92 protein-coding genes, 2 tRNA genes and 1 pseudogene (1 of these 95 only partly in view) are annotated in these 93,713 nt (G+C 47.8%); 60 read left to right on the forward strand and 35 right to left on the reverse strand.

What is annotated here, in order from left to right; translation table 11 throughout:
* Window positions 1-357 carry the beginning of a glycine--tRNA ligase subunit alpha gene (glyQ, locus tag E2B99_RS10545; RefSeq protein WP_134244906.1) on the reverse strand. Its footprint begins 648 nt before the window's first position, so only the first 357 of its 1,005 coding nucleotides appear in the window; it begins with the start codon at window positions 355-357; the stop codon falls past the left edge of the window.
* Between the two features lie 280 nt (window positions 358-637).
* Here glyQ and E2B99_RS10550 point away from each other — a divergent pair, with 280 nt between their 5' ends.
* On the forward strand, window positions 638-991 hold the full coding sequence (locus E2B99_RS10550) for a hypothetical protein (protein WP_134244907.1): 354 nt from the start codon (window positions 638-640) through the stop codon (window positions 989-991).
* Between the two features lie 96 nt (window positions 992-1,087).
* Here the strand turns inward: E2B99_RS10550 and E2B99_RS10555 are convergent, their stop codons facing one another.
* Window positions 1,088-1,327, reverse strand: a complete 240-nt coding sequence (locus tag E2B99_RS10555; protein ID WP_026471504.1) for a PspC domain-containing protein — start codon at window positions 1,325-1,327, stop codon at window positions 1,088-1,090.
* Window positions 1,328-1,711: 384 nt separating this feature from the next.
* Between E2B99_RS10555 and E2B99_RS10560 the strand changes: the two genes are divergently transcribed.
* Window positions 1,712-2,407, forward strand: coding sequence for a hypothetical protein (locus E2B99_RS10560; protein WP_134244908.1), 696 nt, complete (start codon window positions 1,712-1,714; stop codon window positions 2,405-2,407).
* Between the two features lie 112 nt (window positions 2,408-2,519).
* Here the strand turns inward: E2B99_RS10560 and E2B99_RS10565 are convergent, their stop codons facing one another.
* Window positions 2,520-4,340: an acyl-CoA dehydrogenase C-terminal domain-containing protein gene (locus E2B99_RS10565; RefSeq protein WP_134244909.1), complete on the reverse strand. Its 1,821-nt coding sequence runs from the start codon at window positions 4,338-4,340 to the stop codon at window positions 2,520-2,522.
* 280 nt (window positions 4,341-4,620) lie between these two features.
* On the opposite strand from E2B99_RS10565, the gene E2B99_RS14635 reads away from it, so the two are divergent.
* Window positions 4,621-4,773 carry a hypothetical protein gene (locus E2B99_RS14635; protein ID WP_166739037.1) on the forward strand — a complete coding sequence of 51 codons (153 nt, stop codon included), beginning with the start codon at window positions 4,621-4,623 and terminating at the stop codon, window positions 4,771-4,773.
* 72 nt (window positions 4,774-4,845) lie between these two features.
* On the forward strand, window positions 4,846-6,150 hold the full coding sequence (locus tag E2B99_RS10570; protein ID WP_134244910.1) for a hypothetical protein: 1,305 nt from the start codon (window positions 4,846-4,848) through the stop codon (window positions 6,148-6,150).
* Between the two features lie 12 nt (window positions 6,151-6,162).
* Here E2B99_RS10570 and aroE read toward each other — a convergent pair whose 3' ends face one another.
* A complete protein-coding gene (gene aroE, locus E2B99_RS10575) occupies window positions 6,163-6,963 on the reverse strand; it encodes a shikimate dehydrogenase (protein ID WP_134244911.1) in 801 nt (266 codons plus the stop codon).
* Window positions 6,964-7,205: 242 nt separating this feature from the next.
* Between aroE and E2B99_RS10580 the strand changes: the two genes are divergently transcribed.
* Window positions 7,206-7,586 carry a glycine zipper domain-containing protein gene (locus E2B99_RS10580; protein WP_134244912.1) on the forward strand — a complete coding sequence of 127 codons (381 nt, stop codon included), beginning with the start codon at window positions 7,206-7,208 and terminating at the stop codon, window positions 7,584-7,586.
* A gap of 82 nt (window positions 7,587-7,668) precedes the next feature.
* Here the strand turns inward: E2B99_RS10580 and E2B99_RS10585 are convergent, their stop codons facing one another.
* Window positions 7,669-8,175 carry a GNAT family N-acetyltransferase gene (locus tag E2B99_RS10585; RefSeq protein WP_134244913.1) on the reverse strand — a complete coding sequence of 169 codons (507 nt, stop codon included), beginning with the start codon at window positions 8,173-8,175 and terminating at the stop codon, window positions 7,669-7,671.
* Window positions 8,176-8,520: 345 nt separating this feature from the next.
* On the opposite strand from E2B99_RS10585, the gene E2B99_RS10590 reads away from it, so the two are divergent.
* From E2B99_RS10590 to E2B99_RS10610, 5 genes and pseudogenes are all read left to right on the forward strand, one after another.
* The gene (locus E2B99_RS10590) at window positions 8,521-9,402 is read left to right on the forward strand and encodes an alpha/beta fold hydrolase (protein WP_134244914.1); all 882 of its coding nucleotides are present in this window, start codon (window positions 8,521-8,523) and stop codon (window positions 9,400-9,402) included.
* A 33-nt stretch (window positions 9,403-9,435) separates the two neighbouring features.
* Entirely contained in the window at window positions 9,436-9,786 is a 351-nt protein-coding gene (locus E2B99_RS10595) for a hypothetical protein (RefSeq protein WP_205669673.1), read from the forward strand.
* An 84-nt stretch (window positions 9,787-9,870) separates the two neighbouring features.
* Complete coding sequence (locus tag E2B99_RS15115) at window positions 9,871-10,014, forward strand: hypothetical protein (RefSeq protein WP_205669674.1); 144 nt, start codon at window positions 9,871-9,873, stop codon at window positions 10,012-10,014.
* Complete coding sequence (locus tag E2B99_RS10605) at window positions 9,950-10,138, forward strand: hypothetical protein (RefSeq protein WP_134244917.1); 189 nt, start codon at window positions 9,950-9,952, stop codon at window positions 10,136-10,138. The genes E2B99_RS15115 and E2B99_RS10605 overlap by 65 nt, the downstream gene beginning before the upstream one ends.
* Window positions 10,075-10,371 (forward strand): annotated as a pseudogene (locus E2B99_RS10610) (Na+/H+ antiporter NhaC family protein); the annotation flags it as partial. The gene E2B99_RS10605 and the pseudogene E2B99_RS10610, both read left to right, overlap by 64 nt.
* A gap of 82 nt (window positions 10,372-10,453) precedes the next feature.
* On the opposite strand, the gene E2B99_RS10615 reads toward E2B99_RS10610, so the two are convergent.
* Window positions 10,454-12,748 (reverse strand): TonB-dependent receptor, encoded by a 2,295-nt coding sequence (locus E2B99_RS10615; RefSeq protein WP_134244918.1) that lies wholly within the window; start codon window positions 12,746-12,748, stop codon window positions 10,454-10,456.
* Window positions 12,749-12,901: 153 nt separating this feature from the next.
* Window positions 12,902-14,605 (reverse strand): PQQ-binding-like beta-propeller repeat protein, encoded by a 1,704-nt coding sequence (locus E2B99_RS10620; RefSeq protein WP_134244919.1) that lies wholly within the window; start codon window positions 14,603-14,605, stop codon window positions 12,902-12,904.
* Window positions 14,606-15,177: 572 nt separating this feature from the next.
* Here E2B99_RS10620 and E2B99_RS10625 point away from each other — a divergent pair.
* A complete protein-coding gene (locus E2B99_RS10625; protein ID WP_430981477.1) occupies window positions 15,178-15,474 on the forward strand; it encodes a lysozyme inhibitor LprI family protein in 297 nt (98 codons plus the stop codon).
* Window positions 15,475-15,690: 216 nt separating this feature from the next.
* Window positions 15,691-17,658 (forward strand): molecular chaperone HtpG, encoded by a 1,968-nt coding sequence (gene htpG / locus E2B99_RS10630; protein WP_134244921.1) that lies wholly within the window; start codon window positions 15,691-15,693, stop codon window positions 17,656-17,658.
* Between the two features lie 388 nt (window positions 17,659-18,046).
* Here htpG and E2B99_RS10635 read toward each other — a convergent pair whose 3' ends face one another.
* Window positions 18,047-19,351 carry a hypothetical protein gene (locus tag E2B99_RS10635; RefSeq protein ID WP_240687807.1) on the reverse strand — a complete coding sequence of 435 codons (1,305 nt, stop codon included), beginning with the start codon at window positions 19,349-19,351 and terminating at the stop codon, window positions 18,047-18,049.
* A gap of 308 nt (window positions 19,352-19,659) precedes the next feature.
* On the opposite strand from E2B99_RS10635, the gene E2B99_RS10640 reads away from it, so the two are divergent.
* The 3 genes from E2B99_RS10640 (at window position 19,660) to E2B99_RS10650 (ending at window position 23,098) form a co-directional block, all read left to right on the forward strand.
* Window positions 19,660-21,756, forward strand: a complete 2,097-nt coding sequence (locus tag E2B99_RS10640) for an FUSC family protein (protein ID WP_134244922.1) — start codon at window positions 19,660-19,662, stop codon at window positions 21,754-21,756.
* Window positions 21,740-21,946 (forward strand): DUF1656 domain-containing protein, encoded by a 207-nt coding sequence (locus E2B99_RS10645; RefSeq protein WP_134244923.1) that lies wholly within the window; start codon window positions 21,740-21,742, stop codon window positions 21,944-21,946. Before E2B99_RS10640 ends, E2B99_RS10645 begins: the two co-directional genes overlap by 17 nt.
* A gap of 84 nt (window positions 21,947-22,030) precedes the next feature.
* Window positions 22,031-23,098, forward strand: a complete 1,068-nt coding sequence (locus tag E2B99_RS10650; RefSeq protein WP_134244924.1) for an HlyD family secretion protein — start codon at window positions 22,031-22,033, stop codon at window positions 23,096-23,098.
* 101 nt (window positions 23,099-23,199) lie between these two features.
* Here the strand turns inward: E2B99_RS10650 and E2B99_RS10655 are convergent, their stop codons facing one another.
* Window positions 23,200-23,910: a DsbA family oxidoreductase gene (locus E2B99_RS10655; RefSeq protein WP_134244993.1), complete on the reverse strand. Its 711-nt coding sequence runs from the start codon at window positions 23,908-23,910 to the stop codon at window positions 23,200-23,202.
* Window positions 23,911-24,114: 204 nt separating this feature from the next.
* Here E2B99_RS10655 and E2B99_RS10660 point away from each other — a divergent pair, with 204 nt between their 5' ends.
* The 3 genes from E2B99_RS10660 to E2B99_RS10670 all read left to right on the forward strand — a co-directional run bounded on the left by E2B99_RS10660 (window position 24,115) and on the right by E2B99_RS10670 (window position 25,762).
* Window positions 24,115-24,348, forward strand: coding sequence for an antitoxin (locus E2B99_RS10660; RefSeq protein ID WP_134244925.1), 234 nt, complete (start codon window positions 24,115-24,117; stop codon window positions 24,346-24,348).
* Complete coding sequence (vapC, locus tag E2B99_RS10665; RefSeq protein WP_240687808.1) at window positions 24,348-24,764, forward strand: type II toxin-antitoxin system tRNA(fMet)-specific endonuclease VapC; 417 nt, start codon at window positions 24,348-24,350, stop codon at window positions 24,762-24,764. The genes E2B99_RS10660 and vapC overlap by 1 nt, the downstream gene beginning before the upstream one ends.
* A 119-nt stretch (window positions 24,765-24,883) precedes the next feature.
* Complete coding sequence (locus E2B99_RS10670) at window positions 24,884-25,762, forward strand: hypothetical protein (RefSeq protein WP_134244927.1); 879 nt, start codon at window positions 24,884-24,886, stop codon at window positions 25,760-25,762.
* Window positions 25,763-25,873: 111 nt separating this feature from the next.
* Here E2B99_RS10670 and fadA read toward each other — a convergent pair whose 3' ends face one another.
* Window positions 25,874-27,049: an acetyl-CoA C-acyltransferase FadA gene (gene fadA / locus E2B99_RS10675; RefSeq protein ID WP_134244928.1), complete on the reverse strand. Its 1,176-nt coding sequence runs from the start codon at window positions 27,047-27,049 to the stop codon at window positions 25,874-25,876.
* 12 nt (window positions 27,050-27,061) lie between these two features.
* A complete protein-coding gene (gene fadB / locus E2B99_RS10680; RefSeq protein WP_134244929.1) occupies window positions 27,062-29,215 on the reverse strand; it encodes a fatty acid oxidation complex subunit alpha FadB in 2,154 nt (717 codons plus the stop codon).
* Window positions 29,216-29,575: 360 nt separating this feature from the next.
* On the opposite strand from fadB, the gene E2B99_RS10685 reads away from it, so the two are divergent.
* From E2B99_RS10685 to pgsA, 5 genes are all read left to right on the forward strand, one after another.
* Complete coding sequence (locus E2B99_RS10685) at window positions 29,576-30,784, forward strand: hypothetical protein (protein WP_134244930.1); 1,209 nt, start codon at window positions 29,576-29,578, stop codon at window positions 30,782-30,784.
* 145 nt (window positions 30,785-30,929) lie between these two features.
* Window positions 30,930-31,838 (forward strand): lipid A hydroxylase LpxO, encoded by a 909-nt coding sequence (lpxO, locus tag E2B99_RS10690; protein ID WP_134244931.1) that lies wholly within the window; start codon window positions 30,930-30,932, stop codon window positions 31,836-31,838.
* 262 nt (window positions 31,839-32,100) lie between these two features.
* On the forward strand, window positions 32,101-33,927 hold the full coding sequence (uvrC, locus tag E2B99_RS10695; RefSeq protein ID WP_430981478.1) for an excinuclease ABC subunit UvrC: 1,827 nt from the start codon (window positions 32,101-32,103) through the stop codon (window positions 33,925-33,927).
* Window positions 33,928-34,192: 265 nt separating this feature from the next.
* A complete protein-coding gene (locus E2B99_RS10700; protein ID WP_134244933.1) occupies window positions 34,193-34,990 on the forward strand; it encodes a thioesterase family protein in 798 nt (265 codons plus the stop codon).
* Between the two features lie 423 nt (window positions 34,991-35,413).
* Window positions 35,414-35,998, forward strand: a complete 585-nt coding sequence (gene pgsA / locus E2B99_RS10705) for a CDP-diacylglycerol--glycerol-3-phosphate 3-phosphatidyltransferase (protein WP_034279870.1) — start codon at window positions 35,414-35,416, stop codon at window positions 35,996-35,998.
* Window positions 35,999-36,079: 81 nt separating this feature from the next.
* Here the strand turns inward: pgsA and E2B99_RS10710 are convergent, their stop codons facing one another.
* The 4 genes from E2B99_RS10710 to recN all read right to left on the reverse strand — a co-directional run bounded on the left by E2B99_RS10710 (window position 36,080) and on the right by recN (window position 40,943).
* Complete coding sequence (locus tag E2B99_RS10710) at window positions 36,080-37,876, reverse strand: ABC transporter ATP-binding protein (protein ID WP_134244934.1); 1,797 nt, start codon at window positions 37,874-37,876, stop codon at window positions 36,080-36,082.
* Window positions 37,877-38,084: 208 nt separating this feature from the next.
* On the reverse strand, window positions 38,085-38,522 hold the full coding sequence (gene ruvX / locus E2B99_RS10715; RefSeq protein ID WP_134244994.1) for a Holliday junction resolvase RuvX: 438 nt from the start codon (window positions 38,520-38,522) through the stop codon (window positions 38,085-38,087).
* On the reverse strand, window positions 38,522-39,076 hold the full coding sequence (locus E2B99_RS10720) for a YqgE/AlgH family protein (protein WP_026471476.1): 555 nt from the start codon (window positions 39,074-39,076) through the stop codon (window positions 38,522-38,524). Before E2B99_RS10720 ends, ruvX begins: the two co-directional genes overlap by 1 nt.
* A 193-nt stretch (window positions 39,077-39,269) precedes the next feature.
* Window positions 39,270-40,943: a DNA repair protein RecN gene (gene recN / locus E2B99_RS10725; protein WP_134244935.1), complete on the reverse strand. Its 1,674-nt coding sequence runs from the start codon at window positions 40,941-40,943 to the stop codon at window positions 39,270-39,272.
* Between the two features lie 249 nt (window positions 40,944-41,192).
* On the opposite strand from recN, the gene E2B99_RS10730 reads away from it, so the two are divergent.
* The 4 genes from E2B99_RS10730 to E2B99_RS10745 all read left to right on the forward strand — a co-directional run bounded on the left by E2B99_RS10730 (window position 41,193) and on the right by E2B99_RS10745 (window position 43,959).
* Window positions 41,193-41,630: a secondary thiamine-phosphate synthase enzyme YjbQ gene (locus tag E2B99_RS10730; RefSeq protein ID WP_240687809.1), complete on the forward strand. Its 438-nt coding sequence runs from the start codon at window positions 41,193-41,195 to the stop codon at window positions 41,628-41,630.
* A gap of 150 nt (window positions 41,631-41,780) precedes the next feature.
* Window positions 41,781-42,107 (forward strand): pyrimidine/purine nucleoside phosphorylase, encoded by a 327-nt coding sequence (locus tag E2B99_RS10735; RefSeq protein WP_026471473.1) that lies wholly within the window; start codon window positions 41,781-41,783, stop codon window positions 42,105-42,107.
* A gap of 209 nt (window positions 42,108-42,316) precedes the next feature.
* Window positions 42,317-43,066 (forward strand): 23S rRNA (guanosine(2251)-2'-O)-methyltransferase RlmB, encoded by a 750-nt coding sequence (gene rlmB / locus E2B99_RS10740; protein WP_134244936.1) that lies wholly within the window; start codon window positions 42,317-42,319, stop codon window positions 43,064-43,066.
* A gap of 2 nt (window positions 43,067-43,068) precedes the next feature.
* On the forward strand, window positions 43,069-43,959 hold the full coding sequence (locus E2B99_RS10745; protein WP_134244937.1) for a DMT family transporter: 891 nt from the start codon (window positions 43,069-43,071) through the stop codon (window positions 43,957-43,959).
* A 14-nt stretch (window positions 43,960-43,973) separates the two neighbouring features.
* On the opposite strand, the gene coaE is transcribed toward E2B99_RS10745, so the two are convergent.
* From coaE to E2B99_RS10775, 6 genes are all read right to left on the reverse strand, one after another.
* Entirely contained in the window at window positions 43,974-44,576 is a 603-nt protein-coding gene (gene coaE / locus E2B99_RS10750; RefSeq protein WP_134244938.1) for a dephospho-CoA kinase, read from the reverse strand.
* Window positions 44,577-44,596: 20 nt separating this feature from the next.
* The gene (locus tag E2B99_RS10755; RefSeq protein ID WP_134244939.1) at window positions 44,597-45,469 is read right to left on the reverse strand and encodes a prepilin peptidase; all 873 of its coding nucleotides are present in this window, start codon (window positions 45,467-45,469) and stop codon (window positions 44,597-44,599) included.
* On the reverse strand, window positions 45,469-46,695 hold the full coding sequence (locus E2B99_RS10760) for a type II secretion system F family protein (protein ID WP_134244940.1): 1,227 nt from the start codon (window positions 46,693-46,695) through the stop codon (window positions 45,469-45,471). Before E2B99_RS10760 ends, E2B99_RS10755 begins: the two co-directional genes overlap by 1 nt.
* Before the next feature lie 23 nt (window positions 46,696-46,718).
* Complete coding sequence (gene pilB / locus E2B99_RS10765; RefSeq protein ID WP_134244941.1) at window positions 46,719-48,440, reverse strand: type IV-A pilus assembly ATPase PilB; 1,722 nt, start codon at window positions 48,438-48,440, stop codon at window positions 46,719-46,721.
* Window positions 48,441-48,540: 100 nt separating this feature from the next.
* On the reverse strand, window positions 48,541-48,816 hold the full coding sequence (locus E2B99_RS10770; RefSeq protein ID WP_134244942.1) for a DUF1653 domain-containing protein: 276 nt from the start codon (window positions 48,814-48,816) through the stop codon (window positions 48,541-48,543).
* Window positions 48,817-48,901: 85 nt separating this feature from the next.
* Window positions 48,902-49,294, reverse strand: a complete 393-nt coding sequence (locus tag E2B99_RS10775) for a DUF4124 domain-containing protein (protein ID WP_166739038.1) — start codon at window positions 49,292-49,294, stop codon at window positions 48,902-48,904.
* A 220-nt stretch (window positions 49,295-49,514) separates the two neighbouring features.
* Here E2B99_RS10775 and tpiA point away from each other — a divergent pair, with 220 nt between their 5' ends.
* From tpiA to E2B99_RS10815, 8 genes are all read left to right on the forward strand, one after another.
* Window positions 49,515-50,324, forward strand: a complete 810-nt coding sequence (gene tpiA, locus E2B99_RS10780; RefSeq protein ID WP_134244944.1) for a triose-phosphate isomerase — start codon at window positions 49,515-49,517, stop codon at window positions 50,322-50,324.
* A gap of 9 nt (window positions 50,325-50,333) precedes the next feature.
* Entirely contained in the window at window positions 50,334-50,693 is a 360-nt protein-coding gene (gene secG, locus E2B99_RS10785) for a preprotein translocase subunit SecG (protein WP_134244945.1), read from the forward strand.
* A 43-nt stretch (window positions 50,694-50,736) separates the two neighbouring features.
* A tRNA-Leu gene (locus E2B99_RS10790) sits at window positions 50,737-50,821 on the forward strand.
* A 116-nt stretch (window positions 50,822-50,937) separates the two neighbouring features.
* Window positions 50,938-51,014 (forward strand) — tRNA-Met (locus E2B99_RS10795).
* 266 nt (window positions 51,015-51,280) lie between these two features.
* Complete coding sequence (gene rimP / locus E2B99_RS10800) at window positions 51,281-51,841, forward strand: ribosome maturation factor RimP (protein WP_134244946.1); 561 nt, start codon at window positions 51,281-51,283, stop codon at window positions 51,839-51,841.
* Window positions 51,842-51,936: 95 nt separating this feature from the next.
* Window positions 51,937-53,421, forward strand: a complete 1,485-nt coding sequence (nusA, locus tag E2B99_RS10805) for a transcription termination factor NusA (protein ID WP_026471463.1) — start codon at window positions 51,937-51,939, stop codon at window positions 53,419-53,421.
* A 12-nt stretch (window positions 53,422-53,433) separates the two neighbouring features.
* Window positions 53,434-56,187 carry a translation initiation factor IF-2 gene (gene infB, locus E2B99_RS10810; RefSeq protein ID WP_134244947.1) on the forward strand — a complete coding sequence of 918 codons (2,754 nt, stop codon included), beginning with the start codon at window positions 53,434-53,436 and terminating at the stop codon, window positions 56,185-56,187.
* Entirely contained in the window at window positions 56,187-56,612 is a 426-nt protein-coding gene (locus E2B99_RS10815; RefSeq protein ID WP_134244948.1) for a ribosome-binding factor A, read from the forward strand. The genes infB and E2B99_RS10815 overlap by 1 nt, the downstream gene beginning before the upstream one ends.
* A 102-nt stretch (window positions 56,613-56,714) precedes the next feature.
* On the opposite strand, the gene E2B99_RS10820 is transcribed toward E2B99_RS10815, so the two are convergent.
* Window positions 56,715-57,194, reverse strand: a complete 480-nt coding sequence (locus tag E2B99_RS10820; protein ID WP_134244949.1) for an Hsp20 family protein — start codon at window positions 57,192-57,194, stop codon at window positions 56,715-56,717.
* 264 nt (window positions 57,195-57,458) lie between these two features.
* Between E2B99_RS10820 and truB the strand changes: the two genes are divergently transcribed.
* A complete protein-coding gene (gene truB / locus E2B99_RS10825) occupies window positions 57,459-58,379 on the forward strand; it encodes a tRNA pseudouridine(55) synthase TruB (RefSeq protein WP_134244950.1) in 921 nt (306 codons plus the stop codon).
* 121 nt (window positions 58,380-58,500) lie between these two features.
* Here the strand turns inward: truB and E2B99_RS10830 are convergent, their stop codons facing one another.
* A complete protein-coding gene (locus tag E2B99_RS10830) occupies window positions 58,501-59,850 on the reverse strand; it encodes an SRPBCC family protein (protein ID WP_134244951.1) in 1,350 nt (449 codons plus the stop codon).
* A 303-nt stretch (window positions 59,851-60,153) separates the two neighbouring features.
* Between E2B99_RS10830 and E2B99_RS10835 the strand changes: the two genes are divergently transcribed.
* The 4 genes from E2B99_RS10835 (at window position 60,154) to E2B99_RS10850 (ending at window position 63,439) form a co-directional block, all read left to right on the forward strand.
* Complete coding sequence (locus E2B99_RS10835) at window positions 60,154-61,641, forward strand: SulP family inorganic anion transporter (RefSeq protein ID WP_134244952.1); 1,488 nt, start codon at window positions 60,154-60,156, stop codon at window positions 61,639-61,641.
* A gap of 177 nt (window positions 61,642-61,818) precedes the next feature.
* Window positions 61,819-62,397: a hypothetical protein gene (locus tag E2B99_RS10840; protein ID WP_134244953.1), complete on the forward strand. Its 579-nt coding sequence runs from the start codon at window positions 61,819-61,821 to the stop codon at window positions 62,395-62,397.
* Entirely contained in the window at window positions 62,378-62,674 is a 297-nt protein-coding gene (locus tag E2B99_RS10845; protein WP_134244954.1) for a ribosomal protein L7/L12, read from the forward strand. The genes E2B99_RS10840 and E2B99_RS10845 overlap by 20 nt, the downstream gene beginning before the upstream one ends.
* 81 nt (window positions 62,675-62,755) lie before the next feature.
* Window positions 62,756-63,439, forward strand: coding sequence for a fumarylacetoacetate hydrolase family protein (locus E2B99_RS10850; protein WP_134244955.1), 684 nt, complete (start codon window positions 62,756-62,758; stop codon window positions 63,437-63,439).
* A gap of 65 nt (window positions 63,440-63,504) precedes the next feature.
* Here E2B99_RS10850 and E2B99_RS10855 read toward each other — a convergent pair whose 3' ends face one another.
* The 3 genes from E2B99_RS10855 to E2B99_RS10865 all read right to left on the reverse strand — a co-directional run bounded on the left by E2B99_RS10855 (window position 63,505) and on the right by E2B99_RS10865 (window position 65,736).
* Window positions 63,505-63,894 (reverse strand): tautomerase family protein, encoded by a 390-nt coding sequence (locus E2B99_RS10855; RefSeq protein ID WP_134244956.1) that lies wholly within the window; start codon window positions 63,892-63,894, stop codon window positions 63,505-63,507.
* A gap of 99 nt (window positions 63,895-63,993) precedes the next feature.
* Window positions 63,994-64,773, reverse strand: coding sequence for a hydroxypyruvate isomerase family protein (locus tag E2B99_RS10860; RefSeq protein WP_134244957.1), 780 nt, complete (start codon window positions 64,771-64,773; stop codon window positions 63,994-63,996).
* Between the two features lie 87 nt (window positions 64,774-64,860).
* Window positions 64,861-65,736 (reverse strand): NAD(P)-dependent oxidoreductase, encoded by an 876-nt coding sequence (locus E2B99_RS10865; protein WP_134244958.1) that lies wholly within the window; start codon window positions 65,734-65,736, stop codon window positions 64,861-64,863.
* Between the two features lie 222 nt (window positions 65,737-65,958).
* Here E2B99_RS10865 and E2B99_RS10870 point away from each other — a divergent pair, with 222 nt between their 5' ends.
* Window positions 65,959-66,381, forward strand: coding sequence for a hypothetical protein (locus tag E2B99_RS10870; RefSeq protein WP_134244959.1), 423 nt, complete (start codon window positions 65,959-65,961; stop codon window positions 66,379-66,381).
* Between the two features lie 217 nt (window positions 66,382-66,598).
* Entirely contained in the window at window positions 66,599-67,030 is a 432-nt protein-coding gene (locus E2B99_RS10875) for a hypothetical protein (RefSeq protein WP_134244960.1), read from the forward strand.
* Window positions 67,031-67,317: 287 nt separating this feature from the next.
* Here E2B99_RS10875 and E2B99_RS10880 read toward each other — a convergent pair whose 3' ends face one another.
* Window positions 67,318-68,106: a crotonase/enoyl-CoA hydratase family protein gene (locus E2B99_RS10880; RefSeq protein ID WP_134244961.1), complete on the reverse strand. Its 789-nt coding sequence runs from the start codon at window positions 68,104-68,106 to the stop codon at window positions 67,318-67,320.
* A gap of 95 nt (window positions 68,107-68,201) precedes the next feature.
* Window positions 68,202-71,156 (reverse strand): ATP-binding protein, encoded by a 2,955-nt coding sequence (locus E2B99_RS10885; RefSeq protein ID WP_134244962.1) that lies wholly within the window; start codon window positions 71,154-71,156, stop codon window positions 68,202-68,204.
* A gap of 231 nt (window positions 71,157-71,387) precedes the next feature.
* On the opposite strand from E2B99_RS10885, the gene cysM reads away from it, so the two are divergent.
* The 4 genes from cysM (at window position 71,388) to E2B99_RS10905 (ending at window position 77,070) form a co-directional block, all read left to right on the forward strand.
* The gene (gene cysM / locus E2B99_RS10890; RefSeq protein WP_134244996.1) at window positions 71,388-72,308 is read left to right on the forward strand and encodes a cysteine synthase CysM; all 921 of its coding nucleotides are present in this window, start codon (window positions 71,388-71,390) and stop codon (window positions 72,306-72,308) included.
* Between the two features lie 68 nt (window positions 72,309-72,376).
* A complete protein-coding gene (locus E2B99_RS10895) occupies window positions 72,377-73,183 on the forward strand; it encodes a 3'-5' exonuclease (protein WP_134244963.1) in 807 nt (268 codons plus the stop codon).
* 97 nt (window positions 73,184-73,280) lie between these two features.
* Window positions 73,281-74,696 carry a 23S rRNA (uracil(1939)-C(5))-methyltransferase RlmD gene (rlmD, locus tag E2B99_RS10900; protein ID WP_134244964.1) on the forward strand — a complete coding sequence of 472 codons (1,416 nt, stop codon included), beginning with the start codon at window positions 73,281-73,283 and terminating at the stop codon, window positions 74,694-74,696.
* Between the two features lie 67 nt (window positions 74,697-74,763).
* On the forward strand, window positions 74,764-77,070 hold the full coding sequence (locus tag E2B99_RS10905) for a RelA/SpoT family protein (protein WP_134244965.1): 2,307 nt from the start codon (window positions 74,764-74,766) through the stop codon (window positions 77,068-77,070).
* A 166-nt stretch (window positions 77,071-77,236) separates the two neighbouring features.
* Here the strand turns inward: E2B99_RS10905 and E2B99_RS10910 are convergent, their stop codons facing one another.
* The 3 genes from E2B99_RS10910 to E2B99_RS10920 form a co-directional block, all read right to left on the reverse strand.
* The gene (locus E2B99_RS10910) at window positions 77,237-77,758 is read right to left on the reverse strand and encodes a hypothetical protein (protein ID WP_134244966.1); all 522 of its coding nucleotides are present in this window, start codon (window positions 77,756-77,758) and stop codon (window positions 77,237-77,239) included.
* Between the two features lie 224 nt (window positions 77,759-77,982).
* Entirely contained in the window at window positions 77,983-78,510 is a 528-nt protein-coding gene (locus tag E2B99_RS10915; protein WP_134244967.1) for a hypothetical protein, read from the reverse strand.
* Between the two features lie 82 nt (window positions 78,511-78,592).
* A complete protein-coding gene (locus tag E2B99_RS10920) occupies window positions 78,593-79,366 on the reverse strand; it encodes an SDR family oxidoreductase (RefSeq protein ID WP_134244968.1) in 774 nt (257 codons plus the stop codon).
* Between the two features lie 103 nt (window positions 79,367-79,469).
* On the opposite strand from E2B99_RS10920, the gene mazG reads away from it, so the two are divergent.
* From mazG to E2B99_RS10975, 11 genes are all read left to right on the forward strand, one after another.
* Window positions 79,470-80,267 carry a nucleoside triphosphate pyrophosphohydrolase gene (gene mazG, locus E2B99_RS10925; protein ID WP_134244969.1) on the forward strand — a complete coding sequence of 266 codons (798 nt, stop codon included), beginning with the start codon at window positions 79,470-79,472 and terminating at the stop codon, window positions 80,265-80,267.
* A gap of 105 nt (window positions 80,268-80,372) precedes the next feature.
* Window positions 80,373-80,882 (forward strand): helix-hairpin-helix domain-containing protein, encoded by a 510-nt coding sequence (locus tag E2B99_RS10930; protein ID WP_240687810.1) that lies wholly within the window; start codon window positions 80,373-80,375, stop codon window positions 80,880-80,882.
* Between the two features lie 163 nt (window positions 80,883-81,045).
* Window positions 81,046-82,545, forward strand: a complete 1,500-nt coding sequence (gene pcnB, locus E2B99_RS10935) for a polynucleotide adenylyltransferase PcnB (RefSeq protein WP_134244970.1) — start codon at window positions 81,046-81,048, stop codon at window positions 82,543-82,545.
* Window positions 82,542-83,063: a 2-amino-4-hydroxy-6-hydroxymethyldihydropteridine diphosphokinase gene (gene folK, locus E2B99_RS10940; protein ID WP_134244971.1), complete on the forward strand. Its 522-nt coding sequence runs from the start codon at window positions 82,542-82,544 to the stop codon at window positions 83,061-83,063. Before pcnB ends, folK begins: the two co-directional genes overlap by 4 nt.
* Window positions 83,064-83,172: 109 nt before the next feature.
* A complete protein-coding gene (gene panB / locus E2B99_RS10945; protein ID WP_134244972.1) occupies window positions 83,173-83,979 on the forward strand; it encodes a 3-methyl-2-oxobutanoate hydroxymethyltransferase in 807 nt (268 codons plus the stop codon).
* A 137-nt stretch (window positions 83,980-84,116) separates the two neighbouring features.
* Window positions 84,117-84,965, forward strand: coding sequence for a pantoate--beta-alanine ligase (gene panC, locus E2B99_RS10950; RefSeq protein ID WP_134244973.1), 849 nt, complete (start codon window positions 84,117-84,119; stop codon window positions 84,963-84,965).
* Between the two features lie 126 nt (window positions 84,966-85,091).
* Window positions 85,092-85,943, forward strand: coding sequence for an RNase adapter RapZ (gene rapZ / locus E2B99_RS10955; RefSeq protein ID WP_026471438.1), 852 nt, complete (start codon window positions 85,092-85,094; stop codon window positions 85,941-85,943).
* Window positions 85,940-86,209, forward strand: coding sequence for an HPr family phosphocarrier protein (locus E2B99_RS10960; protein ID WP_026471437.1), 270 nt, complete (start codon window positions 85,940-85,942; stop codon window positions 86,207-86,209). Before rapZ ends, E2B99_RS10960 begins: the two co-directional genes overlap by 4 nt.
* A 3-nt stretch (window positions 86,210-86,212) precedes the next feature.
* Window positions 86,213-86,758 carry a ribosome biogenesis factor YjgA gene (gene yjgA, locus E2B99_RS10965; protein ID WP_134244974.1) on the forward strand — a complete coding sequence of 182 codons (546 nt, stop codon included), beginning with the start codon at window positions 86,213-86,215 and terminating at the stop codon, window positions 86,756-86,758.
* A gap of 131 nt (window positions 86,759-86,889) precedes the next feature.
* Complete coding sequence (locus tag E2B99_RS10970) at window positions 86,890-87,234, forward strand: zinc ribbon domain-containing protein YjdM (RefSeq protein ID WP_134244975.1); 345 nt, start codon at window positions 86,890-86,892, stop codon at window positions 87,232-87,234.
* A gap of 163 nt (window positions 87,235-87,397) precedes the next feature.
* Complete coding sequence (locus E2B99_RS10975) at window positions 87,398-88,327, forward strand: polyprenyl synthetase family protein (protein WP_134244976.1); 930 nt, start codon at window positions 87,398-87,400, stop codon at window positions 88,325-88,327.
* Between the two features lie 96 nt (window positions 88,328-88,423).
* Here E2B99_RS10975 and E2B99_RS10980 read toward each other — a convergent pair whose 3' ends face one another.
* The 3 genes from E2B99_RS10980 to E2B99_RS10990 form a co-directional block, all read right to left on the reverse strand.
* Window positions 88,424-89,275: an SPFH domain-containing protein gene (locus E2B99_RS10980; protein WP_134244998.1), complete on the reverse strand. Its 852-nt coding sequence runs from the start codon at window positions 89,273-89,275 to the stop codon at window positions 88,424-88,426.
* Window positions 89,276-89,292: 17 nt separating this feature from the next.
* A complete protein-coding gene (locus E2B99_RS10985; protein WP_134244977.1) occupies window positions 89,293-89,763 on the reverse strand; it encodes an NfeD family protein in 471 nt (156 codons plus the stop codon).
* Between the two features lie 140 nt (window positions 89,764-89,903).
* Window positions 89,904-90,830, reverse strand: a complete 927-nt coding sequence (locus tag E2B99_RS10990; RefSeq protein WP_134244978.1) for a patatin-like phospholipase family protein — start codon at window positions 90,828-90,830, stop codon at window positions 89,904-89,906.
* 373 nt (window positions 90,831-91,203) lie between these two features.
* Here E2B99_RS10990 and E2B99_RS10995 point away from each other — a divergent pair, with 373 nt between their 5' ends.
* The 3 genes from E2B99_RS10995 to E2B99_RS11005 are packed head-to-tail and all read left to right on the forward strand — an operon-like array spanning window position 91,204 to window position 93,007.
* Entirely contained in the window at window positions 91,204-91,953 is a 750-nt protein-coding gene (locus tag E2B99_RS10995) for an energy transducer TonB (protein WP_134244979.1), read from the forward strand.
* Window positions 91,954-91,966: 13 nt separating this feature from the next.
* Window positions 91,967-92,593, forward strand: a complete 627-nt coding sequence (locus E2B99_RS11000) for a MotA/TolQ/ExbB proton channel family protein (RefSeq protein WP_134244980.1) — start codon at window positions 91,967-91,969, stop codon at window positions 92,591-92,593.
* Entirely contained in the window at window positions 92,594-93,007 is a 414-nt protein-coding gene (locus E2B99_RS11005) for an ExbD/TolR family protein (protein ID WP_134244981.1), read from the forward strand.
* Between the two features lie 132 nt (window positions 93,008-93,139).
* Here E2B99_RS11005 and E2B99_RS11010 read toward each other — a convergent pair whose 3' ends face one another.
* Window positions 93,140-93,610, reverse strand: a complete 471-nt coding sequence (locus tag E2B99_RS11010; protein ID WP_134244982.1) for a transposase family protein — start codon at window positions 93,608-93,610, stop codon at window positions 93,140-93,142.
* Between the last annotated feature and the right edge of the window lie 103 nt (window positions 93,611-93,713).

Consider the following 93,713-nt stretch of genomic DNA (forward strand, 5'->3'; position numbering starts at 1 on the left):
CACAAAGCGGATATCGTGAGTCAGGGTATCAATGCCAATCGCTTTTAAGGAATCTAAGTAAAGTTGCTGGATATTGGCGGGATTGGGTTTTAACACCACCTGAAACTGGTAGTAATGCTGCAAGCGGTTGGGGTTTTCACCATAACGGCCATCCTTGGGACGGCGCGATGGCTGCACATAAGCGGCATTCCAGGTTTCAGGCCCAAGCGCGCGTAAAAAGGTCGCGGTATGAAAGGTGCCTGCGCCCATTTCCATATCGTAAGGCTGCAAGACCACGCAACCCTGTTCAGCCCAGTAGTTTTGTAGGGCTAAGATCAAGCCCTGAAAAGTATCGATGTGCGATATGGCGCGACTCATGTGGCATCCATGTTTTGAGGTTAGAAAATGGCGATTAGTATAGGGAATTTGCCAGGTTTAGACAAAGGGAAACTCTGGGTTCAGCTAAAACTTAAATGTAAGGTAGACGAAGTTTTTAACCACAAAGCAGCCAGTAATCATCTACAAAAGCGCTATAGGTGATGGTTCAATGCTGGCATAAACTGGCTCAACCATAAATCAAACCTTCCAGAATATGAATCTTTTGAAAAGCATGATTGTGATCACGACAACTGCATTATTAATGGCCGGATGTCAGCACATGAACACCAAAACGCTAAATTTTAGCGAGCAAATACCTGCTACGCCTGAACACTGGATTAGCCAGAACGCTGCATCAAACCAGCAGAAACAGGCTTTACTAAAGGTGAATCAAGCGCAGCAACGCATCAAGCAGCTTGATTTTGCCGATAATACTGAAGTGTTTAAAGTCACCAAGGAAAATCAGGTGGCTAATCACTGTGCCATGACCAAAGGAATTACGCTGGATCAGATTGAGGCATTAAGAGCGTTAAATTTCCAGAGTCCGCACGATGCCCAAATTCTGGCGCAATACTTGCGTGATTCACCGCGCATTAAGCTGGATGTAAATGCCATCCAGTGTGACTTGAGTTAAAGTAAAAACTTATATTGCACCGATTAAAAAGCCTCTAAATGGATAGAGGCTTCTTAGTTCAAACGTTATGAGTGGCGAATTTTTTTAAGTGTTAGCTCAATTCACAGTTCTAAGATCATGGGGCTGGGCGGGTGTAATTTGCCGGGGTTGTTTGGGCATCAATAACCACAACACCAGATAAACAATAATCCCCGGGAACGCTGCACTGAAGATTGAAACAATGACAAAAATCACGCGCAGCAAGTTTGTATTCCAGCCATAACGCTCAGCAATACCCCCCATAACCCCGGCAATCATGTTGCGTCGGCGTGAACGGTACAGGCCAATCTTGTTCATTGTATCAATGCTCCTTCGCGATGCGAATCTTAAAAATAGAAACTGGTCTTAATCATGAAATATGACTAAAGGTTAATTTTGCTAACCAGTATTTAACTATATAAGGTTAACGCTTAGGTTTTAAAGCAGGAAAATGTGTCGGCTTTGTACACACTGTGGGCAAAAAATGCAGGGAATGTTATTAGCGTAAGTATATGTTCCTGAGCTGACTTTTTAACTATCTCCTGCAAAGAAAAAACACAAGAGAACACTAAACACTGCTCAATTTGAAGCCGGTTCAATTATAAGATGGCTCATCCTAGCAAATGAGCTAAAGACCCTTCTAATATTAATAATACACAAGGTCGTGCCCTCATTATCAATTGATCGAGGTCATAGAGATAGATGATTAACACTGCCCTGATAACAGGCAAGGTAAGCACTATTGCACGCGCGGTGATTCCCGGCGCAGCATATCCGGCTGCTGGCAACCCAGGCCGACTATTCTCGGTAAGCCTGCTGGCTGGCATGCTGTTACTGTCCGGCTGTAATAACAGTCTGGATCTGCGTTCACGTTCGCAAGAACCTGCTGAAGACAGCGCGCTTGACCACGCCAATATGCAAAGTGCACGCGCGTCTGCTTTATCAATTACTGAAGCAGCATCGGCTGAACGCTATATTAACAATCAGGATGTGATGCACACGACTTTTAATGAAAGTAAAACCAATGTTCAGGCGGTGCCCTCAGAATCACTGGTCAAACAGTTTGCCGGACGTTATACCGGACAAGTTCCCTGTACGGTGCAATCCTTAGCCTGTTCCAGTGACAAAGTAGACATGACCCTAACCTTGTTGCCGGATGGTTCTGCCATTCGTACGCTAGCTGCACAAGGAAAAGTAAATGCCATGCTGGACAAGGAAGTTGCCGCATGGACAGTATCCGCCAATGGCCAGAATATTATGCTGATTTTACCGAATCATGAAATCTGGAGCTTCAAAAAAATTGGGCTTAACCAGCTTCAATTCCAGCCCAATGCCAGCGCCATGGTTGAACCAGCTGAGGCACTGGGCCAGTATTCAATGATGGCTTCCAATAGCTAATTGAGCCAATACTTTACTGTCTCTGAGTTTTTAGCAATACGGATACGGCAATAAAAAAGGGCGCATTCAGCGCCCTTTCTTGCAGGTTTACAGCGACAACGCTGGCAACAACTTAGTAGTCAAAGCTGAAATGTTCTGGTGCCAGCTGGGTCAGGGTGCGTGATGGTGACACCAGCGCTTCGGCATGGCCAGAAGCACGTGGCAGCAGGCGGTCAAAATAGAACTCGGCAACCTGTACTTTGGCTTGATAGAACTCAGGCACTTCAGTACCGCCGTTTTCAATTTTTTCCAGCGCAACCGCAGCCATTTGTGCCCAGAAGTACGCCATCATGGCATAGCCGGAATACATCAGGTAATCCACAGAAGCAGAAGAAACGATGTCACGGTCTTTGCGTGCAGTCAGCATCAGGCGAATGGTCAGGGTGTTCCACTGGGCGCACACTTTAGTCAGATCCCAGACAAAACGACGCATTTGCTTGTTGCGGGCATGACGGCTACAGAATTTCAGGATTTCTGCGGTGTAGTCACGCACCACTTTGCCTTTGGAGGACAGCAGCACTTTACGGCCTAGCAGGTCAAGTGCCTGAACACCAGTGGTGCCTTCGTACAGGGTAGAGATACGTGCATCACGCACGATCTGTTCCATGCCCCATTCCTTGATATAGCCATGACCGCCATACACCTGGATACCCAGGTTGGAGGCTTCAAGGCCAAGCTCGGTCAGGAAACCTTTCAGGATTGGCGTGAAAAAGCCCAGCTTGTCATCCCAGTAGTCGTGGCCAGCCTGATCGCCTTTTAGCAGGTTGTCAGTCATTTTGTCAGCCAGCTGTGCCGCATGATAAATCATCGCACGGCCGCCTTCAGCCACAGCTTTCTGGGTCAGCAGCATGCGGCGTACGTCAGCATGGTGAATAATGGCATCGGCCACTTTTTCCGGATCTTTCTTGCCGGACAGGGCGCGCATGGACATACGTTCCTTGGCATACGGCAGGGCACCCTGGAATGACAGCTCAGCATGTGCCACGCCTTCTACTGCGGTACCAATACGTGCAGTATTCATGAAGGTAAACATGGCATGCAGGCCTTCATGTACTTTGCCAATCAGGTAGCCTGTAGCACCATCAAAGTTCAGCACGGCAGTGGCAGAGGCCTTGATCCCCATTTTGTGTTCAATCGAACCACAGAATACCGGGTTGCGCTCGCCCACAGAACCATCTTCATTGATAAAGAATTTTGGCACGATGAACAGGGAAATACCTTTGGTGCCTTTTGGGGCATCTGGCAGGCGCGCCAGCACGATGTGAATGATGTTTTCTGTCAAGTCATGTTCACCGGCAGAAATAAAGATCTTGGTGCCAAACAGTTTATAGGTGCCATCAGCCTGCGGTTCGGCACGGGTTTTAACCTGGCCCAGATCTGTACCACACTGTGGCTCGGTCAGGCACATGGTGCCGCTCCAGGTACCCAGTGTCAGGTTTGGCATGTAGGTGTTTTTCTGCTCGTCAGTACCAAACTGCAAAATGGTGTTCATGCAGCCAGCGCTCAGGCCGGGATACATGGTAAATGACCAGTTGGCAGTGCCCATCATTTCAGACTTGATGAGGTTTAACGACATGGGCAGGCCCTGACCACCGAATTCTTCGGGATAGGACAGACCTTGCCAGCCGCCTTGAACGTACTGGTCATAGGCTTCTTTATAGCCTTTCGGGGTGGTTACCGTGCCATTGTCAAAATGACAGCCTTCGTCATCGCCAGACTGGTACAGCGGAGCCAGTACGTTTTCACACAGATCAGCAGCACCTTCCAGAATCATGTCAACGGTGTCGGCATCGGCCAGTTCACCATTGGAAAGCGTCTTGAAATGGGCTGGATAATCCAGCACGTCATTCATTAAAAAACGGACATCACGCAGGGGAGCTTTATAAGTAGGCATGGGATAATCCTGGCAAAAATGTTCAATAGACGGATTTAAGATGATCAATTATGTAGGTTGCATTAAGAAAAAGCATTGATATTTAACCTGCAACTTACTGTCACTAGAGCAAATCAGCTTTATTGAGCCAGCATCGGGTTTTTAGATAAGTTTTTGCATCTTTACGGCAAATTGTCCGTTATAGTTTGCCCGTTATAAATTTTAATGACTGTTTTAATTTCAATTCTAAAGCAATGAAAAACCAACATTATAGCCTGAACATCATCAATGGAAGCATAACATGAACAGCAAGACAACTCGGACATTTAACCCAACAAGGTTGATGATGCTTAGTATTATGGCGGGTGCTATGGTCACCGGGTGTACCAGTATGCCAAACAAGGCCAGTCTATCCCCGCAGCAGGCTGTTATTACTGGCTATCAGCAGTTGTAAAGCACTCCCAGCTACCAGTTTAGTGGCCAGTTTAAGATTAACCAGTTTGGCTTTAACCGTGACCCCAAAATATTGCAGGCGGCGGCTGAACTGGAAAAACAAAAAAAGGCCAAGGAAAAGCAGCAACTGCTCCAGCGCTATATTGATGAGCTAACGGCTGATGCCCAGTCTGAATATGCAGATGATGCTGAGACAGCCTCGGATAAAAAACCCTTAACCGCCAGCCAGCAGGAGGCAATCCGCCAGCAGGCTGAGCAGGAAGTGAATGAGCTGTATGCGGATGAAGCAGAATCCGCTGTAGAAGCGCCTGAAAGCACGAAGCATGACAGTCAGGAAGATGATGATACGCAGGCGCAGGACGAAGAAGAAACCGCCACCAGCCGGTTAAGCCGCCTGAACAAGGACAAATTGATTGAAGACCTGATTTATACCTATGCCAAGCGTTACCGTATCAATTATCAGGGGACTCTGGATTTACGTCATGGTCAGATTGCGCTAAGTCCGGAAATGCGGTACGAGGCCAGCAACATGGCAGGCTATGTGCGTGTTCCACTGGTGCTGGATGTGCGCCAGGCGCATTTATATGCGGATTTATCGGCACTGTCGCCGTGGCTGGTGCAGGTACAAAATGATGGCAAGTACAGCCGTTTTGATTTGTCACCCTACAAGGACAAAGCGGATTTTAAACAGTTGTTTGAAGTGCTCAAGCAAACCACGCAAGCCAGTTATCAATTGCCCAAGGCCCAGCAGTTTAAGGACATCAGCCTGACCGCAACAGAAAAAAAGCAGGGAGCCGTACGTAAGGTGGAATTTAGCCAGCCCGTGGCGCACCGGATTGCCGATGTGGCGACCTTTTTGTCACTGAACCAGAACAGCCTCAAGCAAATTATCAAAACCAAGGCAGCAGACCCTGAACAGGCCAATAACCAGCCACCTGCCAGCCAGCAGCAACCGCTACAACTGATCAGTGCGGATGCAGCAAGCCAGCTGATGACACAAAACCCGGAAACCTATCAGCATATTTTGCAAATGGTTGAGGAAAAAATTGATCCGGCTTCCACTTTAAAGCAGGTAGTTTTACTGGACAATAAAGGCCGGGTGATTGAGTCTGGCGTACTCTACGATCTGGTCTTTAAGCCCAGCAGCAAAGGCCAGTTCAGCATGCAGTTGAGTCATCAGCTCAATTTTGCCAACTACGGGCGCGCAGAAGTGGCCTTTAAACCCAATGCCAGCAACTGGGTGGATGCCAAAGCCAATATGCAGGATACCCTGTTGGGTGGCCTGGTTAGTATTTTCAGCAAAAAATCACTGGGAACAGATGACATGCTAAAAAGCTTTGGCGAAGAGGATGCAGCAATTGATAGCAGCGCTGAATAGGATGTAAAACTCTTAGGATTTCAGGGAGAGGAAATCCTCGAGCGCAGGTTTTACACCGTTCCAGATTGAAAATGCTTCAATGGCTTGTCCCACCAGCATGCTAAAGCCATCGCTGATTGGCACGCCACGCTGGGCGGCTTGATCAAGAAAGCTGGAGGGTTTGCCATAAGCCATTTCATAAGCCTGCTGAAAGTGCAATTCTGGCGGTAGCTGTAAGGCTTCGCCTGATAAGCTGGCCGAAGTGGCATTAATGATCAGGTCAAACTGGCCTGATAGCTGATCCAGACGAATGGCTGATAATGTGGTGGTCGTGATAAAAGGCTGTACGTCCTCAACCAGTTGCTGGGCGCGGCTTAAAGTGCGGTTGGCCACCACAATCTGGCTTGCCCCGGCCTGTGCCAGTGGCAGCATCACGCCACGGGTTGCCCCACCAGCGCCCAGAATCAGGACGTTTGCCTGTTCCAGCTTCCAGCCCAGTGCATTGAGTGCATCGACCAGTCCCTGTCCATCGGTATTGTCGCCATACAATTTGCCATCCTGTTGCCACAGGGTATTGACCGCACGGGCCACTTGCGCACGCGGGGTGAGCACATCACACAACTGATAGGCCTGTTCCTTAAAGGGCACCGTGACATTAAGGCCTGTACCACCCTGATTAAAGAACTCCTGAATGTTGGCAGCAAAGCCATCCAGCGGTGCCAGTCGGTTGCTGTAGTTCAGGTCAATGCCGGTTGCCTTGGCAAATGCGTGGTGAAGCTCAGGCGAGCGCGAGTGTTCGATGGGATTACCCACCACAGCAAATTGTCTGGTCATAAGCATTCAAGTTAAGCAGGTGTATGGGTGGCTATCATAAAAGCAATCAGCACCTAAAAGGAACAGCAGGACGTTGAAATACGGGCAGATTGCACATTTACCAAATATACAAAACTCTATTAATTTGCTTATAACGCACTACTTAAAACTAAAAAGCTTTGGAGTAGCCTACGCTTACAACACAAAATTCAATTGATGGGCGTGTGGCCGAATTGTGAGGCAATAACACGCAGGAGTTAAATATGACTATTAATTTCAAAATGACCAAAGCATTGCTGGCAAGTTCTACACTGGCTGGTGCATTACTGGTAGGTGCCTGTGCAACAGCAACTCCAAGCCAGAACCGGGTTGCGGCTGCGGCTGCGGCTGGTGCGGCTGGTGCAGCCGTTGGACAAAAAGCCGGTGGCCGTACCGGTAGTGCCATTGGTGCAGCAGCAGGTACAGGCCTTGGCACCAATGCAACTGGTGCCAGCACGCAAACCAGCGTGGCTGGTGCGATTGGTAGTGCGGTTGGTGCCATTGTAGGTGAACGTCATGGTGGTGCCAGTGGTGCAGCCGTGGGTGCTGTGGTTGGTGGTGCAGCAGGTGCTGCGGCCAGTGAATACCAGCAAAACCGTCGTTAATATGCTTTAGCGCATTATTGGACTAAAGCTTAAATGAGCCTGTGACTATTAACTAGCGCAGGCTTTTTTATTTGCAGACTCATCAATCGTCTAAAACATGTTGCATTAGGCAGCCATCCTGCCCAAAACTGGCCACTTTATGCTGCAAATTCAGGCTGGCTGGATCAATCACTTCAAAGCCATGTTTTTGCCAGTAGGAGCTGGAATCCTGCACGGCAATCAGGCTTAAGGTGTTAAAACCCATTTGCCGTGCTTGCACTTTGGCATGTTGCACCAGCTGGCGTCCGGCTCCACTGGTACGATAATCAGGATGAACTGCCAGATCATGCAAATACAGCATATTGGCATCTGGTGTAAGGCAAAATTCAGTAGCGTTCAGCTGTGGGAAAGTGGCTGGACTGACCGGCAGGCAAATCAGATAAGCCACTACCTGCTGATCCACGCACGCCAGCCAGCAAGTAGGCGCTGCCTGTTGCAGTTTGCTGGCAAATGCAATGTCATCTTCTATAAATTCAGCAGCATAACAGGCGGCCTGAATGCTAGAAATTAATGGTAAATCGTGGAGCGTGGCGGTTCGGATGTGCAGCATAACAATAAAAGAAGTACTTTAAGGCAAGTGAAAAAACAGCGAAGCATGTGCTGATTTTTGAAATTCCCGGCAAAATTCAGTGAACTTTAACAGTTAAACAGATGCGCCGGGATACAGAAAAACGCGCGCGTCAGTATAGTATGATGGTTTTTTGCCAACCATGAAAAAATGAATTGTGAGGGCAATTGATCTGCTTGTCTGGCATTGAAACGCAAGAATTGGCCTGTTTTGACAACATAACCCTGTTATTTTTTGCTAGGGTAGGCCTGTTTTGCAGGGCGCTGTGGTTGACGCCTGTTTATTTAATCTAAATTGATTGGTTTAAAAATTTATTTCGAGGTCATTATGTCATCTCAGCGCCACTGGATTGAAGCGGCAAATGGAATTCGCCTGTTTGCCGCAAGTTGGGGCAATCCGGACAACATGCCCCTTGTGCTGGTTCATGGTTATCCAGACAGTCACACGGTGTGGGAATCGATTGCAACGCAACTGGCCGACCAGTTTTATGTGATTGCCTATGATGTGCGCGGGGCTGGCAAGTCTACCATTCCCAAGCATACCCGTGATTACCGCATTGAACTGCTGGCTCAGGATCTGGTGGCGGTGGTCAATGACTTGCTGCCCAATCGCCAGTTTCATCTGGCAGCGCACGATTGGGGTTCCATTCAAAGCTGGGAATCAGTAACCACGCCAGCCTTGCAGGGACGTATTTTGTCGTTTACCACATTGTCCGGCCCTTCGCTGGATCATGCGGCGCTGACCCTGCGCAGGCAGTTTAAAACCATGCCATTGCAAACCTTAAAACAGCTAGGCAAATCCTGGTACATTGCCGGTTTTCACCTGCCACTATTGGCACCCTTAAGCTGGCGTTTATATCTGGGCAAAAAATGGCACCGGGTAGTGGATCAGCTGGAACGTACGCCCGGCCTGCCGGAAAATCCTACCCAAACCTCGGATGGTATTTACGGCATTAACCTGTACCGTGCCAATTTTATTGAGCGGCTCAGCCAGCCCCGCGAACGCATTGCGCACTGTCCGGTACAGGTGATCATTCTGGAAAAAGATGCATTTGTGTCTGAAGCCTATATGCAATACCTGCCGGAATGGGTGAGTAACTTGACCATGCAGCGGCTCAATGCCAATCACTGGGCAATTTTAAGCAAGCCGGATGTGGTGGCAACTTATATTCGCGAGTTTGCGCTGGCCCATTCAAAGCTGCCACTATAAATAAGCTAAGGATAAATAAGGGAAAAGTGATTTATGGATCGGGTGATGAATGAGCAGGAAATGGCTGCCAGTGCAGCAGCCTGTGAACTTTGCGGGCGCACGCATTTGCCGCTAACGCGCCATCACCTGATTCCACAGTCACGTCATAACAAGGCACGCACCAAGCGGCAATTTGATAAACAAGCCATGAAAACTGAAATTGCCTGTTTGTGTCGTGCCTGCCATTCGCAGGTGCATGCCGTGCTGAGTAATCAGCAATTGGCACAAAATTATCATACGATTGAAGACTTACGCAGCCAGCCGGAAATTGCACGTTTTGCGGCATGGATTGCCAACAAGCCGCCAGGTTTAAAAGTGACTGTGCGTTCGCATAAAGGCAAGTAAACTTAAGCAGAATGGGCTAATTTTTAACCATAATTCCTCTGTTTTTCTGCTAAGATGCGCGTCTTTTTTTGCTTTGCCTATCTTATGAATGCCATTGTCCTTGCCATTATTATCATGTTTGTGCTGTCGCTACTGCGGTTTTCCGTGGTGCTGACGGTGGTGATTGCTGCCACTGTGGGGCGGGCTGGTGGGTGGCTTGGGACTGGCAGGCACTGTCGAAGCGTTTAATAAAGACTTAGGCGATGGCGCACAGGTGGCACTGGCCTATCCTATGCACTGCTGGGTGCGTTTGCGCTGGCCTTGTCCCGTTCCGGTTTGCCGGATTCACTGGTCAATAGCGTGGTGCATCTGATTGGCGATAGCAAGGCACTGGCAGCATTGCTAATGCTACTGGTGAGCCTGTTTGTCACAGCCGCTGCATTGGGTGATGCTGGTTCACCGGCCTCTGATTCCACGCTGGGGCCAACGGCGGGTCTGGGCGTTGATGGCCAGCATGATCACATTTGGGATACGGTAGTACCGACCTTTATTCACTTTAATATTCCACTGGTGATTTTTGGCTGGCTGGCGGCCATGTTTTTATAACTGGCGAAACAGCAAGCAGGGTATAAGCTATAAGCTCGCTACTCTAGAAAAATCATTGTGTAAACAGGCATGAGCTGCTGGCCTAAAACTGCCGGTTTAGCTTAAGGCCCAGTAGCCAGTTGCGGCCTTGCGCGGGTTCAAAGAAACGCCCATTTGCTTCATTGACAATCACCGAGCCAATATAGTTTCGGTCAGTGAGATTATCCAGCCGGGCCAGGCCCTGCAGGGTATAAGGGCCAAAACTGTGTTCTGCCACCAGACGCAAACTGGCAATGGTATAAGCCTCGGCAGCATCGCTATTGCGGTCATCCACATAAATCTTGCCACTATGGCGCAGTTCCAGTGCTGTTTTTAAATAAGGCTGAATGGCCCATTCGGCTTCAGCAAATGTCATGGTTTTGCTGGTGCCGGGAATCTGGTTGCCCGCAGCAACATCACCGCTGGAACCCAGACTAAAGCGGTCACGGTAGCTGGCATCCAGATAGGTGAAGGCAGCATTCAAGCGCAAATTGTCAAATGGCTGGCTTTCAACAGCCAGTTCAGCACCCTGCCTGCGGGTTTTGCCCACATTGTGATATACCGAGCGGCCAGCACTGTTACTCAGCACGGCAATTTCATCATCCACATCAGCACGAAACAGGGCGGCATTAACACGCAGTTGCTCAGCAAGTCTGGCCTTGATGCCTGCTTCATAATGCCAGCCGCTACTGGATTGCACCATGTTATTTAAGCCTGCGGTTTGTACCGTATTATCCCGGTACGCCACTTCATTTAGGGTAGGGGTTTCAAAGCTTTGCCCGGCAGTGGCATACAGGTTCAGATCAGGTGAATAGCGGTACAGTGCACCAAACACTGGTGTGACATCAGAAAACTGGCGTGAGCCACTATCGTCTGGATTGCTGTTCGCTGGCGTTGTTCCATTAATTATATAATGATCATTAGACTTAAAGCGCACATGGCTGCTGCGCAAACCAGCACTCAGCATCCATTGCGGGTCAACATCCCATTCAGCCTGAATATAAGGGTCAACATTGCTGGCGGTGTTGGTTTCATTGCGTTTTACTGCACCCAGTACGCCCAGTGTGGTGGCACCATTATTGACCTGAAAATTCTGGAAACCCTTGCGCGTTTCTTCCATTTGATCCAGTGATACACCAGCGGTCAGGCGTAGCGGCCGCTTCAGCAAGCTGTGTTCGGTGCTATAGCGCAAGTCCATACCCTGATAGTTGCGATCAAGGTCAATTACGCCACCGCCATGATTGGGATTATTTTGTGGGGCAACGGGAATAGACTGGAACTGGCGCACGTCACGTGTGCCTGCGTAGGCGGTAATCTGAATGTCACCACTACCCATACGGCCTTTAAATATGGCACCCAGCTGGTTTTGATCCACACTTTTTCGTGTGTTGTAATCCAGCGCAGGTTGTGCCACTGCTTTTGGGTTGGCATTGACATCACTGCGGGTTAGACCCAGCGGGTCCTGTGCTTCGGGCATGTGCAAGGCATTGAATAACAGCATCAGGCTGGAATCAGGACTCAGGTCATAGCCCAGCTTGGCGTTTAGCAGTTGACGCTTGGCAGCACTGTGTTCACGGTAGCCATCAATTTCCATGTTGGATAGGCTAAGCACATGACTGAAATCACCTGACTTGCCGCTGCTTTTAAGGGTTTCGCGCAGCAGGCCATCCGAGCCAGCCGATACTCCGGCTTCAAGATTCTGGCCGGGCTGGGGGTTTTCGGTAAATAGCTGAATCACGCCACCCGACGCATTGCCATACAGGGCAGAAAATGGCCCGCGTAGTACTTCCAGCCGCTCGGCACTTTCAAGGTCAAAGTTGGCGGCTTGTCCCTGACCATCCGGCATGGTGGCTGGAATGCCATCGGTATACAGGCGCACGCCACGCACGCCAAACGTAGAACGTGCGCCAAAGCCACGGCTGGAAATTTGCAAATCCTGTGCGTAGTTTTGCCGGTTGAGCACACTAATGCCGGGCACCCGCACTAGAGCTTCAGACAGGTTAACCCGTGGCCCTGCACTGGCAATAGTACTGGCATCAATACGGTCTACCGAGGCAGGCAATTCAAAGGCATCACGTCCACTGCGTGTAGCGGTGACCACAATGGTAGGGAGCAGCGTAGGCGCTGGGCTTTGATTGGCCGGACTGTGAGTTGAACTGCTTGCTGCCATATTGCCAGACCCTATGCCAGTTTGCTGCTGTTGTACCTGCTGAGGGTCAGGTGTGCCAGAATCCGCCATTACCGACAGCGCAGGGCAAAGCAAGATCAGCGGAATTAAGGGCTTGATGATCCATAATGACTGGTAATGAGGATTAAGGCGTAAATTGAGTAACAGGCGTAAAACCGGCAGGTCAGTCATTACAGAATCCTAAAGCAGCAAGCGATCTATCACAGGGGGTTAGACAGGGACCGAAAACAGGCTTGAAAAAACCAGTGATTTGATGCGTTTTACCAGTAAACCACAGCATCTAGCCTTCTGGCACCAATGATAAACTGCATCAAAAATCAGAGGTTATCGTGTTCCTGCCAGCCTGAATACATACATTGCGTTACCCGGTCCAGCCTGTAAGGTATTTGCACCGCCAAACTGGTCATAACCGGAATTAATAATCAGATTATTGCCACCAATATACGCACCCACCTGATCAATGGTGCCGCCATGGCCACTGATGCCATTAATCCCATTGACCGGCTTGGCGGTGTTATATGACCAGAGCTCCTTGCCATCACTGCTGCGAAAGGCTTTCATCACCCCATCCAGCGAACCGGCAAACACCACATCATTGGTGACCGCCACTGCTGCCGAATAGGCCGAAGGATAGCTGTTGCCGTCACTGGCGATATGGCTGGGATGCTGCTCCCACAGGAGGTTGCCGTGATCAATATCCAGCGCATAAATACCGGGCTTGGCATTGGGCGCCAGTGACATCCCACCCGGCTGGGCAGTGCCGGGATAAGTGGCTGTATTTGCAGTATCACTAAAAGGCATGTTGATCTGGTCAAGCGACAGGGCATTCATTTTATTGATCATCACATCACTGACTGCCACATATAGACGTTGCTGGTCGGTGGCCATACCCCAGTGAATACCCCCTAAATTAGCGCCGGTTCCCACCCTTTTTTGCCAGTTTAACTTGCCATTTGAGGCATCCAGTGAATAAACCATGCCATTTTTCGAGCCGGCCAGAATCACCTTCTGGCCACTGCTGGTGGTATGGATAATGGGTGAGGCACCAAAATCAAAATCGTTGCTGTGCAGGGGGTTGCAGGGGCCATCCAGCGGGAATGGCGCAGCGCAGGCCACCGGGTAGGAGTCACTGGCCGTGGCCTGAAAAGTCCATTTAACCTTGCCATTTCGGGTATCCAGCGCAATGATGGCATCTGAATTGTTGGTTGTGGGCGCACTGTAGTTCTGGCCTGTACCGATATAAACCGTGTGGCTGGCCTCATCAATGGCAGGGGTGCTCCACACCGGCACGCCATTAGGACCTTGCAGTAAATCCCACTGGCGTTGGGCCGGGGCAGTAGTGTGATAGGTCCAGTCGATCTTGCCAGTATAGGCATCTATAGCAACCAGCAGGCCATGCGATTCACAACAGGCCAGCACCAGCTTGGACAGGGCAGTAAAAATTTCACGTGATGCCATGCCGACCAGCAGCTTGCCCTGATAAAACTGCGGCGTGGCGGTAATGCGGTGATAAGCCGGATTAGTGCCCACAAATTTCTGCCACAGCAACTGACCCGTTTGGGCATTCATGACATGCACATGGCCTTCACTGTCACCAGCAACGACCAATGGCGGCTTATTACCACTTGCAGGCACATAACTCATGGCACGAAAGCCATCGCCGCCAGACAACGAGGAACCGACCTTGACGGTATAGCTCCAGTATTCACAGCCCGTGGCACGGTCCAGCGCCACAATGCTGGAGCGGGTAGGGGTATAAATCACTTGCCGGGTGAGTACGGGCGAGCCTCGGCGCTCGGTGGCATCCGGGTCTGGTGCAACGTGCACATAGGCCAGTTCAAGCTGGCTGACATTGCCAGAATTGATGGCTGAAATGCCCTGCCGGGTATTGCTCAGGTTATAACCCAAGCTGTTGGCCAGCACTTGTTGCACCGGTTCAATGGGGGTGTTACAGCGTGAGGCCAGCGCAGCCTGCATGCTGCCCAGACTACTAATAGCCAGTAAGATCGTTAACCCGTAATGCTTCATCCTGAAGCCTCCTTATTCTTGATGCGTGCATTGCTTTGTTTATTACGCTGGTATTATCGTTTTTCAGTTTGATGCCATTGTGACAAGCCAGTACTGATAAAGCCAAGAGAACAGCGTCACAGTTTTATCCAAATTACTCAAAAAGCTAGGTTTTATGTCCCTGCTGTGGTTTAGCTAAAAATCTTTTTCAACCGTGCTTTCCACTCATTTGAATATTAGATAAAAGGCTGCAAGGCATAAACTGATTATTGCAAAGCCTGCCTAAAATCAACTGGCGAAAACTGCCATTTGCGCTGATAGTAAGCGTTAGCAAATCAATTCTCTTAAGCGTTGTACTAAAACCACATGCATTTTTCTTGGAGTTATTTACTGCCAAACTACAAGCTGCTTTTAAATCTTCATTGTTTAGGCAAAGCCTTACAAAACAGCAGGCAATCCTGCGCAAAAATCATATGTAAGCGCTGTTGACCTTAGCTAGACTTTAAATATGAATTTGGCGTGACCGGATAAAACAGATGAAAAAGATACAGCAGCTTTTACTGGTAACCCTGTTGCTGGCAGGTGTGGGTTCAATGGCGCAGGCCGCCAGTTTTGATTGCAATAAGGCACGCCTGAATACCGAAAAAACCATTTGTGCCAACCGTGGCCTCAATGACCGTGATGTTAAAATGGCAACCACTTTTAATATTATTAGCCATGCGGTGCCGATGGGCGGGCGTGACCACCTGATTGATGAGCAGGTGATCTGGCTCAAACAGCGCAATGGTTGTGGCAGTAATGTTGCATGCATTGCCAATGCCTATCAAAACCGGCAAAAACAACTGGATCAGATGCTTCAGGACCGGGTATTTTCACATGGCCCATTTTAAGGGATTTTTTAGCTTTGGATAAAAAATAAGCCAATCTGTGGATAACTTTGAGGTTATTAACAGCCTATTAACAAGCGTTTTTCCAAAGTCAAACTATTGACCAAAGCCAATTTCATTGCATAAAAATAGTTCAATCAGGCAACAATATGCTTGAAAAAAAACAGAACTGGCCCCACTCCGTTTGACAAACCATTTTGGGTTAAACAGGAGTTAACAATGAGCGAATCTACCGAAAACCAGACAGAAAATCAGAAAAGCACTCAAACCGGCAATGCACAGGCCAAAAGTTATAGCTTTCAGGCTGAAGTTGCCCAGCTACTGCATTTGGTCACGCACTCGTTATATTCCAATCCGGAAATTTTCCTGCGTGAACTGATTTCCAATGCCTCGGATGCCTGCGACAAGCTGCGTTTTGAAGGGATTAATAATGGCGCACTGTATGAAAATGACCCGGATTTGCATGTGCGCATTAGTCTGGATAAAGACAATAAAACCATTACCATCAGCGATAACGGCATTGGCCTGACTGAAAGCGAGGCGATTGATAACCTGGGTACGATTGCCAAATCCGGCACCAAGGACTTTATGTCCAAACTGACCGGCGACCAGAAAAACGATGCCCAGCTGATTGGCCAGTTTGGCGTGGGTTTTTATTCCGGCTTTATTGTGGCCGACAAGATTACCGTGGAATCGCGCAAGGCCGGTGAGCCAGCCAGCAATGGCGTGCGCTGGATTAGTGGCGGCACAGGCGATTTTGATGTTGAGCAAATCACTAAGGAAAGCCGTGGCACCGACATCATCCTGCACCTGCGTGACGATGCCGTAGAGTATCTGGAAGCGTGGAAGGTCAAGCAAATCGTTAACAAGTACTCCGACCACATCAGCCTGCCGATCCAGATGAGAAAGGAAGTCTGGCAGGAAGCAGAAGAAGGTGCCGATGCTGAAAATGCAGAAGGCAAAATGGTGCTGACCGATGAATGGGAAACCATCAATTCGGCCAGTGCGCTGTGGACCCGCAACAAAAAAGACATTTCAGACGAGCAATACACCGAGTTTTACAAACAGTTTAGCCATGACTTTGAAGCACCGCTGGCCTGGAGTCATAACCGGGTTGAAGGCAGCACCGAATACACCCAGCTCTTGTATATTCCAGCCAAGGCACCGCATGACCTGTTTACCCGCGAGCAGAAATCCGGCATAAAGCTGTATGTGAAGCGCGTGTTCATTATGGATGAAGCGGAAAACCTGATGCCATCCTACCTGCGTTTTGTGAAAGGCATTATTGACAGCGCTGACCTGCCGCTGAATGTGAGCCGTGAATTGTTGCAGGAAAGCAAGGATGTGCGCACCATTCGTGAAGGCAATGCGCGCCGTGTGCTGAGCCTGCTGGATAGCCTGGCCAAGAGCGAGGACAAGGAACAGCAGGACAAATTTGCCACCTTCTATAAAGAGTTTGGCGCGGTGCTGAAAGAAGGTCTGGGCGAAGATTTTGGCAACAAGGACAAAATTGCCAAGCTGCTGCGTTTTGCCTCTACCAACACTGATGACGTGACTGTTTCATTTGCCGATTACAAGGCCAACATGAAAGAGGGTCAGGACGCGATTTACTACCTGACCGCTGAAAGTCTGGCGGCAGCCAAGAACAGTCCACAACTGGAGCTGTTCAAGAAGAAAGGCATTGAAGTGTTGCTAATGACCGACCGTGTGGACGAGTGGGCACTCAACTTCCTGACCGACTTTGACGGTACTCCACTGCAAAGCGTGGCTAAAGGTGCGGTTGACCTTGGCAAATTGCAGGACGAGGAAGAGAAAAAAGCCGCTGAAACTGCGGCAGAAACCTTGAAGCCCACGCTGGACAAGCTTACCGATAGCTTAAAAGACAAAGCCAAGGAAGTGCGCGTCACTACACGTCTGGTCGATAGCCCGGCCTGTTTGGTGGTAGGTGATCAGGACTTGTCACCACAACTGGTGCGTATGCTGAAACAGGCGGGTCAGCCTGTACCGGAAACCAAGCCTATTCTGGAAATCAATCCAGAGCATCCACTGGTGAAACGTCTGGAAGCTACAGATAAATTCGAGGACTTGGCCAATGTAATTTTTGATCAGGCATTATTGGCTGAAGGTGGTGTCCCAGAAGACCCAGCTGCTTATTTAAAACGCATTAATAACCTGTTGTTGGGTTAAGAGTTTAGCAATAAACCTGAAGCTGTAAGAAGGGAGCCGGGTGCTCCCTTTTTTAATCCTGAAAATAACTAAAAACTGCTATGCTGATTATTAAAAATCAGAGTATTAAAGAAAAATAGCCATGTTTAGAATACAGATTAGCCCTTCATTGGTACTAGCGCTATTGGACCTGCCACATGCAACTGCCTTATTTGAATTGACCAGTAAAAATCGGGAGTTTTTAGCGCGCTGGTTGCCGTGGGTGGGATTCATTCAACACATCACAGACACTGAAAAATTACACGGAGAGTATGTTGATCAGGCCATTTATAGTTTAATCAAATCATAGCCTGATCAAAGGTTTGCCAGAAATCTATCGTTTAGCAAACATTTAACATACTACTTTGACCTAAAATACCGCTTCGAGTCGCAGGAAGGTGGACAGGTAATGGTCGCGATTCAGATCCTCGTCATTGTAGTAGTTTACATCGGTCTGTACATAAAACCATTCACGCAAAAACGGCTGGCGCCACGATACAAACGGGCCGTAGCCATTTAAGTGAAAATCCTTGTCCTTGGCACGGCCGCCGGTATACAGGCCATAACTAAAGGTGTTATCGTGGAAAAAACTGTGCTGGCGAAACAGACGGTTTTCCCAGCGTACGCCCACATCCTTGTCCTCGTCGGCATAGGTAATGCTGGCCTGATCGGCAAGAAACGGCTCGCCATCGCGATGATGACGGATTTCAAGGTTGGTGCGTGCGTAGTTCTGGCTATTGGAACCATAGCGGTAAACCTGTTCAGCGCGGGTGGTGAAATTATCCGGTAGCGTCCAGTCCCGTGAAATTTTAACCCGGCCATAGACATCTTCTGCACCATCACGCAAACCCACGTCAAAGTCGGTATCAAACAAATCAGTTTTCATCCAGTTACTAAAGCGTACAGCAAACGAGTTGTTTTCACGCTTGGCTGCGTCTTGATCTAACGTTTTTTTAGGCTCAGCCGCTGCATTGGGATTGGTAATGGCCACGTTGCCACGTAATTCATCGTCCAGACTGTCATCACCAAACACCAGACTCAGGCGTTTTTCCAGGGTTGGCAGCTTGATCTTGCCACGTATCCGGGGCTTGACTTCAATATCATCATATTCATTCCAGGTGGTATCTGCCATCACCCGGATACTGGCGCGTGCCGGTTTTTCGGGATCTGGCTCACCAAACCAGTCATCCATCTTATAGGCCTGCCGTTGCAAATACTGGCGAAAGCGCTCATGTCGTTTGTCTGCCCAGGTTTTATCCTTGGTTTCTTCCTGTGAAGCAACGATTTTATCCTGAGATTCTGCCGGCAAAATAGTGGGCATGGCATCGATGGTTTCAGGAATAACGCTTAACATGAATTCCGGCTTTTTGTCAGTATCAGGGTTAGTGGGCTGTTCAGCGGGAACAGATTCAAGAACTGGCTGTCTATTGGCCGCAACAGGCTGAACCACTTTGGGACGGGGCTTGCGCTTTGTTTTTTGTGCGGAACTTGCTTTGCGTGCATTGCCAGCAGAAGTTTTTTTAGACTTTGCTTTATTTTTCAATGATTTAGATGACTTGGTAGTAGTCTGGATAACTTTGCTTGATGATGTATTTGCCGTTGCTGCCAGTGCAGGCTGATTGGCAAACAAGCTCAAACCAATGATGGTACTTACACCCAAAAAATAAATTTTCATTTTTTCAAAAAACATTTTAATTGATGGCTTAAAAGTAGGGCAGCAGGGATTTTTTTGTTATTATTTTTTTGTTAAATAACAACGAATAAGAAAACAAAATTGTTACGGCGATAGGTCAAGAAAATGCTTGCTTTTTTCTTAAGTTAGTCAAATTTAATTTTGACTACCAATTCTTAAGAAAAAGTAATAAAATAACTTTCTTAAGACTGCCTTAAGTTTTAATTTCCAACACAAACTCTCTGGTTGTGCTCCTAGATTCTGTTTTAATTCAATGATTGACCGCTGTGTTAATCATAGAGCCATAAAGCATGTTACTCCAGACGTTACTGGCCTTTAGGCCAAGCAACAACGATCTTGTTTTTGCCATTAAAACCTTTTTGGCTGCCATGCTGGCGCTGTTTATTGCCATTTCCCTAAACCTGCAAAATCCAATGTGGGCCATGGGGACGGTATTTATTGTGGCCAATCCGCTGGCAGGTGTGCTGTCGTCCAAAGCCGTGTATCGCATGCTGGGTACACTGGCCGGGGCCTGCCTGTCCATTCTGGTGCTACCGCCATTTATTAACAGTCCGCTACCGTTTAGCCTGATCATTGCGCTGTGGGTTGGCTTTTGCCTGTATGTGTCACTGCTGGACCGCACGCCGCGCAGTTATTTTTTTATGCTGGCCGGTTATACCACGGCCATGATTGGCTTTAGTGCAGTGGCTGATCCGACCCATTTGTTTGATATTTCACTGTCGCGCTTTGAAGAAATTACGCTTGGCATTTTGTGTGCCACGGTGATTTCGCGGGTGTTTTTTCCCGTAAATATTGCTGGCATATTGTCGGGCCGCATTGATCAATGGTTTAGCGACATTGAAGGCAATTTCAAGAATTGTCTGGCAGGGCATAGCAGCCCGGAAACCATTGTAAAAGAAGCGCAGCGCTTTGCCGCAGATAGCACCGAGATGCATGCGCTGGCCATTCACCTGTCGTATGAAAACAGTGCATTGCGACGGCAAACCCGTAGTGTGCAGGCATTGCAGCATCAAATGATATTGCTGGTTCCTGCACTGGTAGCACTGGCTGACCGCGTGCATACGCTCAAGGAATCATCCCTCAGTTTTGATAATTTGCTAATGCAGGTGCAGCAGCAAACCGAGCAGTTTATTGCAGGTAAGTCGCCAGAAAACCAGACTGAACTCAGCTTTATTCCGCCATCCATCTTGCAAAAATTTGAGCAGATGCTGGCGATTGCCGATACCCGCGAAAAGCTGATGATCATGAGCGCGCGTGAGGCATTTATCTTTTTTATCCAGCATTTCCAGACCCTGCGGCTGATCTGGCAATGCGTTAAAACCGGGCAGCGCCTACCAAATTTTATTGACCAAAATGGATTATCTGACCTGCGCTTGCATCGCGGCTTATACAGAGATCATGGCGTGGCACTGCGTGGTGCACTGTCTGCATTTCTGGCGATTGGTATTGTGTGCTTCTTGTGGCATATGAGTGGCTGGCAGTATGGCTTTATGGCGGCGCAAATCACCGCCGTGTGTGCGTGTATTTTAACTTTTCTGGATAATCCGGTGCCTGCACTGGCGTCATTTCGGCTGGCAAGTATTTACTCGGCGCTGGTCGTATTTGTCTACCAGTTTGCCATTTTCCCGGTAGTGCATGATTTTTTTACCCTGATGCTGGTACTGTTCCCGTTTTTCCTGATTTTTACCAGCATGTTGCCTTATCCGGCCTTAACCGGATTTGCCTTACCGATTTTGATTAACACTGCCATGGGCCTGAATATTCGCAACCTGAATGAGCCAGTATTCGGGGCTTATATTGATAACAGCCTGGCCATTGTGCTTGGGATTTTAATTCCCAGTTTTACCCTGGCACTAATTCGCAGTACCACGCCTGAACGCAGTGTACAGCGACTGGTCAGGTCACAGTGGCGCGATGTACAGCAGATTATTGAAAAGCCGGTGGTGCATCCATGGGCGTATTATATGCGCCGCCTGCTGGACCGGATTGGCCTGATGGCACCCCGGGTTTTGCGGGCACCAGCCATACAGGCGGATATTAGCCAGTCCATTATGGAATTGGCAGGAGCAACCAATATCATCCGGCTCAAACTCACGCTGAATCAGCTTCCAGAACCCTGTAGCCAGCAGGTGAGCCAGTTGTTGCAGCAACTCTGGAACTGGTATGAGGCGCGCCTGAGCAATCAGGAATTTGATACGGCACAATTGTTGAAGCACATTGACCAGCTCATTTCACAGGTATTGTTGCAGCCTAGCAGCATGTTACGTGATCAGGTACTGGTGGCGTTAACCGGGGTGCGACGTAGCCTGTTCCAGCATGCGGGGCATTATGTGGTGCCCAGTGAACCGATTCCGGCTTTAGGAGAAACATATGGCTGGCGAGGTTAATTTTTACGGGATTTATATTCCCTTGATCCTGATTCAGGCCTTGCTGGCTTATGTGCTGTATAGCGGCTTAATCCGGTTGCTGGACAACTGGCAGTTGAGCCGCTGGATGGCGCTGCCAACGATTTTTAACGTGTGCCTGTACATTATTGTACTTGGGCTGATTGTGTGGATTTGCCACCTGCTGTTTTAAACCAGCCTACTTCTGGCTGGCCAGGGTTTAAATAAATACGATTTCCCTCAATACGGCTTAACTGGTTTTATGTGACGAGGCATCATGAAGACGACACTGAACATCAAGTCTCAACAGGTTGTGCGCATTGTTATTTTTGCAATCATTGCCATTGCAGCTGTCGCCGTGGCGCTATCCTTATGGCGCTATTACACGCAGGCGCCCTGGACGCGTGATGGTCGCATCCGGGGTGATGTGATGCGCATTTCAACCGATGTCTCAGGCCTGGTGAAAGATGTGCTGGTGCAGGACAACCAGTTGGTTAAAAAGGATCAGGTGCTGTTTACCTTGGACCCGGCCCGTTTTGAAATTGCCGTAGAACAGGCTAAGGCGAATCTGGCTAAAGCACAGGCAAATCTGGCCAATTCGCAGCAACAACGCCTTAGTGCACAAGCCACCATTAATCAGGCACAGGCAGGTGTACAAGCTGCACAAGCTGAGGCTGAGCGCGCGCGCCGCGATCTGGCCCGTATTGAACAACTGGAAACTGCCAATGCCGTATCACGACAGGAACAGGATCGTTACCGGGCTGCGCGACTGGAAGCACAAGCTAATCTGGCAAAGGCGCAAGCCAATGTTGAAGTGGAGCGGCAAAATCTGAGTTCGGTGGGTACCAGCAGGCAGGGGTTAGTGGCTGATGTCGCCAGTGCGCAGGCTGCGCTGGATCTGGCCTTGCTGAATTTGTCACGTACACAGGTGAAAGCGCCCAGTGATGGCAATCTGTCCAACTTTGACCTCAAGGCAGGCAATTACATTACGGCAGGCCAGCCAATAGCCGCCTTGCTGGATCCCAAACAGTTTTATGTGGTGGGTTATTTTGAGGAAACCAAGCTGTCACGCATTCATGTGGGTGATCCGGTGAGTGTGCAGCTGATTGGCGATAGCCGCGAACTCAAAGGCCATGTGCAGGGCATTGCGGCCGGTATTGAAGACCGCGAACGCACATCCAGTAGCAGCATGCTGGCCAACATTAACCCCACCTTTAACTGGGTGCGGCTGGCGCAGCGGGTGCCAGTGCGCGTAACATTGGACACCATTCCCGATGCCAGCATGCTGGTGGCCGGGCGTACTGTGACTGTACGCATTGAGGAAAACAATCGGCGAAATAACTAATGAAGCCATGATTAAATGCTTTAAGGCTTCAACAAAAAAATCCCCGTACTGAACGGGGATTTTTTATAGCTAAAAGTATATAGAATGCTTATTTAGGAATGTTATTTGTTATCAGGAATTTCACAGGCTTCATCATTGCAAACTGGTGCTGCTTGGTCTTCGATGTCGTCGTCAGTATTGGCGCTAATGCTGGCTGCCTGCTGGAGTGCTTGCAGGAACACCTCACGCGGCTGGGCACCGGACAAACCAATTTGCTGGTTAAAAATAAAAAATGGTACACCGCGAATACCCAGTTGCTGCTGGGCAATTTGTTCATCCTGTCGCACTTCATCAGTAAAACGATCAGAATCCAGCACGGCTTTAACTTCATTGGCAGGTAAACCAATTCGCGCTGCCACCTGTTCCACCACATCACGCTCACCAATGGCCAGGCCTTCAGTCATATATGCATAGAAAAATGCTTCCTTAGCCGTATCGGCCAGCCCGTGATTGTTTGCCAAATGAATGATGCGATGCGCATTAAACGAGTTGCCCGATTGCGCTTTTTGCCACTGAAAATCAATGCCCTCATCGGCTGCCATTTCAGCCATTTGCCGCTGCGACTGTTCCATCTCAGCAACCGTTTTACTGTACTTTTTGGCGAGGCGTTCGGTATTGGAGCTGTCATGGCTGGCAGGTGCATTGGGATCTAACTCATAGCTGTGCCAATGCACGTCGATGTCAATCCCAGCCTCACGGACGACGTTCTCAAGACGTTTTTTGCCGATATAGCAGAAGGGGCAGACCACGTCTGACCAGATGTCGATGCGTATAGGATTCATCAGAAGTGCTCTCATTGGTTTAACATAATTGAACTATAAACATCAACACAAAATAATCCAGTTTAGGCTGAATGACTTCTTGTAAAAGCCAATATTTCAAATGCAGCAAATTTAGATCTAGCAATACAAATGATGCACTTGCAGTTAATTCTATTTTGTATATACTTTAAGTATTCACTTTTTAGGAGGGAAGCCATGAACCATATTGCACGTGTTTTTAAATCGGGTAATAGTCAAGCCGTGCGCTTACCTAAAGCATTTCGGGTAGACGTCGATGAATTGGAGATTTTTCAGCGTGGCGATGAGCTAGTGTTGAGAAGACCTGCTAGCAATTTAGAGCAGGCATTTAAAATTCTGACTGATTTACCCGATGATTTTTTTGCTGAGGGACGTGAAGATTTACCTTTGCAGGAGCGCGAAGACCTATAATGCCAACCTATATGCTAGACACCAATATTTGCATTTATATTAACAAAAATAAGCCATTGGAGGTGTTGGAAAAATTTAAAAGCTTAAGCGTTGGTGATGCTGTGATTTCGCAAATTACTTGGGGAGAGTTGCAGTACGGTGCTTATAAAAGCCAGTATACAACGAGAATGCTACAGGAATTTGAGCAACTGGTTCGCTTGATACCAGTTCTACCGTTAAGCAATAAAGCGGCAGAGCATTACGGGCAAATTAGAAATATGCTGGCACGGCAGGGACAGATTATTGGTGCCAATGACTTGTGGATTGCTGCCCATGCACGAGCAAGTGATTTAATTTTGGTAACGAACAATACGCAGGAATTCTGTCGAGTAGAGGAATTAAGGCTGGAGAACTGGGTAAGAGACGAATTAGCCTGATTTTTATAGGGTGAATTATTCTTTACTTTAAAAGTATAACAGACCAATAATCAAAGTATTAGTTCTTGCTTAATGATGATTTAATAATTGTCTATTTTTAAAACAATTAGAGATGAAATATGAAACAGAAATTGATAAAAAGCCAAATCTTGATATTAACTTTAGGCATGTTTCCATCATCAAAACTATATGCTGAGCAAAGTAATACTATTGCTGCGATTGTCCATTTGAATCAAAGTAATCCAGTTATTTTAGAAAATTTAGAATACAAACATGTATTTATGAAATTTCATCAAAAAGATCTGCGCTTTTTAAAAATGAAAGACCTAACAGATCAGGCTATTGGGCTGCAAAATGCAGAAGGAGATATTCAATATGCTGTTTTTAATCCAGTGATAAGTTATAAGAACTTACAAGGCGAAAAGCGTTTTATTGTTTATATAGAAAAATTTGATCAGAAGGATGGAGAAATTAATAGTGGTCATCCGGCGCGCCCACAAGTTGAACTTTACTTGTTTAAACGTTTAAAGACAGGGCAATACCAATTACTTAGCCAAACACGACCCGATATAGATATTTCAGGCAGTTGGGGCGTGTCGCATTTAAATGCGTCTTCTTTCGTAAATATGCAACAGATAGGCAAGAATCAGCTGGGCTTTACCTATAGTGGAGGTTACACATCCACAGGCACAGTGAGTGAGGATAATTTTTTAATCGTATTAAATGAGTCTGGATGGATTGAGCAATATTATTTTGGCGGCTCTTCAGATAACTCTGGAATGTACAATACCGATGATCCTAAATATAGTGGATCTAGCAAAGACTATAAGATTTTAAAAGATGCAAATGCACAGAGCTTGTATCCCATCCAAGTAACTTATTCACAGTTTGGTCATAGGGATTGGCAGGACGACTTTCCTAAAAATGGGACAAAGGAAATTTTAAAATTTAATCAAAAGAAAAATTGCTATACTCATAAAAATGGTATGTGTAACTGAGAACAAAGCCAGTAAAAAGAAGAATGACGATGAAAAAATGATTAAATTTTTTAACTTTAAATAAAAAATCCCCGCATTACACGGGGATTTTTCTTACCACATTATCAAACCTTAAACACGTTCAATAATGGTCGCAATACCTTGACCCAGACCAATACACATGGTGGCAAGACCAATTTGCGTGTCTTGTTGTTCCATCACATTTAGCAGTGTCGTAGTGATACGCGCACCAGAGCAACCCAGTGGGTGACCCAGCGCAATTGCACCACCATTCAGGTTAATCATGTCCTGTTTGTCCATGATTCCCAATGCCTTCATCACGGACAAGCCTTGGGCTGCAAATGCTTCGTTCAGCTCAACGGTTTGAATGTCGTTGATGGTCAGGCCAGCACGTTTCAGGGCTTTTTGAGTCGCTGGTACTGGACCATAACCCATAATCGCCGCGTCACAGCCAGCAACTGCCATAGAGCGGATTACTGCACGTGGTTTTAAGCCTAAAGACTGGGCACGTTCAGCACTCATCAACAACATGGCAGATGCACCGTCAGACAGCGCTGAGGACGTTGCCGCAGTCACTGTACCGGCCTTGCTGGGATCAAACACAGGACGCAGCGCTGCAAAAGACTCAAGGTTGGCATCAGGACGAATCACTTCGTCAATTTCGCACAGCACTTTAAAGCCGTCAGCATTGTGACCTTCTACACCAATGATTTCATTGGCAAAGCGGCCTTCTTGCGTGGCAGCCCAGGCACGGCGGTGAGATTCAACACCAAAGGCATCCTGCATTTCGCGAGTAATGCCATTCATGCGACCCAGCATTTCAGCGGTCAGGCCCATCATATTGGAGGCTTTAGCGTAGTGCTTGGACGCTTCCGGGTTGATGTCAATACCGTGCATCATGCCCACATGGCCCATATGCTCAACACCACCCACGATGAAAATATCACCTTGGTTGGTTGCAATTTGCGCTGCCGCAGTATGAATGGCTTGCATGCTCGAGCCACACAGGCGATTTACCGTTTGGCCAGCCACGGTTTTTGGCAAGTCAGCCAGCAAACCAATGTTACGGCCAATGTTCATGCCTTGCTCTAAAGTCTGGTTGACACAACCCCAGATCAGGTCTTCAACGTCATTCACGTCAAACTGGTTGCGGCGTACCAGCGCACGCACTAACTCGGCAGATAAAGAGTCAGCGCGCACATTACGGAACATGCCGTTTCTGGATTTGCCCATGGCAGAGCGAACGCCATCAACAATCACAACATCGCGTGGATTTAAATTACTCATGCACGCAGCTCCTTAACCGTAAAATTTCTTGTTGTTGGCAGCCATGTCGCGCAGCATTTGTGGCGCTTCATAGGCTTTGCCAAGATGGGCATACTGGTCGCATTTGGCAACATATTCAGCCACGCCAGTCTGGTCGATGTAACGGCATGGGCCACCACGGAATGGCGGGAAACCAATACCCATAATCATGGCCATGTCGGCTTCAGCAGGGGTCGCAACAATGTTGTCTTCCAGGCAGCGAACGGTTTCGTTGCACAGGGCCAGCATCATGCGGTCAATAATTTCCTGGTCGTCAAACGCACGTTTTTCACCAGTCACCATTGGGGCAATCAGCTCGTAAGAGGCTGGATCAACTTTCTTGGCTTTCTTGCCTTTTTTGTCCAGTTCGTACTTGTAGAAACCAACGTCGTTTTTCTGACCCAGACGTTTGTTGTCATACATGATTTCAATAGCGCCCTTGTAGCTTGGCTTCATGCGGTCAGGGAAACCTTCCGCCATTACCTCAGCACCATGTACGCCAGTGTCAATACCAACCACGTCAATCAGGTAGGCAGGACCCATTGGCCAGCCGAATTTTTCCATCACTTTGTCGATTTGCTGGAAGTCCGCGCCGTCTTTTAACAGCAGGTCAAACGCACCAAAGTAAGGGAACAGGACGCGGTTTACCAGGAAGCCCGGGCAGTCATTCACCACGATTGGGGTTTTGCCCATTTTCTGTGCCAGTGCCACAGTGGTTGCCACTGCTTCGTCAGAAGACTTGGCACCACGGATTACTTCAACCAGAGGCATCATGTGTACCGGATTGAAGAAGTGCATGCCGACAAAGTTTTCTGGACGTTGCAATGCATTGGCCAGACGGGTAATGGAAATGGTCGAGGTGTTGGACGCAATAATGGTGTTTTCGCGTACTGATTTCTCGGCATCAGCCAGAACTGCTTCCTTGATTTTTGGATTTTCAGTCACGGCTTCAATCACGATATCCACATCTTTAAACTCGTCATAGCTTAAAGTTGGGCGGATACGCGCCAGAGTTTCACCCATTTTGGCCGGGGTCAGTTTTTTGCGCTCAACCTGCTTGGATAGCAAGGTATTGGCTTCTTTCATACCCAGTGCCAGTTGCGGGTTACCAATATCCTTCATGATAATTGGCGTGCCTTTAACAGCAGACTGGTAAGCAATACCGCCACCCATGATCCCAGCGCCCAGTACAGCGGCCATGTTCACTGGATGTGCATTTTTCTCATGCTTCTTGCTGATTTTTTTCACGACCTGATCACTCAGGAACAGGCCAATCAGCGCACCAGCTTGTGGAGTGACTGCTGCTTTGGCAAAGCCTTGTGCTTCAGCTTTCAGTGCATCATCACGACCCATGCTGGCAGAGGCTTGCAGGGTATCCAGAACCAGTTTTGGCGCTGGGTACTGGGCAGGATTGGCCTTGGCCAGAATCACACCTTTAGAGCTGTTAAACGCCATCATTTGTTCTAATGGATTTAACTTCACCGGGTCCAGTTTTTCCTGACGCTTGGCTTTCCAGTCCAGCTTGCCAGCCAGTGCCTGCTTCACCAGATCAATGGCTGCGTCTTGCAGTTTTTCTGGCGCAACTACGGCATCAACCGCGCCATCTTTAAGCGCAGCTTCTGGTTTCTTCTGCGCGCCAGTGGCAATCCACTCAACGGCATTATCAATACCAATCACGCGGGTCAGGCGCACTGTGCCACCAAAGCCCGGGAAAATCCCCAGCTTTACTTCTGGCAAGCCAACCTGTGCGGCAGTTGACATCACACGGTAGTCACACACCAGACACAGCTCAAAGCCACCACCCAGCGCGATGCCGTTGATGGCTGCAACTTTGGGAATATCCAGGTCTTCAAAGCTTGAGAAAATGTTGTTAACCGGGCCAAGCCATTCAGCAATGGCGGCTTCACCCTGAGCAAAATTGTCACCAAATTCAGTGATATCTGCACCAACGATAAAGCTGGATTTACCGCTGGTCACGATTAAGCCTTTGATATCGTTGTTGCCTTTTACCGCAGCAATTGCAGCAGCAAAATCTTCAACGGTAGCGCGGTTAAATTTATTGACGGATTCGCCTTGTAAATCAAAGCGGAATTCTGCTATCCCGTCCGAAAGCATTTGGACGGTAATGGCATTGCCAGAGTGGATCATGCCTAATCTCCTGTTTTTGGAGGACTTTTAAGGAACGTAAGGCGCCTTTGTCTTGCATAAAAAACCTGCTTAACAACAAAGACAGTAAAAATTGCGCTAAGTTTACGCCAAGATGAGGGCAAAATGACAATAGATATTGCTTACTTAATGACGCAATGGTCACGAATTGTTAAACCAGTCAAAATTTACATGACTTTTTATGTGTCGCTTTGTAAAATTGTGAAGCAATAGTGAGTAAATGACTTACCTAAGAAAGTCATCCAAAAGAGAGTGATTACTATTATCAGAACATGATGCCGGTAAAATTCTTTTTAATTGTTTGTATTCCATTTATTTGATTAAGGACATAAGACTAAAACCATGAAAAAACAATTAGGGATGGCTTCACTGATTAGCCTGCTGACATTGGCCTTGTCCGCTTGTGGCGGTAGTGGTGAAGGAAGTGCCACTACCAATCATCCGGTTGCTTCTACTAACAATATTTTATTTGATAACAAAGATACTTTTTATAGTTATAAACTCGGTATTGATGAGGCTACCACTGAAAAAAATACCTTTACCCGCAAAAATGATATTCTTTATCTAAAGACAAATCATGCTGCCACTGCAAAGCAATATGGCTCTTACTTTTTAACAGAAACTGAGCTTTATCAACCAGAAACGCCTGCAACAGTTAATTCTGCTCAGGGAATTCGCGACAGCTTTATCAAGTCAGCTACTGATGAGGAGTTGGTCAGCATTCCTTATAATCCGCAAGGATATAAAGGGCTGGAAATTACCACAAACTCTAAAGTCATGGATCTAAAAGGTAAATTGATTGCGCCAATTCTTGCACCATCAGACGCAGCATTTGTTGGCTTTTATCAAAATAATCCTGATTACAGGGATTTAAAATTATCACTGGTCTCTAAAATGTTAGCCGCTAATGATGTATTTCCTGAGGGTGCAAAATGCCGCCAGCCAGTAAGCACCGAATATAGTAAAAGTATGCTTGAGTTTCAGCCCAATGATGAAACTCAAGTGATTGCTAATGTACGCAATTTGCAGGAGTGGGCTAATCAGAATTTTGATGACGGAATATCAGCTTCAGCATTAGTGACTAGATATAACTGGGCAGGTTATAACTGGGGAGCGATTCAACTTAAAAACTATGATGCTCAAGGCCGTGTTCAATATATGTTTGCCATAGAATATCAAGGTAAAATTTATCATGCGCAATTTGCCAGTGGTAAGTTGTTATTTAGCGATCTGCTCACTGCTTACCAGCAATATCAACTGGCTCAGGGTGTAAACCAGTTTCTGATTGCAAATATTATTACCAACCTGAAAACTAGCTGTTTAACTTATAATGACGTTGCAGCCAAAGCCATTGATAAGGCCGTTGATAAAGCAAAAATAGAAACAGTCAATCCTGATCCAGAAGCTAATGATTCGGCAGCTCCGCCATCACAAGAAGTAATAGATGCTGCAAAAGATGCTCTCGGTACATCAGGCACTATTGATGTTCCACTAGATTTAGCAAATCAACCAAGTACGTCCAGCTGCTATGGCGCCTTATCTTTTTGCTAACTAAATAAGCAAGACAAGCGGACTTCAATAGCCCGCTTGTTTATTCTTGGGCACCTACCAGATAATTTTCTTAAATTTTGATCAATCGTTGATGGCTAATGCTAAAATTGCGCCAATTTTTAAGGCTGCTTGAAGCAGGTGCTGCATGATTAAGTGGATTATCCTGGCTATATTTATTGTTTCTGCTATTTATGTGCAGCGGCGCGGACGGGTTAAACAGCCGCTAAAACGCCAGATTCTGGATCATTCCACCCTCATGGCGCCCATTAATATCTGGATGTACCTGTTTTCCCGGGTGCCGAATCAGCCTTATATTAATGCCAAAGCCAGCCATTTAAATGATCTGGCGGTGCTGGATGCCAATTGGCAAATGATTCGTGACGAAGCGCAGGCATTGTCCAGCCAGGGCGAAATCAAGGCATCCGATACCTATAATGATGCAGGGTTTAACTCATTTTTTAAAACCGGCTGGAAGCGCTTTTATTTAAAATGGTACGACAGCCACCATCCATCAGCGGCTGAGCTTTGCCCCAAAACCACCGCCTTGCTAAAAACCCTACCGACGATTAAGGCTGCGATGTTCACCGAGCTGCCACCGGGTAGCCGTCTGGTACGCCATCGTGATCCCTATGCGGGTTCACTGCGTTACCATTTGGGCTTGGTGACACCCAATGATGACCGCTGTTTTATCGAGGTGGATGGCGAACGCTATAGCTGGCGCGATGGGCAAAGCGTGGTGTTTGATGAAACCTTTATGCACTATGCCGAAAATGCCACGGATCAGAACCGCATTATCCTGTTTTGTGACGTGGAGCGCCCATTAAGTTCAAAACTGGTGGCCAGTTTTAACCGCTGGTTTTCCAGGAATGTGATGACAGCAGCCAGCTCGCCTAATGAAGTGGGTGACCAAACTGGTGGCATTAACAAGGCATTTCGCTATTTGTATCAGGTCCGTATTCGCGCCAAAAACCTGAAAAAAACCAATCGTCAGTTGTATTACCTGTTGAAATGGGTGATTTTTGGCGGCATTTTTTACCTGATTTTCTTTGCCTAAGTTTTAAAATCTGTTTTCCCAGGAAACCTGAGTGGAACTGATCCAACTCAGGTTTTTTTTATGTCTAAAATTTAAGTCATATTTTTACTAAAAATTCTTTACCTAAGCTTACGTGGGCATCCTATTTTCAGCACGCAAAGCAGGCTAGAGTAAATGATGTTTCAGGCTGCAATTAGGCCTGATTTACGCTTGAATTTTAGCCAGTTAACCTCATTTATAGGGGATGATAGAATCCTTGAACCTCCCCCAGTCCAGCGCCGATATTACCGCAAATATCCGTGCCATTCTTGCCAATTTACCGAACCTGCCCGGCGTTTACAAAATGCTCGGTGCAAACGGTGAGCTGTTATATGTGGGCAAGGCCAAAAACCTGAAAAACCGGGTTTCCAGCTATTTTGTCAAAACCATTGACCATCCCAAGACCCGTGCGCTGGTTGCCCGCATTGTGCATATTGAAACCATGGTGGTGCGCAGTGAAACCGAAGCGCTGCTGCTGGAACAAAACCTGATCAAGCAGCATCGTCCGCCGTATAACATCATGCTGCGTGACGACAAGTCGTACCTGTATGTGTTTGTGTCCAGCGACAAGCCTTACCCACGGCTGGCGGCTGGACGTGGCAAGGGCCAGCATCAGGCCGGTAAATTCTTTGGGCCGTACCCCAGTGCGACCAGTGCACGTGAGACCATGCTGGTACTGCAAAAACTGTTTATGGTGCGTCAGTGCGACAATAACTTTTTTGCCCAGCGTAAGCGGCCTTGTCTGCAATACCAGATTAAGCGTTGCCGTGCGCCGTGTGTCGGCATGGTAAGCCCGGAAGATTATGCACAGGATGTGGCACACACAATTCGCTTTTTAAAGGGCGATACCCGTGAGCTAAATCAGGAACTGATTGGCAATATGGAGCGCGCCGCCGAACAGCTCAAGTTTGAAGAAGCGGTGTTTTATCGTGACCGGGTGGGTTTGTTGCGTGAAGTACAAGCCCAGCAAGCTGTCTATAAGGTAAAAGGTGAAGCCGATATTCTGGCCATTGCGCAGCAGGCTGGCGTGGTGTGCGTGCAAGTAATGAATGTGCGTAGCGGCCGTATGCTGGGCGGCAAGGCATTTTTTCCGGATCTGGCATCTGCCTATCAGGAAAATGGCGATAGTCAGACCAGCACCGATGAGCAACTCGGCTGCATGCTGTCTGAATTTATGGCCTCGTTTTATTTTCAGTTTGCCGATGAATTGCCGGAGGAATTAATTGTTAACGTAGCTTTACCGGATGCGCCCAGTCTGGAACAGGGCTTAAAACAGCATTTTGATCAGCGTGTGCAAATTAAAAACAAGGTGCGTGAAACCCGGGCGGAATGGCTGGAACTGGCGGTGATGAATGCCGAAAATGCCTTGCACGCCCGGTTGTCCAATCATCTGGAATTGCGTGAGCGTTTTGCAGTGTTGCAGGAGCTTACACAGCGCTCAATTGACCGGATTGAATGCTTTGATATCAGTCACACCATGGGTGAATCGCCGGTAGCGTCCTGCGTGGTGTTTGATCAGGGTGGCGCCCGTAAACGTGATTATCGCCAGTTTGATATCAAGGATATTACCGCAGGTGATGATTATGCGGCCATGCGTCAGGCCTTAACCCGGCGTTATAAAAAAGCCCCATTACCGGATTTATTGCTGATTGATGGTGGTAAGGGCCAGCTTAAAATGGCGATGGAAGTCATGGATGAGTTGAAACTGGATGCCTTTATGATTGGCGTATCCAAGGGGGAAGGGCGTAAACCCGGTCTTGAAACCCTGCATTTTACCGATGGCCATAAAATCCAGCTGGAAAGTGACAACAAGGCTCTGCATCTGATTCAGCAGGTGCGTGATGAAGCGCATCGGTTTGCCATTACCAAACACCGTGCCAAGCGAGATAAAAAGCGCGGGGGCTCGGTACTGGAAGTGATTCCCGGACTTGGGCCAAAACGCCGCCGTGATTTGCTCACCCATTTTGGCGGCATACAAGGCGTGCTTAAAGCGTCGGAAAATGAGCTGGCGCTGGTGCCCGGTTTTGGCAAGGCGCTGGCACGCACTGTTTATAAAATCCTGCATGAATAAACAGCTTTTTTACCGCCTTCCTGTCGTTGTGTTGGCACTGGCAGGAAGGTGGTTAAAGCAGCAAGAATAAAAATAAGATACTGATTTAAAATGGTATTAATCTTAAAATAGATTGAGGTGTGGCAGTTTTTAAAAAAAGCCTGAACGTTTAGGTCATATTTTTTGCTATAGAAATGCATTACTTTTGTCTAAAAAGGAACTCACTTGGGTATGCTCATGGGTAGGCTCAAGTGCGTTTGTATTTCTTTAAAAACTGGAGAGCACCATGCAACTGGATCAATTACTGGCAAATGCCGCACAGCAGCAGGAAATTTCTATTCCTGAAGGCTGGGGACAGGGGCGTGCTTTGTTTGGCGGACTGGTGGCTGGCCTGATGGTTGCGCATGCTGAACAACTGGTGAATGACACTGCCAAGGTATTGCGTTCTGCGTTTGTCAGTTTTATCGGCCCAGTGGCGCCGGGTGCTGCCCACTTAAACGCGCAGGTGTTACGCACGGGTAAATCAGTCACCAGCATTCAGGTGCAACTCTTGCAGGAAGGGCAGGTACAATCGGTGCTGGTGGCCAGTTTTGGTGCAGGTCGTGAATCCATGATTGATTTGCCGGGTCGCCACGATGCCCCAGTGTTTAAGGCACCTGAACAATGTCAGCCTTTACCATTTATTCCCGGCATGACGCCTGAGTTTTTCCAGCATTTTGATGCCATGTGGGCCGAAGGCCAGATGCCATTTACCGGGTCAAAGCAGCCGGATTTTGGCGGCTGGATGCGCCTAAAACCCACTGAGAAAGTGGCAAAAATTAATCTACCGCATTTCTTTGTGCTGGGCGACATGTGGCCACCCTCAGTATTGCCAATGTATAACCGTGTGGCACCAGCCAGTTCACTGAGCTGGAACCTGGAACTGATTCAATTGCCTGCACAAGCCAGCGGGGATAGCTGGTGGCAGTATCAGGTCAATACTGAATTTGCAGGCGATGGCTATGCCTATACGCAAGCCAAAATCTGGGATGCACAAGGCAGACTGGTGGCATTAAGTCGTCAAACAGTCACAGTATTTATTTAATGATAGAAAGTGGCAAAGCAAGGTTTTTGTGCTGACCTTTGCCGTTTAAAAGGTGAGGTTAGGTTTTGCGCTCAGATGATGCGAGAAGCCAAAACACTTAATTATGTTTTGTTCCTAAAACGAAGTTGCTTTCTTGCACGGCAATGCCATTCATTCCTCGCCACTCAAGCATATGAGGCATATATGCCGCAAGGTCTTGCGCTCGGGTAGAGTGAGAATTAACACTCCGCAAGAATCGCTAGTTTCTCCTCGCCACTCAGGCGTAGCCTTCGTCTTGCGCTCGGGTGGCGATTCTCAATCGCCACTGACCCTCGCCACTCAAGCACAGCTTTCGTCTTGCGCTCGGACAAAGCAGTGCTTTGTTATTTCCTCGCTCATGATATGATGCAATGAATTTCCTTATTCCTTCTAGTGGATTTTTCTATGGCAGGAACGATTTTAAATATTCCCAATATTCTAACCATTGCACGGATTGCACTGATTCCTGTTTTTTTGCTGATTGCCTATTGGCCACCCGCCATTGGGGTATATGGGCATGAAGGAAGCTGGACACGGCATATTATCCTGACCAGCCTGTTTATTCTGGCGGCTGTAACGGACTGGCTGGATGGTTATCTGGCGCGGGTACTCAATCAAACTTCTGCCTTTGGCCGTTTTCTGGATCCCGTGGCAGATAAGCTAATGGTCGCTGCGGCATTAATCGTGCTGGTGCAATGGCAGCCTACCATTAGCATGGCTTTTGCCGCCATTGTAATTATTTCGCGTGAAATTACTGTATCCGCCTTGCGGGAATGGATGGCGGAACTGGGCGCGCGCACTAGCGTGGCGGTATCGACGGTAGGCAAGTACAAGACTGCTTTTCAGATGATTGCCATTAGCGTATTTCTGCTCAACTGGAAAGCCATTGAGCCAGCCGCATATATTTTGTTATATACCGCAGTGATTTTAACCTTGTGGTCAATGATTATTTATTTACGTGCCGCATGGCCATATTTAAAGCAGCCTTAAATCATCAGATTAATAAAGCCAAAACCCTGCATGTCAGGGTTTTTTAATGGAAAACTAAAAAATGAAAACTAAAAATAGATTTTAGTTTTTCATTTCTTCCTCAGGACTGAGCGTTCTGGCAATTTTTTCAATATTCAGGCTTTTGGCCATGGCATCAAAAATTTCCTTATACACTTGCGAGTTTTTATACAGCGCATGATGTTCACCATGCTCCACAATGCGCCCTTCTTTCATCACATAGGTGTAATCGGCATCAATAATCTGCGATAGGCTATGTGAAATAATCACTACCGTGCGGCCTTGCTTGATTTGGTCAAGACTGTGCTTGATTTGCTCGGTAGCAATGGCATCCAGACTGGCCGTGGGTTCATCCAGAAAAATAATCGGTGGGTTTTTTAAAAACATGCGAGCAATGGCAATGCGCTGCTGCTGGCCGCCGGAAAGCAGCAACGCATCAGACGCATAACCATGTTCCAGCGCCATAATTTGCTCGTGAATTGACGCCTGTTGTGCTGCTTCAATAATTTCCGCCATGCTGGCATTCATCTTGCCATAGCGAATATTTTCTTCAATGGTACCCTGAAAAATATGGTTTTTTTGCAGCACCAACCCAATATGGTCGCGCAGGTAAGCGGTGTCCATATCCTTTAAATCGACGCCATCCAGCAAAATGCTACCGGAATCGGCCAGATAAAACTTGTCCAGCAGGCTAATCAGCGTGGTTTTGCCTGCACCAGATAGACCGACCAGTGCAGTAATCTTGTTAGGGCGAATAGTCATGCTAATGTCTTTTAGCGCATGGTGGCCATTGGGATAATGAAAATCCACCTGCTTGAGTTCGAACTGCCCTTTAATCACAGGTTTTTGCTGTCCTGTGGGTTCAATTTCCTGATCTGCCTCCAGAATGGTAAAAAAGCTTTCCGAATAAATCATGGCATCATTGATTTCATCATAAATCCGGTGCAACTGGCGAATTGGCGCGGACACATTATTAAACAGCAGCACGTGATACATTATCATGCCAATGCTCATTTGCCGGTTCAGCACAAAATAGGCGGTCAGGATAATAATCAGCACCACCCCAATTTGTTCGATAAAGGTTTTTAGCCCATCAAACAAAAAGCTGGTTTGCCGGGTTTGCATCTGGTTTTGCGTTAAATCCTTTTGCAGGCCCAGTTGCTTGTCGGCTTCAATGTTTTCACGGTTAAAGGATTTAATCACCGTGATGGAATTAATAATACTGAGAATGCCCTGACTTTTTTGTTCACGACCCTGCCGCAATTTACGCCGCCAGCCACCCAGTTTTTGTGCCTGAACATAGGTGAGCCAGAAGTACACCGGCACAATGCACAGGGCAACAGTTCCGACCCAGATATTGGCATAAAACATTAAACCCAATGCCACAATGGCACTGGTAAACAGCGGCAAAATATCAATAAAAAAGATTTGCACCAGCCGGGTGAGCGAGCCAATGCCGCGGTCAATCCGGGTTTGCAGCTTGCCAGCCTGATTATCATCTTCAGTGAAAAAAGTCAGGCGATAGGTGAGGAATTTTTCAATAATATTTTGTGCCAGATCCTGTGACACCATAATTCGTAAGCGTTCACCATAAAATTTCTGGCCAAATTGTACTAATGCATTCAGCACTTCCTTGATTAGTAACACGGCACTAATGGTGATTAAAATAGGCCAGCCTTGCGCCAGGCCCTGTCCTGCCTTGATCAGCTGATTAATACTGTCGACTGCATATTGCAGCGTGAGTGCATTCACCTGTGCAGTCAGCGACCCAATCAAGGTGAGGAGCAGGGTGGCAATCACCAAAGTACGATAAGGACGCACAAAAGGCTTAAGCTTCTGGAACAGCTGCCACAGAGTCATAAAGAAAAAATCAGCAGTTTAAAAAGACAAATTCAGTGTAGGCGACCAGCTTGCAATGGCTCAAGATAAAACCAGAAGAAGTTGCGAAAAGCGATAAAAAACTAAACACGGAGAGCTAACAAAGCAGGCGCGCCTTATTGTTGTAATGTTAATAATATTTAGCGGAAACCGCTTGAGGAATGATTAACGCACAGTGAGCATGAAAAAATTAAGGTGTAATACCTACCGATTCTCTAAACCAGCTTTCAACGAGCATGACAGCAGCCAGACTATCGGCACTGGTTTTTTTACTATGGCCTTGCTGCTGGTAAGACAACAGGGTATGACGTGCCTCGCGGGTGGTTAGCCGCTCATCCAGCATCCAGACTGGCTTGTTAATCCGGTGCTTTAAACGGCGGGCAAACTTGCGCGCACGGGCTGACAATTCGGACTCGCTATCATCCATATTGAGCGGCAAACCAACTACACATGCATCAGGTTGCCACTGGGCAATAATTTGCTCCAGCTTGTCCCAGTCGGGAATACCATCACGCATTGGAAACAATGGCAGGGGCTGGCCAGTTCCAGTGAGGCTGTTGCCAATAGCAATGCCCATTTTCTGAGAGCCAAAGTCAAAGCCCATGACCTTTTGTAGCGGATGATCCATCAGGCATGCCCAATATCGGGTGACAGCCAATTGGTATCCAGCCCAATTTTGGCCGCCGCCGCTGACCAGCGCTGCTCATACGGCAGGTTAAACAACAGTTCCATGTCAGCATCGCAGACCAGCCAGTCGCCCTTAGCCAGTTCTTCTTCGAGTTGATGCGGTTGCCAGCTGGCATAGCCCAGCATGATCTGGTAGCGCTCCACCCCTTCATTGTGGGCAATGGCTTCCAGAATATCCTTGCTGGTGGTCACACACACATTTTCACTCACGGCAATAGAGGATTGCCATACCGGATTACCCGTGTGCAGCACAAAACCGGCTTCTGGGCGCACGGGGCCACCTTCCAGCACCGCATGTGGCCTAACAATATCGGGGCTAATCTGCAAATCAATTAGCAAGTCCTTGATTTCAATATGGCTTGGCCGATTAATGATTAAACCCTGGGCGCCCTGATCATCATGTCGGGCAATATAAACAATGGTCTGGGCAAAAAAATCATCATTCAGCTGCGGTGGTGCAATCAAACAGCGATGGGTTAGGTAAGTTTTCGCCAAGGTAGGGGATGCTCCTAAACAGTAGACCGTGCAGGCACCGTGGCACACTTTGGCATAGGTCACACTGCAGTTATCAGAATTGTAATAAAAATAATAAGGGTAAAACCTGCAAATACAAGGCTTACGGATTACTAAATCAAAGCTTCGCAATTACTATAGAGTCTTCTAGGTTTTAGCAAAACTGGCCTGCTGATCAGGAGTGTTTCAGATTCAGCAGGTGACGGGCATGTTGTAATGTGGTTTCAGTAATTTCAACACCACCGGACATCCGGGCCAGCTCAACAATTCGCTGTTCGTCTTCTAGCGCATAAATAATGCTGGACGCCTGCTTGGTTTGCTGTTTTTCCACCAGCAGGTGCTGGTCAGCCTGCGCGGCCACCTGGGGCTGATGGGTAATACACAGGATTTGTACATGCTTGCCAAGGTCACGCAGCAAGCGGCCTACAATTTCAGCCGTACCGCCGCTAATACCTACATCCACTTCATCAAATACCAAGACATCCGCTTCGGTTTTTTCAGCATTCATCACCTGCATCACTAGCGCAATACGCGACAATTCGCCACCCGATGCCACTTTAGCCAGTGCTTGCGCAGGAATGCCCTTATTGGCAGTAAAATACAATTGAATGTGGGATAAGCCATCAGCATTGGGTTGATCCAGTGTTTCAAAACCAAATTCAAAGTAGGCTTCCGGTAAGGCAAGCGGGCGTACCTGACGGGTCAGGTTTTCTGCCAGTGGCATTGCTGCCGCGCGTCGTGCCTGATCCAGCGCCTGAGCCAGCTTTAGAAATTGCTGATGTGATTGCTCAACCTGTGCGGCCAGCGCTTCCGGATCATCTAGTAAATTCAGGCGATCCAGTTCGGTTTGCCAGGTTTCGGATAAACCATTTAATTCTTCTGGCGTCACCCGGTATTTACGGGCCAGCCGATGAAACACTTCCAGATGCTCATTCAGCTCGGTCATGCGCTCCGGGTCAAAATTTTGCTGGTCAACAAACTGGCGCAACAAGGCCACGGCATCAGTTAGTTCGCTTTGTGCATTAATCAGTCGTTCACTCACCTCACTAAGCTGGGCCGAACGGCTGGCCTGACTTTCAGCGCGGCGGCTAAACACGGCCAGTTGCTGCATGACATTATTGTCCTGCTCATCCAGCCCATCCAGCAATGCCGCACAATCCTGCATCATGCTTTCAAAATGGCTTAAGCGGTCATATTCCTGCTCAAGATCAGCATAATTCAATGCAGCCAGTGGCAGAATTTCTTCCAGTTGAGCTTCCAGTTCAATCATGCGGGTCTGGCGGCTGGCTGCTGCTGCCAGTGCCGATTGCTGCTCCTTAAGCAAATGCTGCCAGTGATGATAAGCCTGCCGCACGTCATGGGCCTGAGCCTGCAAGCCCGTGTAGCGATCCAGCCAGTTTTTGGGGTAGGGAGGTTCCAGCAGTTGTTGCTGGCTATGCTGACTATACAGTTGCACCAGCAGGCGTCCGGCTTCCTTGAGTTCAGTCAGGCTTGACGGGCGGCCATTAATCCATGCCTTGCTACGGCCATTATTTAAAATGACCCGACGCAAATGAATTTCGCCATGCTCACCATCTGGATCTATATTGTCATTTAGTTCGCGCTCACTCAGCCATGCATCAATCGGGTCATTTTTTTTATAGTCAAAGCTGGCGGTCACGTCCGCTTTATCGGTGCCAAAACGTACATGCGCCACATCGGTACGCTCGCCCAGACAAACTGATAAGGCGTCCAGCAATAACGATTTTCCGGCACCTGTTTCACCGGTTAACACATTGAAACCACTTGCTAAATCAAGTGATAGCTGTTCGGCCAGCGCAAAGTTTTGTAATGTTAAATTGGTGAGCATTCAAACCCTTTATTTCATGAAATATGCTTGAATTAATAGCTGGTCAATAAGGTAACGAATCATGCTGATAGTACACAGCTTGCCAAAGCGAGAAAAGCCATTTAAACGGGTTTTTGCAGTTTTACTGGTAAAAGCATCCTTAAAGAAACACAAGCGTTCAGTGACCCATGATCAGGCTGGTTTAATCTCCACTTCGTTTAAAACCTGCTTGCGATTTATAGGGCAACATATTCAGAGGACAACCAATTTATGATGCAATGGCAACAAAAGGAAATCAGTCTTAAGGCACGGCCTCGCGGCTTTCATTTGGTTACCCATGAAATTGTGCAGCAATTGCCAGAGCTGGCGCAGTTTGAACTGGGACTACTGCATTTGTGGATTCAGCATACCTCGGCAAGTTTAAGCATTAATGAAAATGCCGATCCGGATGTGCGTCTGGACTTTGAAAGTTTTTTTAACCGCCTGGTGCCTGAAAGTGAACCTTATTATCGGCACAACGATGAGGGACCAGATGACTTGCCTGCGCATTTTAAAAGTAGCCTGCTAGGTTGTGAACTCACCATTCCTATTCGTCAGGGAGGCTTAAAAATGGGAACCTGGCAGGGTATTTATCTGGGTGAACATCGGAATCAGGCAGGCTCGCGCCAGATTGTAGCCACTCTTCAAGGACAGACAAAAAGCGAATAAAGCGTTTTTTTACTTAAAAATCAAATTGTCTTTAGCCTGCCTTTATGACAGCTTGGTATAGGACTTAAGTTGCAGAATATTTTGCCAAAGGCTCTAGCGAGGCGACTTGTGCTTGCGCTAAACTACAGCGGTCTTTTGCGGAGTGACATGATGAATCCAGCACAATTTGATCAAGTGACGGTTATTAAAAAAGCCAACATCTATTTTGATGGAAAGTGCATTAGCCATACCGTCCAGTTTGATGATGGCAGTAAAAAAACAGTTGGTGTCATTTTGCCCACCGAAAAGCCGCTGGTGTTTGAAACCCATGTCCCTGAGCGCATGGAAATTATTTCCGGTGAATGCCGGGTCAAAATTGCGGATCAGGCGGAGAGCGAGCTTTACCGTGCTGGCCAGTCGTTTTATGTGCCGGGCAGCAGCCGTTTCTTTATTGAAACGCAGGAACCTCTGGATTACGTGTGTCATCTGGAAGGCTAATAGCCTACATGTGCATCCTGCGTTTTTAGGTATTTGCTTTATTGGCAATAAAATTCTGTCTTCAAAGGATTTTATTGCTGCCTTTAATCCGCTGGCTGACCTATCAATCCTGTAGGGCATAGCGCTACAGGATTTTTCATTTTTAACTCCCTCAAATTTTATTTCCCCAACTCAAGAACGTATCGTCGTTCTCACGTGCGCTGAAAATTATGGCTAAACCTGAATATCACTTTGGCTTGCACAGTGTGGAAGCCTTATTGCAAACCCAGCCGGAAAGCATTTTAAGCCTGTTTATCTTGCAGGGCCGTGATGATGCACGCCTGACGCAAGTGCTGGCGCAAGCTGTGCCACATGGCATTAGTGTGCAGCGTGCCAGCCGTGACACACTGGCCAAACTTGCCGGGTCACCCCAGCATCAGGGCATTGTGGCCGCCGTACGTGCAGCACCCAGCTTAAATGAGCAAGATCTGGAGCAACTGATCCAGCGTGAAGACAATGTCTTTTTGCTGGTGCTTGATCAAATTACTGATCCACATAATCTGGGTGCCTGTATCCGTACTGCAGCCGCGATGGGTGTGCATGCAGTAGTTGTCCCAAAAGACCGTGCAGCAGGACTAACGCCAGTTGCGCGTAAGGTTGCTGCCGGGGGCGCAGAAAAAATTGCCTTTATTCAGGTGACCAATCTGGCCCGGACACTAGCTAGCATTCGCGAGCAAGGCGTGCAGGTTATTGGCACCTTGCTGGATGAACAAGCCAAGCCTATTGATCAATGTAATTTCAAGGGTGCTATTGCTGTGGTAATGGGCGCTGAAGACACGGGTTTGCGCCGCCTGACTCAGGCACAGTGCGATCAAATGGCCTATATTCCAATGTCTGGTCAATTGCAAAGTCTGAATGTTAGTGTGGCAACCGGCATGGTGTTGTATGAGGCCTGCCGGCAGCGTGGACAGGGCACATAAGTATGAGCCAGAGTGCCGCACCAGATATAAAAAAAGGCTATTTGCTGTTACTGATCACCATGCTGATCTGGGGTAGTTTTACCCTGATGTCGCGGTTGGGTGCCAAGCAGGATTTAACTGCCTGGGATATCACGGCTTTGCGATTTGCCACGGCTTTTGTAGTGCTGATGCCGATTCAACTGTGGCGTCGTGAACTGAAATTTTTGCTGGATAAACGGATTTTATGGTTAGCATTACTGGGCGGTATCGGCTATTCCTGCGCAGTTTATTCCGGATTTAGTTATGCACCCGCTGCCCATGCGGCAATCTGGCTCAATGGTTTTTTACCCTTGGCCACTGCCATCAGTGCATGGATAGTACTCAAGGAGCCTTTTGGCAAGAACACCTGGATTAGCTTGTTGTTTATGGCGGCAGGACTTAGTGGCATGATGGCTGTCATGCAATATGAGGGGCAGTTTTACCTATCCATAGGTGATGCCTTTTTTGTGCTGGGCGCCGCACTCTGGGGTATTTATACGGTTTTTCTGAAGCGCTGGATGTTACCACCTTGGCAGGCTATGGCAGGTGTTGCCATCTGGACAGCCATTGTATATTTGCCGGTGTATGCCTTGTTTTTACCTAAAAAACTGGCGCAGGCCAGCCACATGGTGATGTTAGAGCAGGGCATATTTCATGGCGTGTTTGTGGTTATCATTGCTATGCTCACCTATATTGGTGCGGTAGAGCGGCTAGGCGCTTTTAAAACCGGGAGTCTGCTGGCCTTAGCCCCATTTCTGGCCGCACTGGCTGCAGTTCCTTTGTTGAATGAACCCTTGAATCTTGCGATTGGTGTAGGATTATTAGGAATGGGCATTGGTGCATTACAACCATGGCGGCTATGGCGTCAGGGTTAGCATAACCACATGAATTAAATAGTGTTAGACAGTGCCAGATACTGCTGATGTAATGGCATCAACTGGCTATATAAATGGGTTAAATCGCCATCGTTAACCACAATATCATCAGCATGTGTTTGCCGTTGCAGGCGCGGCATTTGTACCTGCATGATTTTGGCAATGGCCTCGGATGACTGGCTGTCACGCAGGCTCGCGCGTGACAATTGCAGATGTTCTGGCACATCCACGAGTAAAACGCGATTTACTAGTTCATGTTGCCGGCTTTCAATCAGCAAGGGTGAGACCAGCATTACATAAGGTGAAGTGGCATGCTGCAGTTGGGAGATAATTCGCTGGCGAATACGGGGATGGGTAATTTGTTCCAGCATTGTACGTGCATCAGGATGACTAAAAATATGCTGACGTAATGCCGCACGATCCAGCGAACCATCTGGCTGTAGTACCCAATTACCAAAAGCTTGGCGAATATCGCTAAGGGCAGGTTCACCCGGTGCAACAATCTCACGAGCCACGACATCGGCATCCACAACAGTAATCCCTTGCTGGGCAAACCAGTCACTGGCTGCCGTTTTACCGCTACCAATGCCGCCTGTTAATCCAATAATCAGACCCATAGTGGATTAAATTTCCTTTTTTAGCCATTGCCCAGATAAATAGTCATTAACTGGTTGCCCCAGATTAATGCAATCCAGCCTGCAATGGCCAGATAAGGACCAAAGGCGAACGGCTGATTTTCCTTGCGGATTTTAAGTAAAACAATACCAATGATGGCGCCTACGAGTGAAGAAAGCAGGATAATCAAGGGCAGCATCAATGGACCTAACCAAGCACCTAATGCCGCTAATAGTTTAAAATCGCCATAGCCCATGCCTTCCTTGCCCGTCACCAACTTAAACACCATATAAACCAGCCAAAGCGCCATAAAGCCAATGACATAACCCCAAATTGACTGGACAGGTGAAACAAATAAGCTCTGGGTATTGATCAGTAAGCCTAAGCCTGCCAAGGGCAAGGTGAGACTATCGGGCAACAGCTGAGTATCAAAATCAATGCCAGTTAATGCAATAAGTACCCAGGTTAAAACCAGCGCTGCCAGCATTTTCAGGCTAGGGCCAAAAGTGAGTACGACAGCAATAGAAGCTAACATGGTGAGTAATTCAACCAAAGGATAGCGAATACTGATTGGCGCTTGGCAGTTTGAACATTTACCGCGAAGTACTACCCAGCTTATTAATGGAATATTTTCATACCAGCGAATTTTGTGCTGGCAATGTGGGCAGGTTGAAGCAGGCTTGCTTAGAGTTAATACAGGTGACTCAATTGGTGTAGCACTAGCTGGGCTATCATTTAATAAAATGGCGCATTCATAGCGCCATTCCTGTTCCATCATTTTTGGCAGGCGGTAAATCACCACATTTAAAAAACTGCCAACACACAATCCCAGAAGAGCAATGGCAATAGTAAGTAACCATGGGGTCGTGGATAAAAGCTGAAGAATATCCTGCATTAAACGACTGAACCCATCTGGAAAATTGGTAGATACATGGCAATGACCAAGCCGCCAACCAGAACACCTAAAATTGCCATAATTAACGGTTCCATCATACTGGTCAAGCCATCTACCGCATTATCTACTTCATTTTCAAAATGAGTGGCTACCTTTTCCAACATAGCATCCAAGGCACCCGATTCTTCACCAATCGCCACCATTTGCACCGCCATGGAAGGAAAACGATCTGTACTGCGCATAGCAAACTGAAGTTGCTGACCCGTGGACACGTCCTCACGAATACGCATAACGGCATCGTAATAAATCACATTATTAGTGGCACCCGCTGTTGATTCCAAGGCATCAATCAGTGGAACGCCTGCAGCAAAAGTCGTTGCCAAGGTGCGGCTATAACGCGCAATAATCGCTTTATAAACCAGATCGCCAAAAATAGGTGCTTTCAAGGCAGCACGATCCAGAAAATCACGAAATGCTTTGCTACGTTTTTTGGCTTCTATAAAAGCCCCAATGGTTATACCAATAACAGCAATTAAAATATACCAGTAGGATTGCATCCATTTGGACATATTTACTACCATCTGAGTAAAAGCAGGCAAATCTGCACCAAAAGAACTAAATAAATCCTGAAATACAGGAACCACTTTAACCATCAAAATAATCGTTACAATTAAGGCCACGATAATAACGGTGATGGGGTACTTAAGTGCTTTTTTGATTTTCTGTTTTAACAGTTCACTTTTTTCTTTGTAAATTGCCACACGGTCCAGCATGGTTTCCAAAGCACCTGATTGTTCACCTGAACCAACCAGCGAGCAAAACAAGTCATCAAAGTATTGCGGGTACTTGCGTAAAGCCCCTGCAAAACTATTGCCCCCTTCCACTTCTGCTTTAATTCCTAATACCACTTCACGCATGGCCGGATTTTCCAGGCCTTCTGCTACAATTTCAAAGGATTGAACGAGGGGCACTCCTGCTTTCATCATGGTCGCTAATTGTCGAGTGAAGATGGTGATATCAAGGGTTTTTACTTTCTTTTTACTTAAAAAAGCTAAAAGATCCTTTTTCTTTTGATAAATCTTGGCTACAGTAATGCCTTGCTTGCGTAGGGTAACCTTAGCCAACGCCATATTTTTACTGGGAATTTCACCTTTAACTTTTTGTCCACGACGGTCTACACCTTCATAAACAAAATTAGGAGTTAGTTCGGCTTTTTTAGTTGCCATGATTATTATCGTCCCTAGTAATCTTATTCGCTGGTGACACGGTTAATTTCTTGCAGGCTGGTCATCCCTTGCATCACTTTTCTTAAGCCTGAACGGCGTAAGTTGGCAAAGCCTGCGCGCTGGGAAGCATCAGCAATTTCAATGGCATTGCCATCTTCCATAATGATGCGGGCAATTTCCGGGGTAACTTTCATAACTTCATAAATCCCCACACGGCCTTTATAACCATCGCGGCATTCACTACAGCCCATGGGCTGGTACACCGTAAATCCTGTCGCAATATCCTCATCGGTAAACCCCATTTCCTTGAGACTTTGCGCTGGAATATCAACCGGTTTTTTGCAGCTATTACACAGACGACGTGCAAGGCGCTGGGCAATAACCAGATTTACCGAGGTTGCAATATTAAAGGAAGGAACCCCCATATTGCGCAGACGGGTCAGGGTTTCTGGCGCACTGTTGGTGTGCAGGGTAGACATTACCATGTGGCCGGTTTGTGCCGCCTTAATGGCAATTTCTGCGGTTTCCAAGTCACGGATTTCCCCTACCATGATGATATCGGGATCCTGACGCAAAAATGATTTTAAGGCACTGGCAAAGGTAAGGCCTACCTTGGGATTCACATTGACCTGATTAATCCCTTCAAGGTTAATTTCGACCGGATCTTCTGCCGTGGAAATATTATTTTCAACGGTATTAAGGATGTTTAAGCCAGTATAAAGCGATACTGTTTTACCAGAACCTGTGGGTCCCGTAATCAGTAACATACCTTGAGGCTTGTCCAGTGCATCCATAAACAGGGCTTTTTGTTCAGGTTCATAGCCTAGCGCATCAATCCCCAGCATGGCACTGGAGGGATCCAGAATACGCAGCACCAGCTTTTCACCAAACAGAGTGGGTAGCGAGTTTACCCGGAAATCGATGGCCTTGGTTTTGGAAATCTTAAGCTTGATCCGGCCATCCTGCGGAATCCGTTTTTCAGAAATGTCCATTTGTGACATCACTTTTAGACGCGCAGCCAGCCGTGTGGCAATTTGTACTGGCGGCTTGGCCACTTCACGCATGACGCCGTCAACCCGGTAGCGTACCCGGTAGCTTTTTTCATAGGGTTCAAAGTGCAAGTCGGATGCACCCATCCGGATGGCATCAATCAGCAGTTTATTGACAAACTTGACTATAGGCGCTTCATCAGCAGCGGGCGCATCATCATCATCTTTATTGCTTTGGGTATCGATGGAATCAGCTTCAAGATCGAAATCCATGCCGTCATCGCCAAAATCGGCAAAATTACTGGTACCGGCATATAACTTTTCAATCATGCGTTGAAGTTTGTCTTCTTCAACCACAACTGTATCAACAGTAAGCTTGCTGTTAAAGCGGATGGCATCAATGGCTTCAACCCGGGTTGGGTCACTCATGGCCACAGACAAACGATTGCCGCGCTTAAAAATAGGTAACGCAGAAAACTGACGAATAATTTTTTCTTCAACGATATCGCGTGGGATAGCGTCATTGTCCAGCGCATCAAGATCAAATAGCGGGTCGCCAAATTCCTGAGCAATAATATTGGCAATCTGGCTGGCTGAAACGCCAATATTCGACACCAACGCAGTAACCAATGTGGTTTTATCACGTTGTGATTCGCTAATTGCGCGCTGCATATTGGCAGCCGTAACAACACCGTCATTAACCAGGCGTCGTGCCAGACCACCAAATGATATCGTTGCTGTTTGTTCAGCAGCCATGAACATCCCACCTTAACAGATATGCTGTCATATATATTACGTTGACCATCCCTGATAATTAAACACTATAACTCAGGCACTCCATCAGTACAATCGACTGTTAAAGCTTGTTTAAATCCATACCTGTGAACTCAGTAACAATTTCCAGAGCAAAGCGTGGCACAGACTCAGCATTTGGCAGGCTGACCTGTTCAGTGAACATGGCCAGTGGTCTAACCCATAATGAAAATTCACCATATAAACAGCGGTATACCACTAACCATTCTTCAGTTTCACTATGTCGGGCACAGCCCAATACCTGATAGCGATGGCCCTTATAGTGCCGGTAAATCCCTGCTGGAATAAGCGTTTGAGTTGAAGTATTTTCAGAGAACATATGAGGGTCTAGCCTTTAAATTTCAATGAATACGTATGCATTGATTTGGGATATTTTAACGCAAAACACAGGTAATAATTAAGACTTAACTGCCATAATAGTGCCCGGCAATGCATTCATGTTCATAACGCGCTGTCAGGGTTTGCAGGCGCTGGGTCTTTTTGGATTTTACCGTCGGATTATAAAGCTGCTGGCGTAGTTCATTACAATGATCATTTTTTCGAGCTGCCAGTGACGATGCAGAAGATTTTTTGCGTGTTTTTCTGGCTTTAACCTTGGTGGTATTTGTAGAGTTTAAGCCATTTATATCAATGGGCTGATCGTTTTTAACCACGGAAATGGGCGTTTTAATAAGAACAGGTTTACTGGCATGACCCTTGGCAGCCGCATGATCGCCAAAATGCCATTGTCCTGAACTATCCTGCCAGCGCTGTACTGTTTCAGCCTGCAGACTGGTTGATAACAGACTAGTGAACAATAAAAAAGATATAGCTATTAAAAGAGAAACAAAGCTCAATTGAGCTGCAGAAACTATTGTTAATGTTCTGAAAAAGTTTTTCTTCATGGTTCTGCTGGTGTTGTTGCTTAAATTTGAAGATATAAATTGTGGCATCATTAAAATAATCTGTCGTTTTAAGTTAGAATGCGCGTAGTTTTACTAAATTGGATTAATCTTGTCTATGCTGAGCAGCAAGGCCATGCCCGCTATTATGCCCTGGGTGATTGGAAACTGGAAAATGAATCCAGAAACCCCAACGGCACAACAACAATTAACCCAACAATTAATTGACCACATTGCAGAACATTTAGCTTCTGGCGCAGCGCTGGTTAACCTGAATTTGGCGGTTGCGCCAACCTTATTGCATTTATTAACAGTGCAGCAGCAACTACAGCAGGCTAAAAGCGCTGTTCAGGTCATCGCTCAGGATGTTTCCCGCTTTGCTGGTACGGGTGCCTATACAGGTGATGTATCGGCACAGTTGCTGGCGAATGCTGGTATAGGTATGACCTTAATTGGTCATTCAGAACGCCGCAGCCTGTATGGCGAAGATGCCACTGTTTTGCGGGAAAAATTGCAGGCTGCAATTAATGCCGGGTTAAAAGTGGTTTTTTGTGTGGGTGAAACCCTGACTGAGCGTGAAGCTGGACAGGCTGAGCAAGTGGTGCTTCAGCAGCTTGATGAGGTTTTTGACTGTATTGACTTGCAGCACTGGCAGCAAAATCTGATGGTGGCTTATGAGCCGGTATGGGCAATTGGCACAGGTAAGACTGCTAGTCCGCAAGATGCCGAAAGTATGCATGCGGCCATCCGTGCAGGCCTAAAAAACTATCATTCATCGCTTGTTGATCTGCCCATACTTTACGGCGGCAGTGTAAAACCTGATAATGCCGCATCTTTGGCCGCCTGTGCTAACATTAATGGGGCACTGGTTGGTGGTGCATCGCTGGATGCCGATTCATTTATTAAAATTGCCCGGGCTTTTAGCCAAGACCGCAAGGCCGGGTAGGAGAACGCAGTGGAAACGCTTGTACTGGTGGTTCATATTCTGGTTGCACTGGCCATGATCGGCCTGATCCTGATTCAGCAGGGTAAAGGTGCTGAAGCAGGTGCGTCATTTGGTGGCGGTGGTGCTGCTACAGTATTTGGTGCGTCTGGTGGTGCCAATTTTTTAACCCGGGCAACCGGCGTACTGGTGGCTATTTTCTTTGTTACCAGCATAACACTGGCCATTTTTGCCAAGCATAATGTGTCACGCCTATATGAGTTGCCAGGAAGCCAGACTGCGCCAGCACCAACATTGCCGACTGATTCTGCCAAGCCAGTGGTTGAAAGTTCATCAATCAATGTGGCAGGGTCGCAAACCCCTGCAAAATAAGCTTCCTTTTTTTTAAGAGGTCGCATAGAATGGCTGCCTTGTTGCGGGGGTGGTGGAATTGGTAGACACGCTACCTTGAGGTGGTAGTGCCTAACGGCGTGAGAGTTCGAGTCTCTTCCCTCGTACCATGTATTTGATTGATTTAGATCAATATATGGGAAGCAGTAAAGTGTGCGCTTGCAATTGTTAGTTGAAATTAACCATTGACAAAAGCGAAGGCTGGTATATAATACTTGCCTGTTGATGCGGGATGGAGCAGTCTGGTAGCTCGTCGGGCTCATAACCCGAAGGTCGTTGGTTCAAATCCAGCTCCCGCTACCATATTTAGAAAAGGCTCACATGGTTGAGCCTTTTTGTTCAGTACTATAAATATGTTTGGGTATTAAACAATCAGGTTTATAGGTATTGATAAAGTGGGCGATATCGCCCATTTTTTATTTGTCGTGTAGCCTAATGGTGATGGATAAGCGAAACATCAATTGCTGCCGCGCCCTGAAAATTTCCTAAACTCAGGTGTGGCGCAGATGCGCTTGCATCGACTTCTGATGACCCATCAAGTTCCCAACTATCTGTTTTAAAGAAGATAAATGAAGTTTTCTGCAAAAACTCAAGCCTTGTATGACCTGATAGCTCCTGCTGTAGCCGCCTGTGGTGTTGAGCTATGGGGCATTGAATTCCTGCCACAGGGCAAACGCTCGCTGTTACGTATTTATATTGATAAGCCGGAAAATCAGGACGACACTACAGCCGCTGATCAGCTGGTTGTGAGTAAGGATGCGTCTGCTTCCACTGCTGATGAAACGGATGCAGATGAGGATGCTGGCCGCGGTATTGGCGTTCAGGACTGCGTACAGGTTACCCATCAGGTCAGTGGTGTGCTGGACGTGCATGATCCGATTTCTGGCGAGTACGCGCTTGAAGTGTCTTCGCCGGGCTGGGATCGTCCGTTTTTTAGTCTCACACAAATGCAGGCATATATAGGGCAGAAAATTGCATTGCGCTTGATTTCTGCTGTTGCCAACCGTCGCAAAATGACAGCTACCCTGTTAGAGCTTAATGAACAGCAGATCGTGGTAGAGGTTGAAGGCCAGCGCTTAACCATTGATGGCGACAATATTGATAAAGCCAATCTGGTGTATGAGGATTAATCAGCCACAATTCATGTGAATGACGTAAGCCGCCTTTAGGATGAGCATAAAGCAAACTGATTTATAACAGGTTTAATTGATTAGAAGGTGACATCATGAGTCGCGAAATTCTTACCGTTGTTGAAACGGTTAGTAATGAAAAGGGTGTACCCCGCGAAGCAATTTTTCAGGCGCTGGAACAAGCGCTGGTGGCGGCAACCAAAAAGAAATTTTATGAAGGTACAGTGGACGAAGAAGCGCAGTTGCGTGTTGCCATTGACCGTAAGACTGGTGATTACGAAACTTTCCGTCAGTGGGAAGTGGTGGCAGATGAAGATCACGAAATGCCAGCGTGTCAGGATGCGATTAGCGATCTGGATCAGAATGAATGGAAAATCGGCGATATTCGTGAACAGCAGGTTCAGTCCATTGACTTTGGCCGCATTGCTGCACAAATTGCCAAGCAGGTAATTGTCCAGAAAATCCGTGAAGCCGAACGTGCCATGGTGGCGGATCAGTATGCATCGCGTGTTGGTGAGCTGATTTATGGCGAAGTGAAAAAGCAAACCAAGGATGGCTTTATCATTGATCTGGGTGACAATGCCGAAGGCTATCTGGCCCGTGAGGAAATGCTGCCAAAAGAATTGTTGCGTCCCAAGCAGCGTATCAATGCCATTTTGTACAATGTGAATCGTGAGGGCCGTGGTGCCCAGCTGTTGCTGTCACGTGCCCGTCCGGAAATGCTGATTGCGCTAATGCGTAAAGAAGTGCCGGAAATTAGTGAAGAAATTATTGAAGTCAAGACAGCTGCGCGTCAGCCCGGTGTACGTGCCAAGATTGCCGTTAAGACCAACGACCACCGTATTGATCCGGTAGGTGCGTGTATTGGTATGCGCGGAACTCGTATTCAGGCTGTACAGCAGGAATTAAATGGTGAGCGTATTGATGTGGTGGTGTGGTCTGATGACCCCGCACAGTACATTGCCAGTGCGCTTGAACCTGCTGATGTGTCCAGTATTGTGCTGGATGAAGATGCCAGAAGCGCAGACATCATTTTTGCTACCAGTGACCAGCTGGCGCGTGCCATTGGTTCACAGGGCCAGAATGTCCGCCTTGCTTCCGAGCTGACTGGCTACAAGCTGGACATGATGCTGGAAGATGAATATCGCGAGCGTCAGGCTTCTGAAGCACAACAGTATATTGATATGTTTGTTCAGCGTTTGCAGCTGGATGAAGATCTTGCCACAGCACTGGTGGACATGGGCTTTACTTCCATTGATGAAGTGGCTTATGTACCGGCAGAGACTTTTGACGAGATTGAACTGGATGAAGATACGGTACAGCTTTTGCAAGGCCGTGCCAAGGAAGTGGCCATCGCTGATGCCCTGTTGCAGCAGGAAAGCATTCAGGATCCAAGCGAAGAGCTGCTAAATATGGAAGGCATGACCCGCGAGCTGGCATTTGCGCTGGCTGCACGCGGTGTTGTTACAGTAGATGATTTGGCCGATCAGGCAATAGATGATATTGCCGATATAGAAGGCCTGGATCCCCAAAGGGCTGGTCATTTAATTATGAAAGCCCGTGAATCATGGTTTAATTAGGGGTAGAGCATTATGACGGACAAAACCGTAAAAGAATTGGCAAAAAATGTGGGGCGTCCAGTCGAGAAGCTGCTCGAGCAATTGACAGAAGCTGGCTTGCCCGGCCGCAATGCTGACGCCATTATTTCTGAATCAGAGCAAGAGCAACTGGTCGCGCATTTGAAACGTTCTCATGGTCAGGCACCTGCCAACAGTAATATTACCTTAAAGCGTAAAACCACCAGTACAGCCAAAGTGGCCAGTACCAGTGGCAAGGCGAAGACCATTAATGTTGAAGTACGTAAAAAGCATACGTTTGTAAAACCTGATCCAGCAGCATTGGCAGCAGAAGCCAAGGCCAAGTCCGAAGCCGCTGACAAGGCACGTGCGGACATGATTGCGCGTGAAAAAGCAGAAACCCAGTCGCGTGTAGAAGCGGATGCCCGTCAAAAGGCTACGCTGGATGCCATGCGCGCAGCACATCAGCCAGGCACAAAAGCTGATGGCAGTGCCAAAGCTGAAGTGGTGGTGAGAAAGCGCAACGGCGATGCCATTGTTAATACGCCTGCGAAAGCACCTGCTAAACCTGAAGGCCGTAAGGCAGAGCCACGTAAAGCTGAAGTTCGTGGCAAGTCGGAAACGCCCGAAGAGAAAAAGGCTCGCGAGATTGAAGAAGCGCGCCTGAAAGCAGCGGAAGAAGCAGCACGTCGTGCAGCAGCCGAAGAAGCGCAAAAACGTACGCTGGAACAAATGCGTCAAATGGCTTCCAAGTACTCCAATGATGACATTAGCATCAAGGTGGTTGAGGACAATACACCTTTAGCCGCTGGCCTGGTTGGCCGTGCTTATGAAGAGTCGTTTGACAAAGAAAACCGTGAAATCAAGCGTGGTGGGGCAACTGCCAATCCGCGCGGTGGCAAGACCCGCGGCAAGAGCCGTGGTCAGGAAGAACAAAGCTTCCAGCCCAATAAGCGTGGCTTAAAGTCAAGCCAACCGAATAAGCATGGTTTTGAAAAGCCGGTTGAAAAACAGATTTATGATGTACAGATTGGTGAAACCATTGTGGTTGCCGACCTGGCGCAAAAAATGGCTGTGAAAGTACGCGAAGTCATTAAGACCCTGATGAAAATGGGTGAAATGGTCACGCAGGATCAAAGCATTGATCAATCTACCGCATCCTTGGTAGTTGAGGAAATGGGTCATAATCCTGTGCTGGTTAGCGATACGGCCATGGAAGACAACCTGATGGAAGCCGCACGCAAAGAGCGTGGTGCTGAAAAAACCCGTCCGCCAGTCGTCACCATTATGGGTCACGTTGACCATGGTAAAACTTCCCTGCTGGATTACATCCGTCGTTCTAAAGTGGCGGCTGGTGAAGCAGGCGGGATTACCCAGCACATTGGTGCTTACCATGTAGAAACTGACAAAGGCATTATTACCTTCCTTGATACCCCGGGTCACGCGGCATTTACTGCTATGCGTTCACGTGGTGCCAAGGCCACTGATATTGTCGTACTGGTTGTAGCAGCAGATGATGGTGTAATGCCACAAACTGCCGAAGCCATTGACCATGCACGTGCTGCCGGAACGCCAATCATTGTTGCCATTAACAAAATGGACAAGGAAAGTGCTGATCCGGATCGCGTTCTAAATGAACTGACTGCCAAACAGATCGTGCCTGAAAAATGGGGCGGTGATGTACCGGTAGCGCTGGTATCTGCCCATAGTGGTCAGGGTATTGATGAGCTGCTGGACCTGATTTCCATTCAGGCTGAATTGCTGGAACTGACTGCATCTGACGAAGGTGCAGCGCAGGGTGTGGTGATTGAAGCCCGTGTAGATAAAGGCCGCGGTGCTGTGACTTCCATTCTGGTACAAAAAGGTACGCTGAATGTGGGTGATCTGGTACTGGCAGGCGCATCGTATGGCCGTGTACGTGCCATGAATGATGAAAACGGCAAGCCCATCAAGACAGCTGGCCCATCTATTCCGGTAGAAATTCTGGGTCTGCCTGAAGCACCGAATGCCGGTGATGAAGTGCTGGTGGTTAGTGACGAGAAAAAAGCCCGTGAAGTAGCAGATTTCCGTGGTGCCCGCGAGCGTCAGAACCGTCTGGAGCGTGCTAGCGCCATGCGTCTGGAAAATATCATGGCGTCGATGGGCAAGAAAGATGTCCCAACCGTCAACCTGGTATTGAAAACCGATGTACGCGGTACACTGGAAGCCATTAGTGCAGCCCTGAATGACCTGTCCATTGATGATGTACATGTCCGCATTATTAGCTCAGGCGTTGGTGCAATTACCGAGTCTGATGTGGCATTGGCGGAATCTTCTGATGCCGTGTTGCTGGGCTTTAACGTGCGTGCCGATGGTGCAGCGCGCATCAAGTGTGATCAGGATGGTGTAGATTTACGTTATTACAGCGTAATCTATGAGATGATTGACGACGTTAAAGCTGCCATGAGTGGCAAACTGGCGCCGGAACATCGTGAAACCATTCTGGGCGTGGCGCAGGTTCGTCAGGTATTCCGTTCTAGCAAGTTTGGTGCAGCAGCAGGCTGTATGGTGATGGAAGGGACGATTTACCGTAACAAGCCAATCCGCGTACTGCGTAATGATGTGGTGGTGTTCCAGGGTGAACTGGAATCATTACGTCGCCACAAAGATGATGTGAACGAAGTACGTGCAGGGATTGAATGTGGTCTGGCAGTAAAAGGCTATAACGACATTCAGGAACTGGACAAGATTGAAGTGTACGACGTTCAACAAATTGCACGGAGTCTTTAATGGCGGGTAGCCAACGACTAAAACGTATGGGTGATCAGGTGCAGCGCGAGCTGTCTGACCTGATTCGCTCAGAGTTAAAAGATCCGCGTCTTGGCGGTCTGGTGACCATATCCGGAATTAAGGTAAGCCCGGATATGGGCTATGCCGATGTCTATGTCACAGTGATGGGGCGTGAGCTTAGCAATGACCAGAATGCACAGGCGCATAAGGATACCCTTGATGTCCTGAATGGGGCTGCGGGCTTTTTACGTCAGGAGCTGGGTCGTCGCATCAAGACCCGAATTACTCCACGCTTGCGTTTTCATTATGACAATGTGACGGCGCACGGTAACTACATGATGGATTTGATTGCCAAAGCAGTACGGCCTGATGAGTCGACTGATGAAAGCACAGACAGTCCTGAAGTAGATAATATAGACAAATAATCAGCTATTTGGCTTGTTGAAATCTACATAAAAAAGCCACGGTAATCCGTGGCTTTTTTGCATTTTGCACATTTGCATTTCGTTTAGCCTAATGCATAGGCATTAGTGCTCTGTGTCTGATACAGTTTGTGCATGTTCTAAAGTTTGCTGTTTACCCTGATTTCCCTGAATAGCAATCTTGCGTGGTAGTTTTTCTTCAGGGATCACCCGACGTAAATCCACCTTGAGCAAACCATCTTCATAAGAAGCCTGTTGTACTTCGATGTACTCATCCAGCCGTAACGACAGTTTAAATGAGCGCTGTGCAATGCCTTTATGCAGGAATGCCACGTCATTATCCTGGGCTTTGCTCATGGGCTTACCGGAAATGGTCAGCACGCTGTTGTCCAGATTGATGTCCAGTTCATTCTGGGTAAAGCCCGCAGTAGCCACCACAATTCGGTATTCATTGTCGCCATGTTTTTCAATATTGTATGGCGGATAATTAGGGGCTTCGCTTTGCATTGCATATTCAAACAAATCGTTAAGGCGATCAAAGCCGATACTACGACGGAATAAAGGGTTTAAGCTTAATGTAGTCATGACAAAAACCTCCTGAATTCATCAGCAAAGTAAGATTAACACGGTTGTTCAATACACCATCAAGACCCGCCAGGCAGCATCCTGATGTTGAAGTGGAGCTTTTCACTTCTAACAAATAAATAGTTTTTTCCTGCAAATTTTCAAGGCAAAAAATCAAAAAAATTTAAAAATTTTGATGCTGGGAAATTGCATGGTAGCAACCCTGCAAGCACGCGCTGACTTTGCTAGAATGCGCGCTGATCTTTACCTGAAAATTGTTTATCCATGAATCAGCCTCGCCAGAAAATCCAGCGCCGACCCGTTAATGGAATTATTTTACTCAACAAACCGCTGGGTATTAGCTCCAATGCCGCCTTGCAAAAAGTCCGCTGGATTTTTAGGGCAGAAAAGGGCGGGCATACTGGGGCACTAGACCCTTTAGCCACGGGCTTATTACCAATTTGTCTGGGTGAGGCCACCAAGTTTTCGCATTACCTGCTGGATGCCGACAAGACCTACCAAACCACGATTCAGCTGGGTGCAACCACCACCACCGCCGATGCAGAGGGCGAGGTGGTTGAGGAGTTTGCCATTCCCGCCTTGTCAGAAGCTTTAATTGAACAAGCGTTATCAGGTTTGCGGGGCGATATTATGCAGGTTCCGCCCATGTATTCTGCCTTAAAAAAGGATGGCAAACCCTTGTATGAGCTGGCACGTGCCGGGATTGAAATTGAGCGACCAGCACGGCCAGTGACAATTTATCAGTTGGAATTACTGGGCTTTACTGAAAATACGATAGACCTGCAAGTGCGTTGTAGCAAAGGCACTTATATTCGTACGCTAGCTGAGGACATTGGCAAAGCGCTGGGTTCTGGAGCGTATGTGAAAACCCTGCATCGTACAACCACTGGCCATTTTACACTGGAGCAAGGCCCGGATCGTAACGGCATTAGCATTGAGTACTTGGAAAGCCTGACCGAGCAACAGCGTGATGCTTTGTTGTTGCCTGTATATGAGTCGATTCGTGATTTCCCCCGCGTGCAGCTGGATCATGGTGAGGATTTTTATTTTTGCCGTGGACAGGCAGTGATGATTGACAGTATGCCACCCGGTGAAGCGCTGGTATTTGCGCATGAGCGTTTTTTAGGGTTGGGTATTGTCAATGATGAGCGACAGTTACAGCCAAAACGGGTGGTCAATCTTTAAATTTTTATTCAATAGATTGCGCTGAAAATTGCGTATAAAAAAAGGCTAAAACAGAAAAGGGACTGTTTTAGCCGGTGCAACTGCACACCAAACCTAGATTGGATTGGAATTTAGCGTAGGATTAGGAACTCTGGTTTTTGCTGAGGTATTCATTGGCTTTATAAATGAATACGGGCGCGCCACCTACAGTGGGTAACAGGTCTGAATAAGGCAGCGATTTGCCAATTTTTAGTAAAAACGGGGCATTGTCACCAATCTTGCCAGCACTGGTCATGCTTAAAAAGGTTTGCTGGTTGGCAAGAGGGCTAAACTGCATTTGCCCCTGCATGTATTCAATATCGCCGCCGTTGGCCTGATAATACAGCCGGTTTTGCGGCTCATTGTAATAGCGCAGGTTAATCTTGAATGGAATGGCAATCACACCAAGACCTACTTTAACCGTTACCGCAGCTTCGGTAACTTGTTTGCCCAAGGGTTTGAGTTCAACCTTGCTGACCTGACTAAACATATTCTTAAAATTTGCAGGTGAGCCCAATACCTGGGTACTGCGGGCGGCAGGTGCGCGTAGCGTGGCATAGGTGCTGACAAATTGCAGTGGCTCTGCGCGGTTGCTGTAGGGCATATTGACCGGACGGTGAATGAACATAACCGGATTGCCAGAGCGGGCATTCAGTTGTTGTACCAGCTGGATTTCATCCTGTTGCAGCTTTTTGTAGGGAAGCTGGCGTGGCCCCTGGGTTGGTAGCTTGCCATCCGGGGCAAACTTGCGCTTCAGGGTTTCCAGTACAAACGTATCCACGCTTTGCGGAATACCCTGTTTAACTTCGGGAATAGCCTTTAGGATGGTGCTCACCAGAAAGCCTTTGGGTTTATCCAGATCGCCCCACTGGGTCAGGGTTACCAGCGTATGATTGCTATCAACCGGAAACCATTCAAACTTGCCCATGCCATACTGGATGGGGGAATCCACAATCAGGGTTTGAATGCTATTGTTACTCACCTGATGCTGCATGATCACGTCTTCATTAAAGCTGAGTACCGGAATGGGCACAGGCATATGAATGCGGTATTTCATTTGCGTGATATTGCCTGATTGTTCAAGCAGCGTGGCTTTGGTCAGGGTGGGAAACAACCCCGCGTAACCGGAATATTGAGCTAGTAGTTGTTTTACCTGTTCTGGCTTGGCTGGCACAATAATAGCTGCTGAGCTAAAGCGGGCATTGTTATAACGCAGCAGGCCTTTTTTGCTGGGAACAGTAAGTGTCTGGGCCGGATGGCTATACACCATGATGTCATTGTCTACCAGTCGGGCCAACTGGGCTGCATTGCCGCCAAATGGTTTGGTGGCGGAAGGCACATTATCCTGCCAGTTAATAATGGCAGCCTGACTCGCTGTGCAAGTTAAGGTTATACTACTCACCAGCATGCCTAAACCAATCGCTGGCGATGCTTTTTTTATCATCGTGCTCATGTGATATCCTAATCAACGTTATTCATAGGCTGTTATTCTAGAGCAATATCGTGCAGAAAAACGGCAGAATTGTGCTAAAATCCGTTCACATTTGTTCAACTGCTGGATTATCCATGCGTTGTCATCCTTTGTGGTAGCCTACGCCACCCTGAATTCTAAAAACTAAAAGATTTGATCGTCTGCCTGATGCAGGCCTTTGCTGGTTTGTCCTTATTTTTTAATTGCCTGAATTTACTTCACTGGTTTATACCAGTCCCGGGTTTAAGCCGTGTATTCAGGTGCTAGATTTGCCGAGTGTTTAGTATGTTTGCTTCCCTTCACCAGCAATGGTTTTCCAATGTGCGTGCTGATGTGCTGTCCGGCATGGTGGTGGCGCTGGCACTGATTCCAGAAGCCATTGCTTTTTCCATTATTGCCGGGGTTGATCCGAAAATTGGTTTATATGCCTCGTTTTCCATGGCAGTGGTCATTTCTTTTTTTGGTGGTCGCCCTGCCATGATTTCAGCAGCCACCGGGGCAATGGCACTACTGATGGTGACACTAGTGAAGGAACATGGCTTGCAATACCTGCTGGCTGCCACTTTGCTGACTGGCGCTATTCAGGTGCTGGCAGGATTCATGAAACTGGGTTCACTGATGCGTTTTGTGTCGCGCTCGGTGGTGATTGGCTTTGTCAATGCACTGGCTATCTTGATTTTTATGGCGCAGTTGCCGCATCTGGTCAATGTTACATGGCAGGTTTATGCCTTAACGGCTGCGGGTTTGGGCATCATTTACCTATTTCCCTACGTGCCTAAAGTTGGCCGAATTATTCCATCACCTCTGGTGTGTATTCTGCTTATTACTGCGTTCACCGTGCTGATGGGCTGGCAAGTTAGTACCGTGGGCGATATGGGTGAATTGCCGGATACCTTGCCCATATTTTTGTGGCCACAAGTGCCATTGAATCTGGAAACCCTACAAATCATTTTACCCTATGCGCTGGGACTGGCTGCAGTAGGCCTGCTGGAATCACTAATGACGGCCACCATTGTGGATGACATGACCGATACCACGAGTGATAAAAACCGTGAATGCAAAGGGCAGGGCGTTGCCAATATTGCCACTGGCCTGCTGGGTGGCATGGCCGGTTGTGCCATGATTGGCCAGTCGGTGATTAATGTCAAATCAGGTGGACGCACGCGCTTATCCACTTTTCTGGCAGGTTTGCTGTTGTTGATCATGGTGGTGTTTTTAAGTGACTGGATCAGGATTATTCACATGGCAGCGCTGGTGGCAGTGATGATCATAGTGTCTTTGAGTACATTTAACTGGCAATCAGTAACCCGCATTCGCCAGTATCCATTATCCAGCAATATTGTCATGCTGGTGACTGTCGCGGTGGTGGTGGCAACCCATAATCTGGCGCTAGGCGTATTTTGCGGGGTGCTACTGGCATCAGTATTTTTCGCCAATAAGATTGGTCATTTTATGGCGGTGAGTAGTCAACTGGATGAAACAGGGCAATGCCGCACCTATACCGTAACCGGACAGGTATTTTTTGCCTCAAGTCATGCGTTTATCCAGTCCTTTGATTTTAGTGAAAACGTCCCCCGTATTATCATTGATGTGCAGCACGCGCACTTCTGGGATGTCACTGCTGTAGCAGCACTGGATAAAGTCGTGTTCAAGTTGCGCAAGCAGGGTAGCGTGGTTGAGGTGATTGGCCTGAATGCGGCCAGTGCCACGATTGTTGACCGTTTTGGTGAACATCACAAAACCAGCACGGTGGATGATGTGGTTTTGCATTAGGGCCGCATTAAGCTGCGTTAAGATTAGGTTAAGCCTGTTGCCGTAAGGTAGTAATAAATACTGCTGTGATGCATTTGGTTATTTTTTTTATTATCAATTGATTAGTGCCATTTAGCAAATTTATGCCATGCTTGAGGCAGAATTTAAAATGCACTTGTTAAAAATGGTCAAAAATTTATGTCTGTAGCAGAAAGTCCGCTTGTTTCCCTGCGCTATACCTTAAGTTTGTCAGAAGCGCAGGACGGATTTCGTTTGGCCACCCGGCAGCGTAAGGGCAAAATGCACATGGTGATGACTTTGGCCTGCGCCTTGATTATTGCATGGGGTATTTGGCTGGGATTTGATGACAAGGGCCGCTATTTTGTCATTCTGGGTGCATTTTTCTTCTTATCACAGGCAACCTTACAGTATGGCGTGATGCCGTGGTTATTTAAGCGCCAGTATCACAAGCATCAGGTTGCGCATGTGGTGCAGGGCATTGATATTTATGCCAGCAATGAATCTGGGGGTCATGAATCTAAGGGTAAAGTGACGCTGTATCATGGCATGGCCGACAAGCAGGACAAGCAAAACTTTGCGTTGTCTGAAGTCAAAAGCCTGCGTAAAGGCCAGCTTTGTTATGTACTGATGTTTGAATCCGGCATGATGTGCATGATACCGCGCCGCAGTGTCGAACAGGCCACGACTACCACTGTATTTGAACAAATGTTATTACAACAGTCAGGGAGCAAATCATATGACCACACTTCAGCCTGATCACCAGCAACCGGGTAATAGCCCACAATTGCCCGCACAAGCCATTGCGGCCTTAAGCCGTGGCCGCAAGATTGAAGCGATCAAGATTGTACACAAGCAAACCGGCCTTGGCTTAAAAGATAGCAAGGAATTGGTTGAAGCTTATGAGCAACAGCATCCACAGTCTGTTGCAGCCACGCCTGTGGGGATTACCGCCAGTAAAAGCCGTTACAGTATGACAGTGGGTATACTGGTGTTGTTGCTGGTAGCACTAATGCTGGCACTGATGTTTTTCTAAATATGAATTTTTTGGCAATTCCCTGTTCATAGCGCACAGAGCCGACTACACTCAAACTGTTTTAAGCCGCAGGACACTGTGATGAATCCGCTAAACACGCAATCCAATAGCCAGTCAAATCCAAAATCCGTTACCCAGTTACCCAGCAAGATTGTTTGCGTGGGACGTAATTATGCCGAACATGCCCGTGAACTGGGCAATGAGGTGCCGGAAACGCCAGTGCTGTTTTTAAAGCCGCCCAGCAGTGTGATCGGGCTGGAGCAGGGCATCGCCTGGAACAAGGAGCTGGGAGAATGTCATTTTGAATGTGAATTGTCTATCCGGATTGGTCAGCGCCTGAAAAATGTAACAGTTGAGCAGGCACAGGCTGCCATTGCTGGTGTTACATTAGGTTTGGATTTAACCTTGCGCGATCTGCAAAACCAGCTGAAAACCAAAGGCCAGCCTTGGGAACGTGCCAAGGCATTTGATGGCGCTTGCGTGCTGGGGCAGTGGCTGGCCCCTGATATGCTGTGTGACCTAAGCAAAACCACCTTTGAGCTGAGCGTTAATGATGAAGTACGCCAGCAGGGCGATACTGCTGACATGCTGTTTGGCGTGGTGGATCTGCTGGTGGATATCAGTCAGGTATTTACGCTGGAAGCGGGGGATGTGGTGATGACCGGGACGCCGGCTGGCGTGGCAGCATTAACATCCGGCGACCAGCTTAAAATGACCCTGCATACGGTGCTGGGTGGCGTAACTTGGCAAACTTTTGTGGTCTAATTGCGTGGTTTAATACTGATCTTCTATTGAATCATCCATGCGCTGTGCTGATTCAATTTTACAGGTTATACATCCACTTTGTAGTTCAAGCTTAATTCATCGCCGCATTGCCCACGAATGCCCCAGTGGTGCCGTGGCGTTTCTGTAATGGTAATTTCAATATCCTGCGATGCAATCCCGCATTGCTGCTCAATGTTGGTAAACAATTGCTGAATAAACGCTTTTTTACTGGCAGTACTGCGGCCTTCAAACATGGAAATTTCAAGGATGGTGTAATTGCTACTACGGTCAGCCGGAAAAATAAAATCTTCAGGTGCCAAAGCAATAAAGCGCTGAAATTTCTTTTCAACCGGATAGTTTAACGCACTCACCAATGCAGTATGGATTGCTGTGGACAACGCCTGCCGATGCTGGGTAATAGTGTTTGCCAAAGCATAAATCTTAATCTGGGCCATGTGATTATTCACTTTCTCTGTCGTTATTTATCATTGCTGTGTATTAAATTTTTGGGATGTATCTCTTAAATTTTCTTTTAATATAAGCGCTTAAATAGATTATTGCACAAAGGGTTTATACCAGTGCAGGCTATCAATAGTAACGCCAGAGGGCCGATATTCAGCCCCGGTATAGCCAAAATAACTGGAATTCTGGATAAACTCAAAAATGGCACTAAAGTTGATTTCACCCGTGCCCGGTTCGTGACGGTTGGGGTAGTCGGCAAACTGGATATGCCCAATGTGATACATGTTTTCCTGCAGGCTTTGCAGGATCGGCTCGTGCATCATGGCCAGATGATAGCAATCAAACTGGATTTTAAGGGCGGGGTGGTTCACCGCTTCCAGCATTTCCTGTGCCTGCGCCACGGTTTGAATTAAAAAACGCGGCATATCAATGCCATTAATAATTTCAAAGACAGGGGTAATCCCCACTTTACTCATTTCATGACAGGCAAAACGCAGGTTTTTGGCCATGGTTTCTAAACAGGGTAACAAATCGGCATGTACTGACTGGCGACCAGCCAGAATATTCACACAAGGCACATTCAGCGCCGTGGCATAACGAATGGCCTGAAACACCGCCTGCCGGAATTCATGCTCACGACCCGGTACACATGCCAGCCCGTCACCGCCCTGCATCAGGTCGCCTGCAGGCACATTGATGAGTACCAGTTGCTGCTGATGCTGTTGCAATTGCTGGTTGATTTCATCAATCGCCAGCTCATAGGGAAACTGGATTTCCACTGCATCAAACCCGTGCTGCTTGGCCAGTGCAAACCGCTCAATGAGGGGCACTTCAGTAAACAGCAGGGATAAATTGGCAGAAAAATGCAGCATGGATTAAAACCTGTTCAGGAACCTGTACACGAATCTTTAAAAATCAATAGCTCAGTATCAATGCAACCAAAGTCAGTGCTGCCTTAATCAAGACGAAGCGCTATGCAGCAAAATGATACTGGATAAATCATCTTCACTATGCCCGTCTTGCTGGTGTTTTTCAAGCCGCGATAACGCTGTCGCGGCTACCGGAATGTCTAACTGATGATGACGCGCCAGCCGTACTGCATTCTTTAAATCCTTGGCAAGCGTTTGAACTTTCCATTGCACTGGTGTAAATGACTGAGTAGCCATGCGTGGTGCTAAAATCTGCAAGGGTTTGGAGTCCGCAAATCCACCTGCCAGTGCAGGCGCCAGTAAGGTTGTATCTACACCAGCGCGTCTGGCCAGCTCAACTGCTTCACTGATCAGTGTGCTGCTGGCTGCGACAATTAATTGGTTACAAATTTTGGTAGCCTGACCGGTGCCATTTAAACCCATATACGTGACACGTTGCGATAACGGTGTAAATACAGGTTGCATGGTTTCCACCATTTTTTGATCACCACCGGCAAAAATCACCAGCGTACCAGTTTCAGCGCCCATCACGCCACCTGATACCGGGGCATCAATCCAAGACACGTTTTTGCTGGTCACCTGACTGGCAAGTTGCTGGGTCATTTCAACAGACAGGCTGGAAAAATCAATAATCACTTGACCACTGCGCAAGTTGGGTAGCAACTGCTGGACAACACTCTGCACTGCCTGATCATCGGCTAGGCACAGCATGATGAGGTCTGCTGTACTGGCTTGATCAAATGAAAATGCTTTGGCCCCTGCTTGTAATAAGGGTTCGCAGGCAGCAGGCGTCCGATTCCAGACGGCAACCTGAAACCCTGCATCCAGCAATCGCCTGGTCATACGCGTGCCCATTAAGCCGATGCCGAGGAAAGCAATTTTTGTACTATGAATAGATATGGTCATGGCGTTATAAAGTACTATAAATTTTTAGGCTTAATTGTATCGGTTAAAATGTGCAAAAACAAAAACTAGCACAGCCACTGGGAGCTTTTAGAATAGATAAGAAAATATATTGCAATGGATACGTTTAATATTTTGCTAATATCTAAAAATGACTAGATTAGAATCTGGTTTTACATTGATGAATTACTAGAACTCTTTTTTAGATCCGCTTGAAGATAAAATATGTATTTAAATGCACTGTATGCAATAGCTAATTCTAAATATTGGACTTTGGAAGAGTTACAGGGTTGGGCTGACGCAACTATCGCTCAGGTTAAATCACCAAAACACTGGCTGTGTTCATTAAGTTTAAGCCAGTCATTCGCTGAAGCGAGCTCAGCAATTCTTATGGAGCTATCAGGCGTGGGTGATTATGACTCTAAGCTTATTATTGGTTTCCTTTATTTAAAATATTTGGAAAATCCATGTTTAAAAGAAAATATTCATCGATTAATTTTTGGGATTTACGATGCGCGTTTTGCACTTGAAGAACATGAATTAGAAACTGAAAAAAATAAAGTGTATGCGTCTTGGAGTCAAAAAGAACGGGATTATCTTGTTTCTCCAGAGCTTGTTTCAACAGAATTGGATAGTTTAAGTTATTAAAAATAAGTTTTTGAGTTAAGAGTATTAACGTTGCCAAGCAAACAAGAATCAAGTTTTTAATTAACCCTTACAGTATTTTCAACCCATTAGCCAAATTGGTAGAGCTTAAAATTCACTTCCGGCTTTTTATCCTTAAGGCGAGTGTTTTTGCTGTAGGAGTATTTAGATGTAGATTACCTAATATTATAAAAAACCGTGGTGCTGGAGGTGGCTGGTAATGCGTTATTTGTATAGTTTACTATTTATACCAGTGTTAGTAGCATGCTCTGGTATGGTTGATTTGCTTGTTTCGGGTAATGCTAATACAGGAATTGTATTTGAGCTATCTAAAAGTGATGCCAAAAAGCTCGATAATGTTTTTAGATTTTACGTAATGGATAATAGTGCTGTTCCTGTTGGTGCGTTGAAAAAAACAGTATGGGAGATTGAGATAAATAAGAAAATAAGTTGGTTTAACTTTAAAAATGATTACACCTATAAATGGACTTACGGCGTTAAACCAAACGGATTTGAAGAGGTTGTAAAACCCATGCCGCTACGGTTAAATACTCAATATCTTTATTCGATTGATGGTGGCGCAGGCTATCACGGTGTAGGTTGTTTTTATTTAAATGAGAACAGAATGGTCATAGAGAGTAAGAGCTGTTGAAGCAGGTAGTGTTTAGAACTCTGGTTTTACGAGTTCTATAGGCAAGGCTGGGCAGTATTTCGATAAGCAAAGTGGCTTGTATTACAGCCACAATCGCTAATATAACCCTGAGCAACGAATAACAAAGCACTGCTTTGCCGTTGCGCAAGGAGCTGTTATATGGATGGAGCCTGATCCTGAGCAAATTTAAAGCCATTTCACTATGTTCGTATTGCGGCATATATCTCATCTAAACGCAGCGTAAGGGTATACGGTGCTAGACTATTAGCCCAGCGCCATATGATGGACTACTTAAACTGCCGAGGCTTAAAATTCATTTCGGGCTTTTTATCCTTAAGCCGGGCAATCTTACTGTTCTCCCCCAAAATCAGCTTAAACTGCCACAGCTTTTCAAGGCGTAAGGCACGTTTTGGCGCATGAGCCATTGCATCCAGCACGCGCTTGCCTGCCAGCAAGGCATCAGGTGAACGCTGAATCAGTTCTTCGGCCAATTGCATGGCTTGTGTCACTGGGTCTGTATTTAAGTGTGTCACCAAACCAATTTCTTTCGCATAATTGCCATCAAAAATACGTCCGGTTAAGGTGAGTTCCTTGGCCAGATCCAGTGGAATAATATCCTTAATAGAACGGGTCAGGCCCATATCCGGTACCAGACCCCAGCGGCTCTCCATAATAGACAGCTTGCAGTCCGGGTGGCAAATGCGAATATCTGCGCCCAGCGCCAGTTGCATGCCAGCACCCAAACAATGACCATGCAGGGCAGCAATCACTGGGACGGGTAAGGTTTGCCAGATCAGGTTGGCTTTTTGAAAAATGCTTTGTCCGGGCTTTAGCAATTCCCACCCGGCATACGCCATGTTTTTGGGATTATTCAAATCACTTAAGTCAATCCCGGCGCTAAATGCTTCACCCTGACCGGACAGGATCACTACGCGGATGCTTTTGTCTTTTTTGATTTTCTTGGCGGTGTGCACCAGTTCATGCAGCATAGCAAAGCTCATGGCATTGCGTTTTTCGGGGCGGTTTAACTGGACGTGGGCAATTTCGCCAATCCGGGTTAGGCTTACCAGTGCCATGATTTACCTCATCTGTTGTATGTGGCCTGATCATACGGCCTAACTGTTTTAAAAAGTTGACTATTGGGTCAGGAGGGTGGGTATGAATTGCCAGTTCAACCCGGATTCAGGATTTTTTGTGCTTCGCTGTCCAGATCAGTCATGGCCTCCACCAGTTGCTGGTAGTACATCTCGACATCTTCGATAAAGCTGTCATTAATAGCTACACCAGATTTGCGCTGATCTGCCAGCAGTTTCTCAAAAGCGCGACTTAGTGCTTGCAGGGTCGGCAAGCCAATATAGCGGGTAGCGCCATATAGGCGGTGAGTGCGCTGTTCAAGCTCGGCATAATCCTGTTTGTCCATTAAGACTTTAAGCAGGGTTTTTTCTTCGGCAAAACTGGATACCAGCATTTGCAATAGCTCAGTGGCAAGGTCAGCTTTGCCATTGGATAGCTTAATACTTTCTGGCCAGTCCAGAATGTGCGACTGCAATTCCTGCTGCATGGCGCCACTGACTGGCTTGTAAAATTCTTCAGGGGAAAAATCATCCGGATAAAAGTTGCTGCTAGAGGCAGAAATAGTGCTCTCGTCTGATGGAAAAGCTGAATCATGATCTGCTGTTAGATAGCCTGCTGTCGGATAATCTGCTGCCAGATAGTCTGGTGTATGGTTGGACTGCTCTGATTTGTGATGCGGGTTTGTCCACTGCTTAAGGATGCGCACCAACTGGTCAATCTGGATGGGCTTACTGACATAGTCATTCATGCCCGAGGCGAGCAGGTTTTCCTTTTCATCATTTAAGGCATGGGCAGTCAGGGCAATAATCGGTAAAGGCTGGTTGGTGTTCCATTCCTGTTCCAGCAGCCGGATGGCTTGTGTGGCTTCCAAGCCGGACATGCGTGGCATTTGAATATCCATAAATACCAGATCAAATGGCGCGCGGCCCTGTTCATGGCGCAGGGTTAGTACTTCAATGGCTTCAATACCGCTGTGTGCATTGGTCACTTCTACGCCCAGATCGTTCAGCAAGGCTTCCAGTACCATCAGGTTGGGCAGGTGATCATCTACCGCCAGGATGTGCAAGCCCTGTCCGGAAAATTCCGGCTGACTACGGCTAAACAGCTGTTCATGCTGCAACATGGCAATCAGTGCAGAGCGGCTCATGGGTTCATACAGGGCGACGGCGTCATAGCGCTTGAGGATGTCGGGATCAATGGCCATCTGGTAGCCATACACTGCCAGTGCCCCGTAGTAGCGGGTACGGATTTCACGCAATAAGGCTTCGGTATCACCGCCGCTATCAACAATCACCCAGCTATGCGCATGGCGCTGGGCTTCAAACGGGATCAGGCGGCCAAACAGGTCAGGAATCGATTGGGCTTCCTGCTGCTGTGCCTCAAGCTGGCTTAAATAGCCACGCAATACATTGGCACTGGCCGGATGCTGAATGCAGGACAAAATATTCCAGTCATCAAGACTGGGCCATGACATTTCATCACCTGCCACTTTGCCCAGTTGTACGGTAAACCAGAACGTGGCGCCCTTGTCGGTGGGGTGGCGTTCCTGATTGTCCTCAAAGCCAATTTTGCCCTGCATCAGTTGCACCAGCTGGCGTGAAATAGCAAGACCAAGGCCTGTGCCGCCATATTGCCGGGTGACGGAAGGATCACCTTGCGAAAAGGATTCAAACAGGCGCTTGCGGTCTGCACCGGACAAGCCAATGCCACTGTCCTGCACCGAGATATGCACTAGATGCTGGTCGTCAACACTGTCTTCCAGCCGTGCCCGCACAATAATGTCACCATCCGGGGTAAACTTGATGGCATTACTCACCAGATTGGTCAGGATCTGTTTAAAGCGCAAGGCATCGCCATTCACCTGTCTGGGCATGTCTTCATAATAATAGACTGCCATGTCAATTTTTTTCTCACAGGCCAGTGGCGACAACATGTCAATTACATCAAACACTGCCTGTTCCAGATCAAATGGTGCCTGTTCCAGCACCAGCTTGCCTGCATCAATCTTGGAAAAATCCAGCACATCGTTCACCAGTGCCAGCAAATGCGCCGATGATTTTTGAATGGTTTGAATATAAATGGTTTGCTGGTCGGACAGGTTGCCCTTGCGTGCCATCAAATTAACAAAGCCGTCAATACTGTTCAGGGGCGTGCGCAGCTCGTGGCTGATGTTGGCTAGAAACACGGATTTGGCCTGATTGGCGGTAATGGCCTGATCGCGTGCCTTGCGATAGGTGATATTCTGGATTTCCAGCGCATCCAGCGTCTTGCGCAAGTCATCTTCGGTTTGTTCGGTGTGCTGGCGCAACTCTTCAAAGCTTTCATGCAGGCGGCGCAACAGGGTCACCAGATCAACCTGCAACAGCCGCAGCTCTCCCGTGCCATTAATTTGAATATCCTGCCCCAGCGTGTCAGCGCTTAGCCGTTGCAGTTGCAGGCGAATTTCATAAATGGGTGAAATCCAGCGTCTTGAATAAAAATTCAGGCACAGCAATAGCAACAACAGCGTCAGTAATCCGGTAATAGCCAGCACCAGCCATACCCGGTAACGCGCCAGTTGCAGTGGCTTGTTGTCCATGTCCACCACCAGCCACACCGGCCCGTCGCTGGTATAACCCGCGCGCAGGCCATAGGTGGTGCCAATGTCAGAATGCAGTGGGCCAAAGGTTTCCCGGTGCGCCTCAAACACGGGCCATGCCAGATTGCTGCCATAACCAAAAGAAATGCGCGGACGGCCTTCACGGTCAATCATGGCCACACGCAGCAAATTGGATTCATTTAGCATGTTTTGCAAAATGGATCGGATTTTTTCATGTTGCTGCGGCTGGTCCAGCAGCAGATTCAGGCGCTGTGCGGTGGGCTGGTAGCGCGCCAGAATGGCAAATGCCGCATTGCGCTGTTCGGCACGTGAGGAGCGCGCGGTTTCTATTAATACCAGACTGGCGCCCACACAGGATAAAATCATAATGGGCAAAAAGATTAGCGCAATCAGTTGCCCGTAGGCATTGGTGATGCGTAAGCGGTGATACCAGCGCAGGCGTTGTACAGACATGGCATTAATAGGCTTGGGTTTTGACCGAGTATAAAAGGAAATCCTGCAAATTCACATGCTTTGCAGTGATTCCGACTGTAATCTATCGTCTTGCTCAAGCCCTGCCATAATCGCTGTATTGCAGATCGCCACTGGAGAATCTGAGAGAAGGTCGTGCAGCAGGCCAGCTTTTTCATTACAATAGGCGCACTTTTGGGCAGGTGATGCAAAATGGCCGATTTGAATAACACAATGATTAATCCTGATCCGCACGCCTTGGACCACTATGTGGGCAACACGCCACTGGTGCGCTTGCAGCGTCTGGCCAATCATACCGCTGCCAGTGTGTATGCCAAGCTGGAAGGTAATAATCCAGCCGGATCGGTGAAGGATCGTCCAGCCTACAACATGATCATGCAGGCCGAACGCCGTGGCGACATCAAGCCCGGTGATACCCTGATTGAAGCCACCAGTGGCAATACTGGCATTGCGCTGGCGATGGTGGCTGCCATGCGCGGTTACAAGATGATCCTGATTATGCCGGATAACATGAGTCAGGAACGCAAGGACGCCATGGCTGCCTATGGTGCAGAACTGATTGAAGTGCCGGCCAAGACTGCCGGGATGGAAGGGGCGCGTGACCTGGCACTGCAAATGCAAAGCGAGGGCAAGGGACTGGTGCTTAACCAGTTTGGCAACCCGGATAATAGCGCTGCGCATTACCTGACTACTGGCCCTGAAATCTGGCAACAAACTGATGGCAAAATTACCCATTTTGTCAGTTCCATGGGCACTACCGGCACCATCATGGGCGTGGCCAAATATCTGAAGGAAAAAAATCCCGATATTCAGATTATTGGCCTGCAACCTTCTGAAGGCGCTGCCATCGCTGGAATTCGTCGCTGGCCCAAGGAATATTTACCGACCATTTTTGATCCATCGCTGGTGGATCGCACCATGGATATTCCACAGCTTGAAGCTGAAAAAACCATGCGTCAGCTTGCGCGGCAGGAAGGCATTTTTGCTGGCGTGTCCTCTGGCGGTGCCGCATGGGCCGCCATCAAGATTGCTGAAGCCATTTCTCAGGAACAGCCAGATGCGGTGATTGTCTGCATTATTTGTGACCGCGGTGACCGTTACCTGTCCACTGGCCTATTTTCCGTGGCGGATTAAACAGGGCAGGCTTATATAGATGAGCCGGGTTGCTGATTAGGGAAGATTTTTATGCAGATGGGTTTGTCATGCTAAACCTGCCGGTGCTGGTATTTGATATTGAAACTATTCCAGATGTGCGCTCCGGTTCGCGCCTGTATGGGCTGGATTTGCCGGATGATGATACCGTACTGGCTATGAATAATATCCGGCGACAGGAAAGCAATAGTGATTTTCCACGCCTGCCATTGCATGAAATTGTATGCATTTCCTGTCTTTGGGTAGAAGACGGGCATATCAAGCTGTTTTCATTTTGTCAGGAAAGCATGAGCGAGCAGGAAATTATCAAGCGCTTCCTCTCCGTGTTTGACAAGCATTTCCCCACGCTGGTGAGCTGGAATGGCAGTGCGTTTGATTTGCCCGTGCTGATTTTGCGTGCCATGCATTATGGCTTGAGCGCGCAGGGTTTGCTGGATCAGGGCGACTTTAATCAGGCACGCCGCTACGACAACTACCAGAACCGTTACCAGCATCGCCATACCGACCTGATGGATTGTCTGGCACTGTTTAACGCCCGTAACTTTCAACGACTGGATGAGCTGGCGCTGTTTCTGGGTTTTCCCGGCAAGCAAGGCCATAGCGGCTACCATGTGCATGACTACGTGAAAACTCAGGACTGGAAAGTGCTGTGTCAGTATTGCGAAAGTGATGTGATCAACACCTGGCTGATTTACCTGCGCTGGCAATTGCTGCGGGGGCATTTAAGTCTGGATGAACACCAGCACTGGATTAAATTCACCCATGACTATATTGACGAGCAGTTGCCCGGCCAGCATGAGTTTCTGGCCAACTGGCAGAACAATGCCAAACTGACGCCCTTTAATCCGCTTTGCTAATTCTTAGCTTCATTAACCGCCTATATTTTTTTAGCCAGCTAAGGCTTGTATGTTAAAGCCTGTTTGCCAGTCAGAATGATCGTTTTGAGATAGATACATGAGACATCAGCGTGAAAAACAACACCAGCAACCGTCGTTGACCTTTAACATCGAAGCGTTAAGTCATGAAGGCCGTGGCATTAGCCATTATGCTCAGCAAGAAGGCCATCCCACTGATAAGAATGGAAAAAAGGTGTTTGTGGCGTTTGCTTTACCCGGTGAAACCGTTACGGCTAAAGTGCATGAAATCCATAAAAAATACGAAGAAGCCGATTGCGAAATGGTATTGGCTAATCCATCGCCAGACCGGATTGAGCCAGTTTGTCCGCATTTTGGCATTTGTGGCGGTTGTAGCTTGCAACACATGCATCCGGACGCGCAAATCCGCTTTAAGCAGGATGTACTGACCTCGCATTTTCAGCATTTTGGTGGGCTGGAACCCGAACAATGGTTGCCTCCCTTGCGTTCAACCCGCACCGATTACCGGCGTAAAGCACGGCTTGGTGTGCGCTGGGTGGCTAAAAAAAACCGCATCTTGGTCGGTTTTCGCGAGCGCAAAAGCAGCTATCTGACGGACTTGAATGTTTGCAAGGTACTGGATGCGCAAATTGGCGAGCGACTTGAGCAGCTCAAGCAACTGCTGACTGGCCTTGCTGGCCGTGAACACATTTCCCAACTGGAAATGGCCATTGGCGATGAGATTGCAAATGTTACGGCTGATAGGCAGGTAATTGACAACAAATCGGTAGCCATGATTGTGCGTCACCTCAAGCCATTGATTAATAGCGATGTGCAACAATTACTGGCGTTTGCCCGCGAAGTTAACTGGCAACTGTATTTACAACCTGAAGGCTATGACAGCGTACACCGTATCGACCAGCCGGATGCCCCCATACGCCTGTATTATGAGTTGCCGGATTTTAATGTGCGATTTGCCTTTTCACCGCTGGATTTTACCCAGATCAATTGTGACATTAACCGGCAAATGGTCACTCTGGCCTGCGATTTGCTTAACTTAAAACAAGGCGAACGGGTGCTGGACCTGTTTTGTGGTTTAGGTAACTTTTCATTGCCACTGGCACGCCGGGTTGGCCCGAATGGTCTGGTGGTTGGCGTGGAAGGCAACGCCGAGATGGTGGCGCGTGGTTTTGAAAATGCTGCATTAAATGGCATGAGCAACCTTGAATTTTACGCGCAGGACCTCACAAAGGATTTTTCACACCAGCCGTGGGCCGTGCAGGGTTTTGACGCCCTGCTGATTGATCCGCCACGCTCTGGTGCTGAAGAAGTCATGCATTATTTACCAAAATTTAATGCCAGACGAATTGTTTATGTCTCGTGTAATCCAGCCACCTTGGCGCGTGATGCAGGTATACTGGCGCAGTCGGGTTACCGCATGAAAAAGGCGGGGGTTATGGATATGTTTACCCACACCGGACATGTGGAATCGATTGCCCTGTTTGAAAAAAGCTAGGCGCGACAAGTTGGGTTTGAACGGCTTTAGGTCATTTGACCGTTGAAAAGCACAATGGGAGTGTAGCATGGTCACCGTACGCGAAGAGTTGCCCAGACGGCTAGACGATGCTGATGTTGCTCAATCTGACGAACTGTCCTTTGGCGAGATTGATCTGGAAATCTGGCTGGAACGCTTGCGTACCCAGCTGGATGATACCGATTTAAGCCAGCTTTCCAGTGCCTGCCATCTGGTGATGGAGCGCACACTGGCACAGAAAAAAGCCCATCGCTCCAATGCATTTTCAACCGGCGTCGGCATGACCGATATTCTGGCGCATCTGAAAGTTGATGAAGACACGTTGGTTGCAGCCCTGCTGTATCGCAGTGTGCGCGAAGATATAATTAATCTTGATGAAGTCTTAAGCCTGTTTGGCGAACACGTGGCCTTGCTGGTTAAGGGCACACTGGCCATGGGTCGCCTGTCTGACCTGATTGAAAACAATAAGAGACTGGAAGACCATTTTGAAAATAACCAGCGCGAGCATCTAACCGGCATCTACAAGATGCTGATTTCAGTCACTGAAGATGTGCGTGTGGTGCTGATCAAGCTGGCCGAACGAACCTTTGCCCTGCGTGAGTTGTCGAGTGCCTCGCGTGAACGCCAGGAGCGCGTGGGCCGCGAAATTTTATCCATTTATGCGCCGCTTGCGCATCGTCTGGGGATTGCCCAGCTCAAGTGGGAACTAGAAGACCTGGCATTTCGCTATTTGTCACCCGAGCGCTACAAGGAAATTGCCACCCTGCTGAATGAAAAGCGGCTGGAACGTGAGCAATATATTCAGAATGTCACCCGGCAGCTTAAAACCGAACTGGCTGCACAGGGCATTACGGCGGAAGTCACTGGCCGGGCCAAGCATATTTATTCGATTTACCGAAAAATGCGTAGCAAGGCCTTAAGCTTTGACCAGCTTTATGATATTCGCGCTTTACGGGTGCTGGTCGACACCGTGCCCGAGTGCTATCACAGCCTTGGCATCGTGCATCAACTGTGGCGTCATATTCCCAACCAGTTTGATGACTATATTACCAATCCTAAGGCCAATGGCTACCGTTCGCTGCACACGGCCGTGATTGCCGAGCACAAGTCGCTGGAAGTGCAAATTCGCACCTTTACCATGCACCATGAGGCTGAGCTTGGGGTGTGCTCGCACTTCAATTATAAGGAAGGCACCAAGCGCACCGACCAATCCTTTAACCATCGCCTGCATTCATTGCGTGCCGTGCTGGAGCATTATCAGGACCGGCTGGAGGATGAGGATTCCAATCAGGATCCGAACATCGATGATATTGAGCAGTTGCAGGATATTGACGGGTTCGAGCAGATTTATGTGTTCACCCGCGATGGTGATATCAAGGAACTGCCGCGCGATTCCACCGTACTGGATTTTGCCTATCATGTGCATACCGAGGTGGGCAACCATTGCTATGCGGCGCGGGTTAACCAGCGCTATGTGCCATTAACCTATCGCTTAAAAACCGGCGAGCAGGTTGAAATCCTTACCAAACGTGATCGTGAACCCAACCGCGACTGGCTGGTTAATTCGCTGGGTTACATTACCACTTCGCGCGCGCGTGACAAGCTGCGCCACTGGTTTCGCCAGCAGGATCGCAGCAAGAATCTGGAAATTGGCCGGGATATTTTAAACAAGGAACTGTCACGGCTGGCAGTCCATCCCAAAAGTATTGACCTGAGCGATTATTGTCAGGTGTTTAATGTCAAATCCGGCGATGACGTGCTGATTGGACTGGTGACTGGCGATATTGGCCTACATCAGCTCATGAACCAGATTAACCGGCAAATGCGCATTGATCAGGATGAGCCGGAGCTGGTACTCAAACCCGCCTTGAATCCGCGTGCCAGCCATACCTTGTCAGCGCATGGCATCCTGATTGATGGCCTGGATAATGTCGAGTTGCATGTGGCGCAGTGCTGTCAGCCCGTGCATGGTGAAGCCATTGGTGGCTATATTACCCTAAACCGGGGCGTTAGCATTCATAAGCTGACCTGTCCGGAATATGGCCGCATGATCAATCATGAACCCGAACGCGCCATTGAAGCGGACTGGGAAATGCAGCCAACCCGGGGGCAGAGCGTGCAAATTGTGGTGGAAGCCTATGATCGCCGTGGTTTGCTCAAGGATTTAACCCAGGTTATTTTTGCTGATCATATCAATATCCGTCAGGTAAATACTATTTCCGAGGCTGACGGTATTGCCAATATGAAATTATCCATTGAAGTCAAAGGATTGGCGCAATTATCGCGCTTATTGGCACGGCTGGAGCAGCAACCGGGCATTATCAGTGCACGCCGTCTGGTGCTGGGTAATGCATAAGCTTGATCAAGAACCTTGATTAAAAAATGCGCTAATTTAAACACTGTTGTGGATAACTTCTGAGTTATCGACAGCAGCATAGCTCTAATAATTTCAGAGAAAATAATTCACAAGACAAAAAAATAGCCCGGACAAGCTGGGCTATTTTTTAATTTCACGTTTTACTTTATTTGCACTTCTTATGCTTTTGATAGACTTTGATGGTTTCAAGGTCAGCGTTATATTTTTTAGCCAGCGCCAGTTGAAGGTCAGGATTCATGCTGTCTTCTACTTCACCACTACCAGCAAACTGTTGGGCCGCCTGTGCATATTCCCCAGTTTTACCGCCTTTGCTGGCCAGTAAGCCACCCAGCGCGCCAATCGTGCCACTCACTTTCTTTTGTTGCTGGTAACTGGCATCTTTGCTTAAGCTGTCAATTTGCTTCAGGTTGGCATTCACTACATCCAGCTCACGTTTATTGCTAAGCGCGGTAATTTCCAGTGTTGGGCAGTCCATTGCCGCAACAGTTGCAGTAGACAGGGGCGTAACATCATGCACAGCAGCTTCTGCTGGGGCCGCCGTGGTGGTTGTGGTTTTGCCAGTAGCAGAAGCAGCTACCTGAGTAACTGCATTTAAAGTATCAAACAAGCCTGCATAAGCGGGCAGACTTGCAGCAAGGGCTGAAGCAATTAATAATTGACGTAACATAGTGATTCACCTTTATAAATATTCTACCTTGACCGGATAGTTGTAATGGTCGAGGCGCGGCGATTAAAGGGAATCCCCTGTTAATTGTCAATAAAAAACTGTTTTTAGAATAAAAAATAGCTTTATGGTGAAGTAAGGCTGAATCTAAACCAAAACATGCAAGTTTTACTACAGAGTTTTTCCAGACGCGATTCGCATTCCCTGATTAATAAAAGAAGGACGAGTTAAGAACATTTCTTATGTTTTTGATAAATTCGAATGTTGTCCAGATCCGTCATGTATTTTTTACCTAAAGCCAATTGGGTATCCAAGTCCAGATCCGGTGAAGTAGCACCAGCATTACCCAGTTGCTGAGCCGCCTGTGCATATTCCCCGGTTTTACCGCCCTTACTGGCCAACAAACTACCCAGTGCGCCAATGGCACTGCTGGCTGCTTTTTGTTGCTGGTACTGCGGGTTATTATTCAGGCTATCAATTTGCTGGATATTGGCTTTAACCAGTTCCAGTTCACGGGTGCCATTCAGGGCAGCAACTTCCAGCGCTGGGCAATCCATCTGGGACAATGTGCTGGTAGAAATCGGTGTGGTTGAGCTGGTGGTTGTCGGTGTAGACGGAGTAGCATTGGTTGTAACTTTGCCTGAACTGCTCACATTGGCCGCAATCTGGCTAACTGCATTTAAAGTATCAAAAAGGCCAGCATGTGCAGTAGTAACCCCTAAGCTTAACGTGGTAGCAAGTAAAAATAGACGCATGATGCGCTCCTGAATAGGCAAAGCTATCGTTGTGATTATTAGTTTTCAATGTATTGAAATTTAAAATATTAGTCAATTAAAACTAGCCGCGCGTCAGCCACTGGTTTACCTTTTCGTTCAGAAGTTGCGGGCTTAAGCGCGACAGGGTAAACATCAGCTTGGCAGGCAGGCCCACTGGCCAATGCACCAGTGCCAGCGCAGGCGATGCAGTAGCGGCCTTATAGACCGTATTGGCCACATCATGGGCAGTCAGGTGAATCCCCATCCGCTTGATGCTGGCGGCATTCATATTGGTGACCATGCCGGTTTGTACAAACAGCGGCATAATATCCATTACCCGGATGCCATAGGGATGCCATTCAATATTGAGGGCTTCAGTCAGGCCACGCACGGCAAACTTGCTGGATGAGTAACTGGCCAGACCAGCCTGTCCATAAATCGCAGAGGCTGAGGACAGATTAATCACACACGCGCCTTTGGTTTGCTGTAAATAGGGCAATGCACTATGGCAGCCATTCATCACACCCTGCACATTGACGCTTAGCGTTTTGGCATGCTGTGCCAGTGGGGTTTGTTCAAAAGGCCCGGAAAATAAAATGCCTGCATTGTTTAATAACACATCCAGCCGGCCCGCCCATGCAAAAAAACCAGCCAGGGCTTCTTGCCATGCTTCAGGGTAAGTAACATCCAGCCAACCGGTCAACACCTGATCCTGCGGATGCTGGGCGGCTGCCACCTGTAGCGCACTGACATCAAGGTCATACATGCCAACACGCCAGCCTTTGTTCAAAAAAAACTGTGCTGTTGCTGCGCCAATCCCAGCGCCAGCACCGGTAATGAAAATGGCTTTGCTCATGGCCATACTCCTAAACATCCATTTAATCGGGTTTGATATTGTGCAGCCAGACACTTTTTGTGTTTAATGCCTAGGTCAATTAATGTGGTGTGAATCAGAACAAATGTCAACCTATCAGCTTGATGACCTGTTGCATATCATGCAGCGCTTGCGCAATGAGTGCCCGTGGGACAAGGCACAGACCCCCAAAAGCCTGACCCGCTATGCGATTGAGGAGGCTTATGAGGTTGAGGCTGCCATTCAGGCGGGACATATTACGGATATTCGCGATGAGCTGGGTGACTTGCTGCTACAGGTGGTGTTTCAGGCGCAACTGTTTAGTGAGCCTGCATTTGGCAAAGATCAGCCCTTTAATTTTAGTGATGTGGTGAATGGCTTGGCACACAAGCTGATCCGCCGTCATCCGCATGTATTTAGCGAAGCCAGTGCAACCAGCCAGACTGAAGTGAATCAGCTATGGGAGCAGGTGAAGCAAACCGAGCGGGTAAATGAAGGTAAAAGTGCGCGCCGCCGTCTGGATGAGGTCAAGCCGGGGCCAGCGCTGATGCAGGCACAGGATTTGCAAAAGCAGGCAGCTAAACTGGGCTTTGACTGGCCGGATGTGCAGGGTGCTAAGCAGAAGCTCAATGAAGAACTGGCTGAGCTGGAGCAGGCTATCTGTGAACAGGATAGTGCGCAGATTGCAGATGAACTGGGCGACTGCTTTTTTGCCCTGATCAATGTGGCACGCAAGCTCAATGTTCAGAGTGAAACGGCTTTATTGGGCACAATCGCCAAATTCCGCCAGCGGTTTGCCTATATTGAAGACCAACTGGCTGCACAGGGGATAACGCCCGAGCAAAGCAATTTGCACGACATGGATATCCTGTGGGAACAGGCCAAGATTCACCTGAAAAAGTAATTCATTAAAAGAATCAAGCCTGATTATTTGATTTTGGTTTTTATAACTGAATTTTCCAAACCGAATTTTAAAAACAGCATGTGAAAACAACAGTGAAAGAGAGCAATGATGAACAAAAAATTCTATCAATCAAACCATGACGGGGCTAAGTTATTAACGTGGCTGGGCTTAGTACTGCTAGGGCTGCTCAGTATGATTAACCCGGTACAGGCCGATCCGCCACGTGAATTGCACACCAGCTTTGATGAATATGCGCGCCAGCAACAGCAGCATGACCAAAATCTGGCCCAGCAGCGTACCGCAACCCGCAAAACGGCAATAAGTCCTGATGCGGTAACCAATAGCACTACGGGTAAAAATCCTGTAGCAAGCAAAACTGCAACGGCTGGCAAAAAGTCTGCCTCACAGAAAAGTAGCACGCCAATCAATATCAACACCGCCGATGAAAGCAGCCTGAGTAATACGCTGGTGGGTGTTGGCCCGGCAAAAGCCAAAGCCATTGTGGCGTACCGGCAGCAAAATGGTAAATTCAAACAGCCAGAAGATTTGCTGGCTGTGAAGGGAATTGGTCCAGCCACCCTTGAGAAAAACCGTGACCGGATTCGTCTTAACTAACGGATATTTCGCAGGCGCTTGGCTTTGATCCATGTAGTGGTAATGCTGGCCAGCGCTTGCCCGTTAAGAAAAAAAACCCAAGCATAATTGCTCATTACCGGGCAACAGGCTATTATCAGCCGCATTCTTAGTTGTTGCATTTGCCTTTAGGAGCCTGCCGTCTGTGCAAACTTTGCGCGCGTCTGACTATGGTTTATCAATTGCCTTATTGTCACCGGCCATTGTGGAAGTTATCGACACCCTGACCAAAGCAGGATATGAAGCCTACATTGTTGGTGGAAGTGTCCGTGATTTGCTGCTGGGCTTGCATCCCAAGGATTTTGATGCGGTGACTAATGCCACCCCGTCCCAGATCCGTGAAACCTTTGGCCGCCGTTGCCGCATTATTGGCCGTCGCTTTGAGCTGGCGCATGTATTTATTGGGCGTGACATGATTGAGGTGGCGACATTCCGCGCCCCACCACGCCAAGCCCAGACCAGTGCCAGTGGCATGGTGCTGCGTGACAACGCGTGGGGCACTATTCAGCAGGATTATGCACGACGCGATTTTTCCATTAATACCCTGTATTACAATCCACAAAAAAACATGTTGCTGGATTTTTGCCATGCGCTGGACGATATCCGGGATAAGAAACTGCGCCTACTGGGTGATCCGGTGCAACGCTTTGAGGAAGATCCAGTGCGCATGTTGCGTGTACTGCGCTTTGCGGCCAAGCTGAACTTTAGCATTGACCAGCCCATCCTTAATATCCTGATTCCGGACATGACCGTGCTGCTGCGCGAAGTGTCGCCGCACCGGTTGTATGACGAAAGCCAGAAAATGTTTAGTGCTGGCCATCTCACTGAATTATTGCCACTACTGATTAAGCATCATATCTGGTCGCAATTATTTGCTGATGTGCCACAACAGGTCACATCGTTTATTGAGCGGGCTGCGGTTAATACCGATCAGCGCATCAAGCAGGGCAAGAGCATTAATCCGGCATTTTTCTATGCGGTGCTGCTGTGGGAAGCGTACTTAAAACGCCTGCAACAATTAAAAGATAAAGGCTTGCCTGACGTGGAAGCCCGTACCCAGGCGGGTATGGATGTATTGCGGCGTCAGGCCCTGAGAACGGCTATTCCGCGTTATTCGGAAAACTTTATTCGGGAAGTCTGGGAAATGCAGCCCCGGCTGATTGAGCCCAGAACCCGGCAGATTCCAGCGTTGGCCACGCATGCCCGGTTTCGCGCGGCCTATGACTTTGTATATTTGCGTGAACAGTCCGGTGATACGGGTACCCGGGGCATGGGGCAGTGGTGGCATGATTATCAGGAACTGGGTACAGATGACAAAGAGCGCGCCATTCAGAAATATAATCGCCAGCTCATCCGTGACAAGCGCAAACGGGTTGCTGAAGGCCAGCTGATTGATGACCACAATACCGATAATGCTGACGACACCGATGAAGTGATTTTGTCCGTGCCTGAGCTGGCATCTACCCGCCCAGCCGCGCGCCGTCGTGCCGCAAGAAATACCGAAGTTGCGCAAGCTATTGATGATTCGCTAGATCATGCGGTTATTGCGGCCGGTAAAACGCTGCAAAATGCCAATCATCCGATTACCCGCCGTCGCCGCAAGCCGCGTGAACATTTTCAGGTGGAAATGGGCCGCAACAAATGAGTGACGCCGCAAATCCGCTGGTGTATATCGGACTGGGCAGTAATCTGTCCAATCAACGTGGTGATTCCAGACAGATTTTGCAGCAGGCCGTGCAGGCGTTAAAGAAGCTGGCCTCTGACCCGGTTCAGGTGTCGGGCTTATACCTGAGCAAACCCATGGGGCCACAAGACCAGCCGGATTATTTCAATGCGGTGGCACGATTTAAAACCCGGCTCACTGCGCCTGAGTTACTAACTGCACTACAGCAGATTGAGCAAGAGGCTGGACGCATTCGCCAGCGCCGCTGGGGTGAGCGAACGCTGGATCTGGATATTTTATTATATGGCGATCACGCGATCCATTCACCGGATTTGACCATTCCGCATGTGGGTATCCTGCAGCGTAATTTTGTGGTGATGCCCTTACTGGATCTTGATGCACAATTAAAAATTGGTACAGTGTCGTTAAAAACGAGTCCTGTTGCACAGCAGGCTGAGGGTATCTGCCAGATTGCCGATTCATCCTGGCCAGATTGCTAATGACCCGGATGGTTTCATCCTCAACCATCAGCCGTTAAGCTGAGCCACCGTTACCGCAGCATGGCAGTCATATGCGGTTATTTTCCTATCTGGCCACGGAGAACATCTCATGATTAGTCTAAGCAAATTGCAACAGTATAAGGCAGAAGGTACCCGGTTTTCCTGCCTGACCTGCTATGACGCAACCATGGCCAAGGCAATGGAAGTGGCGCAGATTGATACCATCCTGATTGGTGATTCACTGGGAATGACCATTCAGGGCCATGACTCCACGCTGCCGGTTACAGTACAGGATATGGCCTACCATACCCGTGCCGTGCGTCGCGGCAACCAGCACGCCCTGATTATTGCCGACCTGCCGTTTATGAGTTATAGCACCTTGCCCGAAGCCATTGATTCGGCACGTCAGGTGATGCAGGCCGGGGCACAAATGATCAAGATTGAAGGCGGTGCATGGCTGGCTGATACCGTGCGGGTACTGGCGCAGGGCGGGGTGCCAACCTGTGTGCATCTGGGGTTAACACCGCAATCTGTCAATGTGTTTGGCGGTTACAAGGTACAGGCCAAAACCCGTAGTGCTGCCGACCAGCTGCTGGCCGATTGCGAAGCCGTGGTAGAGGCGGGCGCTGTCATGCTATTGCTAGAATGCGTTCCGGTTCAGGCGGCTCAGGAAGTACAAGCACGTTTTGGAGTACCCGTCATTGGTATTGGTGCGGGTTTGCATTGCGATGGCCAGGTACTGGTGATGCAGGACATGCTGGGTCTGACCTTTGGCAAATCAGCGCGTTTTGTACGCAACTTTTTACAAGATCAGCAGGGCGAAAACCCAATTGTTGAGGCCTTTAAAAGCTACCATCAGGCGGTTCGCGAAGGAACCTATCCAGCGCCTGAGCATACCTTTCAGATTGAACTATAAATTTAAGCCGTCGGTGGATTTCCAGAATTAAAGCAAATTAACCTGACGGCAACACCGAAATAGGATTCGAACCCTTAACAAGCCTTTGTTTATACATCGCCATCAAAATTAGCCAAAAAGTGACAGAGTTATAAAAAATGAGAACTGAAGTAACCCTGCAAGGCCTACAGGCTGCGCTAAGTCCGGTACGTCTGGCTCGCAAGAGCATTGGTTTTGTGCCCACCATGGGTAATCTGCATCAGGGTCATATTGCCCTGGTTCGGGAAGCCAAAAAATACTGCGATGTGGTGGTGGTCAGTATTTTTGTCAATCCTACCCAGTTTGGGGCAGGTGAGGACTTTGAAAAATATCCACGCACGCTGGAAGCGGATAGCCAGTTACTGGCTGATGCGGGCTGCGATATGATTTTTGCGCCCAGTGTGCAGCAGGTGTACGGCAACAAGCCACAGCTGACCACCGTACAGGTTGATGATATTGCCAATGACTTATGTGGCAAAAGCCGTCCCGGACATTTTACCGGTGTAGCCACGGTAGTCACCAAGCTGTTTAACATGGTACAGCCCAATGCTGCATTTTTTGGTGAAAAGGACTGGCAGCAACTGGCAGTTATTCGTCATCTCACCACGGATCTGTGTTTTTCCATTGATATTATTGGCGTGCCGATTGTGCGTGACGAAAATGGCCTGGCCTTGAGTTCGCGTAACGGCTATCTGTCTTCTGAGGAAAAACAAACGGCTATCCAGATTTATCAGACCCTGAAAATGGTGGAGCAGGACATTAAATCGGGACAAACTGACTTGGATGCCATTTTGCAGCGTGGTCGTGACTATCTGGCAAGCAAGGGTTTTGTAGTGGACTATCTGGAAGCCCGTACGCCCGACCTGAAACCGGTAACTGACAGCCAGCAGGATATGGTCATTCTGGCAGCCGCCAAGCTGGGCAGTACGCGCCTGATTGATAACCTGCATATTAAGGGTATTCACTAAATCAATAACCGAAACCACACACTGAATCTAAACACTGAATCTACATACTGTGCGCATAGTTTCGTAGTTAGATAGACCTTGCCTGCAAATAGTGAAATATCAGTTGTTTAAGTATCAGGGGGAAGGGTGAAAAGACTACTTATTGTATCCGGGCGTTCCGGTTCAGGGAAAAGTTCTGCGCTGCACATTCTGGAAGATATTGGCTATTACAGTATTGATAATTTGCCATTATCCCTGTTGCCGGAAATTGTGGCCAAGCTGGATCAGGAAAACCACCTGGATATGCTTGCGCTGGGCGTAGATGTACGTACGCCGCGCTCTGACCTGATGGAATTTGAATCCATTTTAGAGCAGCTTAAAGCACATGGCGAAGTTGAGGTACTGTTTTTAAATGCACGTGATGATGTGCTGCTGGCACGTTTTGGCGCAACCCGTCGCCGTCATCCGCTGGCTGATCGCTATAGCACCTTGCAGGAAGCATTGGTTGCCGAGGAAGCCCTGCTGGCACCGGTTGCCAACCGCGCTACCCTGACACTGGATACCAGCAGCCTGAATGTGCATGAGTTGAAACAAACCCTGACCGTCAAAATGGGTCAGGGCGACCAGATGATTCTGATTTTGCAATCATTTGGCTACAAGCATGGGATTCCACTGGACGCTGATTTTGTCTTTGATGTGCGCCATTTACCAAATCCGCACTGGCAAGCCGCACTGCGTCCCAAAACAGGCCTTGATAAAGACGTGCAAGATTTTTTAGGTTCTGATAAAAATGTAAATGGAATGTTTGATGACATTTATCAATTTCTAAGCAAATGGATGCCGGTATTTGCCGAAAGCCATCGACATTACCTGACCGTTGCCATTGGCTGCACAGGCGGACAGCACCGGTCTGTTTATCTGGTAAACAGACTCAGCGACGCGCTTAAGCTACAATGGCCTACCCAAACCTTGCATCGAGAAATGAAGCACTGGTCATGATAGATACCACCATAGATGTCATTAACAAACTAGGTTTACATGCACGCGCCTCGGGGCGCCTGATTGAAGTCACCACCCGCTATCGTTCCGATATCCAGCTGGGTCGTGGCAATAACCTGATTGATGCCAAAAATATCATGTCATTACTCATGCTGGGTGCAGGTAAGGGAAGCACCTTACGTTTAGTGATTAACGGTCCAGATGAAGACAAAGCCTTTGAGGCGATTCGTGACTTGTTTGCCGCCCGTTTTATGGAGGCAGAATAGCCCATGCCCTACAAAAATGCATCACGCAAGACCATTGAAGAAGAATGGGAAGCTCTTGATGGCAGGCCCAGCAAGACCGAGCAGAAAAAAGCCGTACAGCGTTTTGCTGCCTTGGGCGAGCAACTGGCAACTTTGTCTGCCAACCAGATTAAGAAACTGCCCATTGATGAGGCATTAAAAGATGCCCTGCTACAGTTAGGGCAGATTACATCCTTCGAGGCGCGGCGACGACATTTTCAGCGCATTGGCAAGCTATTGCGCAATGAAGACGAAAGTGTGCTCATGGCAGCGCTATCACCACGGCAGGGTGCCAAAAAACAGGCACAACTAATGCGCTGGATTGACCGCTTGCTGGAACAGGGTGATCAGGCCGTTAACGATTTTGTGCGCCAGTATCATGCTGCAGAACGGCATACTCTGCGTCAGCATATCCTGCGTTTACAGCGTGATATAACCCAGAATAGTGATGAAAGTACTCAGCAGCAATCACGGCAAAAACTGCTTAATTATGTCCAGCAGGTTGCCCTGCTATCTGATGAAAGCAAATAAAGCCTCCAAAAAACAATGGACTGCATTTTTCATTTGTACGACTTGAAAGGGTTGTCCATTTTTGTACTGATGAAGCAGGCCTTAGTTGCATAAATCTCGTATAATCCCTTAAATTTTTTAGGGAATATCGTATGAGCTTACCTGCCTGTCCCCAATGCCAGTCCATTTATACTTATGAAGATGGAAGCCAACTGATTTGCCCTGAATGTGCCCATGAGTGGAGCGCCACTGATACAGCCACTGCTGATGAAGTTCTACCGATTAAAGATGCCAATGGTAATCTACTGAGTGATGGCGATACTGTAACTGTCATTAAAGACCTGAAAGTTAAAGGCTCATCGCTGGTGGTGAAGGTTGGCACCAAGGTTAAGAATATTCGCTTGCTACCGGATGCAAGTGATGGTCATGATATAGACTGCAAGATTGATGGCATTGGCGCCATGAAGCTAAAGTCCGAATTTGTTAAAAAGGCCTGATGGCTTTTGGTTCCGGCTGTCTGCTTTGATGAGCCTGACGCCGGAATAAGTTAACAAATGGGTCTTCTTCAAAAATGCTGCATGCAAAAACACAACAAATACAGATTGTTATTTTAGTTAAGGCACAATCAGTTAAAACATAAAATGATACGTGAGAAATTCCATGGTAACGCTAACCACTGAAGAACAAGACAGTTTAACGGCAGCCCGTGATCGCATCCAACTGGATTTGCAGACTGTTCTGGATCAGCAATTATTGCCATCACCGCTTAAAGAAGCCGTACACCATGCGGTCATGCTGGGCGGCAAACGGATTCGCCCTGCGCTCACGTATGCCACTGCCATCATGCATGAACCCATTCTTAATGTTGCAGCACGACGTGCAGCGGTAGCAGTAGAGCTGATTCATTGCTATTCACTGGTGCATGATGACTTGCCGTGTATGGATGATGATGAGTTGCGTCGTGGTCAGCCCACTTGTCATAAGGTGTTTGGTGAAGCGACAGCCTTGCTGGCAGGGGATGTGCTGCAAACCATGGCCTTTGAAGTACTCAATAGTAATTATTTCTCACAGGATATTGAGAAAACTCCACGTGACATGGCAGTGAGCGGCCAGCAATCGTATGTGCTGGCACAAGCGGCAAACCGCATGGTACAGGGTCAGATTCTGGATTTAAGTGCAGAAAACAAAACCATTAGCGAACTGGATCTGGAAACCATTCACCTGAACAAAACTGGTGCGCTCATTCAGGCTGCCATTGGTATGGGCGCACTTAGTGTTGGCATTGAAATGCGCGATTCTTTGTATAGCCAACTGATCGAATTTGGCGGGTTTTTAGGGCTAGCCTATCAGGTGCAGGATGACATTCTGGATGTGACTGCCAGTACAGAAGCATTGGGCAAAACGGCTGGCCTTGACCAGCGTAACCAGAAAGCCACTTACCCATCTATTATTGGACTGGATAAAGCCACTGCATTGGCACAGGATTTACACCAGCGCGCCTTTATTGCTTTAAAGAGCTTGCCTTATAGCGCCAAGGACATAGAACCGTTGGAAGGAATTGCCCGTTTTTTACTTAACCGTGAGCAATAATCACCTGTTGTAACCTTGCTAAAACCCATAAAAAAACTACCTGACACAGGTAGTTTTTTTTGTCGTCCTATTTGCTTTGAACTATAAAATAGAAAATCAGGGTTTGCCAATAAAGCCGCGTAAGGTATTCAGCAAGTCGGCAGGCAATACCACGGTTTTACTATTTGGCGATTTGGAAATTTCCTGCATGGCTTTGACATATTGCTCACCCAGAATATAGGTTACTGGCAGTTCTTTTTCGCCAATTGCTGATGACACCAGATCAATGGCTTCCTGACTGGCCTTGGCCAATACCACCTGCGCCTCAGCATCCCGGCGCGAGGCTTCAAGACGACCTTCCGCTTCCAGAATGGCAGCCTGTTTTTCACCATCGGCGCGGGTCACAGTAGCACGGCGCTGGCGTTCTGCCGCAGCTTGGGCTTCCATCGCCTGCTGCATGGTCGAGGATGGGCGGATATCCTGAATTTCCACAGTTTTAAGCATAATGCCCCAGTCCGAAATATCATCAGAAATCGCAGTTTTCAACTTGGCTTTAATGTGATCGCGTGAAGACAGGGCATCATCCAGATCCATTTCACCCACGATGGAGCGCAGTGAGGTCTGTACCAGATTTTGAATTGCCCAAGTATAGTTTTCAATGCCATATACGGCTTTTTCCGGGGTCACCAGATTGATGTATGCCACGGCATTCATGATCAGCACCGCATTATCACGGGTAATGACTTCCTGCGAGGGAATATCCAGCACAATATCCTTGGTGGTGACTTTATAGGCCACTTCATCCACATAAGGAATCACAAAGTTAAGTCCTGGATTCAGCGTGCCATGATATTTACCCAGCCGCTGTACAATCCATTTATTGCCTTGCGGCACCAGTCGTACCCCTTTGGCAATGGTCACTGCGACAAATACCAGCAGCACCAGCACCACTATAAAACTGCCTGACATCATTATTCTCCTTGTTATTAACCCTTTACAAAAGCCTGATTTTTGGTAACGACCAGTTCATTACCCAGTATTTCAACCACCGTAACCCGATCTCCCACAGCCAGTTCCTGTTGCGAGCGGCAGCGCCATTCATCAGCCCCTAGCAGCGGAATGGCAAAACGCACCACACCGGTATGTTCAACCAGCGGCACAGCAATAATGATACCCACTTGCCCCAGCATCGCTTCACGGGCAAGGCCAGCCTTGGTTTTATCGCGTGATAAGGGTTTAAGAAACCTGAACCACAGTACCGTAAAACCAATTGACAGAAGAATCCAGCTTATCAACTGGACTTCGGTGCCTAGGCCCGGAAATATCCAGAGCAGTACGGCTACCACACAGGCTGCCACACCAAACCAGAGTGCGGTAAATGAAGGAAGAAAAATTTCAAAGATAATTAAGGCGAGTCCCAAAACCATCCAGTGCCAGGGTTGAAGGATCAAATCCATGGTTTTCTCCTGCCTGCTGTTTACCTTATTATTTTGATCATACCGCAAGCCGCCATTGTTTGGGCGGCTATACGATAAAATAAGTTAAAAAAGCAGTCTGGCTTAATCTTTTATTTTTATTGAAATTACTGCTTAAAAACCTAGCGGGTGATAGTTTGCCGGGCACGGGCAGACTGCTTGAACTGCTGGATTTTCAGGTCAATGGCCGCCAGTTGTGCCTGTGCTGCCCGTTCACCTTCCAGAATGCTTTGATGACGGGATTTCAAGTCCATCACGCCCAGATTGCCCACCGCAGGCTTAATCACCACATCGGCTTGTGCCAGTTCCTGATTAATGCTTTGCTGACCCATAATATTCAGGGTTTGATCCAGCAAGCCCCATAAGTTAGTCGATTGGCCCGCTTTGGGACGGGCTGAAATATCAATGGCAATGACAATATCAGCGCCCATGTCGCGGGCTGTTTGTACTGGAATTGGACTAACCAGCCCACCATCCACATAACGTTTGCCAGCAATCGTGGCAGGCACAAATACGTTGGGAATACTGCAAGAGGCACGTACTGCTTGACCTGCATTACCCCGGTTGAATGCGACCTTTTGTCCATTATCCAGTTGGGTGGCAATTGCTGCAAAGCGGATCGGGAATTGCTGGATGGGGCGGTTGCCCACATTTTTATTGACATAATCCTGAAGTTTCTGGCCAGTAATAAAGCCTTGTTTGCTAATAGTCAAATCACGGATGTCGGCTTCTTCAAGCTGTAATGCCAGCTCCTGTAGCTGAAAAGGGGTCTTGCCACTGGCATACAGGCTGCCCACAAAACTGCCTGCACTGGTTCCGGTCACAATTTTTGGCTTAATGCCATGCGATTCCAGTACCTTAATGGCACCAATATGAGCAAAACCCTTGGCACCACCACCGCCTAGCGCCAGCGCAATCACAGGTTCGCGTACTTTAACCACTGGGGTAGTAGGGGTCACTGTTTTGCTGCTTTTATCGCAGCCAGCCAATACGACACAGCTTAATATCAACAGAAAAAAACGATTCAAATAGGAATTTAAAGACAGCATAAGTGCAAACAGGTGCTTAAAATAAAGCCGATATCATAAAAGCCTATTGCATAAAGACAAGCGCAATTTTGTCATTTGATACCTGCTTTATCTTCATGATTACCGTTATTTTGACAAGCTTTAAATAACCCATTTATCTTGCCTTCTATATCCTAAAAAGTCCGGCTACCTATCATAAAAGCAGTGGTTGAAAAAAACTTTTACCAAACAGCATTGCAAATGAAAACACTTCTCATTTATTATACCACTTCACAAAACCTGCAAACTGTGCAGGGGAGCAGGTAGCTCGGTATTGCAACTAGGCAATATAGTCAAGGGATGGTGTACATCAGGCACGTTTTATTGAAAAGTCCTCGCGGATGAGTAATTGTTTATGACTGCAATGATTCAGGCAGACACAACACCAGCAAAGCAAAACAGCACCAAGCCCCGTGCATGGGGAACAATTGCTGTGGTACTGCTGGCGCATGTGGCCGTATTGGCTGCGCTAGCGACCATGAAGCCTATCACGCTTAAAATGCCTGAAACGCCAAAACCGGTGGAAGTTCGTTTTATCCAGCTTGAACAGCCAAAACCCAAGCCGCCTGAGCCAAAACCGCCCAAGCCGGAACCCAAGCCAAAGCCCAAAGAAGTCAAGGTGGTTAAGCAGCAGCCTAAACCCTTGCCCAAACCCAAGCCAGTGCTGGCAACCCCGACTGTTTCCGAGCGGCCACAGCCAGTGATTGCACCGCAGCCTGAGCCTTTACCCGAACCGGTAAAGCCTGTGGTTCCCGAGCCAGCACCTGTGCCACAACCGGTTGCCAAGCCAGAACCTAAGCCGCAACCCGCAGTATCATCTGAACCCAAGGTAGTTGATGGCGTAAGTTATATTCGTAGGCCAAACCTTTCTCTTACTGAGAGTGAATATCGCAGGATAACTGGACCAGTAAAAGTAAAAATTTGGATAGGCACGACTGGTAAAGTTGAAAATGTAGAGTTAATTAATTCTTGTGGCAATTCTACTGTTGATAAAAGAGTAATCCGTGAAATGAAGCGTGCTTTATTTACGCCATCTAGAGAAAACGGTGTACCAGTAGTTGCTATCAACTATCAGGTTTTTGATTTTAAGCCCCCTTCTAATTAAGGAGCACCCGCTCATGAATTTTTCAATCTACTGGCAACATGCCGATGCCATCAGTAAGACCCTGTACTTTGTTTTACTGGCCATGTCGATTGCAACGTGGTGCATTTTTATCCTACGTGTGATGGCAACCCGTCAAGCCAAAAACACCGCAGTGCGTGCATTGACCCAATCAGTTGATGACCTGAAAGGCAGATTTTCTGCATTAAGTACCGAACAGCGCAAAGTAGTGGCCGAGCAGGCTTTGTTACAGCAAATGGCCCGTAGCCGGGTTGATATTGAGCGTGGTTTGCCAGTGCTGGGCACCATTGCTTCAATTGCACCATTTGTGGGCTTGTTTGGTACAGTCTGGGGCATTTTTCACGCGCTGGTGGCGATTGGTAACAGTGGACAAGCCGGGTTGGCACAGGTTGCTGCGCCTGTAGGTGAATCATTGATTATGACAGGCCTTGGTTTGGCCGTGGCAATTCCTGCGGTACTGGCCTATAACATTTGCACCCGCATGAACCGTGTCCTAACGCATGAGCTGCATGACAAGGCGCATAGCGTACTAATCGAAAACCTGTTGCCCGGTGCAACCACTCAGGAAGCGACTCAGGCACATAAAGCAACAGCCAGCTCACTGGTTGGAGGGCAGGCCTAAATGTCCTTTAATCTGGGAGAAGAAAACGAACAGGGCATGAATGAGATGAACCTCATTCCCCTGATTGATATTATGCTGGTGCTGATGATTATCTTTCTGGTAACGGCCACTGTCATGAATCCCAGTATTCCGCTGACACTGCCCAAAACTGATGCATCAACACCGCCGCAACCGCCGGAAATTGTATCGGTCAATATTAATGCACAAGGGCAGGTATACTGGAATCAGGATGCAGTTAGTCTTGATCAACTGGCCGAACGAATGAATGGGGCAGCCCAGCAGGCCAAAAAGCCATCATTGCAAATCCGTGCTGATAAAGATGCCCGTTATGACACGGTGGCACAAGTCATGGCACGTGCCAGCAAGGCTGGTTTAAGTGATCTGGCGTTTGTCAGTGAAGCGCCTGCATCCTGATAGCTGTCAAAGTAACCTAAAAACTAACAGCATCTGTTTGCAAAACGTGGCCTGAACATAGGGTCTAGGCCGCGTCTTTTTAAGTGATTTAATTTTTTGGCAAATAATTAATAAATAGACCTCTTTCATAAATCATTTTTTGCTCAGTTCCAAGTTGTAGATTCCAGCGATTAAATTGAATCTCAAACCAAGCCTTTTACCTCTATTTCGATAACGCTCAGCAAAGATTTTGAAGGTTTTCAGGCTGCCAAATACATGCTCAATCCCTATTCTTCTTTTATTGATTTCTTGATTATAGATTTTCAATTCAGGATCCAATTTACAGTGTCTTTTGGCTTTTAATGGCAACAGGCTATTCGGATACAACACATAAATCCCCTGATAGCCTTTATCTGCAAGGATAAAAGCCCCAAAAGGAATCTGGTTTAAATTGCGTTTGAACAACTCGAAATCATGCACTGCACCGCGACTGGTACATAAACTCAGAATTTGCTGAGTTTTGTAGTGAATCATGGCCTGTACTTTAAAGGTATGGGTCTTTTTCTTGCCGCTATAGCTTTTCTTCTGTTTTTTTAGGCCTTTGGATTGGAATTTCCGTGGCATCCACGATCACAACATTCCAGTCGATGCCTTCGCCCTCGGGTAAATCTTTGGGTAAATTAAACAGATTGGACCGAATCAGGCAGTCTTCAACATGACGGACAAT

It is taken from the genome of Alkanindiges illinoisensis (assembly GCF_004377485.1).
GTDB lineage: Bacteria > Pseudomonadota > Gammaproteobacteria > Pseudomonadales > Moraxellaceae > Alkanindiges > Alkanindiges illinoisensis_A.

Coding starts and splice junctions, on each gene's coding strand:
- E2B99_RS10550 (WP_134244907.1), top strand. CDS start 638: ATGAACACCAAAACGCTAAATTTTAGCGAGCAAATACCTGCTACGCCT.
- E2B99_RS10555 (WP_026471504.1), bottom strand. CDS start 1,327: ATGAACAAGATTGGCCTGTACCGTTCACGCCGACGCAACATGATTGCC.
- E2B99_RS10560 (WP_134244908.1), top strand. CDS start 1,712: ATGATTAACACTGCCCTGATAACAGGCAAGGTAAGCACTATTGCACGC.
- E2B99_RS10565 (WP_134244909.1), bottom strand. CDS start 4,340: ATGCCTACTTATAAAGCTCCCCTGCGTGATGTCCGTTTTTTAATGAAT.
- E2B99_RS14635 (WP_166739037.1), top strand. CDS start 4,621: ATGAACAGCAAGACAACTCGGACATTTAACCCAACAAGGTTGATGATG.
- aroE (WP_134244911.1), bottom strand. CDS start 6,963: ATGACCAGACAATTTGCTGTGGTGGGTAATCCCATCGAACACTCGCGC.
- E2B99_RS10580 (WP_134244912.1), top strand. CDS start 7,206: ATGACTATTAATTTCAAAATGACCAAAGCATTGCTGGCAAGTTCTACA.
- E2B99_RS10585 (WP_134244913.1), bottom strand. CDS start 8,175: ATGCTGCACATCCGAACCGCCACGCTCCACGATTTACCATTAATTTCT.
- E2B99_RS10590 (WP_134244914.1), top strand. CDS start 8,521: ATGTCATCTCAGCGCCACTGGATTGAAGCGGCAAATGGAATTCGCCTG.
- E2B99_RS10595 (WP_205669673.1), top strand. CDS start 9,436: ATGGATCGGGTGATGAATGAGCAGGAAATGGCTGCCAGTGCAGCAGCC.
- E2B99_RS15115 (WP_205669674.1), top strand. CDS start 9,871: ATGAATGCCATTGTCCTTGCCATTATTATCATGTTTGTGCTGTCGCTA.
- E2B99_RS10615 (WP_134244918.1), bottom strand. CDS start 12,748: ATGACTGACCTGCCGGTTTTACGCCTGTTACTCAATTTACGCCTTAAT.
- E2B99_RS10620 (WP_134244919.1), bottom strand. CDS start 14,605: ATGAAGCATTACGGGTTAACGATCTTACTGGCTATTAGTAGTCTGGGC.
- E2B99_RS10625 (WP_430981477.1), top strand. CDS start 15,178: ATGGCGCAGGCCGCCAGTTTTGATTGCAATAAGGCACGCCTGAATACC.
- htpG (WP_134244921.1), top strand. CDS start 15,691: ATGAGCGAATCTACCGAAAACCAGACAGAAAATCAGAAAAGCACTCAA.
- E2B99_RS10635 (WP_240687807.1), bottom strand. CDS start 19,351: ATGAAAATTTATTTTTTGGGTGTAAGTACCATCATTGGTTTGAGCTTG.
- E2B99_RS10640 (WP_134244922.1), top strand. CDS start 19,660: ATGTTACTCCAGACGTTACTGGCCTTTAGGCCAAGCAACAACGATCTT.
- E2B99_RS10645 (WP_134244923.1), top strand. CDS start 21,740: ATGGCTGGCGAGGTTAATTTTTACGGGATTTATATTCCCTTGATCCTG.
- E2B99_RS10650 (WP_134244924.1), top strand. CDS start 22,031: ATGAAGACGACACTGAACATCAAGTCTCAACAGGTTGTGCGCATTGTT.
- E2B99_RS10660 (WP_134244925.1), top strand. CDS start 24,115: ATGAACCATATTGCACGTGTTTTTAAATCGGGTAATAGTCAAGCCGTG.
- vapC (WP_240687808.1), top strand. CDS start 24,348: ATGCCAACCTATATGCTAGACACCAATATTTGCATTTATATTAACAAA.
- E2B99_RS10670 (WP_134244927.1), top strand. CDS start 24,884: ATGAAACAGAAATTGATAAAAAGCCAAATCTTGATATTAACTTTAGGC.
- fadA (WP_134244928.1), bottom strand. CDS start 27,049: ATGAGTAATTTAAATCCACGCGATGTTGTGATTGTTGATGGCGTTCGC.
- fadB (WP_134244929.1), bottom strand. CDS start 29,215: ATGATCCACTCTGGCAATGCCATTACCGTCCAAATGCTTTCGGACGGG.
- E2B99_RS10685 (WP_134244930.1), top strand. CDS start 29,576: ATGAAAAAACAATTAGGGATGGCTTCACTGATTAGCCTGCTGACATTG.
- lpxO (WP_134244931.1), top strand. CDS start 30,930: ATGATTAAGTGGATTATCCTGGCTATATTTATTGTTTCTGCTATTTAT.
- E2B99_RS10700 (WP_134244933.1), top strand. CDS start 34,193: ATGCAACTGGATCAATTACTGGCAAATGCCGCACAGCAGCAGGAAATT.
- pgsA (WP_034279870.1), top strand. CDS start 35,414: ATGGCAGGAACGATTTTAAATATTCCCAATATTCTAACCATTGCACGG.
- E2B99_RS10710 (WP_134244934.1), bottom strand. CDS start 37,876: ATGACTCTGTGGCAGCTGTTCCAGAAGCTTAAGCCTTTTGTGCGTCCT.
- ruvX (WP_134244994.1), bottom strand. CDS start 38,522: ATGGATCATCCGCTACAAAAGGTCATGGGCTTTGACTTTGGCTCTCAG.
- recN (WP_134244935.1), bottom strand. CDS start 40,943: ATGCTCACCAATTTAACATTACAAAACTTTGCGCTGGCCGAACAGCTA.
- E2B99_RS10730 (WP_240687809.1), top strand. CDS start 41,193: ATGATGCAATGGCAACAAAAGGAAATCAGTCTTAAGGCACGGCCTCGC.
- E2B99_RS10735 (WP_026471473.1), top strand. CDS start 41,781: ATGAATCCAGCACAATTTGATCAAGTGACGGTTATTAAAAAAGCCAAC.
- rlmB (WP_134244936.1), top strand. CDS start 42,317: ATGGCTAAACCTGAATATCACTTTGGCTTGCACAGTGTGGAAGCCTTA.
- E2B99_RS10745 (WP_134244937.1), top strand. CDS start 43,069: ATGAGCCAGAGTGCCGCACCAGATATAAAAAAAGGCTATTTGCTGTTA.
- coaE (WP_134244938.1), bottom strand. CDS start 44,576: ATGGGTCTGATTATTGGATTAACAGGCGGCATTGGTAGCGGTAAAACG.
- E2B99_RS10755 (WP_134244939.1), bottom strand. CDS start 45,469: ATGCAGGATATTCTTCAGCTTTTATCCACGACCCCATGGTTACTTACT.
- E2B99_RS10760 (WP_134244940.1), bottom strand. CDS start 46,695: ATGGCAACTAAAAAAGCCGAACTAACTCCTAATTTTGTTTATGAAGGT.
- pilB (WP_134244941.1), bottom strand. CDS start 48,440: ATGGCTGCTGAACAAACAGCAACGATATCATTTGGTGGTCTGGCACGA.
- E2B99_RS10770 (WP_134244942.1), bottom strand. CDS start 48,816: ATGTTCTCTGAAAATACTTCAACTCAAACGCTTATTCCAGCAGGGATT.
- tpiA (WP_134244944.1), top strand. CDS start 49,515: ATGCCCGCTATTATGCCCTGGGTGATTGGAAACTGGAAAATGAATCCA.
- rimP (WP_134244946.1), top strand. CDS start 51,281: ATGAAGTTTTCTGCAAAAACTCAAGCCTTGTATGACCTGATAGCTCCT.
- nusA (WP_026471463.1), top strand. CDS start 51,937: ATGAGTCGCGAAATTCTTACCGTTGTTGAAACGGTTAGTAATGAAAAG.
- infB (WP_134244947.1), top strand. CDS start 53,434: ATGACGGACAAAACCGTAAAAGAATTGGCAAAAAATGTGGGGCGTCCA.
- E2B99_RS10815 (WP_134244948.1), top strand. CDS start 56,187: ATGGCGGGTAGCCAACGACTAAAACGTATGGGTGATCAGGTGCAGCGC.
- E2B99_RS10820 (WP_134244949.1), bottom strand. CDS start 57,194: ATGACTACATTAAGCTTAAACCCTTTATTCCGTCGTAGTATCGGCTTT.
- truB (WP_134244950.1), top strand. CDS start 57,459: ATGAATCAGCCTCGCCAGAAAATCCAGCGCCGACCCGTTAATGGAATT.
- E2B99_RS10830 (WP_134244951.1), bottom strand. CDS start 59,850: ATGAGCACGATGATAAAAAAAGCATCGCCAGCGATTGGTTTAGGCATG.
- E2B99_RS10835 (WP_134244952.1), top strand. CDS start 60,154: ATGTTTGCTTCCCTTCACCAGCAATGGTTTTCCAATGTGCGTGCTGAT.
- E2B99_RS10840 (WP_134244953.1), top strand. CDS start 61,819: ATGTCTGTAGCAGAAAGTCCGCTTGTTTCCCTGCGCTATACCTTAAGT.
- E2B99_RS10845 (WP_134244954.1), top strand. CDS start 62,378: ATGACCACACTTCAGCCTGATCACCAGCAACCGGGTAATAGCCCACAA.
- E2B99_RS10850 (WP_134244955.1), top strand. CDS start 62,756: ATGAATCCGCTAAACACGCAATCCAATAGCCAGTCAAATCCAAAATCC.
- E2B99_RS10855 (WP_134244956.1), bottom strand. CDS start 63,894: ATGGCCCAGATTAAGATTTATGCTTTGGCAAACACTATTACCCAGCAT.
- E2B99_RS10860 (WP_134244957.1), bottom strand. CDS start 64,773: ATGCTGCATTTTTCTGCCAATTTATCCCTGCTGTTTACTGAAGTGCCC.
- E2B99_RS10865 (WP_134244958.1), bottom strand. CDS start 65,736: ATGACCATATCTATTCATAGTACAAAAATTGCTTTCCTCGGCATCGGC.
- E2B99_RS10870 (WP_134244959.1), top strand. CDS start 65,959: ATGTATTTAAATGCACTGTATGCAATAGCTAATTCTAAATATTGGACT.
- E2B99_RS10875 (WP_134244960.1), top strand. CDS start 66,599: ATGCGTTATTTGTATAGTTTACTATTTATACCAGTGTTAGTAGCATGC.
- E2B99_RS10880 (WP_134244961.1), bottom strand. CDS start 68,106: ATGGCACTGGTAAGCCTAACCCGGATTGGCGAAATTGCCCACGTCCAG.
- E2B99_RS10885 (WP_134244962.1), bottom strand. CDS start 71,156: ATGTCTGTACAACGCCTGCGCTGGTATCACCGCTTACGCATCACCAAT.
- cysM (WP_134244996.1), top strand. CDS start 71,388: ATGATTAATCCTGATCCGCACGCCTTGGACCACTATGTGGGCAACACG.
- E2B99_RS10895 (WP_134244963.1), top strand. CDS start 72,377: ATGCTAAACCTGCCGGTGCTGGTATTTGATATTGAAACTATTCCAGAT.
- rlmD (WP_134244964.1), top strand. CDS start 73,281: ATGAGACATCAGCGTGAAAAACAACACCAGCAACCGTCGTTGACCTTT.
- E2B99_RS10905 (WP_134244965.1), top strand. CDS start 74,764: ATGGTCACCGTACGCGAAGAGTTGCCCAGACGGCTAGACGATGCTGAT.
- E2B99_RS10910 (WP_134244966.1), bottom strand. CDS start 77,758: ATGTTACGTCAATTATTAATTGCTTCAGCCCTTGCTGCAAGTCTGCCC.
- E2B99_RS10915 (WP_134244967.1), bottom strand. CDS start 78,510: ATGCGTCTATTTTTACTTGCTACCACGTTAAGCTTAGGGGTTACTACT.
- E2B99_RS10920 (WP_134244968.1), bottom strand. CDS start 79,366: ATGAGCAAAGCCATTTTCATTACCGGTGCTGGCGCTGGGATTGGCGCA.
- mazG (WP_134244969.1), top strand. CDS start 79,470: ATGTCAACCTATCAGCTTGATGACCTGTTGCATATCATGCAGCGCTTG.
- E2B99_RS10930 (WP_240687810.1), top strand. CDS start 80,373: ATGATGAACAAAAAATTCTATCAATCAAACCATGACGGGGCTAAGTTA.
- folK (WP_134244971.1), top strand. CDS start 82,542: ATGAGTGACGCCGCAAATCCGCTGGTGTATATCGGACTGGGCAGTAAT.
- panB (WP_134244972.1), top strand. CDS start 83,173: ATGATTAGTCTAAGCAAATTGCAACAGTATAAGGCAGAAGGTACCCGG.
- panC (WP_134244973.1), top strand. CDS start 84,117: ATGAGAACTGAAGTAACCCTGCAAGGCCTACAGGCTGCGCTAAGTCCG.
- E2B99_RS10960 (WP_026471437.1), top strand. CDS start 85,940: ATGATAGATACCACCATAGATGTCATTAACAAACTAGGTTTACATGCA.
- yjgA (WP_134244974.1), top strand. CDS start 86,213: ATGCCCTACAAAAATGCATCACGCAAGACCATTGAAGAAGAATGGGAA.
- E2B99_RS10970 (WP_134244975.1), top strand. CDS start 86,890: ATGAGCTTACCTGCCTGTCCCCAATGCCAGTCCATTTATACTTATGAA.
- E2B99_RS10975 (WP_134244976.1), top strand. CDS start 87,398: ATGGTAACGCTAACCACTGAAGAACAAGACAGTTTAACGGCAGCCCGT.
- E2B99_RS10980 (WP_134244998.1), bottom strand. CDS start 89,275: ATGTCAGGCAGTTTTATAGTGGTGCTGGTGCTGCTGGTATTTGTCGCA.
- E2B99_RS10985 (WP_134244977.1), bottom strand. CDS start 89,763: ATGGATTTGATCCTTCAACCCTGGCACTGGATGGTTTTGGGACTCGCC.
- E2B99_RS10990 (WP_134244978.1), bottom strand. CDS start 90,830: ATGCTGTCTTTAAATTCCTATTTGAATCGTTTTTTTCTGTTGATATTA.
- E2B99_RS10995 (WP_134244979.1), top strand. CDS start 91,204: ATGACTGCAATGATTCAGGCAGACACAACACCAGCAAAGCAAAACAGC.
- E2B99_RS11000 (WP_134244980.1), top strand. CDS start 91,967: ATGAATTTTTCAATCTACTGGCAACATGCCGATGCCATCAGTAAGACC.
- E2B99_RS11005 (WP_134244981.1), top strand. CDS start 92,594: ATGTCCTTTAATCTGGGAGAAGAAAACGAACAGGGCATGAATGAGATG.
- E2B99_RS11010 (WP_134244982.1), bottom strand. CDS start 93,610: ATGCCACGGAAATTCCAATCCAAAGGCCTAAAAAAACAGAAGAAAAGC.